The sequence below is a fragment of the Halomonas sp. A3H3 genome (assembly GCF_000982975.1).
Taxonomy (GTDB): Bacteria; Pseudomonadota; Gammaproteobacteria; order Pseudomonadales; family Halomonadaceae; genus Vreelandella; species Vreelandella titanicae.
On the sequence record NZ_HG423343.1, the window covers coordinates 2,421,106 to 2,505,212 of the forward strand.

76 protein-coding genes and 1 pseudogene are annotated in these 84,107 nt (G+C 55.5%); 46 read left to right on the forward strand and 31 right to left on the reverse strand.

Going from position 1 to position 84,107, the window contains the following annotated elements:
- From tssI to HALA3H3_RS10785, 8 genes are all read right to left on the reverse strand, one after another.
- The coding region (tssI, locus tag HALA3H3_RS10750; protein WP_144410454.1) for a type VI secretion system tip protein TssI/VgrG at positions 1-1,002 on the reverse strand (1,002 nt) is incomplete at its 3' end.
- A gap of 203 nt (positions 1,003-1,205) precedes the next feature.
- Positions 1,206-1,949, reverse strand: coding sequence for a sulfite exporter TauE/SafE family protein (locus tag HALA3H3_RS10755; RefSeq protein WP_022521567.1), 744 nt, complete (start codon positions 1,947-1,949; stop codon positions 1,206-1,208).
- Positions 1,950-2,062: 113 nt separating this feature from the next.
- Positions 2,063-2,866 (reverse strand): 5-deoxy-glucuronate isomerase, encoded by an 804-nt coding sequence (gene iolB / locus HALA3H3_RS10760; RefSeq protein ID WP_022521568.1) that lies wholly within the window; start codon positions 2,864-2,866, stop codon positions 2,063-2,065.
- Between the two features lie 266 nt (positions 2,867-3,132).
- On the reverse strand, positions 3,133-4,296 hold the full coding sequence (locus HALA3H3_RS10765; protein ID WP_022521569.1) for a carbohydrate porin: 1,164 nt from the start codon (positions 4,294-4,296) through the stop codon (positions 3,133-3,135).
- A 133-nt stretch (positions 4,297-4,429) separates the two neighbouring features.
- The gene (locus HALA3H3_RS10770; protein WP_022521570.1) at positions 4,430-5,458 is read right to left on the reverse strand and encodes an ABC transporter permease; all 1,029 of its coding nucleotides are present in this window, start codon (positions 5,456-5,458) and stop codon (positions 4,430-4,432) included.
- 36 nt (positions 5,459-5,494) lie between these two features.
- Positions 5,495-7,045, reverse strand: a complete 1,551-nt coding sequence (locus tag HALA3H3_RS10775) for a sugar ABC transporter ATP-binding protein (protein ID WP_022521571.1) — start codon at positions 7,043-7,045, stop codon at positions 5,495-5,497.
- Positions 7,046-7,099: 54 nt separating this feature from the next.
- The gene (locus tag HALA3H3_RS10780) at positions 7,100-8,017 is read right to left on the reverse strand and encodes a sugar ABC transporter substrate-binding protein (RefSeq protein WP_022521572.1); all 918 of its coding nucleotides are present in this window, start codon (positions 8,015-8,017) and stop codon (positions 7,100-7,102) included.
- Positions 8,018-8,348: 331 nt separating this feature from the next.
- Complete coding sequence (locus HALA3H3_RS10785) at positions 8,349-9,212, reverse strand: MurR/RpiR family transcriptional regulator (RefSeq protein ID WP_022521573.1); 864 nt, start codon at positions 9,210-9,212, stop codon at positions 8,349-8,351.
- A 393-nt stretch (positions 9,213-9,605) separates the two neighbouring features.
- Here HALA3H3_RS10785 and HALA3H3_RS10790 point away from each other — a divergent pair, with 393 nt between their 5' ends.
- The 13 genes from HALA3H3_RS10790 (at position 9,606) to HALA3H3_RS10850 (ending at position 26,499) form a co-directional block, all read left to right on the forward strand.
- Positions 9,606-10,430, forward strand: a complete 825-nt coding sequence (locus HALA3H3_RS10790) for a TIM barrel protein (protein WP_022521574.1) — start codon at positions 9,606-9,608, stop codon at positions 10,428-10,430.
- A gap of 53 nt (positions 10,431-10,483) precedes the next feature.
- Positions 10,484-11,380 carry a sugar phosphate isomerase/epimerase family protein gene (locus tag HALA3H3_RS10795; protein WP_022521575.1) on the forward strand — a complete coding sequence of 299 codons (897 nt, stop codon included), beginning with the start codon at positions 10,484-10,486 and terminating at the stop codon, positions 11,378-11,380.
- 68 nt (positions 11,381-11,448) lie between these two features.
- Positions 11,449-12,369: a sugar ABC transporter substrate-binding protein gene (locus HALA3H3_RS10800; protein WP_022521576.1), complete on the forward strand. Its 921-nt coding sequence runs from the start codon at positions 11,449-11,451 to the stop codon at positions 12,367-12,369.
- Positions 12,370-12,414: 45 nt separating this feature from the next.
- The gene (locus tag HALA3H3_RS10805) at positions 12,415-13,425 is read left to right on the forward strand and encodes a Gfo/Idh/MocA family protein (protein ID WP_022521577.1); all 1,011 of its coding nucleotides are present in this window, start codon (positions 12,415-12,417) and stop codon (positions 13,423-13,425) included.
- Between the two features lie 253 nt (positions 13,426-13,678).
- A complete protein-coding gene (locus tag HALA3H3_RS10810) occupies positions 13,679-15,598 on the forward strand; it encodes a bifunctional 5-dehydro-2-deoxygluconokinase/5-dehydro-2-deoxyphosphogluconate aldolase (protein ID WP_022521578.1) in 1,920 nt (639 codons plus the stop codon).
- A gap of 51 nt (positions 15,599-15,649) precedes the next feature.
- Positions 15,650-17,500 carry a 3D-(3,5/4)-trihydroxycyclohexane-1,2-dione acylhydrolase (decyclizing) gene (iolD, locus tag HALA3H3_RS10815; protein WP_022521579.1) on the forward strand — a complete coding sequence of 617 codons (1,851 nt, stop codon included), beginning with the start codon at positions 15,650-15,652 and terminating at the stop codon, positions 17,498-17,500.
- Positions 17,501-17,588: 88 nt separating this feature from the next.
- Positions 17,589-18,488, forward strand: a complete 900-nt coding sequence (gene iolE / locus HALA3H3_RS10820) for a myo-inosose-2 dehydratase (RefSeq protein WP_022521580.1) — start codon at positions 17,589-17,591, stop codon at positions 18,486-18,488.
- 25 nt (positions 18,489-18,513) lie between these two features.
- Positions 18,514-20,016 (forward strand): CoA-acylating methylmalonate-semialdehyde dehydrogenase, encoded by a 1,503-nt coding sequence (locus tag HALA3H3_RS10825; RefSeq protein ID WP_022521581.1) that lies wholly within the window; start codon positions 18,514-18,516, stop codon positions 20,014-20,016.
- 205 nt (positions 20,017-20,221) lie between these two features.
- A complete protein-coding gene (iolE, locus tag HALA3H3_RS10830; protein ID WP_022521582.1) occupies positions 20,222-21,142 on the forward strand; it encodes a myo-inosose-2 dehydratase in 921 nt (306 codons plus the stop codon).
- A gap of 70 nt (positions 21,143-21,212) precedes the next feature.
- Positions 21,213-22,376 (forward strand): Gfo/Idh/MocA family protein, encoded by a 1,164-nt coding sequence (locus HALA3H3_RS10835; RefSeq protein WP_022521583.1) that lies wholly within the window; start codon positions 21,213-21,215, stop codon positions 22,374-22,376.
- A 34-nt stretch (positions 22,377-22,410) separates the two neighbouring features.
- Positions 22,411-23,568: a Gfo/Idh/MocA family protein gene (locus HALA3H3_RS10840; protein WP_022521584.1), complete on the forward strand. Its 1,158-nt coding sequence runs from the start codon at positions 22,411-22,413 to the stop codon at positions 23,566-23,568.
- An 85-nt stretch (positions 23,569-23,653) separates the two neighbouring features.
- The gene (locus HALA3H3_RS10845; protein WP_022521585.1) at positions 23,654-24,646 is read left to right on the forward strand and encodes a Gfo/Idh/MocA family protein; all 993 of its coding nucleotides are present in this window, start codon (positions 23,654-23,656) and stop codon (positions 24,644-24,646) included.
- Between the two features lie 134 nt (positions 24,647-24,780).
- Positions 24,781-26,499 (forward strand): purine-cytosine permease family protein, encoded by a 1,719-nt coding sequence (locus HALA3H3_RS10850; RefSeq protein ID WP_022521586.1) that lies wholly within the window; start codon positions 24,781-24,783, stop codon positions 26,497-26,499.
- Between the two features lie 108 nt (positions 26,500-26,607).
- Here the strand turns inward: HALA3H3_RS10850 and HALA3H3_RS10855 are convergent, their stop codons facing one another.
- The gene (locus HALA3H3_RS10855; RefSeq protein ID WP_022521587.1) at positions 26,608-27,210 is read right to left on the reverse strand and encodes a helix-turn-helix domain-containing protein; all 603 of its coding nucleotides are present in this window, start codon (positions 27,208-27,210) and stop codon (positions 26,608-26,610) included.
- A gap of 43 nt (positions 27,211-27,253) precedes the next feature.
- Between HALA3H3_RS10855 and HALA3H3_RS10860 the strand changes: the two genes are divergently transcribed.
- The 3 genes from HALA3H3_RS10860 to HALA3H3_RS10870 all read left to right on the forward strand — a co-directional run bounded on the left by HALA3H3_RS10860 (position 27,254) and on the right by HALA3H3_RS10870 (position 28,859).
- A complete protein-coding gene (locus tag HALA3H3_RS10860) occupies positions 27,254-27,958 on the forward strand; it encodes a B3/B4 domain-containing protein (protein ID WP_022521588.1) in 705 nt (234 codons plus the stop codon).
- 139 nt (positions 27,959-28,097) lie between these two features.
- Entirely contained in the window at positions 28,098-28,313 is a 216-nt protein-coding gene (locus HALA3H3_RS10865; protein WP_238326081.1) for a hypothetical protein, read from the forward strand.
- An 18-nt stretch (positions 28,314-28,331) separates the two neighbouring features.
- The gene (locus tag HALA3H3_RS10870; RefSeq protein WP_022521590.1) at positions 28,332-28,859 is read left to right on the forward strand and encodes a YgjV family protein; all 528 of its coding nucleotides are present in this window, start codon (positions 28,332-28,334) and stop codon (positions 28,857-28,859) included.
- Positions 28,860-29,066: 207 nt separating this feature from the next.
- Here HALA3H3_RS10870 and ptsJ read toward each other — a convergent pair whose 3' ends face one another.
- Complete coding sequence (gene ptsJ / locus HALA3H3_RS10875; RefSeq protein ID WP_022521591.1) at positions 29,067-30,371, reverse strand: MocR-like B6 salvage transcription factor PtsJ; 1,305 nt, start codon at positions 30,369-30,371, stop codon at positions 29,067-29,069.
- Positions 30,372-30,477: 106 nt separating this feature from the next.
- On the opposite strand from ptsJ, the gene HALA3H3_RS10880 reads away from it, so the two are divergent.
- On the forward strand, positions 30,478-31,371 hold the full coding sequence (locus HALA3H3_RS10880) for a dihydrodipicolinate synthase family protein (RefSeq protein ID WP_022521592.1): 894 nt from the start codon (positions 30,478-30,480) through the stop codon (positions 31,369-31,371).
- Positions 31,372-31,433: 62 nt separating this feature from the next.
- Positions 31,434-32,630 (forward strand): MFS transporter, encoded by a 1,197-nt coding sequence (locus tag HALA3H3_RS10885; protein WP_022521593.1) that lies wholly within the window; start codon positions 31,434-31,436, stop codon positions 32,628-32,630.
- Between the two features lie 279 nt (positions 32,631-32,909).
- Here the strand turns inward: HALA3H3_RS10885 and HALA3H3_RS10890 are convergent, their stop codons facing one another.
- From HALA3H3_RS10890 to HALA3H3_RS10910, 5 genes are all read right to left on the reverse strand, one after another.
- Positions 32,910-34,484 carry an aldehyde dehydrogenase (NADP(+)) gene (locus HALA3H3_RS10890; protein ID WP_022521594.1) on the reverse strand — a complete coding sequence of 525 codons (1,575 nt, stop codon included), beginning with the start codon at positions 34,482-34,484 and terminating at the stop codon, positions 32,910-32,912.
- A 57-nt stretch (positions 34,485-34,541) separates the two neighbouring features.
- Positions 34,542-35,285, reverse strand: a complete 744-nt coding sequence (locus tag HALA3H3_RS10895; RefSeq protein WP_022521595.1) for a cupin domain-containing protein — start codon at positions 35,283-35,285, stop codon at positions 34,542-34,544.
- A gap of 40 nt (positions 35,286-35,325) precedes the next feature.
- Positions 35,326-36,609 (reverse strand): TRAP transporter large permease, encoded by a 1,284-nt coding sequence (locus HALA3H3_RS10900; RefSeq protein ID WP_022521596.1) that lies wholly within the window; start codon positions 36,607-36,609, stop codon positions 35,326-35,328.
- The gene (locus HALA3H3_RS10905) at positions 36,606-37,103 is read right to left on the reverse strand and encodes a TRAP transporter small permease (RefSeq protein ID WP_053856957.1); all 498 of its coding nucleotides are present in this window, start codon (positions 37,101-37,103) and stop codon (positions 36,606-36,608) included. Before HALA3H3_RS10905 ends, HALA3H3_RS10900 begins: the two co-directional genes overlap by 4 nt.
- A 68-nt stretch (positions 37,104-37,171) precedes the next feature.
- Positions 37,172-38,155 carry a C4-dicarboxylate TRAP transporter substrate-binding protein gene (locus tag HALA3H3_RS10910; RefSeq protein ID WP_022521597.1) on the reverse strand — a complete coding sequence of 328 codons (984 nt, stop codon included), beginning with the start codon at positions 38,153-38,155 and terminating at the stop codon, positions 37,172-37,174.
- A gap of 254 nt (positions 38,156-38,409) precedes the next feature.
- On the opposite strand from HALA3H3_RS10910, the gene HALA3H3_RS10915 reads away from it, so the two are divergent.
- From HALA3H3_RS10915 to HALA3H3_RS10940, 6 genes are all read left to right on the forward strand, one after another.
- On the forward strand, positions 38,410-39,177 hold the full coding sequence (locus HALA3H3_RS10915; RefSeq protein WP_022521598.1) for an RraA family protein: 768 nt from the start codon (positions 38,410-38,412) through the stop codon (positions 39,175-39,177).
- A gap of 1 nt (position 39,178) precedes the next feature.
- Positions 39,179-39,634 carry a nuclear transport factor 2 family protein gene (locus tag HALA3H3_RS10920; protein ID WP_022521599.1) on the forward strand — a complete coding sequence of 152 codons (456 nt, stop codon included), beginning with the start codon at positions 39,179-39,181 and terminating at the stop codon, positions 39,632-39,634.
- Positions 39,635-39,683: 49 nt separating this feature from the next.
- Positions 39,684-40,469 carry an NAD-dependent epimerase/dehydratase family protein gene (locus tag HALA3H3_RS10925; RefSeq protein ID WP_022521600.1) on the forward strand — a complete coding sequence of 262 codons (786 nt, stop codon included), beginning with the start codon at positions 39,684-39,686 and terminating at the stop codon, positions 40,467-40,469.
- A 13-nt stretch (positions 40,470-40,482) separates the two neighbouring features.
- The gene (locus HALA3H3_RS10930; protein ID WP_022521601.1) at positions 40,483-41,574 is read left to right on the forward strand and encodes a mandelate racemase/muconate lactonizing enzyme family protein; all 1,092 of its coding nucleotides are present in this window, start codon (positions 40,483-40,485) and stop codon (positions 41,572-41,574) included.
- A gap of 46 nt (positions 41,575-41,620) precedes the next feature.
- On the forward strand, positions 41,621-41,926 hold the full coding sequence (locus HALA3H3_RS10935; protein ID WP_022521602.1) for a YciI family protein: 306 nt from the start codon (positions 41,621-41,623) through the stop codon (positions 41,924-41,926).
- A gap of 111 nt (positions 41,927-42,037) precedes the next feature.
- Positions 42,038-43,633 carry an IclR family transcriptional regulator gene (locus HALA3H3_RS10940; protein WP_022521603.1) on the forward strand — a complete coding sequence of 532 codons (1,596 nt, stop codon included), beginning with the start codon at positions 42,038-42,040 and terminating at the stop codon, positions 43,631-43,633.
- 146 nt (positions 43,634-43,779) lie between these two features.
- Here the strand turns inward: HALA3H3_RS10940 and mgtE are convergent, their stop codons facing one another.
- The 3 genes from mgtE to HALA3H3_RS10955 form a co-directional block, all read right to left on the reverse strand.
- Positions 43,780-45,135 (reverse strand): magnesium transporter, encoded by a 1,356-nt coding sequence (gene mgtE / locus HALA3H3_RS10945; protein WP_009285988.1) that lies wholly within the window; start codon positions 45,133-45,135, stop codon positions 43,780-43,782.
- Positions 45,136-45,203: 68 nt separating this feature from the next.
- Positions 45,204-45,398 (reverse strand): hypothetical protein, encoded by a 195-nt coding sequence (locus HALA3H3_RS10950; protein WP_022521604.1) that lies wholly within the window; start codon positions 45,396-45,398, stop codon positions 45,204-45,206.
- Positions 45,399-45,527: 129 nt separating this feature from the next.
- A complete protein-coding gene (locus HALA3H3_RS10955) occupies positions 45,528-46,544 on the reverse strand; it encodes a 1-aminocyclopropane-1-carboxylate deaminase (RefSeq protein ID WP_022521605.1) in 1,017 nt (338 codons plus the stop codon).
- Between the two features lie 204 nt (positions 46,545-46,748).
- Between HALA3H3_RS10955 and HALA3H3_RS10960 the strand changes: the two genes are divergently transcribed.
- The gene (locus HALA3H3_RS10960) at positions 46,749-47,255 is read left to right on the forward strand and encodes an Lrp/AsnC family transcriptional regulator (protein WP_022521606.1); all 507 of its coding nucleotides are present in this window, start codon (positions 46,749-46,751) and stop codon (positions 47,253-47,255) included.
- Between the two features lie 7 nt (positions 47,256-47,262).
- On the opposite strand, the gene HALA3H3_RS10965 is transcribed toward HALA3H3_RS10960, so the two are convergent.
- The 7 genes and pseudogenes from HALA3H3_RS10965 to hemP all read right to left on the reverse strand — a co-directional run bounded on the left by HALA3H3_RS10965 (position 47,263) and on the right by hemP (position 53,841).
- Positions 47,263-47,637 carry a YbaN family protein gene (locus tag HALA3H3_RS10965; RefSeq protein WP_022521607.1) on the reverse strand — a complete coding sequence of 125 codons (375 nt, stop codon included), beginning with the start codon at positions 47,635-47,637 and terminating at the stop codon, positions 47,263-47,265.
- A gap of 111 nt (positions 47,638-47,748) precedes the next feature.
- Positions 47,749-48,450 (reverse strand): annotated as a pseudogene (locus HALA3H3_RS10970) (ATP-binding cassette domain-containing protein); the annotation flags it as partial.
- 53 nt (positions 48,451-48,503) lie between these two features.
- The gene (locus HALA3H3_RS10975; protein WP_022521609.1) at positions 48,504-49,544 is read right to left on the reverse strand and encodes a FecCD family ABC transporter permease; all 1,041 of its coding nucleotides are present in this window, start codon (positions 49,542-49,544) and stop codon (positions 48,504-48,506) included.
- A complete protein-coding gene (locus HALA3H3_RS10980; RefSeq protein WP_022521610.1) occupies positions 49,541-50,479 on the reverse strand; it encodes a heme/hemin ABC transporter substrate-binding protein in 939 nt (312 codons plus the stop codon). The genes HALA3H3_RS10975 and HALA3H3_RS10980 overlap by 4 nt, the downstream gene beginning before the upstream one ends.
- Complete coding sequence (locus HALA3H3_RS10985) at positions 50,476-51,531, reverse strand: ChuX/HutX family heme-like substrate-binding protein (RefSeq protein ID WP_022521611.1); 1,056 nt, start codon at positions 51,529-51,531, stop codon at positions 50,476-50,478. Before HALA3H3_RS10985 ends, HALA3H3_RS10980 begins: the two co-directional genes overlap by 4 nt.
- A 31-nt stretch (positions 51,532-51,562) precedes the next feature.
- Positions 51,563-53,539 (reverse strand): TonB-dependent receptor domain-containing protein, encoded by a 1,977-nt coding sequence (locus HALA3H3_RS10990; RefSeq protein ID WP_022521612.1) that lies wholly within the window; start codon positions 53,537-53,539, stop codon positions 51,563-51,565.
- A 119-nt stretch (positions 53,540-53,658) separates the two neighbouring features.
- Entirely contained in the window at positions 53,659-53,841 is a 183-nt protein-coding gene (hemP, locus tag HALA3H3_RS10995) for a hemin uptake protein HemP (RefSeq protein ID WP_022521613.1), read from the reverse strand.
- A gap of 210 nt (positions 53,842-54,051) precedes the next feature.
- Here hemP and HALA3H3_RS11000 point away from each other — a divergent pair, with 210 nt between their 5' ends.
- Positions 54,052-56,187: a PhoX family protein gene (locus HALA3H3_RS11000; protein WP_022521614.1), complete on the forward strand. Its 2,136-nt coding sequence runs from the start codon at positions 54,052-54,054 to the stop codon at positions 56,185-56,187.
- A gap of 108 nt (positions 56,188-56,295) precedes the next feature.
- Here HALA3H3_RS11000 and HALA3H3_RS11005 read toward each other — a convergent pair whose 3' ends face one another.
- Positions 56,296-56,631: a hypothetical protein gene (locus tag HALA3H3_RS11005; protein WP_053856958.1), complete on the reverse strand. Its 336-nt coding sequence runs from the start codon at positions 56,629-56,631 to the stop codon at positions 56,296-56,298.
- A 187-nt stretch (positions 56,632-56,818) separates the two neighbouring features.
- On the opposite strand from HALA3H3_RS11005, the gene HALA3H3_RS11010 reads away from it, so the two are divergent.
- Positions 56,819-57,712, forward strand: a complete 894-nt coding sequence (locus tag HALA3H3_RS11010; RefSeq protein ID WP_022521615.1) for a LysR substrate-binding domain-containing protein — start codon at positions 56,819-56,821, stop codon at positions 57,710-57,712.
- Between the two features lie 117 nt (positions 57,713-57,829).
- Here the strand turns inward: HALA3H3_RS11010 and HALA3H3_RS11015 are convergent, their stop codons facing one another.
- Together HALA3H3_RS11015 and HALA3H3_RS11020 are read right to left on the reverse strand one after the other, a co-directional pair.
- Positions 57,830-58,675, reverse strand: coding sequence for an alpha/beta fold hydrolase (locus HALA3H3_RS11015; protein ID WP_022521616.1), 846 nt, complete (start codon positions 58,673-58,675; stop codon positions 57,830-57,832).
- Positions 58,676-59,131: 456 nt separating this feature from the next.
- Entirely contained in the window at positions 59,132-59,770 is a 639-nt protein-coding gene (locus HALA3H3_RS11020) for an NAD(P)-dependent oxidoreductase (RefSeq protein WP_022521617.1), read from the reverse strand.
- A 110-nt stretch (positions 59,771-59,880) separates the two neighbouring features.
- Here HALA3H3_RS11020 and HALA3H3_RS11025 point away from each other — a divergent pair, with 110 nt between their 5' ends.
- Positions 59,881-60,786 carry a LysR family transcriptional regulator gene (locus HALA3H3_RS11025; RefSeq protein ID WP_022521618.1) on the forward strand — a complete coding sequence of 302 codons (906 nt, stop codon included), beginning with the start codon at positions 59,881-59,883 and terminating at the stop codon, positions 60,784-60,786.
- Here HALA3H3_RS11025 and HALA3H3_RS11030 read toward each other — a convergent pair.
- Positions 60,783-61,481 (reverse strand): FadR/GntR family transcriptional regulator, encoded by a 699-nt coding sequence (locus HALA3H3_RS11030; RefSeq protein ID WP_238326082.1) that lies wholly within the window; start codon positions 61,479-61,481, stop codon positions 60,783-60,785. The two genes, HALA3H3_RS11025 and HALA3H3_RS11030, sit on opposite strands and share 4 nt — an antisense overlap.
- Before the next feature lie 276 nt (positions 61,482-61,757).
- Here HALA3H3_RS11030 and HALA3H3_RS11035 point away from each other — a divergent pair, with 276 nt between their 5' ends.
- The 6 genes from HALA3H3_RS11035 (at position 61,758) to HALA3H3_RS11060 (ending at position 67,638) form a co-directional block, all read left to right on the forward strand.
- Entirely contained in the window at positions 61,758-62,753 is a 996-nt protein-coding gene (locus HALA3H3_RS11035; protein WP_022521620.1) for an asparaginase, read from the forward strand.
- A gap of 77 nt (positions 62,754-62,830) precedes the next feature.
- On the forward strand, positions 62,831-63,832 hold the full coding sequence (locus HALA3H3_RS11040) for a TRAP transporter substrate-binding protein (protein ID WP_022521621.1): 1,002 nt from the start codon (positions 62,831-62,833) through the stop codon (positions 63,830-63,832).
- 62 nt (positions 63,833-63,894) lie between these two features.
- Positions 63,895-64,416 (forward strand): TRAP transporter small permease, encoded by a 522-nt coding sequence (locus HALA3H3_RS11045; RefSeq protein WP_022521622.1) that lies wholly within the window; start codon positions 63,895-63,897, stop codon positions 64,414-64,416.
- Positions 64,417-64,431: 15 nt separating this feature from the next.
- Entirely contained in the window at positions 64,432-65,706 is a 1,275-nt protein-coding gene (locus tag HALA3H3_RS11050; protein WP_022521623.1) for a TRAP transporter large permease, read from the forward strand.
- A 40-nt stretch (positions 65,707-65,746) separates the two neighbouring features.
- The gene (locus HALA3H3_RS11055) at positions 65,747-66,214 is read left to right on the forward strand and encodes a RidA family protein (RefSeq protein ID WP_022521624.1); all 468 of its coding nucleotides are present in this window, start codon (positions 65,747-65,749) and stop codon (positions 66,212-66,214) included.
- Positions 66,215-66,237: 23 nt separating this feature from the next.
- Positions 66,238-67,638: an amidase gene (locus HALA3H3_RS11060; protein WP_022521625.1), complete on the forward strand. Its 1,401-nt coding sequence runs from the start codon at positions 66,238-66,240 to the stop codon at positions 67,636-67,638.
- A 13-nt stretch (positions 67,639-67,651) separates the two neighbouring features.
- Here HALA3H3_RS11060 and HALA3H3_RS11065 read toward each other — a convergent pair whose 3' ends face one another.
- The gene (locus HALA3H3_RS11065; RefSeq protein WP_022521626.1) at positions 67,652-68,701 is read right to left on the reverse strand and encodes a LacI family DNA-binding transcriptional regulator; all 1,050 of its coding nucleotides are present in this window, start codon (positions 68,699-68,701) and stop codon (positions 67,652-67,654) included.
- 194 nt (positions 68,702-68,895) lie between these two features.
- Here HALA3H3_RS11065 and ltnD point away from each other — a divergent pair, with 194 nt between their 5' ends.
- From ltnD to HALA3H3_RS11115, 10 genes are all read left to right on the forward strand, one after another.
- Positions 68,896-69,828 carry an L-threonate dehydrogenase gene (gene ltnD / locus HALA3H3_RS11070; RefSeq protein ID WP_022521627.1) on the forward strand — a complete coding sequence of 311 codons (933 nt, stop codon included), beginning with the start codon at positions 68,896-68,898 and terminating at the stop codon, positions 69,826-69,828.
- A 4-nt stretch (positions 69,829-69,832) separates the two neighbouring features.
- Positions 69,833-71,131, forward strand: a complete 1,299-nt coding sequence (gene otnK / locus HALA3H3_RS11075) for a 3-oxo-tetronate kinase (RefSeq protein ID WP_022521628.1) — start codon at positions 69,833-69,835, stop codon at positions 71,129-71,131.
- The gene (otnC, locus tag HALA3H3_RS11080) at positions 71,128-71,787 is read left to right on the forward strand and encodes a 3-oxo-tetronate 4-phosphate decarboxylase (RefSeq protein WP_022521629.1); all 660 of its coding nucleotides are present in this window, start codon (positions 71,128-71,130) and stop codon (positions 71,785-71,787) included. The genes otnK and otnC overlap by 4 nt, the downstream gene beginning before the upstream one ends.
- A gap of 43 nt (positions 71,788-71,830) precedes the next feature.
- A complete protein-coding gene (gene otnI, locus HALA3H3_RS11085; protein ID WP_022521630.1) occupies positions 71,831-72,628 on the forward strand; it encodes a 2-oxo-tetronate isomerase in 798 nt (265 codons plus the stop codon).
- 77 nt (positions 72,629-72,705) lie between these two features.
- Positions 72,706-73,668 (forward strand): D-erythronate dehydrogenase, encoded by a 963-nt coding sequence (gene denD / locus HALA3H3_RS11090; RefSeq protein ID WP_022521631.1) that lies wholly within the window; start codon positions 72,706-72,708, stop codon positions 73,666-73,668.
- A 104-nt stretch (positions 73,669-73,772) separates the two neighbouring features.
- Positions 73,773-74,792 carry a TRAP transporter substrate-binding protein gene (locus HALA3H3_RS11095; protein WP_022521632.1) on the forward strand — a complete coding sequence of 340 codons (1,020 nt, stop codon included), beginning with the start codon at positions 73,773-73,775 and terminating at the stop codon, positions 74,790-74,792.
- A gap of 60 nt (positions 74,793-74,852) precedes the next feature.
- Entirely contained in the window at positions 74,853-75,413 is a 561-nt protein-coding gene (locus HALA3H3_RS11100) for a TRAP transporter small permease (protein WP_022521633.1), read from the forward strand.
- Positions 75,410-76,687, forward strand: a complete 1,278-nt coding sequence (locus HALA3H3_RS11105; RefSeq protein ID WP_022521634.1) for a TRAP transporter large permease — start codon at positions 75,410-75,412, stop codon at positions 76,685-76,687. Before HALA3H3_RS11100 ends, HALA3H3_RS11105 begins: the two co-directional genes overlap by 4 nt.
- A gap of 63 nt (positions 76,688-76,750) precedes the next feature.
- Positions 76,751-78,211 (forward strand): aldehyde dehydrogenase family protein, encoded by a 1,461-nt coding sequence (locus HALA3H3_RS11110; RefSeq protein ID WP_022521635.1) that lies wholly within the window; start codon positions 76,751-76,753, stop codon positions 78,209-78,211.
- A 23-nt stretch (positions 78,212-78,234) separates the two neighbouring features.
- On the forward strand, positions 78,235-79,107 hold the full coding sequence (locus tag HALA3H3_RS11115; protein WP_022521636.1) for an NAD(P)-dependent oxidoreductase: 873 nt from the start codon (positions 78,235-78,237) through the stop codon (positions 79,105-79,107).
- A gap of 35 nt (positions 79,108-79,142) precedes the next feature.
- Here the strand turns inward: HALA3H3_RS11115 and HALA3H3_RS11120 are convergent, their stop codons facing one another.
- On the reverse strand, positions 79,143-79,793 hold the full coding sequence (locus HALA3H3_RS11120) for a TetR/AcrR family transcriptional regulator (RefSeq protein WP_022521637.1): 651 nt from the start codon (positions 79,791-79,793) through the stop codon (positions 79,143-79,145).
- A 100-nt stretch (positions 79,794-79,893) separates the two neighbouring features.
- On the opposite strand from HALA3H3_RS11120, the gene HALA3H3_RS11125 reads away from it, so the two are divergent.
- A complete protein-coding gene (locus HALA3H3_RS11125; protein ID WP_022521638.1) occupies positions 79,894-81,054 on the forward strand; it encodes an efflux RND transporter periplasmic adaptor subunit in 1,161 nt (386 codons plus the stop codon).
- Positions 81,041-84,107: efflux RND transporter permease subunit (locus HALA3H3_RS11130; protein WP_082116845.1), on the forward strand; the 3,067-nt coding region annotated here is incomplete at its 3' end. The genes HALA3H3_RS11125 and HALA3H3_RS11130, both read left to right, overlap by 14 nt.

Consider the following 84,107-nt stretch of genomic DNA (forward strand, 5'->3'; position numbering starts at 1 on the left):
CAGGGCCTGGGGCTGCTCGCCGTGGTGCACGACTGAGACCACCTGCCACGCTTGGTTAAGGCTATCGATATCGTGGTCGGTGAGGGTAAAGCAGATACCGGGGGCGAGCTCCGGTAAGTCACTCTCGGCTTCGGCGGTGGTGGCGTCGGCGCGCAAGGATTCTAAGCGGTGGCGGGTAAAGGGCTTGCCGGAGGCGTCCTTCTTATACCGGCCGGGGTAGTCAAAGTGCTCGTAATCCTCCCGCTGGGCATGCTCGCCCAATCCTGGCGCGAGGTGCTCGTGGATCTGGGCGTAGGGCGGGTTCTTAAAGGTGTAGTCCTTGAGCATCGCCGAGGCGGGGCGCACCCGGTTGGCCTGACGCAACTTACGCACATGGCGTCGGGGCGGTGTACCGCCGGCGCGGCCGTGGTAGGTACGCTCGCCCACGCTGGGCAACACCACTGTCGAGTCGGCAAACACCAGCGAGTGTTTACCGCCCTCGGCGTTCTCGAACTCATGGAAATAGAAGCAGCCCTCTTCGGCGGCTAAACGCTCGATAAAGGCCAGATCGGTCTCGCGGTACTGCACCAAAAACTCGCGATCCAGAGGCGTGCGAGTAGTCGCAAAGCCGATATCGGTGAGGCTGCGCTCGTTAGCGAGCGTCGTGATGGCGTCAAACGGCGAGGCGTCCTGAAAGATACGCGAGTTATGGCGCAGCGATAACCGCCACAGTGCCGGACGAATCTCCACCCGATAAAAGCTGCGCCGGTGTCCCCTGTCGCCGCGGTGCAGCTCACTTATAATGCCATGCACGCGGCGGAGCGGCTCGCCGTCCTGCCAGATGGTCAGCGTGGCGTTTTGATCCAAGCAGTCGCTGGGCGATAGGTTGTGGGTACGGCTGGCAAACTCAACCGAGAGCGCAAACGGCTCCGACAGCGCCTCGTGATGGGTAAAGCGCACCACGGCGGTGTCATCGGCCCCGGGTAGGGTCAGGGTAAATTGCAGGCCCGTTTTGTCCGCCATCGCTCCGCTCCTTGGATCAAGTAAATGAGAAACGATCAGGGTAGCGGGCCGGGGCCAGAGAGCAAGGCCTGGAAGGCAAGTGACAGGGATCTCTTACACGTTTGTAAGAGATCGCTTACAAAATTTTAAGCGATGTCTTACAGCTTAAACGCTCAAAGAATGATCGTATGAAAAATGAGCTGCACTCCGTACTGAATACCATCCTATTTCAGCGCCTGCCAAATCAGATTAAAACCGACTAAAAACATGGCAAAAATCACCAGTCGGTAGAACAGCGTCTCGTTGACGCGGCTTTGCAGCCATAGGCCGTTGCGCACGCCGATCCAGGCGATGGGCACCAGCAGTAGCGACGCCCAGGCGCTGGTGACGTTGATTTCGCCAAGCCACATATAAGGCGCTAACTTGATCACGTTGACCACCGCAAAGGAGACTGCGCAGGTGGCAATAAAGGTCTCTTTAGAGAGTTTGCGCGGCAGCAGGTAGACATTTAGCGGCGGCGCGCCCGCATGGGCCATAAAGCTGGTAAAGCCGCAGACACTGGCGGCGGGCAGCGCCCAGCGTGAAGAAATAGGTTTCTTGGCAACGGGCTTGAGCAACATGTAAGCGGCGAACAGCAGGGTGATAACGCCGAGAGTCAGGCGTAAGCCCTGTTCGCTCAGGCTGTCGAACAGCAGCGTTCCCACTGCCACGCCAATGAATAAGCCCGGTACAAAGCGCCAGACCTCCGTGGCGTCCTGCTTGCCCCACCACGCCTTAACCGCAAACACGTCCATCACCAGTAGCAGCGGCAGCAACAGGCCGGCTGCCTGGGTGGGACTAATTGCCAGCGCCATGAGAGGAACCGACAGCGTGCCGAACCCACCCGCAAAACCGCCTTTGGAAACGCCGGTCAGGTAAACGGAAAACAGGATCAGCAGCCAGGCGATCACGGAGTAGTCGGGGAGCATACGCCTCTCTTGGTTATCAGTTCTCGGGTGTCAGTGGTCAATAAAAAGCCCCGCAGAAGCGGGGCAAGATAGCATAGCATTAGATAAACGTTAGCGGGCAAATTGTCGATCTATTACGCGTTCATTAGCCACTCGTGGTCGGGGTCGTTATGGAATTGCCACGCCCGCTTGGGCCCCGCCATCACATTTAAGTAGTAGAGCGAGTAGCCATGAGCCGCGCCCACTGGGTGGTAGCCTTTGGGCACCAACACACAGCAACCGTTCTCCACCGCCATGGTTTCATCAAGGCTGCGGTCATCGGTGTAAACGCGCTGGAAGGCGAACCCTTGGGCAGGGTTGATACGGTGGTAGTAAGTCTCTTCCAGCAGCGACTCGTGGGGTAAGTTATCCACATCGTGTTTGTGGGGCGGGTAGCTCGACCAGTTACCCGCAGGTGTGAATACTTCGACTACTAATAGGCTATCGGCGGGCTCGGTTTCCGGCAGGATGTCGTGCACATGGCGGGTATTGGTGCCCTGACCACGGGTGCTCTGCTTGATGTTGTCAGGCGTGATGAGCCGTGGGGCATGGTTGCCATGCCCAGGGGCGGCGCACACCGCTAGCTCTAAGTCTGTGGTCGCTTCTACCGCGTAGCTAACATGGTCAGGCAGGTAAACCGCATAGGGCGGGATCTGTTCAAAGATATCCATGCGCTGGCCGATATCTTCAAAGCGGTGCTCGCCGCAGGTTACCGTGGCGCGCCCGGTAAGCAGCACCAGGCAGACTTCTTGGTCATCACTGCTGGCCTCCAGGCGTTGGCCCTTGGCAAGTTTATGCATCCGAAAGCCAACGTGCTTCCAGCCAGCGGAGGCCGGGGTAACCTCGATGATAGTGCCCTGCTCATCAGGGGGGGTGGGGCGAACGAGTAGCGATGACATGCCTGCACTCCTCTTTTAGGGTAATCCACTGCGGATGATGTTGCCGGAATGACACTGCTCAAAAGCATCCGGCGCGGGTCTTAGTGACAATACTCAAGAGTTTAGTATCTATGGAATTAAAATTCCATAGATGTCGAGAATTAGAATTTTTATTTTTATTTTTATATGGTGAGGTAAATCATTAGCCATTCAGTCATCAGGGTAAAAAGTAAAAAGCGCCCAATAGCTGGGCGCGAAGATCAAAACAGAGCGAACGTTCGAACCGGTTAGAAGAAGTATTTCAAGCGGATTCGGGCACCGTAGCGATCAGTATCGCTGCTATTCATATCATTCTCATGGTCAACGTAGCTGTAGTAAGCCCCGATATAAGTATCAAAGTCATTCAACCCCAGCACATTGGCAAATCGGTACGATGTGTAAACCGTATTCGACTCATTGCGCCCTTCGGGGGTTAACATATCTTGGGCGACGTCGATGTTGGGATTCACTTCATCAATCTGGTTGCGTGCATAAATATATCCCAGACCAATATTGTTCCAGATGGTATTTACCCCAATGGAACTATTGCTCTCTTCGTGAGCCTCTAGGTGAGCCAAACTGAAATTGACAATTAAATCACCTCCATTGTAAGAGGCTGTGGCGCCGTAACCCGTACGGTCGCCAATATCTGCTCCCCGCTCGTCAACTACCGAGTCGCTGACCACATTGGTCTCCATACCCAGCGCAAATGACCAGTCGCCAGGCTGCCAAGCGATTACCGGGCGAACGATAGCGGCGCTTTTAGTATCATCATCAATGCGGTAGCCATGGTACGTATCGCCATCAAAAAGCCCCGAACGATCGCCCATCAGTGTGGCGACCTCAGCATAGAAGTCATTACCAAAACGGTGACTGAGCGCAATTTGCCCTGAATCACCACGCCCTCGCCCTTCACGGGCCTGATAGACATAGCTCTGACCGTCACTATAGAGGCTATCCGACGTCGTTCCGCTGTACTGAATAAAAATATCATGCCCCAGCGGGAATAAATCAAAGGCTTCGAAGCGACCCACTTTAATCTCGGTTCCTCGCTCACTACCAACCGCCAGCCAAGCATCATCCAAACCAGCATTGCCACTGGTACCCCAAAGCGGCTGCAACTTAAACCGCGCAAAGTTCCCTTGGTGATGGCGCTCACCGTTAATATCTAACAGTATCCGCCCATCTTGATTGAAGCGATCATCGCGATCGAGGGGCTCACCTGATTGGCTTCGAAAAAGAGAAACACCCCCTTCATGCTCGTTATAGGCATTAATATCTAGCTCTACATCGCCCCCAAAACTTAGCGAGCCTCGCTCATCTTCATAAGTTACAGCTGCCATCGTCGATGTGGCCATTCCCATTGAGATAGCCGCTATTAGCAAGAGTTTTTTATATTGGGCTACTGGCATGTTAAGTCTTCCTTTTTATGGTTGTTGTATTTCATGTTTACCATTAATAATGTGCTGAAGTTCTTGAATAACGCTGATGCAAGGATGAGATGGGGCATCTTTGATACCCCTTAAATGCAATGGTAGGCTGCTCTCAGGCGGTTTTTAGACGACGACGTTGGCGATATTGGTCGATGACCACGGCTGCAATGATGATGGCGCCCTTGACGATGTCCTGGTAGTAAGCGTCGACTCCCAAAAAGGTGAAGCCACTGAGCATTACCCCAAGAATCAGTGCACCTATCACCGTGCCAGCAATGCGCCCGACACCACCCGCTAAACTCGTCCCTCCGATCACGGCTGCGGCAATGGCATCTAGCTCGTACATCAGGCCCATACCCGCTTGGCCTGTACCTGCACGAGCAGATGCCACAACACCGGCCAAGCCCGCCAGAAGGCCAGCAATGGCATAGACCATAATGAGGTGCCGACGAACATTGATGCCAGAGACGCGAGCCGCCTGGGGGTTGGCGCCAATGGCGTAAGTGTATTTGCCATAGCGGGTATACTTCAGCGCGATATGGAAGAGCACTGCCACTGCCAGGAAGATGATCACAGGGTTGGCCCCTGAGCCAATCCAGGTGAATTGATCGGTAAGCATGCTCACCGGCTGGCCATCGGTATAAGCGCGAGCCACGCCACGAGCGCTCACCATCATGCCCAAGGTGGCGATGAAGGGGGGAATCATGGCAAAAGCTATTAAGGCGCCATTGATCAAGCCTGCTAAGGCACCGATCAAGAGCCCGGCCAATAAAGGTAATACCCACGGAAGGTCGGTGAGTGCCGGGTAGACAGCACGGAGATAGTCTGACTGTTGAGCAAAACTTGCGGTTACCATCGCCGTTAGGGCGAGTACTGACCCCGATGAGAGGTCGATGCCACCGGTGATAATCACTTGGGTAACACCGATGGCGATGATGCCGATAATCGACATCTGTAGGATCATGATTAGTAAGCGTTGCGGATTCATTAAGAAGGAGTCACCGCGCACGATCCAACCCAGAACCTCGAAAAGAAGAGCAATGCCGACCAACACTAAGAAGATGCTCACCTCGGTAGGAATCTTCTTTTTACGCTTCTTGACCACCTCCAGTTGATCGGTGGTTTCAACTGTATTGTTCATTGTTTTCTACCTCATTAATGCCCGTACCCGGGAAGGTCAGTCCTCGATAACCGGCATTTCCACCGGTGATGAGGCAAGCTCCATGATGTTGACTTGATTAGCTTCACTTCGATTCAGAAACCCAGTCACTCTGCCTTGATGCATCACCATGATTCGGTCACTCATACCCAGCACCTCCGGCAGTTCGGAAGAGATCATGATGACTGCTACGCCTTGCTTGACCAGTTCGGTGATCAGCTTGTGAATTTCAGCCTTGGCTCCTACGTCGATACCACGAGTAGGTTCATCGAGAATGAGGATACGTGGCTTAGTCAAAAGCCAGCGGCCAATCAGTACTTTCTGCTGGTTGCCTCCAGAGAGATTGCCGATACGCTCTTCCATAGAAGGGGTTTTGACTTGCAAGCGCTCCTTCATCGAATCACACTCATGGTCGAGGCGATTCTGTTCAACGAAGGTGGCTCGGGTATAGCCATCACGCAGCACCGCCAGTTCCATGTTTTCGATGACCGAAAGGCCGAGGAATAAGCCGGTTTCCTTGCGATCCTCGGTAAGTAGCGCTAGTCCGCGAAGCATGGCCTGATGGGGGGAACTGATAATTTCTTTTTTGCCATCAATGGAAATGCTGCCCGATGTGGGAGGCGTTACTCCAAATAGCGTTTCGGCGATATTAGTGCGACCTGATCCCACCAGTCCTGCGAAGCCGAGAATTTCGCCTGCACGCACCTCAAAGCTAATATTCTCAAATACACCTTCTAAGCAAAGGTTTTCTACCGATAGCACTACATCGCTGATCGGCACCTCTTCTTTGGGAAACATTTGAGTGACTTCACGTCCGACCATCAGCTTAATAATTTCATTAGATGTTATGTCGCTCGCCGCAGCGGAGTGGATAAACTGGCCATCACGAAAAATCGAAATATCATCGGCAATCTCGAACACCTCATCCATCTTGTGAGTGATGTAAATGATGCCTTTGCCCTGGGCGCGCAGGTCGTTAATAATCCGGAACAGGTGTTCCACCTCCCTGTCGGCAAGAGACGAGGTAGGCTCGTCCATGATCAACACTTCGGAATCGAAGGAGACTGCCTTAGCAATCTCAATCATCTGACGGCCAGCGACGGTGAGCTTTCGCACCTCCATTTCTGGATCCATGTCGATGCCAAGGCGATCAAAAAGTGCCTCGGTCATCTGGTTCATTTTGTCGTGGTTAATCATGCCAAACGCATTGATCGGCTCACGACGAATCCAAATGTTTTCGGCGATGGTCATAAATGGCATCAGGTTAAGTTCCTGATGGATCATGGCAATCCCGGCTTCCAGTGCGTCCAACGGGCCCTGTAGTGCCAACGGCTGGCCCTTTAAGCGAACTTCGCCTTGGTCGGGAATATAGACGCCGGCGATGATCTTCATCAGGGTCGACTTGCCTGCGCCATTTTCACCCATTAGGGCATGAACGGTACCCGGACGAACTTTCAGCTGAACGTTATCCAGTGCTACTACCCCGGGAAATGCCTTGCGGACATCGGCTACTTCAAGAATGAATTCGGCGGTATCGGGAGTCAGGTCTTCTGCGGTCATTGACGCCATGCTGGTTTCTCCTGAAACATCAAGGCTGGCTCGCCGTTAGGCGAGCCGAACGCCTTATTGATTGGCAAGAAATTCTTCAAGCGTTTCGGGGGTAACCAGTTGGAAAGGCACCATGGTGGTTTTCTCGACCTCATTGCCTTCGGCTAGATCAATGGCTGCCTTCACCGCACCGCCGCCCTGGCCGACCGGATCCTGGAAGACGGTGACGGCCAGTTCGCCGCTTTGCATGGACTCAATCGCATCGCGAGTTGCATCGATGCCGCCGACGATGATGTCGTCAGGGCTGATGCCCAATTGACGCATGGCGTTGAGGGCACCAATGGCCATTTCGTCATTATTGGCAGCAATGGCATTGATCTCTTGGCCACCCACTACCCAGTTGGTCATCAGGTCAATGGCTTTAGTGCGCTGATAATCGGCGGGTTGCTCGGCGATGATCTCGATGCCGGGGTACTCTGCTGCGACTTCCTTGACCCCTTCGGTACGTTGGTGAGTGGCACCTGAAGAAAGCTCTCCCAGCATGATGGCAACGTTACCTTCTCCGTTGAGTTGTTCGGCCAGCGCTCTCATCTGCATCTCTCCGGACACCTTCTGATCCGAACCGACAAAAACGACACCGTCGTTATCTAAGTCATTACCTTCTGGTTCACGGTTTACATACACTAATGGAATGCTCTGCAGTACGGCTTCTCCAGTCATACGCGATGTGGCTGCAGTATCGACGGGGTTAATAATGATGGCATCCACTCCTTGGGCGGCAAGGCTTTGTACTTGGCTAAGTTGACGGCCAATATCGCCTTGAGCATCTAAAAATTGAATCTCGTAACCCTGTGCTTCGGCTTCCGATGCCATCGCTTGTCGCATGGAGGTTAGAAAATTGTCATCGAACCAGGCGACGGAGACGCCGATAGATTGAGCCATAGCAGTGGTGCAAGTGGCTGCGAGAGCGGCGCCAAGTAGAAGGCGTTTCATAGGTATTCTCCTGAGTATTATTCTTGTGGTTTTGATCACCATTTCGGATGCGGCAATTAAGAGTGCGCATATCCTATGTATGGAATTTAGATTCTATTTGCGCCAAAAGCAAAATTTTAATTCCATACTTTGGTATAAATGGAATATTTGTTTCTTTCGCCAGGAGAGTGGTCGATTTCTAGAAAAGCTAAATATTTCCGCTGTGTAGCCGTGGTGCAAAAGCCAAGGAAGGGAGGGCTTCAAGGAGGGCTGATAGGCCTGCTGCATCTGGCTAAGCAGGCACTCTTCAAGTGGGAGAGAGGGGAGTGATCGGTATCGATAGCAGCAGCGATTAAGGCTGGTCAGGTTGATTGCGGCTTTTTTGCAGATCCAACGCTTTGTCCTGGCGAACGCCGAGTGAAATAGCAAGTGTCTGAGTAAGACAAAGCGAAGCGGTCAGTCCTCGAAAACTCTTTACTTCCGCTTCGTGCACTATCAGTGCTACGTCAGACAAGCGCACTAGTGGGCTGAGACTTGAGTCTGTCAAAACCACCAGTGGGATGCCTCTTCGGTGAGCCTCCTCCGCGACATCGCGGGATTCTTGAGCGTAAGGGGCGAAACTGATAACCAGTAGCGCGTCATGAGTACCCACCGCTTTTACCTGCTCGCTGTACATACCGCCAAGGCCGTTCATAAGAAAGGCGGGTTTCTCTATATGGTGAAGGGCATAGGTCATGTAGCTAGCGACCACAAAGCTGCGGCGTGCGCCCATTACATGAACGGCGTTAGCCTTTTCAAAAATATCCAACGCGCTCTCCAAGTGATCCGGATTAATCCGATCAGGAAGCTGTTGAAGTGCTTCTTGGTTGGCACTGGCAAATTCCCATAACAGTTGCGTGCTGTCCGGTGTTTCACCTGTGGCTGTGCGTACTGCACGGATGCGTTCGTTGTAATTGGGTAATTCATCAAACAGACGGGCACGAAAAAGCTGCTGCATCTCTGAGAAGCCTGAAAACCCAAAGCTATTAGAGAAGCGAATGAGGGTTGAGGGCGTGACGCCCGCTTGTTGGGCTAGCTGAGCAACGGTCGCAAAGGCCACTTCTTGAGGATGATCCAATAGAAACCGTGCTGTTTGCTGCAAACGACGGCTTAGAGTGGGGTAATCAGCGGTGATCCGCTCTTCTAGTGTTGTAAAACTTTGTGGTACTTGGCTCATAGGGCGCCTGCTAGTCACATTTAATGTTGTCATCGTATAAGTGATTCATAGCGTAGTTAAATGGGAATATAAATTCTATAAATGCTTTTCGATAGCACCAAGTAAATCATCACAAATTCATATGAGAGAATTTTTTGAGCTTAACGGTACTGCTTTGGTCGAATGTGTCGCTTAGCATTAGCGTAATAAAAACAATAAATTATTGATTTCATTACTAACGCCTTGAGTTGATGCCAAGCAATAAAAGAATCGAATATTCTGTATGTTGCCTGTTTGGAATGTATGCTCTATCCTCATTTTAACGTTGGTCATCATTGCTTGGCTAGCCCAACAGCTGAGCTCGTTTTTGTCCTATTTCAGAAAAACAACCAAGCCATTCTATTGGAGATTTTCATGGCGCAACACTCTATTAAATTCGCGCTGAATCATATGGTTAACCCGCGCTGGACGCCTCAGCAGCTTATCGAAGCCGCCGCTGAAATGGGCGTAGGTGCAGTAGAATTGCGCAACGACGTGGGTGGCAACAGTATCGTTGATCTTGATACTGCAAGCAGTGCTGGTCAGCGAGCACGAGAATTAGGCATTGAGGTTTTGAGCATTAACGCGCTTTACCCCTTCAATATTTGGAATGAAGAGCGGGAGAGGCAGGCAGAAACGCTGGCTCAATGGGTTCATGCGGCGGGTGGGCGAGGGCTTGTACTCTGCCCGCTAGTAGACGCCGAGAACCGAGCCAGTGCCGAAGAGCGTAAGGCTGGCCTGGAGCAAGCGCTAACGGCGTTGGATAAAGTATTGGGTCGTTACGACCTACAGGGGTTTGTTGAGCCCCTTGGATTCCCCATCTCCTCGTTGCGGGCTAAAGGCGAAGCGGTAGAGGTCATCCATGCACTTAACCTGTCATCGCGTTTTTCACTAGTACACGACACTTTCCATCATCAAGGCGCCAGTGAGTCTGATGTTTTTGCTGATATGACAGGGTTGGTACATATCTCTGGACTTGAAGATCCCGATGTCACCTTTGAAGGCATGTTAGATGAGCATCGCGTGCTAGTAAGCACTCAAGATCGTCTCGATAACGTAGGACAACTTAAGCGTTTGTTAAGCAGTGGCTACAACGGGTATGTCTCTTTTGAGCCTTTTGCCGCATCGGTACATCAACAGAAAGATCCAGTGGCAGCACTGCGAGACAGTATGGCATTTATTCAGCATCAACTGGGCTAGCGCTGGCTCTGTTATCGTGCTGCAAGCGCAATAATAAAGACAAGGAGAATTTAATGAAAATCGCCCTCGATCCGCACATGCACCGGCACCTCTCACTGCCAGAAATTTGTCGGCTCACTAAAGAGCTTGGTTACGACTATATAGAACTGTCTCCCCGCCCTGATTTCATGGTGTGGTGGACCCGGCCACGTACTTATCCTGATGCTATCAGGTCATTTAAAAAAGCCATGAAAGAGCATGATGTTGGCCTTGCCACCATGCAGCCGATGTATCGATGGTCTAGCCCCTATCGCGATGAATGGGAAATGGCCATGGATAACTGGAAAAGAATTATCGAAGTGGCGGTAGAGCTTGATAATCCACTGCTGATTTCCGAATTCGGGCGCGGCGGTTCAGTGGAGCGTTCTCAGGCAGACCGAGCAGGGCTCCATACTCCGGAAGCGTGCGAAAACGCCTTTTGGCGCTCGATGGATGTATTGGTACCCATTCTTGAGCGCGAAGGATTAACGCTGAGCATTGAGCCTCATCCTGAAGACTGGATTGAGACAATGGAGCCGGCGGTGGAAATCATTAAAACCATTAACTCACCTGCTATTAAAAGCTCCTATATTGCCCCCCATAGCTTTTTTTACGGTGACGACTTGGCGACCACCATCCGTGCCACCAAGGGTGAGTTAGTTCACGCCCGTGTCGCTGATACGTTTAACCACAAAGCTTCTTCGGAGTTGCGCTATATCGTTAACCCCCCTGGTTCTACTGCCCGAGTCCATCAGCACCTGGATATGGGGGAGGGAGAAATAGACTGGGACGTTTTCTTCAAAACCCTGCATGAAATTGGCTTTGATGGTGTGCTCTCCAGCTGTGTATTCGGTTGGGAAGAGCGAGCTGAAGCCTCCAATCGTTTTATGCGTGGTGAGATTCAGCGCTACGTCGACAAATACTGGAAATGAGGTTTGTCGGTTGGGCAGGGTGGCACTCCTGCCTATCCGACTAAAAATAACAACAAGGAAACCATGCTATGAACCGCATAACGCTTGCTTGCATCGTGTCGGCCTTAATCACTCCCATAGCCATGGCGGATATGACGATTGGCGTAACCCAGGCCTTTGGTAATCATTTGTTTTTAACCAATGTTCGCAACGCCATGGAAGAGCAGGCGGCTACTTATTCGGATGTGACGCTTCAGTTCGAGGATGCCCAAGGAGATATTGGTCGCCAGCTTAATCATATCCAAAATTTTATTAGCGCCGACCTGGATGCGATGATCGTCAGTGCTGTTGATACGGCAGCGACGCCACGCATGATCAGTCTGGCGCAGGAAGCCAATATTCCTTTGGTGTTTGTGAACCGAGAGCCCGAGATAGACAACCTTCCCGAAGGCGTTGCCTTTGTCGGCTCTGATGAGAACGACTCCGGTCGTCTCCAGATTGAAGAGATCGCTCGGCTACTCAACTACGAAGGCAATGTGGCCATTATGGTGGGGGAACTCGGTATTAACGCTACCGTGTTAAGAACCAAGGGTGTTGAGGACTTCGTCGGGCAGCATCCCGACATGCATATTGTTGCCAAGCAGCCAGCGCACTTTATGCGCAACGATGCAATCGACCTAATGAACAACTGGATTGTTGATGGCAGGCAGATCGATGCTATCGCCGCCAATAATGACGAGATGGCAATTGGTGCCATTCGGGCGATGCACCAAGCGGGCTTAGACCCTCAGAACATGATTATCGGTGGAATCGATGCTTCGGGCGATGCATTGATGGAAATGGAGAATGGGAATCTTGATGTCACTGTCTTCCAGGATGCGAAAGGTCAGGGCAGAGAGTCGGTTAAAACAGCCGTTAGCCTGATTCAAGGAGGGCACGTTGACTCTTATGTTTGGCTTCCCTTTCAGCTTGTGACTCCCGATAACTACAAAGATTTTATTGATCAGTGATTGCTAATTCACATCGTCCCATTACTTATAGCTAAGGATACTACCATGACTGTCAAAATAGGAATTATCGGCACCGGCATGATCGGTGAAGAACATGCCCGTCGTATTACCCAACAGTTGACCGGCGGCCAGATTGTCGCGGTCACTGACGTTAACCTTGATCAGGCCAGAGCAGTGGTGGAACGGTTGGGCGTCGAGGCGCAGGTTTATGAAGATGGTCAGGCGCTGATTAGCGCCGAAAATGTTGATGCGGTGATGGTTACTTCATGGGGCCCTACCCACGAAGAGTATGTGTTGGCCGCTATTAAAGCCGGTAAGCCGGTCTTTTGCGAGAAACCTTTGGCGACCACCGCTGAGGGCTGTCGACATATCATTGATGCGGAAATAAAGGCCAATAAGCGACTTGTTCAGGTCGGGTTTATGCGCCGCTACGACAGCGGCTATCAGATGATGAAAGCGGCGATCGATGGTAACCGACTGGGTGAGCCACTGATCGTACATGCGGCTCACCGCAACCCGGAAGTACCTGAGCGTTACGTTACGCCCATGGCGATTCACGACACGCTGATTCATGAATTGGATACGTTCCGCTGGCTGCTGGACGACGATTACAAAAGTGCTCAGGTACTCTTTCCCCGCAAGACGCGCCATGCTCACAGCAAGGTTGAAGACCCTCAGATCGTGCTGCTTGAGACCGTCAAAGGCGTGCGAATTGACGTCGAAGTGTTTGTGAACTGCAAGTACGGTTATGACATTCAATGTGACGTTGTGGGTGAAGAGGGTATTGCCCGACTGCCAGAACCTCAATCACTGCAGCTTCGCCAGGCTGGCCAGCGCTCCAATGAGATTCTCATGGATTGGAAAAAACGTTTCGGTGAGGCATTTGATGTCGAGCTGCAAGCCTTCATTGATGGCGTAGCCACTGGTGAATTGAAGGGGCCCTCATCCTGGGACGGCTATGCGGCCGCCATCGCGGGCGATGTGTGTGTGCAAGCACAGGAAAGCGGCGGTATCGAACAAATTGAGATGCCAGAGCGACCGGCGTTCTACGCCTAACGGTTCAAACTCCTCATACACGGCTCCGCTGCTCTGCACGGAGCCATTTTTTTTAAGACGTCATATTTTATCGAATGTACAACCAAAGCATTACGGATTGCACGTTTCAAATATTGATTATTTGGAATATAAATTCTATATTGAGTCGAACACACGCTAATAACAATGCCTATTCCTGAAAATCCACGGCAACGCTGCTTCTCTTTACAAGTGACGCTGGGTTAGGGACTGGCTACACGTAGGATGTGATGCCATGAATAAGACCAAGACACTGGATCTAATCTGCCTCGGTCGAGCGGCTGTTGACTTATACGGCAACCAAGTGGGTAGCCGTTTGGAGGATATGAGCAGCTTTGCCAAGTACCTGGGGGGCTCTTCGGGCAATATCGCCTATGGAACGGCTCGCATGGGGCTGAAAACAGCGATGCTGACCCGCGTGGGTGATGAACATATGGGCCGCTTCGTACGCGAAGAGCTGGCCCGTGCTGGCGTTGATACCAGCCACGTGGCCACGGATAAAGAGCGGCTAACGGGAATGGTGGTGCTCGGCATTAAAGATCGCGATACGTTTCCGCTGATCTTCTATCGCAATGACTGTGCCGATATGGCCGTCGACAGTGGTGACTTCGAGCCCGAATTTATCGCCTCTAGCAACGCGCTGCTGATTACTGGCACTCACTTTTCTACAGAACAGACCTACAAAACCAGTAAAACAGCGATTGAATACGCCAAAGCCGCAGGCACCAAAGTCATTCTGGATATCGACTATCGCCCGGTGCTGTGGGGATTAACCACGCTGGGTGATGGTGAAACCCGGTTCGTTTCCGATGAAGGCGTTAGCCGCCATCTACAGACGATTCTGCCCGACCTTGATCTGGTAGTAGGCACCGAAGAAGAAGTGCATATCGCCGGAAGTAGCACCGATACCCTTACCGCACTGAAGCGTATTCGCGAACTAACGGATGCCACCATCGTGCTCAAGCTGGGGGCTCAGGGCTGTACGGTGCTCGACGGTGATATCCCCGGTAGTGAAGAAGATTTCGTGGTGCATACCGGGGTGCGCGTCGATGTGCTTAATGTATTGGGGGCAGGCGACGCCTTTATGAGCGGCTTCTTGCGAGGCTGGCTGCGTAATGAACCTCACGAACGCAGCTGCGCGTATGCCAATGCTTGTGGTGCTCTTGTGGTCTCCCGCCACGGCTGCGCGCCGGCGATTCCTAGTGCCGAAGAGCTTGACGATTACCTCTCCAGAGCTGAGTCCATTGCCCGTCCAGATCTGGATACCCGGCTTAATTACCTGCACCGCGTGACCACTCAACGCAATCCACAGCAGTGGGATGATCTCTGCATTATGGCGTTTGATCACCGCAAACAGCTCTTTGATATGGCCCGAGAAGAAGGGGCCGATGTCGCGAGGATTCCCTACCTGAAGCAACTGCTTGTGAAAGCGACAGAGCGCGGTAGTGAGCAATTGGGCAATAGCCGTGTGGGGGTATTGATTGACGATACCTATGGTCAGGATGCGCTTAACGATGTCACCGGGCGAGGCTGGTGGATCGCCCGGCCGGTGGAGCTGCCTAGCTCCCGGCCCATCGAACTGGAAGGGGGGCGCAGTATTGGCTCACGCCTTCAGCAATGGCCGAAGGAACATATTGTCAAGTGCCTCGTTTTCTACCACCCAGAAGATCAAGTGACCCTGCGGCAAGCCCAGGAAAGACAAGTGATAGAGCTTTATCGCGCCTGTGCCGAGTCGGGCAATGAATTATTGCTGGAAATTATCCCGCCGCGAGACCTGGCTGCCGATGACGATATGTTCATCAATGCGATGCAGCGTTTTTACAATCTGGGCGTGCAGCCCGATTGGTGGAAACTCCCGCCGCAAACTCCAGACGGCTGGCAGCGTATTGGCACGTTACTCAAAGCCCGTGCGCCTCACTGCCGCGGTGTTGTGATGTTGGGTTTAGATGCGCCGTTGGAGGAGCTTAAAGAAGGGTTAATGGATAGTGCTGGCGTCGATGTGTGTAAAGGCTTTGCCGTCGGTCGCACCATCTTTGGTGAGCCAAGCCGCCGCTGGCTACGTGGCGATTATGACGATGAACAGCTGATTGAAGCGGTGTTGGCCAATTATATGACCCTGGTTGATGCTTGGCAGAAGCGCCAGCGCGCAGCCTAGCGTCCATTTTATGACAAGTGCATTCCAGTTTATGACAAGAGTGACAAGGCTATGAACACGATTCGACTCACCATGGCGCAAGCGGTCGTGCGCTACATGCTGGCCCAGAAAGTAGACATTGAAGGCGAGATTAAACCGCTCTTTCCTGGTGTTTGGGCCATTTTTGGTCACGGCAATGTCGCCGGGCTGGGCGAGGCGCTGTATCAGACGCGCGAGCATCTACCCACCTATCGCGCGCACAATGAGCAGGGCATGGCCCATGCTGCCATTGCTTATACCAAAACACTCAATCGTCAGCAGGTAATGGCCTGCACCGCCTCGGCGGGCCCGGGTGCTACGAACATGGTGACGGCTGCCGCAGTAGCGCATGTGAACCGCCTGCCTGTGCTATTCCTGCCTGGGGATACGTTTGCCACGCGCATGCCTGACCCGGTTCTGCAGCAGGTGGAAAACTTCCACGATCACACACTGACCTCTAATGATTGCTTCAAACCGGTCAGCCGATTTTTTGACCGCATTACGCGGCCCGAGCAACTGCTCACCTCGTTGCCCCAGGCGGTGCGGGTGCTAACGGATCCGGTTGAGTGTGGGCCGGTCACGCTAGCGTTGCCTCAGGATATCCAAACGTTCGCCTTTGATTATCCCGAGCACTTCTTTGCCGAGAAGGTGCACCGGCAGCGTCGCCAGTCAGCAGATCGCCATGAGTTGGAGAGTGCGGTTCAGCTTATCCGCCAGGCTAAAAAGCCGCTGGTGGTGGCAGGGGGCGGCGTGCACTACTCAGGGGCTATAACCGCCCTGGATGCCTGGGTTTCTCGCTACCAGCTGCCTGTAGGAGAGACCCAGGCGGGCAAAGGGGCACTACCGTGGGATCACACCCAGAATGTAGGCACGATTGGTGTCACCGGCGGCGCGGCTGCCAACGCCTTGGCGGCCGAGGCGGATCTGATTATTGCCGTCGGTACCCGGCTGGGGGATTTCGCCTCTGGCTCGCGCGCCATGATCAACCCGAATGCCAAGCTGCTGAGCATCAATGTGGCCTCTTTCGATGCGGTTAAGCACAAGGGGCAGGCGCTGGTAGGCGATGCCAAGCTGACCCTTGAGGAGCTGATCACTGAGCTCGAGGGTTGGCAGCCAGAGGAGAGCTGGGTTGAGCAAGCCGCTGGACTTCGCACTGATTGGAACCAGACCGTCGATAAGGTGACCGCCGACCGCGGCAACAACCTGCCCTGCGACGCAGAAGTGGTTGGTGCAGTTAACCGCGCGGCGGGAGAGCGAGACATTGTGGTGTGTGCGGCAGGTGGCCTCCCGGGTGAGCTGCAAAAACTCTGGCGTACGCGGTTTGATCGCGGCTATCACATGGAGTACGGCTACTCCTGCATGGGTTACGAGTTAGCCGGTGGTGTCGGCGTAAAGATGGCCAAGCCCGACTCTGAAGTGTTTGTGATGGTGGGCGATGGCTCTTACCTGATGCTCAATTCAGAAATTGCCACCTCGGTCATGTTGGGTCACAAGATCGTCGCTGTAGTTCTCGATAACCGTGGCTATGGATGCATCCACCGCCTGCAGCAGTTCTGCGGCGGGCCCGGCTTTAACAACATGCTGGAGGACTGCTTGAGCGTTGATGAAGGTGCCCCCAAGACCGACTTCGCAGCGCATGCGGCCGCATTGGGTGCACTCAGCGAGCAGGTCGGCAATATTCAGGAATTAGAACAAGCGCTTGAGCGTGCCAAGGCCGCTGACCGTAGTTACGTGATTGCTATCGATACCGATGGCTCGACCGATACCCAAGATGGTGGTGCCTGGTGGGACGTGGCGGTGCCAGAGGTTTCCGAACGCGCCGAAGTGAATACGGCCCGCGAACGCTATGAGGCGTACAAAGCGCGCCAATTCCAGAATCTTTAAGGCGCTGCCCTCTGCTTATTTGGAAGAACGACCCACTTTTAATAACGACGCATTCTAAATGTGAATAACAACAGTAACGGAGACCGCCATGAGCGTAAGACTCGGTATTAACCCACTTACCTGGACTAACGATGATATGCCCGCATTAGGCGGTGATACACCGTTGGGTACCTGCCTTGCCGAAGGTAAGCAGGCAGGTTTTTCGGGCTTCGAGCTAGGCCATAAGTTCCCCCGGGTGCCAGAAAAGCTTGGGCCCATTCTTGAGAAGCACGGCCTCTCGTTAGTCTCAGGCTGGTACAGCAGCGAATTATTGACCCGCAGTGCCGAAGACGAGATTGAAGCAATCAAGCCGCACCTGCACCTGCTCAAATCGCTGGGCGCCAACGTCATGGTGTTCTGTGAAGTGACCCACTGCGTGCACGGCGAGCGCGACACGCCTCTTTCGCACTCGCCGCGCATGAGTGAGGAGGGTTGGAAGACATTTATACCACGACTTAATCAGGTTGCTGATTACTGCCTGGAGCAGGGGGTGCAAATCGCCTACCACTACCACTTGGGCACAGTGATTGAAACGCCTGATGAGATTGATCGGCTGATGGCCGAAGCCTCTCCCTCGGTTGGGCTGCTGCTGGATACCGGACACCTAGTGGCGGCGGGCGGCGATCCAGTGTTATTGCAGAAAAAGTACGCGGATCGCATCAATCATGTGCACTGCAAAGATATCCGCAAAGACGTACTGGCGGACGTACGCAATCGGGATCTCAGTTTTCTCGACGGAGTACTGAACGGCATGTTCACTGTTCCGGGGGATGGCTATATCGACTACACCACGTTATTCGAAGGACTTCGGGAGAGTGGTTATTCAGGCTGGATGGTAGTTGAGGCGGAGCAGGATCCTGCGGTTGCGCATCCACTTACCTACGCCTGTTTAGGGCATGACAATTTACGCCGTTTCTGCGCCGAAGCTCGTTTAGCCGTCGATGCGTAAACCGAACACCAAGAGGAGTTGAGAGATGAGTATCTTAGGTAATTTTATCAATGGCCAAGCCGTTGCAAGCCAAAGCGGCCGCACCGCGCCTGTCTATAATCCCGCCACTGGCGAGCAGACCCTGCAGGTGGCGCTCTCTTCTGCGCAGGAGACCCAGGAAGCAGTGCGAGTTGCCGATGAGGCCTTTGCCACTTGGTCGAAAATGTCTCCGCTTAAGCGCTCGCGTATTCTGTTTAAATTCAAGGCGCTGGTAGAGGAGCACACCGACGAGCTGGCGCGGCTGATTTCCCGCGAGCATGGCAAGGTGTTTTCTGACGCCAAAGGCGAAGTAACCCGTGGCCTTGAAGTGGTCGAGTTTGCCTGTGGCATTCCGCACCTGCAGAAGGGCGAGCACTCCATGAACGTCGGCACCGGCGTTGATAGCTACTCCATGATGCAGTCGCTCGGCGTGTGCGCCGGTATTTCGCCGTTCAACTTCCCGGCAATGGTGCCCATGTGGATGTTCCCCATTGCGCTGGCCTGTGGCAATACCTTTGTCATGAAACCGTCGGAGAAGGATCCCTCCACGCCGATGCGCTTAGCTGAGCTACTGAAAGAGGCGGGCTTACCGGATGGCGTCTTCAACGTCGTCAATGGCGATAAAGAGTCAGTGGATGTACTGCTGACCGATGAGCGTGTTCAAGCCGTCAGCTTTGTGGGGTCTACCCCGATTGCCGAGTACATCTACGCCACGGCATCAAAACATGGCAAGCGTGTTCAGGCGCTGGGCGGTGCCAAGAATCACATGGTGATCATGCCGGATGCCGATCTTGATCAAGCCGTTAGTGCACTGATGGGTGCCGCCTACGGCTCCGCAGGCGAGCGTTGCATGGCCATTTCGGTGGCGGTGCCCGTGGGTGAGGAGACCGCCCAGAAGCTGCGCGAGAAGCTTGAGGCTGAACTCGCGAACCTGCGCGTCGGGCCTGGCCTGGTCGATGGCCCCGATAACGATATGGGCCCACTGGTGACTCGCGATCACCTGGAAAAGGTCAAAGGCTATATCCAAACTGGCGTGGACGAAGGCGCAGAGCTGGTGGTAGATGGCCGCAAAACGGCGGTGGACGGCGCTGGTGATGGTTTCTTTATTGGCGGCACGCTGTTTGATCATGTCAAGCCCGGTATGCGCATTCACTCTGAAGAGATTTTCGGCCCAGTGCTGGCGATTACCCGCGCGGGAAGCTTCGATGAAGCGGTCAGCATGGTTAACGCACATGAGTATGGCAACGGCACAGCGATCTTTACCCGTGATGGGGATGCCGCGCGCCAATACTGCGAGCAGATTCAGGTCGGCATGGTCGGCGTTAACGTCCCTATTCCCGTGCCCATGGCGTTTCACAGCTTTGGCGGTTGGAAGCGCTCACTGTTCGGCCCGCTGCACATGCACGGCCCCGATGGCGTGCGTTTCTACACACGCATGAAAACCATTACCCAACGCTGGCCCAGCGGTATCCGTGAAGAGACCAATCACTTCACGATGCCCACACTTTAAGCACCAATAAAGCCTGACGTTATTCTGACAGCACCGGCGGCTTGGGCGCCGGTGTCTTCAAATGAACCGAGCCTGCTCATCCCCCTAAGCCAACCTTCCTCGGCGGCACTTGTTTGCTCGACCAGTTCCCAACGGAATAGAGAGACGCATACCGTGCGTGCCGTCGACAATTAAAGCACTCAAACAACAACGATAAGAGATCAACATGGCCAATACGATAGCTGACCTACTGGCACCCCATCAGCTGCGGTTAGGCATTAACCCGCTAAGTTGGACAAACGACGTGATCACCGAGTTTGGTGACGATACCCCTGTCGAGACATTCCTGCACGAGGCCGCTGCCTGCGGTTACCAAGGGGTCGAAATGGGCCGCAAGTTCCCCCGCGACCCATCAGTGCTCAAACCGTTATTGGCGGAACACGACCTGGCTCTGGCAAGCGGTTGGTACTCCGGGTTTCTAGCCGAACGCGATGTAGAGTCTGAACTGGCGGCGGTGGCCGAGCATGCAGAGTTGCTGGCTGCCTGCGGTGCCCAGGTGATGGTATATGGCGAGTGCGGCCTGATGCCGGGTGATGCGCCACTCGACGCGCCGCTGTCGAAAACTCCGAGCGTAGCAAAGGCCGATTGGTCGGCCTATGGCGAGCGTCTGACGCGCTTTGCCGAGGCGCTTAAAGCGCGCCATGGCATTGCACTTAGTTATCATGCCCATCTGATGATGGTGGTGGAAAATGAAGCCGAGATTGACGCGCTGATGGCTCATACGGGCGAGGCAGTGGGGCTGCTGTTCGATGCAGGCCATGTGGTGGCCGGGGGTGGTGATATGGCAGGTCTGCTGGCACGCCATGGCGCGCGTATCAATCATCTGCACTGCAAAGACATCCGGGGGGATGTCATGGCCCGAGTGCGCCGCGAGGACATCAGCTTCAACCAAGGCGTGCGCGATGGCATGTTCACCGTGCCGGGTGATGGCTACCTGGATTTTTCGCCCCTGATTGAGTTTGCCACCAACACTGATTATCAAGGCTGGCTGATCGTGGAGGCCGAGCAAGACCCGCGTAAAGCACCCCCAAAAGAGATGGCCGGTATTGCTTATCGCCATATGACACAGCTGTTCGAAAACCGCTGACTCAGTGCATCACACCCTCTTAGCGGAGTGCTAAAAGCGGCGCTCACGACTAACTTCAGGAGACTTTATCATGGCTAAGATGCTCAATATTGGCTTGATCGGCAGCGGTTTTATGGGCCAGGCGCATGCGGACGCCTATCACCGCGCGAGGATGCTCTACCGTGACCTACCATTAACGCCGCGGCTATATGCTATTGCTGATCAAGGGGCAGGCGTGGCTGAAGCCGCACGGGAACGCCTCGGTTTCGAGAAAGGTTACGGCGACTGGCGCCAACTGATTGATGACCCCCATGTAGATGTGGTCGATATTACCTCCCCCAACGCGTTGCACCATGAAATGGCGCTGGCTGCTATCGCCGCAGGCAAGCATGTCTACTGTGAGAAACCGCTCTCCATGAGTGATGATCAGGCTCGCGAAATGCACGAGGCGGCCGAGCGGGCGGGTGTGAAAACCATGGTGGCCTTTAACAACATCAAAACACCGGCAGCGCTTCTGGCCAAGCAGTTGATTGACGCCGGTGAGATTGGCCGACCTATTCGGTTCAGAGGGACGTTTGATCAGGGCTTCTTTAATGATCCGGATCTGCCCTGGTCGTGGCGCTGCTCTCGTGAAGGCGCGGGAACCGGGGCGCTAGGGGATCTGGGCGCGCATATTATTAGCGTGGCACAGTTTTTAATGGGCGACCTGGAAGAGGTTAACTGCCAGACGCAGACGCAAATTACCGAACGCCCAGTGCCCTCCAGCGATGCCGGTTACGCCAGCAAGGTCGATAAACACGCAGAAATGCGTCGTGTGGAAAACGATGATCAGACCCAGGCGCTGGTTAAATTTACCTCCGGCGCGGCCGGGGTGATTGAAAGTTCACGCCTCGCGGCTGGTCGAGTGTTTGGCGTGTATTGGGAGATTTCCGGTACCGAGGGCACGCTGTATATGGACGGTGAGAGGTTTAACGAGCTGCAGGTATACCGTTTGAACGACGATAAGCGTGACCGCGGTTTCAAAACCTTGCTGGCCGGCTCCCAGGTGCCGCAGTACCGCGCCTTCTTTGGCTTTGATTTCGCCGGTGGCGGGCTAGGTTTTTTCGACGCCAAGGTGATTGAGGTGCACGACCTGATCGAGGGCATCGCTAACCAGGACGACTGCTTTCCCAACTTTGCCTTTGGCCGCGCCAACCAGCGCATCATCACCGCTATGGATGAATCCGCCCATAGCCGTCAGTGGGTACGCATCTAAACCTTGCAGACGCCCTGGAGATAAGGAGAGCAACATGGCATCAACAAGAATACGCATTGGCATGGTCGGCGGTGGCCCTGGCGCGGGTATTGCCAAAGCGCACCGAATGGGCATGCGGCTGGACAACCGTTATGACTTGGTGGCCGGCGCTTTCTCACGCTCACTGAAGAAGTCTCACCAGGGCGCGGCAGAGCTTAAGATCGACCCTGCCCGTGTCTATGAAGATTATGCGCAGATGGCGGAGAAGGAGAGCACTCGGGAAGAAGGCATCGAGGCAGTGGTGATTGTCACGCCCAACGATAGTCACTACCCGGTGGCCAGCGCCTTCCTGGAAGCAGGCATTCATGTGATTTGCGATAAACCCATGACGGGTGATCTGGATGAGGCGGAACGCCTGCACGCTCTGGCCGAAGCGCGCGGGCTGGTTTTCGCGTTAACCCACAATTACAGCGCCTACGCCATGGTGCGCGAAGCGGCGCATCTGGTACGAGAAGGGGCGCTTGGCGAGTTGCGTATTGCCATGGTGGAGCACGCCTCCGGCTGGGCATGCGCAAAAGTAGAGGACGATGCAAGTAATAAGCAGGCCGCGTGGCGTCTCGACCCGGCTCAGTCCGGCACTACCAGCCTGATTTCTGATCTGGGTACCCATGCCCACCAACTGCTGCGGTTTGTCAGTGGTCAGGAAGTCACCGAGGTGTCTGCAGAACTTAGCACCTGCGTGCCGGGGCGGCGGGTATTCGACGATGCGCAGATCCAGGTACGTCTGGAGAATGGGGCGCGTGGTTCACTGTGGGTCAGCATGGCCGCCACGGGGCACGAGCACGGCTTACGCTTCCGCCTGTTTGGCGATAAGGCTTCTCTGGAGTGGTGTCAGATGGATCCGCACTACCTTACCTTGAAATACCCCGATGGCCGGCGCGAAACCCGCGTGCAGGGACATGATAGCCAGAGCGATGACCAAGCCCGGTTGACGCGGATAGGGCTGGGCCACCCTGAAGGGTTTATCGAGTCCTTTGCCAATCTTTATAGCGACATTGCCGATGTTATCGAGCGATATCGCGATACCAGCCAGGCCGCCTGTCAAGCTCGACCGTTGCCGAACAGTCGTGATGGACTCTTGGGCGTACGCTTTGTTAAGGCCGTTGACGCCTCTCACAACACACAAGGCCAGTGGGTAACCATCGCGCTCTAGGCTTGCAAAACCTGGGTCTTGAAAGCCTGAGCTTTGAAAAGCTTGGCTTTGAAACCCCTGACCTTGAAAAACAGGAGGTACACTTATGCAACGCTTTGCTCTTATTGGTGCTGGGTTTATCGGCTCGCTGCATGCTCGTAACCTGTTTCGCCACCCTAAGGTATCGCTTGATGTTGTGGCCGATATTGATTTGGCTAAAGCCCAGGCGCTGGCAGCTGAGTATGGCGCAAACGCCATCGCGATCGAAGACGTGTTCACCACCGATATTGATGCTGTACTGATCGCCTCATCGACCCCAACCCATGCCGACTTTGTCGAGCAGGCAGCCCGCGCGGGCAAAGCAATCTATTGTGAAAAGCCTATCGACCTGGATACTCGCAGAGCCGAGCAAGCGGTCGCTGCGGTTCGTGAGGCGGGCGTGCCGCTGATGATCGGCTTCAACCGCCGCTTTGACGCCAGCCATGCTTCTCTTAAGAAAGTGGTGGTAAGAGGCGAGCTGGGCAAGATCGAGCTGGTACAGATGACCTGTCGCTCCCAGGAAACCCCACCGATGGCCTATATTGAGGCGTCTGGCGGGCAGATGCGTGATCAGACCATCCACTTTTTCGACTTGCTCTGCTGGCTCACCGAGGATTTGCCGGTAGAGGTGCATGTGATGGGGGATGCGCTTTCTGATCCGCGTATAGGGGAAGCCGGTGATGTGGACACCTCCATTGCCACACTACGCATGGCCTCAGGGGCTCTGGTACAGATCGATTGCACGCGGCGCACCGGCTACGGCTATGACGAGCGCGTAGAATTGTTTGGTGCTGAAGGGATGGCCGAGTCGCGGCGTCAGCCCCATCGCCACCTTTCGATTTACAAAGGGAGTGAACAGATCAGTGATGGGCTGCATGCTGACTGGCTCAAGCGCATAGAACCTACGTTCTACGAAGCGCTAGACACCTTTGTGCGGGGGCTTGAGGGCGAACAGGTTGATTACCCGAATGCCGATGCGGCACTACGTGCCCAGCGTATTGCTGATGCCGCCACGAAGTCGCTACAGACCTGTATGCCGGTCACATTGACGTGGGATTAGGCATTAAAGGTCGACCAAAGTATGGAATGAAATGTTTGCTATTAAAAATTATAGAATATACATTCCATTTAGTCTGATTGTTTACGCTTTAAAACATTCAGTGCTTATAGCCCCAACAACAACAGGAGATGCGCATGAGCACCCCAACCCCCGCGCTGTCGACGGCGGCAAGTGAGAGCGCTCCCTCATCAACATCACAACCGACTGGAGAATTTGAGCATCAGCGAATTCCCGCAAGCCATCAATTAAGCGGCAAGTACTTTCTGGGTTCTTATGCAGGTGAGCACGTAGCGGGAACCGAATTCGTCATCGGCGCTTCGTTAGTTGCGCTGGGGGTTAGTACCAGCGATTTACTCTGGGGCCTGCTCATTGGCAACTTATTTGCCGTGCTTTCATGGGCTTGGGTGTGTAGCCCGGTGGCCGTTCGCTCGCGCATGACCATTTACTGGTATCTAGAGCGGTTGGCAGGTAAGCGCTTTTCGCTTATTTATAATCTTCTTAATGGTTTGATTTTTGCCGTGGTGTCGGGGGCGATGATTACGGTATCGGCGTCTGCCTTCCGAGTGGTGACGACCATACCGCCGCAAACGGCATGGTATCCTCAGAGTATTAGTTTTGTTGCGCTGGTGCTGTTTGTGGGCGCTATTACCGTGTGGATGACCCTAAAAGGATTCAAGCTAATCGCCAATTTCTCAACCGTCTGTTCTCCCTGGATGGCGACCATGTTCTTAGCCAGTGGTGTAGTGACGGTTCCTATACTACTGCACATGGGTGAGTTGGATGGCTTGACCACCTTGGCGGGTGTTGTTGATACCTTTGTCTGGACTGGTGAAACACCTGAAGGAACTCCCGGTATTTCTGTCTGGGTGATTGCCGCCTGGGCCTGGGGCGCTAACCTGCCCATGCATTTAGGGATGAGTGATATGTCGATTCTGCGTTTTGCGCGGAAGTCTTCATATGGATACTTCTCCGCCGCTGGTATGTACATTGGCCACTACATGGCGTGGGTTTGTGCTGGGTTGATGGGCGCTACTGCTGCACTGCTGGCAGGCTCTCAGCTAACCCAGATGGATCCCGGCGGTGTTTCATTTCGGATTCTTGGCGCCATGGGGTTAATTGCGGTAGTGATCGCCGGTTGGACCACGTCGATCCCCAGTCTCTATCGCGCTGGGCTCGCTTTCCAGGCGGTCTTTCCTCAGCACTCACGCGTTCGAGTGACTGCTATAACGGGGGTAGCAACAACACTGATTGCCTGCTTCCCCTTCGTGTTCACCCAGTGGCTCAATGTACTTTCTTACTTCATCATGTTGATTGCTCCGGTGGGCGCCATCATTGCGGCGGAGCACTTTTTACTGCCCCGAATGAAGATCCGCCCGTTCTGGCGTGAGCATTTAGGGCTTGCCAACAATCGTCCAGCGTTTATGGCCTGGAGCATTGGTGTCCTGGTTGGGGTGCTACTTTTATTGGAGGGCTCGCTACACCTCTTCACGCTCTTTATACCCGTGTGGCTAACAAGCTTTATTGCCTATCCACTGCTGTGCCACTTTCAGGGAGACATTGTTAAAGAGGAGATCGATTTTTATCAGCAGGCCTATGGGCCACCCAATCCTGCAGGTCAGCCGGGTGAAGATTCGCCTGATCGTTTGCCAGTGCGTCGCCTTGATCCTTGGTACTTTATCTCTGTGGCGTGCCTGGTAATCATACTGGGTATCGCTGGCTGGTCCTGGCTTCAGGGAGTAGATGCCACTGCACATCTAGACACTTTTCAGCTTCTTATTGTGGTACCAACCGTTCTTTACTTTATTGCAGCTACCCTGTGGATGAAAAAACGTCGGGTACCACGCCATTCATAGGTCGGTTGGCTATTAACGTGTTGGCAAACGAGTTGACTCCACCGCTATGCGGGGTGGAGTCGATTTGTTTGGAAAAGGTAATAGTGCTCAAGTTGCGTGTGCCATTAGTTATTGATGGAGTTCGACCACCGCCATCATAAATACAAGTTTCGATTCGCCATCGTTAGCATACATATGAGGTACATCCGTCCTTGCCACTGCAGAAGAACCTGCAGGAACGATTACGTCGGTATCAGCAACTTTTAGCCTCAGTTCTCCTTGTTCTACATGAAACAGTTCATGTGTCCCATTCGGGTGGCTGTGCGCATTAAATAACTCTTTTGGCTGCATCTCCCAACGCCACATTTCGATCATATTTGGGCCACTTGTGCCTGCAAGCAACCGGGCAGTGCCTCCTTTGGGGCCCGTCCACAACGTTGGGATATCCTTGTTATCGATCACATGCACTGCCGGCGGGCTGGTGACATTAACGATATCCGCTACTGAGATACCGAGTGCTGCTGCTACTTTGCATAAGATGGCAATGCTGGGATTGGCGAGACCTTTCTCCATCTCTACCAGCATCCCCTTGCTGATGCCCGCACGCCGGGAAAGCTCGTCAAGGGAAAGTTTCTGCACCTTTCTATACGCTTTAAGTTTGTTAGCGACAGCTTGGCTGATTGACTGGGCATCAATGTCTGGGTCGGTCGTTATATTGACTTTGTTGGTCATTGGTCACTAAGGTATAATGAAATGGTCACTAGGAGATTCTCCAATGCAACCCGTCATGCCGTCAATCGATTCAGGAATAAGTAAAATCGCACCGGGCTTCCGTGCTATCAGCATTAGCGTGGAGGCTGCAAAAATCGTCGATAAAGGAGTCGCGTCAGAGGCTTTGACTCGGGCCTGTCGGTCACTAGTCGAGAAAGATGCTGCCTGGTCCGAGGCCCACTCACTGGCTTGGGCTGAGGTCTTTCGTACCTTCGGCGCTAAACCACAGCGAACCCCTTGTTCTTCAGATGCTTTACGCAAGCGTGTCTTGAGGGAGGGTAGCCTACCGAGCATTGATCCTGTCGTTGATCTATACAACGCGATCAGCATTGAGTATGCCTTGCCGGTTGGTGGCGAGAATATTGCAGCCTATGTTGGAGAACCCAGGCTGGTAATTGCCAACGGAACGGAATCGTTCGACACCATGAAGGATGGCGCGGTGGCCTATGAGTCTCCTAGTAATGGGGAAGTTGTGTGGCGGGACGATATCGGGGTGACCTGCCGGCGCTGGAATTGGCGGCAAGGGATTCGGACCCGGCTGAGTGCCGATGCGGCGCGTATGTGGTTCATTCTGGAAAGCCTGCCTGCTATGCCCCTCGATGCGCTTCACGAGGCCGGTGACCGTCTCATTGAAGGGCTGCACCTTATGATGCCAGGGGCCGTCATCGATCCTCGACTGGTCAGTTTAGACTCCGGCAATACACTCTAGGAGAGGGCATTCTCCTATGATTAGCTTTCTGCTGGCTATTATTCCCCGCCCTTGTGTCGCTTAAGTGGTAGCACGCACCGTCGCTGGCGTCAGGACGGAAGGCGTCACCTTGACTCTGGGCTTGTCCTTGGGCGGCCTGATGAATATGTTGGCCACAGCCTTGCGCATTACTGAAAGTTTGAACCTGCTATGGGAACTGTTCAGCCAACATGGTAGCAGCCTACGAGTGATAGCTACGTCAGCGGAGCTGGTGGGATTTTGGCCGCCTACCCTGTCTACCGTGGCCCCTTCAGCACTCGAAGGAACAGACCGACAGGAACTTGCCAAGCTGTTGCATGAGTGGCAATTGGCCTAATATGGAGTACGAAACTGTATGGTGGAAAGCTATAGCACGGTAGCTGGTCAGTTTTTTGGCCTGGTATCGCTGGTACTCTGCGTCTGGGCTTTTTCCAGCAAGCAGGACGACCGGCTATTGGTGCTGCTCCTCTCGGCCAACGTGGCCTTCGCCTTACAGTTCATGTTTTTTGAGAGCTGGACTGCTGCTGCCTTGTCGCTGCTGGTCATTGCGCGCGTTGCTCTCGCACGCCGCTATCCGGGCAGTAAGGTAGCAATGATAGTTGTATTGACGGCAAGTGGTGTGGCTTCCGTGCTTACCTGGCAGAGCTGGGCAGACCTGCCTGCCATTGTGGCGATGGTGGTGGGTACGGTGGGCATGTTTCTGCTCCGGGGTATTCCAATGCGTGTCTCGCTAGGCCTGGCAGCACTAGCATGGACACTCAGTCATATCCTGGCTGGCTCGGTCGGGGGGACTCTGGCCGAAGCACTCGTGATTTTGACTAATTCCATAACGATTTATCGCCTCTACCGAGCGAAAAAGCGTTATCCGGGTGTCATTGATTAGTACCTTTCTGAAACACATATAACCCAGCGGTGCCGCTGTTATTATCCAATTAATGGGTATCCAGAATAGCTGTAGGATGACACTTTATGGATAACCGGATTAACTGGATGGTGACACCCTACCTCGAATTGTACCGCGTGATCTAACCATCTCCGCAGCGAGAATAAATATCAGCCAAAGCTGATATTCCCTGTCTGCCAAGCAGCTTCATAGCTGCCGAGCAAAGCACGATTTTAGATCCTCCGCAAAGCGTTGCGCCTGACCATCCTGTAACGTGGATACCGTGACCCTGATCGCCTCAACAGAGCCTTGCACCTCGAAAGCGCTGCCCAGCCGAACCAGCCAGCCTTTCTTGGCGAGGGCGTAGGCCACATCCTTCGCGTCCTGGGGCAGCGGCACCCATACATTGAAACCGCCTGAGGCAGGTGTCACGTCGATTCCCTGGGCTTGCAAGGCCATACTCAATTCATCGCGGCGGCGTGCGTACTCGCTCCGCGTTTTATCGAGTCGTTTCCGGACATCCTTTGACGTCAAGCAGGCGCTAACGATCGCCTGAAGAATGTGGCTCACCCAGGTCATTCCAGGGGCTAGTCGGGTTCGCAGCCGATCCGCCGTTGCCGAATCGCAGGCCACGAAGGCAAGGCGCAGATCCGGCCCCAAGCCTTTAGAAATAGAGCGTATCAGCGCCCAACGGGATGTTGTGGTTGGGATGATGGAGTGATACGGCGTCTCTGCCAGCAGAGCAAAGTGGTCATCGACGATGACCAACACATTAGGATGCGCTACGAGTATCCGCTTCAATGCGTTTGCGCGATGCTTGGACAGGCTGCACCCCGTCGGATTGTGAGCACGCGGCGTGACCAGCACCGCCCGCACGCCCTTATCCAAGGCCGCCTCTAATGCCTCTGGGCACATGCCCGCGTCGTCGATTTCGACGCCCACGGTCTGCATGCCGGCCAATCGCAATGCATTGATGGTGCCTAAGAAGCAAGGATCTTCCACGGCTACTTGGTCGCCGGGCACTAGATGCGCAACCGCTAGGCGCTCAATGGCGTCGACAGCGCCATGCGTCAGCTCCATCTCGTGATGGGACGGGCAATCCGGCTTGAGCCAATCAAGCCCCCATTGGCGAAGTTCGGGAAGGATCGTGTCCTCACCATACAGAAACGGCTTAGGCAAGCATTCGGCCAGTAGCCCCTTCAGCTCGGGTAACCATTGCGGATTGGGGTTTCCGTGGGCGAGATCGACCAATGCCGTTTCGGGACTCAATCCTTCCTGCTCGCCTGCCTGGGGCGGCGAGCAGATGGTAGTGCCCAGGCGTCCCTGCGTGACGGCGATGCCCGCTTTCGCCAGACGCTGGTAGGCCGCCGCGACCGTATTGCGGTTCACATCGAGTGTGGCCGCCAGCTCACGGACAGGCGGCAGCGAGTCGTTGGGCAGCAGGTCACCTTTCTGCACCATTGCACGGATACAGTCGGAAATTTCCAGAGAAGTCTTACCGGTTATCTTCACTTTTGTCCTATGACAATGTATATGTAGTCTGTGACAATGTTACCGTAGGCCTAACGAAAGAAACATAGCGGCCTTTTCACTTATATTGACATAAGGACAATCGACCATGTTTTCCGGCCTCAGCGCATTTCCCTTGACCCCCATGAACGAGAGCGGCATTGACGAAGCGGCGTTTGCCCGACTGGTTGAGCGTCTGGCTGATGCCAGCGTTGATTCCATCGGCGCCCTGGGATCGACGGGCAGCTATGCCTATCTTACGCGAGCAGAACGTGCGCGTGTCGCGCAATTGGCGGTGAAGCATGCTGGCAGCGTGCCAGTGATGGTCGGCATCGGTGCCTTGCGAACGCGCGATGTGCTGGCCCTGGCCGAAGATGCGCAGAAAGCGGGGGCGAGCGCGGTGCTGCTGGCCCCAATGTCGTACCAGAAACTATCCACCGATGAAGTCTTCGATCTCTATGAGACCGTGACCCGCTACCTATCCGTTCCGCTGTGCGTGTACGACAATCCTGGCACAACACATTTTGAATTCAGCGAGGAGCTGTATGGCCGGATCGCTCAGCTTCCCAACGTGCGTTCCATCAAGATTCCTGGTGTTCCGGCAGATCCCGAAACGGCCAAGGCGCATGTCGAGCGTTTGCGCGCCCTGATCCCACCACACGTGACGCTTGGCGTCAGCGGAGATGCTTTCGCCGCAACGGGGCTGAATGCGGGTTGCGAGACTTGGTATTCGGTGATCGGCGGCCTATTCCCCAAGACGGCGCTGGCTATCACCCGCGCTGTACAGGCCGGTGATACGCAGGAAGCGACGCGTCTATCCCAAAGACTGCAACCGCTGTGGGCACTTTTCGGCCAGCACGGCGGCAGCCTGCGTGTCGTCGCGGCCGCTGCGGAGTTGCAAGGGCTAGTAGAGCATCCCTCCTTGCCGCTCCCGCTCAAGGCCCTGGAAGGGGCCAGCCGGAAACAGCTCGCCGTGCTACTTGACGAGCTTGAGCTGGCCTGATGGGCCACGTTGCACTGGGTCAGTTTTTGGGGGCGTGAGCCTTGGCACGGAGAGCTTTTACTGTGAATACAGCTAGCTGGGGCTCTGCCGGGCGGTTCGGTCTTGCCCGCTATGTCATGGCCGCTGCATTAGCGCGCACGGCTGATGGCGGCGCCGTGGTTGCCATCGTACTGTTGGTCACCACACAAGGCGGTAGCGGCAGTCTGGCCGGCTTTTTGGCAGCCTGTATCACAGCGCCGCACCTGCTTGGCCCTTTTGTGGCACGACGCATTGATCTGGCCGACGACGGTCGCAAGGTCATTGCTTTCGCCTGTGTCCTCTATTCGTTCGCCTTGGCGGCAGCAGTCCTCAGCTATGGCCACACCCCGGCTATTCTTACCGGCTTGTTGCTCTCGATTTCAGGCTGTTGCGGCCCATTACTGACGGGTGGCATCAGCAGCCGGTTGCCGACGATCGTCGGCAGCGATCAGCACAGCCAGCGTCGCGCGCAAGGCTGGGACGTCGCCACCTACGGCATCGGCGGGACGATCGGCCCTTCAGTGGTGGCCGCTGTCTCCTCATGGGCCTCGCCGGGGCTGGCTGCTTTCTGTCTAGCGGTGGCGGCCTTTTGTGCCGCCTGGCTGGTCATGCGGCTGCCTTACAGCGCCCCCGAGCACGGAGGCGATGTCCAGAACGTACCGAGCGCCTGGAGCACCATCGCACTGATGGTAAAGGATGGCCCGCTGCGTCGAACCTTGTACATGACCATGCTGGTCGCCTTCAGCATGGCGGCCCTGCCCATCACCGCCGTTCACATGACGACCCTTATTGGTTCACCAGCCGCCAGCGCGGCGGCCATGACGGCGGCTTATGGGATCGGGAATCTCACCGGATCAATAGGCGTCATGCTGCGGCCATTGCGAGGCAGTCCAGACCACTTGATGTCAGTTTTGGCCCTGTGCGTCATTGCTGGGTTGTTTGCAGTAATGGTGAGTCCCACGTTGTTAATCGCCATCGCAACCTTTTGGCTGGCGGGAATAGTCAATGCGTTTTTCTTTGCTGCCACGCTGGCCGCACGGACGGAGTATGCGCCGGCAAAGGGGCGCGGGCAGGTTTTTCTATGGGTGGCGGCGATGAAGATCACAGCGGGTTCCGCCGGTACTGCGGCTGCCGGCGCAATGACAGGTTGGGATGTTCGCATACCGCTGATAGTGGGAATTGGATTGATTGGCTGCGCAGTGGCGCTGTCCTTCGTTGAGCGTTCCATGGAACGATTTTGAGGGACACAGGTAGAGCACATTTAAATTTAGAGAATCAGAACATATAAGGTTGTTTGGAACAGCTGGCCACTCTCGCAGTAGGCTGAAACAATCCAAGCCCGCCACAAATGAGCAATAAATGTTTCGGCCAGTTCTTCATTTAGCCGAAGGAGAAAGTGGGCATATCTGAAGTACGTGATGTTTCATTGGCCTTATTCTTGGTTGCAAGCTGGTCGCTGTACCTAAAAAAGCGGCCCGCAGGCCGCCTAGAAATAACAGATACTTCGCTAAGCATGTCGCTTATTCGCGCTTACCATCTACCAGCCGGGAAATGGTGCAGGGGTTGCCGTCCTTGAGGGAGTGGGGCAAAAGACCTTCCGGCAACGCCTGGTAGCATACCGGGCGCAGGAAGCGGAAGATCGCCGCGCTGCCTACCGAGGTGGTGCGCGAGTCGGAGGTTGCCGGATACGGCCCGCCGTGAACCATGGCATGGCACACTTCCACACCAGTGGGCCAACCGTTGGCCAGAATGCGTCCGGCCTTGCGCTCTAATACCGGCAACAGTGTCTTGGCTGTGGGGAGGTCGCCGTCGTCCATCTGGAGGGTGATCGCCAACTGCCCTCCGAGCTGGGTCGCCACGTGCTTCACTTCAGCCTGGTCGGCGCACTCGATGACCAGAGAGGTGGAGCCAAACACTTCTTCCTGCAGTTCGAGGTCATTCAGGAAATCGCTAGCGCTAGTAACGAACAGCCCAGCTTGGCACTGGTTGGGTGTGTCGCCAGCCTTGCCTCTTGCCGCTTCGCGAACCTTGCCGCTATTGGAAAGCCGCTTCACCCCCTGTTCGTAGGCATAAAAGATGCCTGGGGTCAGCATGGTCTGGCTTCCGATCGCCTTAACTTTCTCGGCAGCGGTCTCAATGAAGACATCTAGCTCGGGGCTCTTGACCGCAATCAACAGGCCGGGACTTGTGCAGAACTGGCCCGCACCCATCTGGAGCGAACCGACAAAGCCTTCAGCGATCTGCTGGCCGCGAGCCTTGAGCGCTTCGGGCAGTAGGAATACCGGATTGATGGAGCTCATCTCGGCGTACACCGGGATGGGCTGCGGTCGCGCTTGGGCGGTCTTCATCAGGGCGGTGCCGCCATTACGAGAGCCGGTGAATCCCACTGCTTGGATGCGCGGGTCGGCGACCAGCGCCTGACCGATCTCTCTACCCGAGCCGAACAATAGCGAGAAGGTGCCTTCCGGAAGCCTGCAGATTTTTACCGCCCGCTGCACGGCGCGGCCCACCAGTTCGGAGGTGCCGGGGTGGGCGGAATGCCCCTTAACTACTACGGGGCAGCCAGCGGCCAGTGCTGAGGCGGTGTCACCGCCCGCTACCGAGAAGGCTAGGGGAAAGTTGCTGGCGCCGAATACGGCTACTGGGCCGAGTGCGATGTGGCGCTGACGTAGATCGGCGCGGGGCATCGGTGTACGTCCCGGTAGGGGCGGGTCAATGCGCACATCGAGCCATTCACCGGCGCGCACCACGTTGGCAAAAAGGCGCAGCTGGCCACAGGTACGACCACGCTCGCCTTCTAGGCGTGCCTGGGGCAGGCCTGTTTCGGCCATGGCACGCTCGATCAGTTCATCACCGATACTTTCGATCTCGCTGGCGATGGTCTCAAGGAACACCGCGCGATCTTCTAGTGAGGTTTCGCGGTAAATACCGAAAGCCGCTTCGGCTAGTTCGCAGGCGTGCTCAACCTCATCCTTTGTGCCACCTGCAAAGGTAGGCTCAAGGGGCTCATTGGTAGCCGGGTTGATGGCATTGATAGGCTTGGAGCTGCCGCTGACGGCACTCTGGCCGATAAGTAACTTGCCAGTGATAGGCATAACGAAAGGTTCTCCTGAGTTGATGCGATAAACTTGCCAAAAAGCTAAATAATAGCGTTAGTCATCGAGTTCCTGGTGACTTTGAGTGATAAAGACCATGTCGTTCTGATTAAAGAAAAAATCCAACCACAGATAGTGAAGATGTTGGCCAGCCTCAACGGCGACGCCATGCTCAGACCCCAAAGGAATGTGCACTAGGGAATTGCCAGGCACCGGATGGGGCTCTCCATTTATTTCCAGGGTGATCTGGCTTTCAGGCAAAACCATGAATAGCTGATCCAGTATGGGGTGGGCATGAGGAGCAACCCGGTCTGGTCCAATCGCTTCCACCGAACCCATGCAGAAACGTGGCACTACACCTGGGGGGATAACCTTGCGGCTAGTGGTTTTCTCACTTTTTGAGGCATCGCGATAGCGAGCGCTAGTGCGGTAGCGCTGTAAATAGGGAAAGCTGTTAGTATCCTGCTGTAAAGCCTTCCACTCCTGCGGCGTTAGCTCCAGCACGATTTCCAGGAAACTAGCCCCATCAAGGGACGCTAAACAAATGTCGGTACCTGGCATCGGCACGAGTGCAGCCCGCTCGGTGATTTGCTCCTGATCAGCCTGCTGGCAGGTTAGATCTCCTTCCAGCAGGAACAGAATGCTCAATCTGTCTTGTTGCTCAGCCAGTACCCGTTCCCCGGCAGGCGGTAGCGTATGGTGGCGCACCATAGCCCCCTGGATTTCTCCCTCAAGCAGGTTGCGAGTCGCTGGTTGCCCGCCGCACGGCAAAGGATTGAGTGTAGTGTAAGAAAGATGCATCGACTCTCTCCGCTATTGATGTAGTACGGTCATGAACGGCTCAGAAGCCTGAGAATTGGTTGGGTAGGTACATGACTAAATCCGGCACCAATAGCAGGAACACCATCAGGGCCAAAAAGCTTAATATGAAAGGAATAGAGGCAACGAAGTAGTCCCAGGTACTCACTTTCAAAAGCCCACAAACGGTGTACATGCATACGCCGACTGGCGGTGTGTTACCTCCTAAAGAGACCATCGTCACGAAGATCACCCCAAAGTGAACAGGATCAAGACCGATGCCTGTTGCCAATGGAAGTAAAATCGGTGTCAGTAACAGCACATTGACCGTGGCCTCCATCAGCATGCCAACCACGACCATGAACAGCATCACCAGCATGAACACAACCAAGGTGTTATCCGAAAGGCCTAATATCAATTGGGAAATTGTCTGAGGCACCTGATCAAGCACAAATACATGTCCCAACATCGCCGAAGTCATGACAATTAAAGTCACCACACCAACATCGGTCACTGAATCATGAAGCGCTTCCATTGCGGCTTTCCAATCGAGCTCTTTATGAATAAAGATACCGACTACTAATGAGTAAAGCACCACGAAAGCCCCAGCTTCAGTGGGCGTAAAGACGCCAAACCGAATCCCAACAAGAAGAAGAACGGGAAACATAAGCGCCCAAATGGATCTGACAAATGAATTCCCTAATTCTTTAAGTGTTGGAAGTCTATCCAGTTCCGGCTGATAGTTATTCCGCTTGGATATGCCCCAAGCAACGAACATATAAATAACCATTAACAGAAGACCGGGCACGATACCTGCCAGCAACAATTTGCCAATCGATACATTGCCCACAAACCCAAAAACGATCAGGCCAATACTGGGCGGTATGGTTGCTGTTATAACGGCACTATACGCAATGACTGCTGCAGTGAATCCCTTGCTATAGCCGCTTTCAATCATGTGGCCGCCGAGGATTCGTGACTGCATGGAAGCATCTGCGACTGCCGACCCAGAAACGCCCCCCATCAGGGTTGATAATACGATACTTACTTGGGCCATCCCCCCGACCATCCAGCCGGTGAGCATTTTGGAAAAATCCAATAAGCGATGAGTGATGCCGGTTCGGTTCATCAAATTGCCAGCGAGAATAAAAAGCGGGATAGCCAGCAAAGGGAACGACTGTGTCGCAGTGGCCAGTTTCTGAACGGCAATGCTGACAGGAATAGGGCTATCTACCAGGTAGTACAGTAAGCTCGCAATGCCGATAGCGAACGCTGCTGGCATTGCTGTAAATAGCAAGATCAAAAAAACTGGGAATACTAAAGTCATATCACGTTCCCCTGAGTAGTCGATCTACGGATCTTGCGCCATTCATTTATATCGGTGACGCATTGCACCATCATTGTTATCAATAACAGTAGACATCCCACCGGGATAGCAGCGACCACCCATCCATAACTAAAGCCAATAGATGACACTGTTCTTCCTGAGCTAACGATTACTAGGTGATAGCCGTGAATAACGATAAAAAGTAAGAAAGAAAACATAAGCAATCGGTGCATGATGTTTATTGATACCGCCACGAGAGGCACCTTGTTTATAAGTCCGCTAAAAAGATCCACGACTACATGCGCATGAAGGCGTAAGGCTTGATTTGCAGATAGTATGCCCAGCCAGACGAAAATTGATTGTGATAGTTCTACCGACCAGGTAACCGGATAACCAGAGTAGCGAGCGATAGAGCCCACCAACACCACTGCTACCAGTATGCTGAACAACAGTTTTGTGATTACACCCTCACACTTGGTAAGGAAGTCAGTCATGTTAATAGCCCCTATAACCTAGGCCGAGCAACGGAGGCACGCCCCCGCCACTCGGCAATGCCTCTCGTTTACTGAGAAGAAGAGAGCGCTTCTTGAACAGCGTCATAAGCTTCTTGTAGCTCCATCTTCTCGTAGTAGCCGTAATCTGAAACCGACTGCTTGAAGACCTCTTCATCTACCTCAATTAATTGAGTGCCCGTTTCCTCAGGAATGGCACTCTTGACTTCTTCGATACGTTGGAGGAGTACCTCTGATGCATGACGCCCTCCGTTTCGAGCCTCTTCCTTTAGCGCTATTTGGTACTCTTCAGGTAGGCTATAGAACCAATCTCTACCGACGACGAGTGCTGTAATCAATTCAATATGGCGTGTCAGTGAAATGTACGGTGAGACCTCATGAAACCGAGTTCCATAACCCCCCATTATTTGAGCGCCAGCTCCATCGATGACGTCGGTCTGCATGGCTGAATACACCTCCCCCCATGCCAAGGGCGTTGGCGTGGCACCCAATGCCGCCATGGATTCCGTCCAGATCGGTGCTTGAGGGGTTCGAACCCGCATGCCCTCTAAGTCTGATGGCTCATGGATCTCTTCCTTGCTGAAAATGTGTCGAGCACCTTGATACCAGTTAAAAGACAAAACGACGATCCCAGCCTGTTCTTCTATTGCTTTCTCCCACTCATTAAAAAGATCAGTTTCTACGAAGCGGGCGGCCTCTTCGTAGCCGTCGAAGACATAAGGGGAGTTAAGTACACCAATTTCTGGAACGTAGTCCGCGAGATAGGCTGCATCGGTCAGTGCTGCGGTATTGGCGCCAGCCATCGCCTGCTCCATCACATCCTGCGTATCTCCCAGTTGGGAGCTAGGGAAGATACGTACTTGGATATCTCCATTGGTGCGATCCTCCACGTTTTGCTTGAAGAGCTCGAACCCAGCTATCAGCGGGTCATCCGCAGTTTGAGTAGTGCTGACGTTTAGTTGCATAGCATGAGCTGACGTCAATCCGACCACCATGTATCCGATGGCGGCTGTTGTAAGCGTTTTCTTCCACATGTTTTCTGTCTCTCTCTGTTTGATTTATTATCACATTATAAATATCAACCAATCTATATCATTATGCAATACGATTAGACTAAAGGATGATTTTTCAAGGTGCATGTTTTTAAGTAATTGAATTATATAAAATATATTAGATTTAGAGATGCTTTTAAAAGATGAGGTGAATAATTATTGACTTTAGATCTAAGCATTGACAATCTTTTATTATTCGTCAAGAATCACAATATGATAAACAAAGGAGGTAGGGTATGAGCGATCTTTCACCCCTGGCAAGTGGCACACTGGAACTGCTCGGCAAGAGCAGTACCGCTACTATTACTACTCAGCTATTTAAGCGCGGCTACCGACAGCAATTCCTGGTAGGGCTGAAGCCCATGAATCCCGACGTTGCCAGCTTCGTAGGCATTGCTTTTACACTGCGCTTTATCCCCTCCCGCGAAGATAAGGATTGGGATTTGGGTGATCTTGCCAAGCGAGGCGAGGACAATCTGCAATGGGAAGCGATAGAGAGCGTCAGCGAGGGTGAAGTACTAATAATCGACAGCTGCCAGGATCCGCGTGCAGCGTCCGCTGGCGATATGCTGCTGACCCGCTTGCTCAAGCGTGGTGCCGCCGGTGCGGTAACGGATGGCGCCTTTCGCGATGGCAAGGAAGTGGCCAAGATAGGCCTTCCCGCCTACAGCCGTGAAAACACGGCCACAACCCGGCCTGCCTTCCTGCGTGCAATAGACATGCAGGTGCCAATCGGCTGTGCTGGTGTTGCTGTTTATCCTGGGGATGTAGTGGTTTCCGATGGTAATGGTGTAGTGGTCATTCCTCGCAGTATTGCCGACGACCTGGCCGTGGACGCCTACGAGCAGGAACAGCGCGAACAGTATCTGCACAAGAAAATTGAGGCTGGCGCACCGCTGTGGGGCACTTATCCACCCAATGCCAAGACGCTCGCCGAGTATGAGCAACACCGTGCAGAGCAGAGTCAGAGTGGACAGTCACGTACCCGCCAGCAAGGAATCTGAAATGAGCGATATAGCCAAACAGCGTGAAGCAATTATTCGTAAATACTTCGATGGCTGTAACGAAGCCAATGTCGAAAAAATGATGCACTGTTTCACTAAAGATGCTGTGCACTATTTTCCCCCCGGCTTGCCCGATATTCCGTGGCGCAGCGCCCGAACCATTGCAGAGAAATGGGTTTGGTGTGTAGAAAACTTCGGTTCCAGCTGGACGATTGAGAACGTATTAGTGGGCGCCGACGGCTATGAGGCCGTCATAGAGTGGACACATTGGAAAGCCAAGTTGGGAGAAGCCTTGCGTGGCGATGAGTGGTACCGATTTGATCCTGAAACGGGTCTTATTACCGAAATTCGTGCCTATTATGCTTCACGCGTTGATAAGGAACGCCCCATGAATGAGCTTGAGGGTTTCGACTACGCTGGCCGTGGCTATGCGCTGAAGCCTCCAGTACAAAGTTAAGCCAATACGTGCTTCCGGCCCACTTTATAACAATGGCAAAGAGATCATTATGAAAACACTGCTGATCACCGGTGCAGGTGGACGTGTCGGCAAGATACTCCGTCCTCATCTGCGCCAGCGTTATCGCCTTCGCCTGCTTGATACCCAGCCTATCGAGACGATCACTTCCACAGAAGAGGGCATTGTTGGCGACTTACGCGATCCGGTCACTCTTCAGCAAGCCGTACAGGGGGTCGACGGTATCCTGCATTTGGCATGCGTCCATGGAACCGAGCTAGATTTTGAGGATACGTTGGACGTTAACTACCGTGCCACCCTAGCGCTACTCGAAGCCGCCAGGCAGGCAGCGGTTGGGCGCTTTATTTTCGCCAGCAGCCACCATGTGGTTGGTCAGTACCACGCAGACGATCTCCCAGGCGATGATGCTTCACCGGCACCCGACAGCTACTACGGTTTAAGCAAAGCTTTCGGAGAGGCAGCCTGTGCGATGTATGCCCAACGCTACGGTATCGGAACCCTATCTATCCGTATCGGCAATGCTGACCCGAGTGTTATAGACGCGCGCCGTCGGCGCCTGTGGATCAGCGCCCGTGACCTCGCACAACTGATTGACATAGGCATGACCCATGAGCAACTTAAACATGCCATCGTCTATGGCATTTCACGCAGCCCAGACCCCATGTTCAAAAACACAAGTGCTCAGACGTTAGGGTACTGCCCTCAAGATAATGCAGAGGATTTCATCGACCCAAAATTTATCAATTTTGAGGCAATGCCCGAGGCTGAGGGGCCCGACTATGTTGGCGGTGGCTACGCTGGGAGCCAACTGAAATGATTAGGAGGTCACCATGAAGATCTGCTCACTTGATACCTTTATCGTCGACATTCCTTTTTTCGATGGCGGTAAGGGCATTGGCATTACGCCCACGAGGTGGAACAGCTTGGAAACAGTTTTAATCCGCTTAGAAGACGAGGCCGGCAATGTCGGCTGGGGGGAGGCCTTTGGCTACTTCACCGCCGATGCTGTTAAGGCCGTTATTGATAGATTGATATCTCCTCTTATCGTGGGAGCCACAATCGAGAATATCGTTAGTTACAATCAGGTTCTTCAGCAACGACTCCATCTATTTGGCCGCTACGGGATTACCCTATTTGCCATTTCAGGTATCGATATTGCCCTATGGGATCTTAAAGCTCGGCGCGAACAAGTTCCCTTGCACCAACTCTTTGGTAACCAGACACGTTCGCAGGTACCGGTTTACGCAAGCCTGGTTCGCTATGCGGATGGCCCGCTTGCTGCTGAAATATGTCAGAAAGCGTTAGCCAATGGTTTTACTGATCTCAAGTTACATGAAATAACGCTTGAAGAGATTCGTGCCTGCCGAGTAGTCGTGGGGGACAGCACGCCCATGGCTGTGGACGTTAACTGTAGTTGGAGCGAAGCGGAAACTCATTCACGTCTTGCTGAACTTAAAGAGTTATCCATTGCCTGGCTGGAAGAGCCTATCTTCCCACCGGAAGACTATGCCAAGCTCGCCGAGTTTAGGGGCAGCGGCGTGGCCTTGGCCTGCGGCGAAAACTGGTGTACCTCCATGCAATTCTCAGCGGCTATCGAGCGGGGGGCGGTGGATTATGTGCAGCCCAGCGTGACCAAAGTGGGTGGTATCAGCGAATGGCTAAGCATCGCTCGTAAAGCTGAAGATGCTAACGTTGCTCTGATGCCCCATACGCCCTATTTCGGCCCTGGCCTTTTCGCGAGCCTTCACTTGGCGGCAGCCTTTCCCCAGGCTATTCAACTCGAATACCTCTTTGTCGAGCCTCGGGCGTGGTTATTCGACGTGGAGGGGCATCGCCAAAATAATCAGTTCCTGCTTCCTGAAGGGCCTGGCCTGGGCGTTACTCCCGATCACGAGGTGCTGACGCGCTACCGTCGGGCTTGACCATGCGTATCGTTTATTACCCTAAATTTAAAACAAGGAAATAAAAATGCACTTTATGATCATTGCGCAGGATGCTAAAGCAGCAGATACATTGGAAAAACGCCTAGCGGCTCGCCAAGAGCATATGCAGGATATTAAAGCCCGTAAGCTTGATGGCAGTATTGTCGATGGAGGCGCCATTCTCGATGAAGAGGGCCAAATGTGCGGCTCTGCGGTGTTCTGTGACTTCGAAAGCCGCGCAGCTCTTGAGGGCTATCTTGAAAAAGAGGTCTACATGCGAGAGGGCGTCTGGGGAGAGGTGCAGATCTACCCTGTAAAGCGGGTCGACTGGGACACCCTGCTGAACTCATGATGTGTACATTTGCTTTGGGGCGACGCTAAACCATCAATCCAGCTCTGACAGATGCGGTACCTACTGTGTATCATGAGGCATCGCACGGTATCTTCGCAACAGGCACCCACCATGACCCAAGCCACCCAGGAGCCCACCAAGCGGGCGCGCCAAGCCACCATCAACGACGGTGGCGGCGGAGGCACACAACTACTCGATAAGGCCCTCAATATCGTCGAGTTGGTGGCCCACTCTAACAAACGCCTTACCGCACACGACATCGCTATCGAGATGGGCTACACCAAGCCCACCGCTTATCGGATTCTCGCCGCCCTGGTGAGACGAGGTATGTTGTCGCTGGATAATCGCGACCAGGCCTACGAGTTGGGCCTTCGCTTCTCCGAACTGACCACTAGCCTGCGCTCCAGTCACCGCTTCTTGATGCTCATAGAGAATGACTTGATCAATCTTTCGGCACGCACGGGCGAAACTGTCACTGTGGGTATTGCCGAAAAGGATTCAGTACGCATTGTCAGTCGTTACAGCCTCGGCTATGAGGTCACGGTAGGCGCCTCGAGCGGCAGTAAGCGCCCCTTCCACGCCTCAGGCATCGGCAAGGTTGCACTCGCTTTCCTGCCCGTCGAGCAAAGTGCACAGTACATGAAGCGTATCCACTTCCAGGCCCTTACACCTCGGACATTGCAGAACGAGGATGCCCTAGAAGAAGAGCTGCGATTGATTCGCGCTCGCGGCTACGCCATTGATGACGAAGAAATCATCGAAGGCGTACGCTGCGTAGCGCAACCACTGCTGAGTCGGCAAGGTGAGCTGATAGGCGCCATCAGCCTCTCGGCGCCCACCTACCGCATGCCGCCTCACCGTGTGCGCACGATCGCCATTGCGCTCGGTCATATCTCCAACGCCTTGGCCGAGCGTCTGAGTCTTCCGAGCCAACACTACGATGCTCCTGTCTCCCAGCTCAGTTGCCTGCACGAAGGTGGCCTGTTCAAGCCGCTGGCGATCGGTATGCATCGGGAGCACCTAGTAGTCATGGACGCCATGGCCCCGGCGCTGCACTTCTTCACGGCGGATGGAATGCTCATCGAAACCAGGGAACTGCCTTTTACTCCTCGCCATGGTGCCATCTCCGCCAACGGACAGATCATGCTGGCTCGGGGACGTGAATGGTTCGAATGGATATCAACGACACAAGCACTAGTCGCGCGAGGCGAGCAAGAGTCAGCCATTAGCGCTTTGGCCTTCGATGGCGAACGACTCTATCTGGGGCTGGATGGCGATTCACCGCGCATCGTCGCGGCCGAATGCGAAACGCCTCCTATCATGCTGAGAAATACGCCGCGCCTGATGGCCTGTGACCAAGGCAGGGTGGCGGTGAGCCATAGTGAGGATGCCGGTGTCGAGCTTCTGCAGCTTGCCGACGGTGCCTCCCTAGCGCATGTTAGGGAGGACGCCAGCGTCGGCGATTTATGCGGTCTGATGTTGCACAACCAGACGCTGTTCACCACGGGCGACCACGCACGCTATATTCGCCAGACTCATATTGAAACCGGCAGCCAGGACTATCTGATTGCTCCCGAATGCCATATCACCGCAATTGCACGAGTGGGTGATCACATTTATTTGGCCGGGGCCAATCTCGACGCCGTACTTGATGACGAAAGTACCCACATCCCGGGCTCGTTATACCGGCTGCCATCCAATGACTGAGCGGCGTCCCCTTAAAATGGAAGATCGCCGCTGTAATAGCGGTGGCGATCTTTTGTTTAGGGCGATAACGAACAGCTATATCAGGAAAAGCTGCCAAACGTCTGGCGATCCGCCATCCATGCCAGCGCCTGCCTGAAAGGATAAGGTCACAGGATGATCAGCGTCGCGAGCCCTAAGAACGACAAAAAGCCAACCACATCGGTAACGGTCGTCAAAATAACCGCACCGGATAACGCGGGGTCGATCTGCAGCTTTTTCAACACCATGGGGATGAGTACGCCGGATAAGTTAGCGAGACTCATATTGATAAAGATGGCCAGGGTGATCACCAGCGTGATCATGGCATCGCCAAACCAGAGATGGGAAATCAAGCCGACCACTAATGCCCAAACCAAGCCGTTACTCATCCCCACCCACATCTCTTTGTTATACAGCCATTTTATATTGTTACCCGCAAGCTGGCCCAGCGCCAAACCGCGTATGACGACGGTAAGGGTTTGACTCCCAGCGATCCCTCCCATGCTTGCCACCACCGGCATCAAAATGGCCAGCGCCACAATTTGATCTAATGCCGCTTCGAATTGACCGATAACGAAGGCCGCTAAAAAAGCCGTTAACAGATTAATGCCCAGCCAAATGCCGCGACTTTTTGCACTGCGTAAAACGGGTGTGAAGACTTCCTCTTCGTTACTGACGCCAGACATATGCTTTAACGTCATGTCAGCGTCGTCTTGGGTAATTTCAAGTACGTCGGCGGCGTTTAGCTGGCCTACCAATAATCCATCGCTATCGCACACGGGCACAAAGTGCAGCTCTTTAGAGCGCAGTAACGCCGCCGCATCACTGACTTTCATTTGATCATTTAGAGTAAAAAAGTCATCCATATAATCATCAACCACCGCCTCTTGTGGTTGCTTGATTAAATCAATCAGGGTCAAAGTGCCGAGTAAGCGTTTGTCTTTATCCGTAATCATGATCTGTTGCGACTCATCGTCGAGCAGATGGTGGATGCGGATATAGCGCTGCACGGCCTCTAACGACACGCCCTGTTTTACATTGACCGTCTCGGGATCCATATAGCGGCCAACCACGTCATCTTCATAGGCGTGAAGATTCTCAACCTGAGCGCGGATCTCTTGCTCTAGGCTAGCGTAGACGCTGGTTTTTATGGCTTCATCAGCAACATCTAAAACTTCAGCAACTTCTTGAGCATCCAAGCCTTTAACAATTTCTTCTACATCGCTGGCCGATAAGTCTTCGATGTAGTCAGCGCGGATGTCTTCGTCAACTTCGGCGAGAACCTCGCCGATAAAGTCGTCGGGAACATACTCCCAAAGGAAATCTCGCGTTTTAGCCGGGAAGGACTCCAGCGTTCGCGCGATGTCTAAAATATCGAGTTCAGAGAAATACGCTTTTAGTGCCGTTGTGTCTGGGTCATCTAGAAGGTTTTGAAGGTGGAGTAGCTGCTCTTCGGAATTGGTGTACTTTTCATCATCGCGCATAGAGTCCGTCCTTGTTGGAAGCTAAATATTAAAGAAGTGCAAACTCCTGGCGGCTCGCTTTATGAATGTTATAGACAGGTGTGGTTGAACGCCACGCGAACACCATAGGCCATGCGCTGCTGGGCAGAAACGGACGGTACGTTGGTGCCAATCATCTCATCATCGGCGTCGGCCCAGGTCAGCGTGCCGTGGCTGAAATCCAGCGGTGCTGGGTAGTGGACAAGCTCGTCAAGGGTGAGGTGTGCGGGAAGCGTTGAAGACATGGCGTATCCTCATGAATGAACATCTTATACGCCAAGACTAAAGGGTGTGCATTATTTGTACAGCAGTAACCGCCTGATCGGCCTCATTGAGGCGCTGGATCAGACGGTTCGGGGCAGGTGTTTTACTCCTTAACCATTTCTAAACAGGAAACTATAGGCATTTAACGCAGGTACGCCGCCCAAGTGGGCGTAGAGCACTTTTGAACCTGCTGGGAATTCACCGTTGCGCACCATATCAATCATGCCGTGCATGGATTTACCTTCGTAAACCGGGTCGGTGAGTACACCTTCGAGGCGGGCACATAGGCGAATGGCTTCCAGTGTGCCTTCGTTGGGCAGACCGTACTCGGGGCCGCCGTAGCGGGTGTCCAAAATAACATCGTCATCGCTAACACCGCCTTCCAATTCCACCAGCTCGGCCGTATTGCGCGCAATGCGCAGGATCTGTTCACGGGTTTGCTCAGGCTTGGCAGAGGCGTCAATGCCAATCACTCGCTGGGCACGGCCATCGGCGGCAAACCCCACCACCATGCCTGCCTGGGTGCTGCCGGTGACCGAGCACACCACGATATAGTCAAACGTGAAGCCTAGCTCTTTCTCCTGCTGCCGCACCTCTTCAGCAAAGCCCACGAAGCCCAAGCCGCCGTAAGGGTGTTCAGAGCAACCCGCGGGTATAGGAAACGGTTTGCCGCCCCGCTGGCGCACATCCTCCATGGCCTGCTCCCAGCTGGGGCGAATGCCGATGTCGAACCCCGCGTCATCCAAGCGTACATCGGCGCCCATGATGCGTGACATCTCGATATTGCCCACGCGGTCATACACCGCATCGGAGTAGTTAACCCAGTTCTCCTGCACCAGCACGCACTGCATGCCCAGGTGAGCGGCCACCGCGGCAACCTGGCGGGTCTGGTTGGATTGAATGCCGCCAATCGATACCAGCGTGTCGCAGCCCTGTTCCAGCGCTTCAGGAATCAAGTACTCCAGCTTGCGTGTCTTGTTGCCACCGAAGGCCAGGCCGCTATTGCAGTCTTCGCGCTTGGCGTAGAGCTCTACTTCACCGCCTAAATGTTCGCTTAGCCGCTTGAGCGGCGTAATGGGAGAGGGGCCAAAGGTGAGTGGGTAACGTGGGAAGCGTTCGAGGTTCATAGCAATCTCCAGCTTTAAAACATTGGGTGCGATAATAGGGCGGCTAAGGTTGTTGTGAACAATTGGCGTGCTCTCTGCTATTTATAGTAAGTGTTAGTCATGATTTTTGTGTTGCAAAGTTGGCTGATTTAAAGCAATAAAAGTTGATAAAACATATTTTGTGTGGTTTTAAATGGTGTTTATAGGTGAATAAGGTAAATAATAGTGCGCTCAAAAATCTCCCGTTCACGCCCTGAGCCTGATGATCAGGCGGCTGAACTAGACCGAACAGATCGGCGTATCCTTAAACTGCTTCAGGAAGATGCCACGCTCTCCAATGTGGCGTTGGCAGAGCAGGTGAACTTGAGCCCGGCGGCGTGCTTACGCAGGGTGGAAAAGCTCAAACGGGATGGGGTGATCAGCCGGGTGGTGGCGCATTTAGACCCGGAGCAGCTACAGGCGGGTATGGTGGTGTTGATTGGCGTGGTGCTGGATCGATCGACGCCGGAATCCTTCGCCGCTTTTGAAGAGGCGGCCCAGAAGGTGTCAGGCTGTATGGAGTGCCACGTAGTCACCGGGGAGTTTGACTACTTTATGCTGGTGCGCACCCGAGACAGCCAAAGCTTCAACAGGTTGCACGCTGAACAGTTGCTCTACCTGCCCGGCGTGCGCCAGATCCGCTCGTTTATGGGGCTGCGACAGGTGGTCTCTACCCATAAGGTGCTGGTTTAGGCGTGTGTTAAGAAGAAGACGAAGGCTCTGGCCGAGTAGCCAGCCAAACGGCAATCAGCATCAGTAGAGCGATCACCCCCCAGCGTGTCCAGCCGGGGCCGAGTGACCAAGCAGTGATCAGTGCGCTCAACGCTATTATGCTAACAGCCGCCAACTTAGCGCGCCGGGGGATGGCGCGCTCTTGCTCCCAGGTAACCAGCAGTGGCCCGACATAGTGGCGGGAGCGGATCCAGGCCTCAAAGCGCGGTGAGCCTTTGGAGGCACAGTAAACAGCCATTAGCATAAACACGGTGGTCGGCAGCAGGGGCAGGAAAATGCCTAACACACCGATGCTAAAACTCATCCCTGCCAACACGACCCACATGAGGCTGATCAGTCTCATTCTTGCTCCCCAATTGGCACACGGTGATGCATATATTGCCCATTACGTATGGATAAGTATGGACTTATATGAGGGCTTTGCCACTCGACTCGTTGGCTGCTGAAAGCTGTCTTAAGGCGCCAGGGCGAGCAGAGGCTTGCCATGGGGGCCGCCCTCAATGTGCTGAAGTTCGGCTGCGTAAATCCTCGCAATGGTCGCGGGGTTAAGCACCTGGCTGGGTAGTCCGTGGTCAATACGCTGCCCTTGATGCAGCAACCATACCCGGTCAGCGTAGGTGCTGGCGAGATTAAGGTCGTGGAGCACGCAAACAATGGCCATGCGGTGCTGTGCGGCCCAGCCGCGTAGTTGCCGCATCAAGCGCTGCTGCTGGCCGATATCCAAGGCACTGGTCGGCTCATCCAGCAATAAAATACCACCATCCTTGGCGGTGGGAGAGCCCCTTGAGAGTAGTTGGCAGGCGCCTCGTGCGATCATCACCCGCTGGCGTTCGCCACCGGAAAGCGAGAGCACGCTGCGCTTGGCGAGGTGGGTTAGATCCAGGTCGTCCAGTAGCGCTGCGACCAGTGATTTGGCCGGATTACTGCCTAGACTCAACAGTTCGTCAGTTTGCCAGTCAAAGCCGGGGAGCTCCTGCTGGGCGACCAGCGCACGCCGGTTGGCAAGTTCGGCGATGGGCCATTCGCGCAAGGGTTTGCCATCCAGGTGTAGTTCGCCCTGCTCGGCAGGGCGAAACCCCGACAGCATGCTGAGCAGAGTGCTCTTGCCCGCGCCGTTGGGGCCGACAATGGCTAGCAGCTCGCCGGGTCGAATCGTGCCATCTAGTGGGGCGATAGCGGGGGTGGTGGTTAAACCAGCCTGATGGAGAGTTAGCATGCTCGGTTCCTGCGCATCAGTAGGTACAGGAAGTAGGGGCCGCCAAGCAGACTGGTTAGCAGCCCAACGGGGATTTCCGCCGGGGCAGCGACGGTGCGGGCTAGCGTATCAGCAACGACCAGAAGCAGCGCGCCGCCGAGCATTGAGGCGGGCAGCAGCAGCCGATGGCCAGGCCCTAACCAAAGCCGTAGGCAGTGGGGTACCAGCAGGCCCAAAAAGCCAATTACTCCGGTGAGCGCTACACACAAACCTACGCCCAGCGAGGTCGCGACCACCACCCGGCGTTTTAAGCGGCTTGCATCCAGCCCCGCCGCATGGGCGGTCGCTTCGCCTAGCTGGAGCAGGTCAAGTTCACGAGCGCTACGCATTAACAGCCACAGGGCAACGGCAATGAGTACCAGGGCGAGCGCCGTGGTGCGCCACAGGGCGTTAGTCAGCGTGCCCATGCCCCATAAACTAAGCTGGCGAAGCTGCTCATCGCTGGCGATAAAGGCTAAAACCCCACCGCTAGCCCCGGCGAGAGTATTGATGGCCAAACCAGCCAGCAACAGGGTCATCACAGCGGCACTGCCGCCGCCTTGACGCTTGGCGATGCCAAAGACAATCAAACAGACGCATAAGGCGCCTAAAAAGCCTGCCGCAAACTGACCGTAAAGGCTGCCTGCGCTGCTGTCTTGAAAGAGCACAATCCACACTGCTACGAAAAGCCCAGCACCACTGGCAAGGCCGAGCAGGGTCGGGTCGGCCAGCGGGTTACGAAACAGCCCCTGCATGGCGGCGCCGCTACCGGCAAGCATCGCTCCCACGGCCACGCCCAGCAGTAAGCGCGGCAGGCGCAGCTGCCACCACACCTGCACGCTGAGTGGATCGGCTTGGCCGCGGAGTACTCCCCAAGGGGAGATGCCCAGTGCGCCAGAGGAGGCCGCCCAGCCTAAAGCCAGTAGCAACGCAGCGGTTAATCCGACGAGAACGCGGGTAGTGCGGCTAACCGGCAGCCGCACCCGGAAACGGTAAGTGTTAAGAATGGCTATCATGGGCTGAGCTGGGCAGTGCTGTTTTGAGCGGTACTGTTTTGAACGGAACTGTTTTGGACAGAATTAGCCTGGGCGCTAGTCGGTGCGCCCAATAGCGCTTCAACGTCCTGGCGCAGGGTGAGTAGCTGATCGGGCGTGCGCGGGCCAAAGCCAAGCAGCGCTTGGTCATCAATGACAATCAACTGCTGCTCTCGGCCTGCGGGGGTTAACGCCATACCGGGTAACTGCCATAGCGCGGCTTCGCCACCCATTGCCGCCAGGCCCCGTTCGGAGACAATCACAACCTCTGGCGCTTGCCGGGCCAGGGCTTCGGCACCCACGCTGTGGTAGCCCTGCATCTCGGCGAAGGCATTTGCCAGGCCCACCGCTTCGAGCGCGCTATGCGCTGCCGTGTCGCTGCCAGCCGCACGGGGTGTTAAGCCGCTATGCAGCATGATAAACATAGCGCGGGTCGTCGGCAGGGCGGGCAGGTTGGCTAGCCGGTCAAGTTTCTCGTTCAAGGTGTCTGCCAAGGTTCCTGCCGCGTCGCGACGGTCAGTTAATTGGCCGACGGCGCGGACTTTATCGGCAATGGCATTGAGGGAGGGTGGGGCGTTGATAATCTCTACGCTGACACCGACAGCCGCTAGCTGCTCCAGCACTTCCTTGGGGCCTGCGTGCCCGGCGGCTAACACCTGGTCAGGTTTAACCGATAGGACGCTTTCAGCGGAGAGCTGGCGCAGGTAACCCACCGAGGGCAGCTCCGCCATGGCGGGTGGATGCACTACAGTGTCATCCCGAGCGATAACGTTGATATCGGCATCTAACGCGGCCAGGGTTTCCGCGATATCGCCACCAAGCACCACCCAGCGTTCGCTGGCCAATGCGGCCCCGGTGGTTAGCCACCCCATCAGCAGTACTGCCAGTGAGCGGCGCATCAGGCGTTTTGCGTTCATGCCACCGCCTCTTGGCTGCCGAGTTCATCCAGCAATTGTCGCCACTCGCGACGCTCAACGCGGCCTTCCTGGCGTTCCGCGTAAAGTTGCAGCACTAGCGAGCCTTCGGCATCGAAGGCTTCAATGCTGGTCACGCCGCCGTCTCGGTTGGGCTTGCTGACTTGCCATACTTGGTCAATCGCAGTGTCATCAAGGTGCAGGGTGAACTGCTCGCCAAATAGATTCAGCCAGCTGCGGGCGCGTTGAGGGGCGGGCAATGTGCCGGTGCGGATCTGAACGCAGCCGGGGCTAGCGACAAATAGCATCAACGGCAGCTCACGCTGGCTGGCGTTCTGGAGCGCTGTTTCCAGCGCCTGCACGGGCAGCGAGCGGGTATAGCGGCCTTCCATCAACTGGTTGGCCTCAATACGCTCCAGATGATGGCGCTGGAGGAGGGCAAAGAACTGGTGCACGTCGCGCATCGCGCCCCACTCGCTGGCCAGGGTCGGCGCTTCAGGCAGCGGCCGCTTCAAGCGAGGCATGCTCTGGGTAAACGCTGGCGTATCCCGAGTGCCCAAGGCCGCTAAGGCACCCCAGGGACGCGGCAGTGGGTTCTCCAGGGCAAAGCATTTGTGAACGGCGCAGCCATGTTGATTGAATATCTGCAGGCTCCAGCGCCACTGCGCCTCTTGAGTACTGGTGGCAGGCATAGAATCACGAATCAGGCAGGCCCAGTGCCAGCTCGTATAGAGCAAGCGTAGATCCAGGCCACCTGGGTCGAGTAACAGGCCTGTTTGTGGCCCGCCGCTAAGTTCAGGGTAGTCGCCGGTTTGCTCTAGCACGGCCAGCCGGGAACGGGTCAACGCTTTAACCCGCCCCAGTTGGGGCAGGTAGGCGGCGATATCGCTGGGCGAGAGCGGCAGCGTCCATACGTCGCGCCCTAAACGAGCGGCCTGCAGCTCGCCTTCACTGATCGATAAGCGTTCGGCAATCTCAATCGCAGGTAGCCGCGGCTGCGCGGCGCGCGCCGCGTCAAAGGCTTCGATAATCGCGATCTGTTGGGATGTAATCATGACGCACCTCTATCGGGTTGACTGCGTGGATTTACCACTGCCAGTTGAGGGTGGCGAACAGGCTGCGCCCATCGCCCAGGCTGCCGTCGGGGCGGTACCACACCTTGTCGCCAATATTGGCAAGGCGCAGCGAGGTATCCACGGCCGGGGTGATTTGCCAAGCGAGATGCACATCGTGCAACCCATAGCCGGGCAGGCGCTCGTCATCGCCCTGCTTATCGAAAGATTGGGCAAAACGCGCTTGCCAGCCCAGGCGGATATCGCTGTTATACAGAACCACCTCGCTTCCCAGGGTGGCTTCCAACGGTGTTTGACTGCCTAGGGGCTCGCCAGAATCGCGGTCTTTACCGGAGACTTCCGAAAGACCCACAAAGCTTGTAAGAAGCGGGAAGGCGCTGGGCTGCCAGGTCACCCGGGCGTCATAGCCCCATAGCTGGGCGCGCTGAACGTTCACTGCCTGGGTGGTGCCCGCCATGATGTCGACGTGGGTGTCGATAAAATCGTCGGCGCGAGTATCGAAGTAGCTGGCACGAACCTGCCAGTCGCCCTGATGCCAGACCACGCCGCTTTCCCAGGTGTGGCTAGATTCAGGCGAGAGACTAGGGTTGGGAATCCAGTAATTGTCCGGTGTGCAGAAGGCTGGCCCGGCGCAGAAACCGGCAAAGTGACGCTCGTTGGCGTAAAGCTCGGATAGGCTAGGAGCGCGGAAGGCCTCAGCGTAGCCCGAAAACAGCATCAAGGCGTCATCGGGCCGCCAGGCAAGACGAAAGCGCGGTGACACTTGGTCGTGGACGCTATCGGATTCATTTTGGCCGCTGGCGTCGTAACGGTCGTAGCGGGCTCCCAGGCCAATATCAAACTGCCCGGCGCCGCCATCGGCTAAATAGCGCCCAGCGGTAAGAGTAGTGTCGAGATAGGCTGACTGGGTATCGATATCGGCTTTAGGAAAGCCATTCGCTTCGCCATCTGGCCGTTGGCGGGCCTGCTCCAATTCGGCGCCGAACACCAGCGTTTGCGAAAGCCAGCCGTGATCCATGGTGTGGAAGCCGTCGCTCTGAAGACCGGCCCGCTCTAGGGTACGGTTGGCCTGGGGCTCGTCGATATCCTGCTGGCTAAAGGTAAGCTGCGAGGTGACTTCGGTGGCAGCGCTGGGCTGCCAGCGGTGGCCCAACTGGACGTTGTTGCTTTCCACATCGCGATCGCGCAGCGGATTGCTGGCATCGGTTGAAAGCTGCTGTGGGTTGGCGGGCTGGGTGGCGCGTTCGTCGTAGTGCTGCCAGCTGATAAATAGCCGCTGGTCGTCGCTTGGCTCCCAACCGCCTTTTAGCAGCAGGCTATTGAGGGAGGCATCCTCTTCGGCTTCATCGCCCCCCGCGCGGCGAATATCGCCGGATTCACTGCGGCCGATTGAAAACAGGCCATCCACCTGGCCGTTGGCGGTATTGCGGCGGCCGAAGCCAGTCAGGCTCCCCCGCATTTCGTCGCTGGCCGTCGCACCGCCTACGGAAAGGCGTACGCCGCTATTTTCGCCGGGGGCAAGCAGGTCGTTGGCATTCACACTGGTGAAGCTGACGACACCGCCCATGGCATTGCTGCCGTACAAGCTGGAGAGCGCACCGCGTGCTATCTGTACTTCTTGAATCAAGCCAGGGTCGAGAAAGAAGTTACCGATGTGGCCGGTGGAGATATCCTGACGAACGCCATCCAAACGTACCAGCACACCTTTGCTGCCAAAACCGCGCATACTTAAGGTTTGGCCATTTCGGCGCCCTTGGCCAGCCACATGCAGGCCGGGTTGGCGGCTAAGCACGTCTTCAACCCGGCTGGCGGTGGCCAGCACAGCATCATCACGATCAATAATATCGATAATCAGCGGTGCCCGTGAAAGGTCCGTAGGCGCCCGGGTGCCGGTGACCGTCACTGGGTTAAGCTCGGCGTCGTCTGCTTGGGCGGTTAACAGTGGAAGCAGCATTAAAAAGAGGCCACCAAAAGCGCGTGTGTGGTTCATAAGCCAGAGATTTCCAACAGGGATAAGTGGAAGAGGTCGCTGGCTGGGTGCGATGGGCTACCTGGCTGGCTTTGCTGTATAAATCTTTAAATTAATTAGGGGCTGAAATATTAAGAGCTTTAGGCGTTAAGAATTAACTTGCCGCTTTTAGTACGGCGCAACACATAGCGGCGCTGTTCATGGTGAATAACCAATTGATCTGAGTTGCCAAGTAATTCTCTGCTATTCACCTCGTGGGCCACCTCGCGGGTCGTCGAGGCCGACGTATCTCCCTGGCCAGTGCCCTTAGCGGGTAACTGCATGAGAGAGTAACTCCTGTGTTAATGATAACTATTAGCGTTAATTTAGCAGAGTTGCAGACATCCCTCAATAGGGTTTGGGGAGGAAAAGTGGCTAGCATTCGACCTTTCTTCATCTAAATGCAGGCGCTCCGTCATCGTGCTGTCATTAAGCTTCTTTAGTGTCTCCTAACGTTCAATCGTTGACCTACAAACGATCAGGGGGAGACCAAAATGAGTAAAGAGATCGAAGATCATCGCCTGTTTAACCACAGCGGCAACCAACCTTTCGCGGAAGTATTGGCGCGCCATGTATCCCGGCGTGATGTGATGCGCGGTGGTTTGAGCATGGCGGCTGCCTCGATGCTTAGTTTTGGTGGCGCTGCTCAAGCGCTTGCCTCAAGCAGCAGCCAAAAAACACCCCTGACACTGGCGTTTGAGGCGGTTCAAGGATCACGCACCGATGCCGTGGTGGTGCCGGAAGGTTATGTGGCCCAAGTCTTGGTGCCGTGGGGCACGCCGCTGAACCAAAATGTTACCTGGCAGCCCGAGCAGCCGATGACCGCTGAGCGTCAGGCGGAGAGTGTGGGCATGCACCATGACGGCATGGCCGGTTTTGCCCTGGATACCGACAACGCCTCGCGCCGTTTTGTGCTGGCGCTCAACAATGAGTATATCGACCAAGCAGCGCTATGGGCGCCCCAAGGAGGCCCCACTAATGCGGATGAGGGCCAGCGGCCAGCAGCTGAGTCGCGCACTGAGATCAACGCTCACGGTGTCACCCTTGTTGAGGTCGAAAAGAACGCCAGTGGCCAATGGGCGCATGTGCCGGGTTCGCGTTATAACCGTCGCCTCACCAGTGCGACGGTGATGGAACTTTCCGGGCCAGTGGCGGGCAGTGACTACGTCAAAACGCGCTTTTCGCCTGAGGGTACCCAAACCCGTGGTACCAACAATAACTGTGGTAACGGGGTAACGCCCTGGGGCACCTATATTGCCTGTGAAGAGAACTGGCCCAATGTGTTCGTTAATCATGGCGAACGCTTCCAGGACGACGCGCGGATTGGTATTCCCACCGCTAAAAGCCGCTATGGTTGGGATACTTCGGCGGGAGACGCCTCTGAACAGAATGACGAATTTGCTCGCTTCGACATTACCCCGCGCGGCGAGCGTGCTGAAGATGATTATCGCAACGAAGCACGCACGTTCGGCTACCAGGTGGAGGTCGACCCCTATAGTGATGCATTGGCGGTTAAGCGTACGGCACTTGGCCGTTTCCGCCATGAAGGGTGTTGGTTAGGCAAGCTGGAAGCCGGTCAGCCAGTGGTTTACTACTCGGGGCACGATTCCCGCAACGAGTACGTATATAAATATGTTTCTGATGCTGCCTGGGATCCCGCCGATGCCAACCGCCCAGGTGAAGAGTACGATCGTCTTGCCATTGGCAACAAATATTTGGATAACGGCACCCTCTATGTGGCTCGTTTCCATGCCGATGGCAGCGGTGAGTGGCTACCGCTAACGCCTAGTGCTCAAACGCGCGATGGTCGCACGCTGGCGGCGGCGTTGGGGCTAGCCGACGACGATGCGGCAGGTATCATCATCAACACCTGCGATGCAGCGGATTTGTTGGGTGCCACGCCAATGGACCGCCCTGAGTGGGCTTCCGTCGATCCTGCCTCCGGCGAGGTGTATCTCACCCTGACCAATAACTCCCAGCGCACCGCTGAAGAGACAACCCCAACTTACACTAATGACGGTGAGCATCTGGAACAAGTAGGTGTTGGTTACGATTTAGCGCCCACCAATGCCGCCAACCCTCGCGCCAATAACGAAGCAGGGCATATTATTCGCTGGCGCGAAAGCCGGTTGCCCAACGCCTTTACTTGGGAGGTGTTTGTGTTTGGCGCGGCCGCTGACGATGCCGATAATCACTCGGGCCTGACAGAAATGAATCAGTTCGCCAGCCCCGATGGGCTCTGGTTCGACGAGCGAGAGAACGGTCAGGGTATCCTCTGGATCCAAACCGATAACGGTTATGATGGAGTAACCGAGTACACCAACGACCAACTGCTTGCCGTGGTACCTAACGGGCTCGACGATATTCAAGGCACTGGCCCGGTGATTAACAGCAGCAACCAGCAACAGCTTAAGCGCTTTGCGGTAGGGCCGAACGGCTGCGAAGTGACGGGTATTTTTGCCACGCCGGATAAAACCGCGCTGTTTATTAACATTCAGCACCCCGGTAACTGGCCCGCGGATGGTAGCGAGCTAGTGCAAGATGCCACCGTTGCTGCCAGCGGCCAAGTACGTCCTCGGGCGTCAACCGTTGTTATTCAGAAACGCGATGGCGGGCCGATAGGAGTTTAAAAGCAGGCGTTGAGCAAAAAGCTTAGTAACTATATGAGATGCTTAAAACGCTATTAAGGGCTTCATTAAAAGCTTCGAACCTGGGAGAGGTTCGAAGCTTTTTTGATTCTAGGCCTGCTGAACTTGCCGCTTTTTCTGCCGGGCTTCTAGCGCGTGAATGGCATCGACCTTCAATGGGAGCTGGTTGGCCCAGAGAATATCTTCTCGACAATGGCCAATATCCAACAGTACGTGGTCATCGTAGGCTAGTAGCGGCAGTATATGGCGGCGGAAAAGCCAACGCCGCCGGTAACGCCACCAGCCCATATCGAGCGTACGAATTAACCTCATCGACGGCATGGCAGGCATGTAAAAATGCAGTGCTGGTGGCTTGGGCGGCGGCGCCAGTTGGCGAGCTTTTTCCCAGGCGTTATGGGCATGTTGGGCTGGGCATTCACACTTCATCGCGCACCTCCTTTTATTCACAACGGCTGTACAGTCAATGGCGCCAGGGCGCTAACTGGGCAGCTGTGATCAGTGATTAATAAGTGGGAGGGTCGCGACCTCTGGTTATCAGCTTGGCGCTTTGCCTTGGATCAATCAAACGAAAAGATCTACACTGAGTGTTAAGATTTTCTGAAAGGTGGGCGTGATGAATCAACTATCGACTATGGCTCCCAGCCGGGCTGTCTTACCGCTACTGGATAGCGAGGTGCTGCGCACCTTTGTGACCATTGCCGAAAGTGGCAGCTTCACCCGCGCCGCCCAGCAGCTGTTTCGTACCCCTTCCGCGCTAAGCATGCAGATCAAACGCCTGGAAGAAACGCTCGGGCAAACGCTGTTTGTGCGCGAGGCGCGCTATGTGCGGCTTACTGCCGAAGGTGAAGTACTCCTGGGCTACGGACGGCGGCTGCTTAAGCTCAATGCCGAAGCCGTCACCCAGTTTTTAGCCCCCACCATAGAAGGGCGCGTGGGGCTGGGGATAACCGACGACGTGGTAGGGCGTATCCTGCCCACTGTGTTGGCTCAGTTTGCCCGCTCGCACCCGGCGGTGCAGGTCGATGTTGTGGTGGGACGCAGCAAGGATTTGCTCGCCCAGTTGGATGATGGAGAGCTCGATCTTGCGCTGGTGATGAGCGTAGAGCCTGGTCAGGCGCCGCGCGGCGACATTGTTCATAGCGAACCGTTAGTGTGGGCGGGCCGTGAGGATGGTGTTGCCGTACAACGAACGCCACTGCCAGTGACCTTGGCCCAACAGGGGTGCGCGTGGCGTAGGATCGCGCTTAACGCCCTTGATCATGCCGGGGTTAATTACCGAATCGCATACTCCTGCGACCACTGTGCCGGGCAGGAAGCGGCTATGCTGGCCGATCTGGCCGTGACGGCTTTTCCAAAAAGCTTGATTCGGCCACCGCTCAAGCGTCTCCACAACGAGTCACTGCCACCGCTAGGGGATTATCAAGTAGCGCTGGTGAAGCGTGCAGGCAGTGGTGATGCCAGCGAGGTATTGGCTGAGCGGGTGGTGGAGGCGTTTCGTGAGGGGTGAGTGGTAATGAATTATCATTAGCTTTTGAGCGGTAATGATTTTTTAGCGTGATGGTGCTAAAGATTACATGACCACACTCTTGCTTAGTGAGGCCATGTAATAGGGTAACGAAAGTGGTTAGGCAACCTGACTTTCAAACTCGTTAGGAATCAAAAAACCGCGCAGAATTTTCTCCATTCGTTTGCGTGCATCAGCATGCTCGAGATCAAGAAAATGCCCTGCGTTGGGCACGACTTCGAACTCGCATTTCGGCATATAGTCGTCGGCAATCAGAATGTCTTCCGGCGTTGTGTACTCATCCAGTTTGCCATTCACGAACAGCGTCGGTATCTCAATATTACCCAGGAGCTGTTCATAGTCGGTGTCGTTCATGGAGAGTATTTGTTCGATATGAAAGCAGACCTGTTGAAGCTCTTGATCATCTAACCGTGAGAGATGCCGGTAATTAATATATTTTAGTAAGCGGGGTAAGTATTTTCCCACTTCTTCATTAAGCAGATTAGCCGCGGTTTTAACATCGCCAATTTTAATATAATGGCGAGCACCATTGATATAGCGCAGCATGCCGTCGTTAAGCTGAGTTGAAAATGAGGCTAGCACCGCTCTTTTAATGGAGGTGGGGGATTGCGCCAATGCCATCATAGCGGCATAGCCTCCCCAAGAAACGGAAAGTAACGACGTTGGTTGGTAACGTTCAATCAGAGCTAGGAGGATATTGACTTCATCCTCCTTGGTAATAATGCCACCCACAGGGTTATGTAGTTTTGACTGGCCAGCAAAAGGCAAGTCAAACAGGATAACGTTTAATCCATCACTCAAGTATTTGACACAGTTGGTAAAAGAGGCGGTAGTAGCTAGCGCGCCGTTGACCATAATAATACTTTCAGTATTTTGTGGCTGTTGATAGATTTCTACATGCACGCAATGATTGCCTATCTTAACGAGCTCGGTGTTGGCTTTCATGATGTTTTCCTTGCAGTAATTGGGTCAGTTAATGCGAGTCTAGTGCGTGCATGTCTGCGTAATGGGTTCTGAACCTAATAAGTTCATTAGCTGTCACAAGTGTGCAAGTTTTTTAGTATTTCTTTATTTGTGTTTACCTGATTGTTGAAGGTATAGGCGACTGCGTATGTAGGATATTGCTGACAGCATTTGTAAGAAATTCGCTATACTTATGTAAGAAATGTCTTATAAGTAATTTTTTAATACACAGTTGTTAAGTAATGTGTGGTCAAGTGAGATTGGATTAATTAACATTGTTAAATATGACTGATGGTTTTACGGCGATGAACGATAAGTTCAGCAAAAAGGTGAAAGAGTAAATAGATGAGGGTAACGGGAAAAGGGGGGGAATAGAAGAAAGAGGCAACCCCTCACCTATCTCCAGTGAGGGGCATAACGACTTAAATAGCGACTTGATCAGTACGCGACGCAGAAACGTTGGTTGGTGTTATGTGGGTTTTCCAGCTCATCAATCATGGCGATGGCGTAATCCTGCACGGAAATACGGCTGTTGCCTTCGCTATCGGTGAGTAGCGTATCGCCGCCAAGCCGGAAACTACCCGTGCGCTCGCCGGGGAAAATCTCGGCGGCGGGAGAGAGAAACGTCCACGCTTGCGCCGTTTGCCCGCGCAGCGTTTCAAGAGCCGTTTTCGCCCCTTCCGCCGTGGCCCGGTACTCTGCTGGAAACCCCGGTGCATCTAACAAAAGCTTACCCGGCGCTACCTCGAGCGTCGCCGCGCCACCCACTATCAGTAGCCTAGGCACGGAAGCTTGTTGAGTGGCTGACAAAATCGAGTGAAAGCCTTTGAGGTAATAGCCGTAAACATCCTCTTGGGCATGGCCGCTAAAGGCGCTGATAACGGCCTCGGCACCGCGTAGCTGCTCTGCAAGTGCCTCGGTATTTAACACATCACTTTTAACGGTAGTGAGATTCTCCTGTGGCGCTACCCGTTCAGGCCGAGTCACTAACGCCGTCACGTGATGGCCGCGGGAGAGCGCTTCGGTTAATAGGGCAGATCCAATGAATCCGCTAGCGCCAATCAGTGCAATCTTCATAACAGTTCTCCTTAAGTAGGTTGTCGCTGCATTGTCGGACGCTTTATTGATTTGAAAAATAGCGATTAACGTAATTTACTGTTATCGATTTCATAACAGTAGGGCGATGAATGACCACCGCCAACGAGTTCGATTTAAACGGTTTACCGATCTTTGTCGCTCTGGTGGAAGCCGGCAGCTTTACCAAAGCAGCGGAGCGGCTAGGCTGCACGAAAACCCGTGTCAGCCTGCAAATTCGGCAGCTGGAAACGCGCCTGGGTGTCACGCTGTTCCTCCGCACCACGCGGCGGGTTCAGCTCACTCAGGCCGGAGAGGCGCTCTACCATCAGTGCCACCCGCTGTTAATAGATCTACAGGGGGCGCTTGCCAGTGCTGTGAGCGACACCCAACAGCTGCACGGCGAGTTGCGTATCACGGCGCCCGAAGATTACGCTGCCGGGGTGTTGAGCGACGCGGTAGTGGCGTTTAGCCGCTTGCACCCTGCGCTGCATATAGAACTACGTAGCGGCGACCAAGTAAGCGATATGGTGCAGGACGGCATCGATTTAGCGTTTCGTCTAGGCTGGCTAAAAGACTCCACGCTACGCGCCCGTCGAATAGGCACTTTTCAACAGCATGTGGTGGCTGCTCCTGATTATCTGAAACGCCACGGCACACCCTCGCATCCCAAGGCGCTGGAAGACCATGCGTGGATCGCCTTTACACCGTTAAAAGCGCCGTTAACCTGGACTTTCCAGCGACGCGATGAGCGGTATGAGGTGCAAATGAGCGCAGGGTTGGCAGCCAACTCAACGGTGAGCTTAGTCGCACTGATGGTCGCTGGCGGCGGTCTCTCCGTATTGCCGGATATGACCGCGGCGCCAGAGATCGCGGCTGGGCGTTTAGTGCGTGTGCTTGAAGAGTGGACACTGCCGGAAGGCGGCGCCTATGCAGTCTATCCGCCAGGGCGGCACATAACCGCCAAAGCGCGCGCATTTATGACCTTTTTTGACGCCTGGTTACAAAAAGAGCCCTAACGTGGGGCTGCACTTAATTCGCTGTCACTTTCATAAGTTAGGTTGGTTTCCCAGCTTTCACTGCTAACGGCTATCGCTGCATGAATACCGGCGGTATCGCCTGCTTTGAAGGCCGCATAGATAGCTTTATGGTCCTTCAAGGCGGTTTCCGGTAGTGAGCGCATAGAGGTTTCCAGTGCGGCTTCGATCAGTTGCAGTAAGGTTTCGCCGACGCGGATGGTCATGGGGTTATGGGTGCTGTGCAGAATGGCGCGATGGAAGGCAATATCGTGCTTGGAGGTTTGAGCACCCGCGCGGATGGCTTCTTCCATGGCGTCGATACTCTGCTGAATACGTTGATGATCCTCTGCCGTTGCCCCGCTCATTGCTTGAAGTGTGTAAGCCGGTTCGAACATGCGGCGAAACTCCAGTACATCCCGCGTCATGCCTCGCGCCAGGATCATCCCGAACGCCATCGGGTCGACGAGCGGCGTGCCTGGTTCGCGGCGGATCATGGTGCCTTGACCCCGTTTGACCTCAACGATCCCTATTGCTTGCAGCATCTTGATGGCTTCACGCACGCTGGATTTACCAATGCCCAGGGTGTGAGTGAGCTCCGTTTCCGAGGGCAGGTAATCCCCTGGCTTGAGGTCGCCTCGTATAAGAGCGCTTTTAATACGCTCTAGCAGTTGCAGCGCAACTGAACTGCGATCCATTGAATCTCCAAAAGAGGTTGTACGGGTCGAGCTAATCTCGGGCTGGCGTTTAAAACTCATGAGGGCCTCGCGTGGCTCATCGGTGTTTCCTGCATTTTATCAATGCCCTAAGCCTAGCGGCTTAAGACAGCCGATTGCATATATTTAAAAGACATATTCTTATCTTCCATTGTTTTATGTGACTGCCTTGCTAATGGTTTGTTCTTTAGTCTAGTCTGAAATCAGACATCTGATGTCTGTTGTTTGTGACGCAAAGCATAAAAGATGAGAACCTGAATGACCAAAAAGCACATCGTGGTATTGACCACGGGCGGCACTATTGCCAGCAAGCCCAGTGATTCAGGCCGAAGCCAGTCAGGGGAGTTAAGCGGCGAGCAACTGCTGGATCAGGTAGCGCTGCCGCAGGGTGTCGACGTCACATTAGAGGTGATGTCGATCCTGCAGAAACCCAGTAATGCCGTCACTCTCGCCGATCTTGCTGAACTCCATTGCCAGGGGCGGAGAGCATTGTCGCGAGCCGATGTGGACGGTCTGGTGATTACCCACGGTACCGATACCTTGGAAGAGACCGCTTACTTTTTATCGCTCACGCTGCCAGCGGATAAACCGTGTGTGATCACCGGTTCCCAGCGGGCGCCTCACCAGTTAGGTACCGACGCCTTTAAAAATATCTGCGATGCCATCGTGGCGGCGGTCAGCCCCCAACTGAGTCAGCTTGGCTGTGTCGTGGTGTTCAACGAGTCGCTGTTTGCTGCGCGCTATGCCCGCAAGGTGAGCAGTTTCCAGTTGCATGGATTTGACGCCCCCGGCGCTGGTGCGCTGGGGTATATCGACGGGCAACGGCTCAAGCTTTATCACACAGGGACTGCGATTGAGCCCCCCATTGAAGGCTGGGATGTTCCGCTGCCGCGTGTCGATCTACTGCCCGCCTATCTGGATGCCTCGCCAGCACTGCTGAAAGCCTGCTTAGAGAGTGGCGCGAAGGGGGTGGTGATCGATGGCTTAGGCCGGGGCCACGTGCCACCTGGCTGGATGAACGAAATACGAGCATTGGTTAGCGCAGGTGTCCTTGTAGCGGTCGTGAGTAGTTGCGCTCAAGGGCCGGTGAACACCAGTTATGAGTTTAGCGGCAGCTTGGCTGATTTGGTCTCGGCTGGGGTGATCGCGCTCAACGATATCAGTGCACGCAAGGCAAGGCTTGCACTTGCCTTGCTGCTGAGTAGTACCCCGCGCGAAGCGCTGGGGGATGCGATGGAACGCTTAATGGCGTGAGCGGCCTTTTAACCTTGCTCAACTGCAGTAACAGGAAACTAAAAAGTAATTCACCATAACTAAATAAGGTGCTGGACATGAAACTAACGCTGACAAAAGCCACTCTCTCCGCTGCTATTGCTGTTGCTTCTCTAAGCGCGGCTCAGCTTCATGCGGCCGACTATACCTTCAGCTTCGCCCACGTGTTGATTGAAGAAACGCCGAACGGCCAGGCGGCGCTGCGCTTTAAAGAGGAAGTAGAGGAGAAGTCCGACGGTCGTATCGAAATTAACGTACTGCCGGCCGCTCAGGTGGGTGGCGACGTTGAAATCATTGAGCAGATTCAGATGGGCCTGGTCGATATCGGTATCCCGCCAACGGCCACCCTGGGTAACTTTGAGCCGCGCATGCAGATTTTGGATCTGCCGTTCTTGATTGCCGATTACGACACCATGGTGGAAACCCTGGATGGTGAAGTGGGCCGCGAAATCCTCGATACCCTGAATGGCCATAACATGTACGGCGTCAACTTCTGGGGAGCGGGTTTCCGCCATATCACCAACAATGATCGCCCGATCGAAACCCCCGAGGATATGGACAGTATCCGCATGCGCACCATGCAGGCGCCGATCATCATCTCCACCTATGAAAACCTGGGCGCTAATGCCACCGCAATGGCCTTCACCGAGGTTTACAACGGCCTGCAGCAAGGCGTGGTGTCGGGGCAGGAAAACCCACTGGCCAACATCTATACCATGCGTTTCCATGAGGTGCAGGATTATCTCTCGCTGACCAATCACGCTTACCACGCCTATGCGGCGGTAATGAACCAGGACTCCTGGGACTCGCTGCCGGAAGATCTGCAAGCGGTCATGCTGGAAGCCTTCGATAACGGCCGAGACACGTCCCGTGCGCTAACGCTGCAGGACGAAGAGACCATCATGGAAGAGATCAAAGACGAAATTGCGATCAATGAGCTCACCCCAGAGCAGCGCGACGCCTTTATTGAAGCCAGCATGCCGGTGCACGAAGAGTATGAAGATATCGTCACCACGGAGTTGCTGCATAAAGTATATGACGCTGTGGGTATCGAGTATTGATCCAACGGGTCTACTAAGGCCTGGCTCCTCTCTTCTTACCCCTTTCAGGGTGTGGATATCTCATGTTCGAAGCGCTCAACAAATGTCTTGATCGCTTGGAAAGTGTGGCGATGGTCGTTTTCATGTCGATTGCGACCATCCTCACCACCATCCAAGTCGTGTATCGCTACGGCTTTAGCGGTTCGCTATTTTGGGCTGAAGAAGTCGTTATTTACTCCATTATCTGTATGAGTTTTATAGGTGCCAGTATGGGGGTGCGCCATGGCACGCATATTTCGGTGGATGTGCTGAATGCCATTGCCTCGCCCGCTGTGAACCGCTGGCTGCACATGATCGCAGCACTGATCGGTATCGTGTTCGCTGGCTTTATGACCTATTACGGCTTTGTTCTCTATTTCAGCACGTTGGATCGCGGGCAGTTAACCGCAGCACTTCGCCTGCCGATGGCATGGTTCTATCTGCCGATTGGCGTTTCCGGTGTGCTGCTGATTCTGCGTTATCTATGGGTCATCAATGAAGTCTGGAAAAAGCCTCCGGTGAGTCTCTCCGAAGAGCTTGTGGCTGAGTCGGATAAGCTCATTTAACCCTGGAGGGCGACCATGATTACTGCATTATTACCGATCTTTTTTGCCGTTCTACTGCTTGGGCTGCCCATCTTTGCTTCTTTGGCATTGGCGGTGTTTCTTGCCATTGAGTTCTTTGGCGCTACCAATCCGGTCATCGTGCCGATGCGCATGTTTACCGGCATGAATAACTTCTCGCTGATGGCGATTCCGTTCTTTATCCTGGCGGCGGAGCTGATGCGGATTGGCGGGCTTTCCGACCGGTTGATCAACCTTGCCAAGGCGCTGGTAGGGTGGGTGCCAGGGGGCTTGGCAGCGGCCACGGTGCTGTCATGTCTCTTCTTCGGGGCCATTTCCGGTTCAAGCCCTGCCACGGTGGTGGCGATTGGTTCGATCATGTTCCCGGCACTTGTCGCTGCTGGCTACGATAAGCGCTTTGCGATTGGGTTGATCGCCACCGCTGGTACCTTGGGGCCGATCGTGCCGCCGAGTATTGCGCTGATTATCTACGGCTCAGTGACCGGTACTTCGGTGGGGCGGCTGTTTGCAGCGGGCCTGCTGCCTGCCATTGTGATTGCCTCGATTCTCATCGCCTACTGCATCGTCTTTAGCAGCATCAAAGGCTATGAGCGCGCCCCTTTCCCCTCGCTGAGTCAAATCTTGGTAGCCTTTAAAGATGCTGCCTGGGGCCTTGGCCTGCCGGTGATTCTGCTGGGGGGCATCTACAGTGGCGTCTTTACCCCGACCGAATCGGCGGCGGTCGCCTGCGTATATGGCCTGTTTGTCGGCATGGTGGTTTATCGCACCATTAACGTAACGGAACTGGTGGGAACACTAAGAAGCTCTGGATTGATTTCCGCGACGCTGCTGCTGATTACCGCGGGGGCCTCTGCTTTCTCTTGGCTGCTCGCCATTACCGGTACGCCTAGCCAACTGGCAGGTGAGGTGCTGTCGTGGACAGACGATCCGTTTCAGGTCATGGCGCTGTTTAATGTCGTGATGATCGTTGCTGGCTTCTTCCTCGATAGCGCCTCGGCCATCATTGTGCTCTCGCCACTGCTGCAACCGATTGCGGCCCAGGTAGGCGTGGACCCGGTGCATTTTGGGGTGATCACGCTGATCAACTTCTCGGTGGGGATGATTACGCCGCCGGTAGGGTTGAACCTGTTTGTCGCTATGTCGATCTCCAAGATGTCGCTGCAGGAAGTGTTCAAGGCCTGTTTGCCGCTGATTGGCTTGATGCTGTTAGCGCTGATCATCATCACCTATATACCGTGGCTGAGTACCTGGCTGCCCTCGTTAATCTATTAACAGCTGGTTTAATGAAGCTAAACAATAAGGACAACGAACCATGAGCAAAACGATTGAACAAGCGGTGGCGGAGCAGGGCCTTACGTTACCGGCGATTCCAAGGCCGCGTGGCATGTTTCTGCCCTGGTCTCAGTTGGGTAGCCAGCTGTTTTTAGCTGGGCAGATTTGTGAGCGTGGGGGTGGTGTTCTCTATCCTGGCAAGGTGGGGGCTGAGTTCGATCTTGAAACCGGTAAGCTGGCGGCCCAGGCGTGTGCCTTGAACCTGCTGGCCTCGCTCAGCGATGCCGTTGATGGTGATTTTTCCCGCGTGGTGCGATGCGTGCGCATGAATGGGTTCGTCAATGTGGCGCCGGGCTTTCATGATGTGCCGTTGGTCATTAACGGCGCGTCCGAGCTTTTTGTCGCGCTGTTTGGCGATGCGGGGCGTCATGCTAGAACCGCCATTGGGGTAGCGACACTACCCGGCAATGCGGCGGTGGAAGTCGAAGCGATTTTTGAAGTGCGTTAAGCACCCACAGAGGTAAGTAAAGCATGCAGGATTCACCCATTTTTCTACCGTTGCGTGAGCAGCGCGAGCGGCTGCGGGCGGGCACGCTGACCGCTACCGCGCTGGCCGAAGCGGCAGTCGCTGCTTATCATCAGCGCGGCAAACACGACCACGCCTACCTCACCTGGAACGGCGAGCAGGCACTGGCAATGGCAAAAGCTGCCGATGCGGTGCTCGCCCAGGGTGGTGATGCGGGGGCGCTAATGGGCATGACGGTATCGATCAAGGATATCTACGCCGTGACGGGGCTGCCGACTTATGCGGGCTCTTCCCAACGCCTGCCGAAGCGCTGGGAGCGCCCCGGCCCGGTGGTGAGCACACTATTGAAACAGCTGCCTTCTGTGATGGGTAAAACCCACTCCGTTGAGTTTGCCTTTGGCGGCTTGGGCACCAATGCCCATTGGGGAGCACCACGCAACCCCTGGGATGCACATCAGCACCGCACGCCTGGCGGCTCAAGCTCCGGGGCGGGTGTTTCACTGGTGGGCGGTACGGCAAGTTTGGCATTAGGCACCGATACCGCCGGTTCAGTGCGTATTCCTGCCTCAATGACCGGCGTAGTCGGCCTGAAAACCACCGCCGGGCGCTGGTCGACCGAGCAGATCGTACCGCTTTCAAGCACGCTGGATACCCCAGGGTTACTGGCGCGTCGGGTAGATGACCTTGCCTTTGCGTTCGATGCGTTGGATGGCGGCCTTAGCGGTCAGGATGATCGAATGCCAGCAACACCGACGCTTGCCGGGTTGACCTTTGGAGTACCAGAAACGTTTTTCTGGGACGACTGCAGTCCAGGTATCGCAGAAACCGTACGCGGTGCCATTAAGCAGCTGGAAGCCGCCGGGGCGCGAATAGTGACCCTCGAGTTGCCCGGCATCGACGAAGCGTACGAACTCTTCAAGCTGGGCGGTGTGGCTGCGCCGGAATTGGCAGCGTTTCTAAACACCGAGCTACCCGAGATGATTGACTCCCTGGATCCTAACGTCGCCGCCCGCGTTAAAGCGGCAGATGACATGCCTGCCTGGGAGTATGTGCGTCGTCGCACGGTGCTGGACTCGCTTGCCGCCTCTGCTGCCGCTCGCATGGCCGATGTAGATGCAGTCCTTACTCCCACGGTGGCGATTACCCCGCCCACTATCGAGAGTCTTCAGCCCGAAGGTGCCTATCCCAAAGCCAACATGCATGCCCTGCGCAACACGGTGATCGCTAATTTCCTAGGCCTGTGTGCCTTAACGCTGCCGGTTGGGAAAGACGCCGCAGGTATGCCTGTTGGCCTACAAGTGCTGGCGGGGCCTTGGCAAGACGCTAATCTTTTGGCCATTGGTCAGGCGATTGAAAACGAGCTGGGATCAGGCTTGGAAATTCTTGGTCAACCGCCAGCGATATGAGCACTGAGACGGCCTAAGTACTCCCGCCGGTTTGGAGCGTAAAGCCCACATCGTGCTGGCGGCGGTAGACGTTTTTACCGCTTAGACGCTGGATGAGTTCTTTGGCGGCTAAGCGGCCCATCTCTTCTCTGGGTGAAAGAATGGTAGTGAGCTGAGGAGTTACGTGCTGACCAAGGGGCAGGCCGTTAAACCCGGCAATGGCGATATCCCCTGGCACGCTTAGCCCTTGACGTTGAGCCGCCAGCAGGGCGCCTGCCGCCAAGTCGTCGTTGGCAAAGTGAATGGCTTGGGTATGAGGGTATTGCACGAGCACTTGGGCCAGTCCTTCAGCGCCCGCCTGTAGGCTGCCCAGGGTATCTAGTTCCAGTAGTGGGGCGTCGATCCCTTTCTCCTTTAGTACCGCTTTATGGCCTTCGTAACGCATGCTGGCGCGATAATCCTGCGAGAGCCGGGCGCCTACATAAACAATCTGGCGGTAGCCTTTGTCGAGAAGATGGTCGGCCATGCAGCGGCCTGCCGCCACGTGATCCAGCCCAACGTTAAGATCCATGCCTTTGCCCAGCTCCATCACCTCCATAATGGGGTGATCCCAGTTCGCCAGCAGCGTATGGCACGCCTTGTTATGGCGCAGCCCAGCGGTGACCAGTGCAGAGCATGACCAGCCCAGAAAAGTGCGCACCAATTGATACTCGCGGTCTAGATCGTAGTCGGTGTTACCCAGCAGTATCTGGTAGCCCTCGGCTTCCAGCGTCTCCTGCAGCCCCTTGATGACTTCCACAAACACGCTATTGATCAGTGACGGCACGATCACGGCAATCAGCCGTGATCGGGATGAAGCCAGACTACCGGCTACCAAGTTGGGCACGTAGCCCAATTGCTCTACGGCTTGTAGAACACTCAGGCGTGCACTATCGCTGACCTTATCAGGGTTGTTCAGTGCTCGAGATGCGGTAATCGGTGATACCCCTGCCGCTTGCGCCACTTGGCTGAGCGTGACTTGGTCGGAGCTTCGGCGCTGCCTGGCAGGGCTGGGAGAGGCAGCGTTGGGCGAGTCTTTAGACATTGGTCGCACGTCCCTGATTTTCAGCTTGTCGTAACGCCAACAATAATCTAAAACGAATGGTAGCGCTATCATGACAGCGCTACCATTTAGCTTCTAATTGCACTGCGACGAGAGCAACAAACACAACAACGATCTCAGCAACAGTCTCAACAGCCGTCTCAACCACTGTCTCAACAACAAAGAGGTGCCGTTAGGTGAGCCAACACGATAAGCAATCACTTCAAGTAGGTCTTATTGGCCTGGGCGCCATGGGCATGGGTACGGCCACCGCTATGCTCAAGCAGGGCTTTAATGTGACCGGGTGTGATATTTCCGCTGGGGCACGCGATGCCTTCGTGGCAGCAGGGGGGCAAAGCGTAGCCACTCCTGCCGAGCTTGCTCACTGCCATATCGTGTTGGTGGTTGTCGTTAACGGGGCGCAGGTTGAGCAAGTGCTGTTCGGTGAGCAGGGTGTGGTAAGCCACTTGGCTCGAGACAGTCTGATCATACAGTGCGCCACGGTGGCGCCCAGTCAGGCCAAACAGCTTGGTGAGCGTGTGGCGGCAGAGGGCTTGCTGCTGCTGGATGCGCCGATTAGCGGCGGTGCTGCTAAAGCCAAAAGTGGTGAACTATCGGTAATGGCATCCGGGGCAACGGAGGCATTTACCTACGCCGAAGCGGTGCTAAACGCCATGGCTGCCAAGGTTTATCGCCTTGGCGATGCGCCTGGCGTTGGCTCAAGTATGAAACTGGTCAATCAACTGCTGGCAGGTGTGCATATCGCCACCGCTGCTGAGGCCATGGCGCTGGGCATTCGCATGGGGCTCGACCCAGAGGTGATATATGACGTCATTACCCACTCGGCGGGCAACTCCTGGATGTTCGAAAACCGCGTGCCGCATATCCTGAGTGGTGACTACACGCCGCTTTCGGCGGTGGATATCTTCGTCAAAGATCTCAACATTGTGCATCAAACCGGCCGCGAGCTGGCATTGGCAACACCGGTAGCGTCCAGCGCTCTGCAGCAGTTTACCGCTGCCAGCGGTGCAGGTTTTGGTCGCGAAGATGACTCGGCAGTGATTAAAGTCTACCAGCGGTTATCGGGCATCGCGTTGCCAGAAGCTGCCAACGACGCCCAGGGAGCCTAATAAAATGGGGATGGGAGCGAACATCGTACTGGGCGCTATTGCCGATGACTTCACTGGAGCGACCGACCTTGCCAATAACCTGGTGCGCGGCGGTATGCGCTGCCTGCAGGTGATTGGCGTGCCCCAGCAAGAAATCGACCTCGCTGATATCGATGCAGTGGTCGTGGCGCTGAAATCGCGTTCCTGCCCAGTAGACGAAGCCGTGGCGGACTCACTGGCTGCCCTTGAGTGGCTTCGCCAGCAGGGCGCCCGGCAGCTGTTCTTCAAGTACTGCTCCACCTTTGACTCCACCGACCAGGGCAATATCGGCCCGGTGGCGGATGCGCTGCTGGAAGCCCTGGACGCGTACCAAACAGTGATGGTGCCCGCCTTCCCGGTTAACGGCCGTACGGTCTACCAAGGCCATCTGTTTGTGGGCGACCGCTTGCTCAACGACAGCGGTATGCAGCACCACCCACTGAACCCCATGCAGGACGCGGATCTCGTGCGAGTACTCGCCCGCCAAACGCCGCACCCGGTGGGCTTAGCCAACCGCGCGGTGCTGGTTCAAGGCGCAGAGGCGACCCGCACTCACTTAACGATGCTGGCAGATCAGGGGGTTCGCCATGTGATCTGTGATTCCCTGGATGAGCAGGATCTGGATGTACTTGCCGAAGCTACGGTTGCGATGCCCTTGGTCACCGGCGGTTCAGGGCTAGGGCAGGCGTTGCCCGCCCAGTATCGTGCACAGGGCTGGCTGGGCACGATCAGTGAGCCGGGGCGTTTATCGCCTGCCTCGGGCGGTGCACTGGTGCTCTCCGGCAGCTGTTCCCGTGCCACGCTGGCACAAGTAGCGGATTTTCTGGCCAAGCACCCTGATGGCGGCTTCGCCCTTGATCCCTTGGCGTTGGCTGAAGGAGGACAACAGCAGGAAGAGGCGCTGGCCTTTGCCCGCAAGCGCTTATCTCAAGAGGCGCCGGTACTGCTCTATGCCTCGGCTGATACTGAAAAGGTTAACGCCGCCCAGCAAGCTCTTGGCGTTGCGCATGCGGGTGCGCTGGTGGAAAAAGCATTGAGCCAACTGGCAGTGACGCTGGTTAACGAAGGCGTGGGCCGGTTGCTGGTCGCCGGGGGCGAAACCTCCGGCGCGGTGGTCTCGGCGCTGGGCATTGCCACCCTGCGCATCGGCGAGCAGATCGACCCCGGCGTACCCTGGACCCAAGCCCCTCTAGCCGGTCGCAATGTGCCGCTGTCGCTGGCGCTGAAATCTGGCAACTTTGGTGGCGTCGACTTTTTTACTCGGGCGTTTGAGGTGCTGGTATGAGCATCCACTTGCATCGCCATCCCCAGAACAGTTTACGTGAGCAGATCAGCACTCTGGGGAAATCGCTGTTTGACCGCGGCCTGACCATGGGCTCTAGCGGTAATATCAGCGTGCGCCTGGACGATGGCGGCTGGCTGATGACACCCACTAACGCATGCTTGGGGCGGCTGGATCCTGCGCGAATCTCTCATTTGGACAGTAACGGCCAACTGATGAGTGGCGACTCGCCCACCAAAGAGCAGTTTTTGCATATGGCGATGTATGAGGAGCGCCCGCAATCCGGCGCGATTGTGCACCTGCACTCCACTCACTCGGTGGCGGTCTCTTGCCTGCCGGGCGTAGATCCCTGCGACTGCATACCACCACTCACTGCCTACTACGTGATGCGGGTGGGGAAACTGCCGCTGGTGCCGTATCACATTCCTGGCGACCCCAAACTGGGCGATGCAGTGCGGGGGTTAGCGGGCAAACACAGCGCGGTATTGCTGGCTAACCACGGCCCGGTGGTGGCGGGTAAAAACCTCGAGGCAGCGATCTACGCCACCGAAGAATTGGAAGAAACCGCCAAGCTCTACCTGCTGCTACGGGGTGAAAACCCGCGAGGGCTAACGCCGGAACAGGTGGCGGAGCTGGAAGCGCGCTTTCCACGGGATTAACGACGCACTTAACAATGACGTACTGAACAACAAGAGCACCACGATGATTCGATTAGCCGCCAACCTCAGCATGCTGTTTAACGAGCACGCCTTTATGGATCGCTTTGCCGCTGCTGCGAAGGCGGGCTTTAAAGGCGTTGAGTACCTGTTCCCGTACGCCTATGCCGCCGATGAGTTAAGAGATGCGCTGAACAAGCACCAACTGGAGCAAGTGCTGTTTAATCTGCCGCCAGGTGATTGGGATGCAGGTGAGCGAGGCTTGGCGAGCTTGCCGGGTCGAGAAGGAGAGTTTCGTGACTCGGTGATTGAAGGGCTACGTTACGCCGAGGCGCTCAACTGCCCTCGGGTGCATGCCATGGCGGGGCTGCTCCCGGAAGATGCCGATGCCGCGACCCAGGCTGAACACCACGCCACCTATATCCGCAATCTGCATTTTGCTACGGAAGAGGCGGCGAAAGTTGGCCGAGAGATACTGATCGAGCCGATTAATACGCGCGATATGCCCGGCTTTTTTCTCTCTCGCCAGGCCCAGGCCATGGCGGTATTGGAAGAGGTTGGGGCAGAAAATCTAAAGCTACAGTTTGATCTCTACCACTGCCAAATTATGGACGGCAACTTGATTCGCCACCTTGAGCGCCAGTTCAGCTCCATAGGGCATATTCAAGTCGCAGGCGTACCCGGGCGCCACGAACTGGATGTGGGGGAGGTGCATTACCCGGCCATCTTCGAGCGCTTAAGCGCGCTGGGCTATAGCGGCTGGATCGGCTGCGAGTATCGCCCCCAGGCCGACACTCGCGCGGGGCTGGGGTGGGGCGAGGTGTGGGGCCTAACCACACACTGATCGGCACTATCTGCTCGACTCCCACTGATCGGCCCCAACTGAATGAACAATAACAACACTACAACAGGATCCTCACGATGCATATTGCCATTACCGGTGCTGCTGGGTTTCTCGGCCAGCGTTTAGTCAAGCAATTGCTTGAACGTGGTGAGCTTCGCCAGCAGCCTATTACGCGCTTGACACTGATTGACCAGATCGAAGCGCCGCAGCCTGCAGCGGGAAGTGTTGCTGTGACATCAGTGGCGCTGGATATTACCCAACCCGACGCACTGGATAGCGTGTTAGAGCAGCGACCTGATGTGATCTACCACCTGGCGGCGGTCGTAAGCTCCGCCGCAGAAGCCGATTTGGAACTCGGTATGCGGGTTAACTTCGATGCCACACGGGCGCTGCTGGAAGGCTGCCGGGAGCAGGAGCTATCCGATACTCGCTTGATTATGGCCAGCTCCGTGGCGGCCTACGGCGGTGAGTTGCCGGAGGTACTGGATGATATGACGGCACTCCATCCGCAAAACTCCTACGGTGCACAAAAAGCCATGTGCGAGCTGCTCATCAACGATTACAGCCGCCGAGGGCTCATTGATGGTTTAGTGCTGCGCCTACCGACGATTGTGATTCGACCCGGCCGCCCTAATGCTGCGGCCTCCAGCTTTGCTTCCAGCATCCTACGTGAGCCGCTCAAGGGCGAAGAGGCGATTTGCCCGGTGCCTACCGAGCTGCCGATGTTTGTGATGTCACCGGGCAAAGTGGTGGCGGCGCTGATTCATGGTGCGGAAGTGCCGAGCGAAGCCCTGGCCTCTTTTCGCGCCTTTATGCTACCCGGCATTACCGTCACGGTAGCCGATATGCTGGCAGCACTGCGCGATGTGGCCGGCGAGAAAGCGCTTTCGCTGGTACGCCATGAGCCTGACCCGCGCATTGAAGCCATTGTGGCGAGCTGGCCGGCGCGTTTTGAAACCGCGAAAGCCAAGCAGCTTGGTTTTGTGGGCGACGACAACTTTAAACAGATTATTGATGCGTTCGTTACTGAACCGTCGTGAGTTCCGGCCTGCCACCCGAGGTAGGCAAAAGCCTGGGGCGACGCTACCAATAGCGTGTGTCGCTCCGCACTCCACCCTCACAACAACATAAAGAGGGCACTTCAATGACTAAGCAACACTTTACAAAGACACCCACAATTACACGCCATGCCCTGGTGGCGGCGATTAGCGGTATTGCTACCGTTGGCATTGCACTACAAGCCCATGCGGCGACGGAAGTGAACCTGGGGCACACCCTTTCTGACAGCTCCCACTACTCAGTGGGTGCAGATGCCTTTAAAGAGGCGCTGGAGCGTTTGTCTGATGGCGAGTTCACGGTGACCGAGCATACCTCGGGGTCGCTGGGCGGCGAGCGGGAGATGATCGAAGGGCTGCAAATCGGCACCGTCGATGTGGTGATTACCTCTACCGGCCCGCTAGGTAACTTCGTTCCCGAAACCTATGTGCTCGACCTGCCCTTCCTGTTTGAGAACTACGACCAGGCGCGCTGCGTGCTGGATAGTGAGCTTGGCGACGAACTACTGGAAAAAATGGGCGATCACGATTTGATCGGCTTAGCTTGGACGGAAAATGGCTTCCGTCACCTGACCAATAGCCAGCGAGAAATCGCCACACCAGCAGATACCGAGGGCCTGCGCGTTCGCACCATGGAGAACGAGGTGCATCAGGAGGCTTTCCGCCAGATGGGTGCTCGGCCAACACCGATGGCCTTCCCGGAACTGTTCACGGCACTTCAGCAGGGTACCGTCGATGGTCAGGAGAACCCGATTACGGTCATCGTCGCCACCAACTTCTGGGAAGTGCAGGATTACCTCTCATTAACCGGGCACGTCTATTCGCCGGCCATCGTGCTGGGGTCGCCGATTCTGCTAGATGGCTTAAGTGACGAAGAGCGCGGCTGGTTTAGGGAAGCCGCTGTCGCATCTGCTGAAGCAACCCGTGAAGAGGTCTCGCGGCTAGAGCGTGAAGGCGTGGCGCTGCTGGAAGAGAATGGTATGACAGTAAAGACCGACATTGATGTTGCTCCTTTCCAGGAAGCGGTTCAGCCCGCCTATGAGATATTTACTTCTGAGTACGGCACCGAAATGCTGGAGCGCATTCAGGACAAAGCCAGCAGTTGCTGAGCGCTTCTTCCTCCCCGGCCTTCGGCGTAGCCGGAGGCCGCTTTGGCATGGTGATCTCTTATGCTAGCGGTATTTCTTCGTTTTGAGCATCAGTTAACCCGGCTTGCAATGCTGATCGCAGTGGTCATGCTGGCGATATCGGTGACCCTCAGCTTTTATCAGGTGCTCACCCGCTTTGTGTTTAACGCCCCCTCTACCTGGACGGAAGTCGCCTCCCGCGCCGCCATGATCTGGTGTGTCTTTATGGCCGCTGCCGCCACCTTTCGGGGCGGTTACATGATGGCGGTGGAGGTCGTTTATAAAGTGGTACCTGTGCGTTTTCTCACTCTTTTAGAGGTGCTCATTGTGGTGTGCTGCCTGCTGGTGCTTGGGGTGCTGATCCATTACGGCATCCAAATGACGATGCGGGTGAGCAATCAAACCATGTCGGGAATGAATATTTCGATGTCGTGGGCCTATGCGGCGATTCCCACGGGTTCAAGTTTTGCCATTGTGGCTGTTGCGGCTCGGCTTTTAGCGCAGCTCAGTGGACGTGAAAAGGTAGGGCCGGAGAATAGCGAAATTACTCCTGAGAAGGCGGTTGAAGATGGCCATCTCCCTAAAGGAGGGGCGCAGTCATGAATATGGTTATTGGCCTGTCGCTGATCATTCTATTCACCTTCGGCGTGCCGATCGCGATTTCGATTATCCTGGCGTCAATTATCGGCATCGAATTCTTTACTCGCTTGCCACTGTTGCTGGTGCCGCAGCAGATGTTTATCGGTATTGATAAATTCCCGCTCATGGCGATCCCATTTTTTATTCTTGCCGGGAATTTGATGGCCGCAGGGGGCATCTCCCAGCGCTTGGTGGACTTAGCCAAATCTATCGTGGGGAAGGTGCAGGGTGGCTTGGCCATGTCCTGCGTACTGACCTGCATGATGTTTGCGGCGGTGTCAGGCTCCAGTGTGGCCACCACCTTCGCGATTGGCGCCATCCTGATTCCGGCGATGGTGAAACATGGCTACCCAAAGCCATTGGCTGCCTCCATTCAGGCGTCATCCGCTGAGCTGGGTGTGCTTATACCCCCGTCCATTCCTCTCATTCTGTATGGCGTGAGCACCGATACATCCATTGGTCAGCTGTTCCTCGCCGGCATTGGCCCCGGCATATTGATTGGCAGCGCGCTGATACTCTTTCTCTACCTGTTCTGCAAGGTGCGCGGTTACGGCAAGGACGACTATAAAGACAGCACCGGCTTTATGATCTCGGTAAAGCGTGCCTGGGTGGCTATGCTAATGCCGGTGGTCGTGATTGGCGGTATCTACGGTGGGATTTTTACACCCACCGAAGCCTCCGCCGTGGCGGTATTTTTTGCCCTGATCGTGGGCGGTTTCTACTACCGTGAGCTGAAGCTAGACGACATGTGGCCGATTTTACGCCAGAGCGTGATCTCTACCGCCGCCGTTATGTTGATTATTGCTGCGGCCTCGCTGTTTAGCTTTCTGCTAAGCCGAACGGGGCTGCCCGCGCAAATTGCCACTCTGGTCACCAACACCATCAATGATCCTCTGATGTTTTTGCTGGTGGTCAATGCATTGCTGTTGGTTGTCGGCATGTTTATCGAAACTTCCGCCGCTATTCTGGTGTTGGCACCGATATTGACGCCCATCGCCATTCAGTTCGGTATCCACCCCGTTCATTTTGGGCTGGTGATGGTGGTTAATCTGGCGCTTGGCATGATTACGCCGCCGCTAGGCGTAAACCTCTTTGCTGCCTGTGCGGTTGCCAAAATCTCGATCGATCAAATGCTGCCATGGCTGGTGCGCTTTGTGCTGGTGGTATTGGCCTGCCTAATGGCGATTACCTATATGCCGTGGATTTCCATGGGGCTGGTGACTGCTTTTTACGGTTAATTTTTTACTGAATCCTGTCGCTTTTTAGCATTACCCGAACAATGACAATTAAAGGAGTGCGATATGCAAGATGCATTAGTGTTACCGCCTCAGCAGGCGCTGATTGGTGGTGAGTGGGTTGATACGGCCACTACCTTACAAGTAGAAGCACCAGCTTCGTGTGAGCCTTTGGCACGTATAGCACGTAGCCAGGAGGGTGACGTTAAGGCAGCCGTTGAGTCGGCACACCAGGCGTTTTCCGGCCAATTGGGCGAGTGGGCGAGTTGGTCTGCCCGGCAGCGCAGCGAATGGTTGCTACGCTTTGCAAATATTATCGAGGCGCATCACGAGCAACTGGCACAGCTTGAGTGTGCTGATACCGGGAAGCCCATGACTCAAGCCAGGGGCGATATTGGTGCCTGCGCACGCTACTTTCGCTTCTATGGCGGTGCGGCGGACAAGCTCCACGGTGAAACCATCCCCTTTGAGACCGACTTCGCGGTCATGACCCTGCGTGAGCCCTACGGCGTGTGTGCGCAAATTATTCCCTGGAACTACCCATCGCAGATCTTCGGGCGCTGCGTAGCGGCGGCGCTGGCCGCGGGTAATACCGTTGTGCTCAAGCCCGCGGAGGATGCCTGTTTAAGCGTACTGCGTTTAGCGCAACTGGCAGTGGATCATGGCCTTCCGGCGGGTGCACTCAACGTGGTGCCAGGGCTTGGTGCTGAAGCGGGCGCTGCCCTTGCTGCCCACCCAAACATTGATCATCTCTCCTTTACCGGCTCGCCAGAGACCGGCACCCATGTCGCCCAGGCGGCCGCGCAGCACCATGTACCCGTCACCCTGGAACTTGGCGGTAAGTCTCCCCAATTAGTGTTTGCCGATGCGGATATTGATGCCGCGCTTCCTGCGGTGGTGCGCGGCATTATTCAGAATGCCGGGCAGACCTGCTCCGCAGGCAGCCGTTTGCTGGTGCAGCGGGAGATCGCTGAGAGCGTGGTCGCTAACCTCAGCGAGCGCTTCGCTGCACTGCGCTGTGATGCAGGCGAAGCGGATGCTGACTGCGGCCCACTGATCAATGCGCGTCAAAAAGCCAAGCTGGAAGCGCGCTTGGCGGCCGCCGAAGCCGACGGTATTCGCGTGGCAGCAAAAGGTCAGTTAGCCGCAAGCGCGCCAAGCGGCGGCCACTTCGTAGTGCCTCAACTACTCACCGATATTCCCGAAGGGCATGAAGTGCTTCAAGAAGAGTTGTTTGGCCCAGTGCTGGTGGTGCAGGTGTTTGAGGACGAAGCGGAAGCTCTGGCGCTGGCTAATGCTACCGATTTTGGCCTCTGTGCCGGTATTTGGACGCGCGATGGTGGTAGCCAGCTCCGTTTGGCCAAAGGTATTCGCAGCGGTCAGGTATTCATCAATAACTACGGTGCCGCCGGTGGTGTAGAGCTACCATTTGGTGGCGTTGGGCGTTCCGGCCATGGCCGAGAGAAAGGCTTTGAAGGTCTGCGTAGCTATACCCGAATTAAGACGGTTGCTATCAAGCACGACTAATCACCATTAATGGAGCAATGACAATGACAACATCTCGCCAGGTAGGCATCGTCGGCGTAGGCCTTATGGGCCATGGGATTGCCAGCAGTCTGCTGCGCGCAGGCCACCAAGTCAGCTTTCTCAATCACTCGGGCAATCAGCCCGTAGATGACCTGCTGGCCGCCGGTGCTACCGCGTTGAATTCAGGCCGAGAGGTAGCACAGAGCGCTGAGGTGGTGATTCTGTGCGTGACCGGCTCACCCCAAGTAGAAGCGGTGCTATTTGAACCTAACGGCGTTTTGGAAGGGATAACGCCCGGTAGTATCGTGGTGGATTGCTCCACCGCCTTGCCCAGTTCAACAGAAAACGTCGCTGCCAGAGTCACAGAGGCTGGCGGGCGCTTTATGGATGCCGCCATGACGCGCACCCCCAAAGAAGCGGCTGAAGGGCGGCTCAACTTGATTGTCGGTGCGCCGAAGGCACTGTTCGATGAAACGCTGCCTCTGCTGCAGGGCTTTGCCGAAAATATTGCCCATGCGGGCGATGTGGGCGCGGGGCATACCCTTAAACTGCTGCATAATTTTGTTTCGCTTGGGTTTTCTGCGGTATTGGCGGAGGCCACTGTCGCTTCACGTAAAGCGGGCATCAGCGATACCGCCTTGCTTGAAGTGCTTGGCGCAGGCGGCGGCGGTGGGGTAGTACTCGAGCGGCTGCGCCCCTATATCGCTGACAATGACCCTTCAGGCTTTAAGTTTAGCGTTGCCAATGCCAGCAAAGACCTCGGTTACTACCATACGATGACCGAAGACCTCGCCGTGGAGGGAGGTATCGCTGAAGCCGTCCGCAACCTGTATAAATCGGTAGAGGATCAAAGCCTGCCAATACCCGCGCTAATCGGTGTGCTAGAGCGGCGTTAAAACAGATTGTGATTTTTCAATGGGCTGTGTTTGGCCTAGGTATTCCCATACGCCGCCAAAAACACATCCACGGCGCTACTGACCTGATGATGCAGCTCTTCATCGCTGGGGAGGTGGCGAACGCCCATGCGGACTTCTGTGACCAGCATGCCTTGCCACATACTGCACAGGTGGCTGGCGGCAAGCGTGGGTGTGCCAAGCGTTAAATGCCCGGTTTGGGCTAGTCCCTCCAATTTCTCCTGCAGCCACTGCTTAGTGGCCCAAGGGCCTGCCTCAAAAAAAGCCTGTAGCAGCTCAGGGTGCTGCTCTCCCTGAGTGTTCATCACCCGCTCAACCGCTAAGACATGGGGTTCCAACAAAAAGTGCACTAAGCTCATGCCGACTTCGATCAATGATTGGCGAACCCCCTCGTGGGTGTCGGGCAGTTTATCTAATCCCCTGCGGATGATTTCGGTTTCGCGCCGTATCACACTGCCAAACAGTGCCTCTTTGGTCACAAAGTGGCCGTAGACTGTGACTTTGGAAACACCCGCTTCTCGGGCAACGGCTTCCATCGTTACCCCCTCTAAACCGTGGCGAAAAAACAGACACGCCGCCGCATCCATCATGGCATCCCGTTTAACCATATCCTTGGGTCGGCCAGCGCGGCGCTTTGGTTCAGGCGATGTATGTTGGGGCTCTGTCATTCGGTGCAATCCGGGCTATTGAGTAAATAAATATTGAACGTGAGCGTACAAATATTATAGTGAACGGTATCGTTCAAGAATAAACCATTTCGAGGCCAACATGGGCACTCCTCTAAAAACTTCCTGGAACCACCGGTTTCGCGGCACGCTGGCGGCGCTGTTGATGGTAGGTGCCACACTGGCGACGGTATTTTCTCTCTCCAGTCAGCACAGCAGTGCTCAGCAGGCCCGCCAGCAAGGCGCTGATAACGCCCTGTTACAGGTGTCGACCAAGGCCCTGGAGCAAGCCGAGCAACTGCAACGCGATGTGCGCTTAACCGGACGTGTGGTGGCGCGCCAGTCGGTATCGCTGGCGTTCGAACCCGCGGGGCGGGTTAGTGCTGTGTCAGCAGACAGAGGCGATGCGGTTGCACAGGGGGATGTGCTTGCCACGCTGGATACCCGTCGATTGGAAAGCCGCTTAGCGGAGGTAGCTGCACGCAGTGAAGAAGCCCGTGCCAGCCTCGCCCTGGCTCAGCGCCAGGAGGAGCGTGAAGCGCAGCTAAACCAGAATAACTTTGCCAGCCGCACGGCGCTGGATCAGGCCCGGACAGATCGACTGACCCTCCAGGCTCGCCTGGCGGCGCTGGCAGCCGAGCGCGATAGCCTTACCGTCGATTTGGATGACAGCACGTTAAAAGCGCCCTTCGGCGGACGAGTGATTGAGCGCCATGTCAGTGTCGGCAGCTTGGTGAGTAGTGGCACTACCGCTTTCGATCTTATCGATGTCGAGCAGTTAGAAGCGCATCTTGGCCTACCCGCAGCGCTGGCCGCGATGTTTACGCCAGGTGAAGCCGTCGAGCTGATGGTGAATGGTGAGGAAGTCAGCGGTAAGGTACGTGCTCGGCTCCCCCAGGTTGATAGCGACAGTCGCACCCAGACGCTGGTGGTGTCGCTGGAAACCCCAGACCATGCCGTGCCCGGCGATCTGGCAGAGCTGCGCTACAAGATCACAGAACCCGCAAACGGATACTGGGTGCCGTTGGATTCCCTGCAAGCCGCCGACCGTGGCCTGTGGAACGTATTGGTGGCCGAGCCGTTAGAGAACGATCACTACCGTGTGGCCCAGGCCAGCGTGGAGCTATTGCATAGCGAAGGCGACCAAGCCTTTGTACGCGGCACGCTGGCGTCGGGCATGCGGCTGATTACCGGTGGCACCCACCGTATAACGCCAGGTCAGCAGGTCACGCTAAGCGAGGAAGTGGCCTATGAAGCGCCTTGAGTGGTTATTTAACCGTCGACTGTTAGCGCTAGCCCTGGGCCTTCTCGTTGTCGCCGGGCTGTCGGCCATTCAAACGCTGCCACGCGCGGAAGACCCCCATTTGGTGGCGCGCATGGCCACCGTGCTTGCGCCTTTTCCTGGCGCCACCCCCGAGCAGATCGAAGCTTTAGTGGCGCGTCCCATTGAGGATGAGCTACGCACCATCGCTGAGATTAACGTGCTGGAATCCACCTCACGCCAGGGCATTGCGGTGATTAGCCTTGAGCTTGAGGATGCCGTGACCAATGTAACGCCGGTGTGGAGCCGCGTGCGCGACAAGCTGGCCGATGTCGCCCCTACACTGCCTGACGGCGTACAAACGCCGGAGCTGCTGGATGATCGAGGCTACGCATTTAGCATCGTGGCCGCATTGCGCTGGACACTGGATACCCCGCCCAATCCCCAACTGATGGAGCGCTACGCCGAGCGTTTGGAAGCAGCGTTTAGAAACGTCCCTGGCACGGAGTATACCCACCGCTTTGGCGTGGCGGGGGAGCAGGTAGAGGTGAGGGTTAACCCGCTTGAACTGAACGCCTTGGGGCTCTCCGTCGGGCAATTAGCGGCCACTATTGAGGCAAGCGATGGACGACGTACCGCAGGTGAAGTGGTCACCGACGGCCACCGGCTGACGGTGGGGCTAAGCGGTGAGTTTGATGCGCTCGATAGGCTACGCGAGATAGAAGTGACGACTCGGCAGGGGCACACCGTAAGACTTGGCGAGTTGGCTGAGCTACGCCGGGGCGTGCAAGACCCGCCCGCCGCAGTGGCACTGCTTAACGGCGAACGAGCGGTGTATGTCGGCGCACGCATGGCACCCGGCCAGCGAATCGATAACTGGGTGGAAAAAGCACAAGAGCAGTTGGCGGTGTTCGCCGATGAATTGCCTGTCGGCATCGCGGTTGAAGAGGTTTTCGAACAGGCCAGTTACACCAACCAGCGCTTAAGTGACGTGGCTGGCAGCCTGCTGATGGGGCTAGCGCTGGTGGTGGCGATCCTGTTCATCACTATGGGCTGGCGCTCGGCGGTGACGGTGGGGTTGGCGATCCCCGCCACGGCTCTGCTCACCCTGGCGTTCTTCAAGCCGCTGGGTATCGATATTCACCAGATGAGCATTACCGGCATTATCGTGGCGCTGGGGCTAATGGTCGACAATGCCATTGTGATGACCAACGCCCTGCGCGAGCGCTTTTTGAAAGGCGATTCAGCGCTTGCCGCTACCCGGGACACATTGCGCCACTTAGCGGTGCCGCTGCTGGCCAGCACCTTAACCACCATATTGGCGTTTATGCCGATTGTGTTGATGCCGGGCCCAGCGGGGGAGTTCGTGGGGCCCCTGGCCATGGCGGTGATGGTCGCACTGGTAAGTTCTTATCTGGTTTCGTTGCTGCTGGTGCCTGCGCTGTCACCCATGCTGTTAGCCAGGGTCGCTGATAAACCTCCAACGCCTCGAAATAACGGCGTCAGTGGGATGCTCAAGCGCGGCTTCCGCCGTACGGTACGCAGCGCGCTGCGTCACCCCTGGGCCGCCATGATCATCACCCTGTGTGTGCCCGTGGGTGGCATGGCGTTGATGCCCACGCTGGACGTGGCGTTTTTTCCTCCCGCAGACCGCGACCAGTTTCACATCGAGGTGCGCCTGCCCCCCGCCAGCAGTATGGCCAACACCGAAGCACTGGCCCATGAAGTCGATGCCATGATTCGTGAGCTTCCGGGCATCACCCGCGTCTCGGCGTTTGTCGGTGAAAGCGCGCCAATGATGTACTACAACGTGCTTACCAATGAGGATAACAACCCGGCTTTTTTGCACCTGATTGTGGACACAGCGTCTTTACAAATCACTAATGAACGGGTGCCCGCCTTACAGCAGGCGCTTGATCGGCGCTTCCCCCAGGCCCAAAGCGTAGTGCGCAAGTATGAGCAGGGGCCGCCGTTTAAAGCCCCGATTGAGCTACGTGTCTATGGTGATGATCTAGCGGTGCTGTCATCGCTGGGACTTGAGCTAGCGGGCCTGATGCACCAACTGCCTCAGGTGACCCATGTGCGCGCCGGCATGCAGCGTGATTTGCCCAGGTTAACCCTGGATATTGACCACACCGCACTGAGTGATGCGGGGCTAACGCCGCAACGGCTAGCGGAACAAGTGGGGGCCGCGCTCTCGGGGCAATCGGCAGGCATGCTGCTGGAGGATACGCAGCAACTGCCTGTGCGGGTGCGCTACGCCGATGAGTGGCGCACTAACGCAGAACAGCTGGCGGCGCTGCGCCTGGTCAGTGATCAGGTGGCTGAGGGACTGCCACTGGCGGCGGTGGCAGAGGTGTCACTCACGCCTGCCTGGAGCGTGATTACCCGCCGTAACGCTGAACGGATGCAGTTGGTACAAGGGTACCTGGTGGCCGACGCTCTTCCGGCGGTCTCCATGGCTCAGTTGGATGCCAAGCTTCAGGCAGCGTTGGCGTCGGGGGCGTTTCAATTGCCCCCTGGTTACCGAATCGAAACCGGTGGTGAAGCCGCCGAGCGAGATGACGCCGTGGGCAAGTTGCTTGCCTCGGTGGTGCTGCTGGTCATAGCCATGGTGGCCACCGTGGTATTGGCATTTAACTCCTTTCGGCGGGCCGCCATCGTGTTTATTGCCGGCGCCCAGGCGATGGGCATGGGCATTGTGGCGCTGCTACTAAGCGGGCATGCGTTTGGGTTTGTGATTATCGTCGGCATCATGGGGCTGGTGGGGGTAGCGATCAATGCCACCATTATCATTATTGCTGCCTTTGATGACGATGAAGCCGCCCGCCGAGGCGATATCGATGCCATGCTGGCGGTGATCAGTGGCCCCACCAGCCGGCATATCGTTTCGACCACGATCACCACCTTTGCAGGTTTAATACCGTTGATGGTGGCCTCCGGCGGGCTATGGCCACCATTCGCGCAAACCGTTGGTTTTGGACTGCTCTTAGCGACGCTAGTGTCGTTTTTCTTGTGCGCCCGGCACGGGCGCACTCCTGGAGGTGCAAGTCCTC

Excerpts from the sequence above, each read along its gene's own strand:
- HALA3H3_RS11100 (WP_022521633.1), top strand. The coding sequence starts at position 74,853 with ATGCTAGCGGTATTTCTTCGTTTTGAGCATCAGTTAACCCGGCTTGCA.
- HALA3H3_RS11000 (WP_022521614.1), top strand. The coding sequence starts at position 54,052 with ATGAGTAAAGAGATCGAAGATCATCGCCTGTTTAACCACAGCGGCAAC.
- HALA3H3_RS10770 (WP_022521570.1), bottom strand. The coding sequence starts at position 5,458 with ATGAACAATACAGTTGAAACCACCGATCAACTGGAGGTGGTCAAGAAG.
- HALA3H3_RS10825 (WP_022521581.1), top strand. The coding sequence starts at position 18,514 with ATGAGTATCTTAGGTAATTTTATCAATGGCCAAGCCGTTGCAAGCCAA.
- iolE (WP_022521580.1), top strand. The coding sequence starts at position 17,589 with ATGAGCGTAAGACTCGGTATTAACCCACTTACCTGGACTAACGATGAT.
- HALA3H3_RS10980 (WP_022521610.1), bottom strand. The coding sequence starts at position 50,479 with ATGAACGCAAAACGCCTGATGCGCCGCTCACTGGCAGTACTGCTGATG.
- HALA3H3_RS10800 (WP_022521576.1), top strand. The coding sequence starts at position 11,449 with ATGAACCGCATAACGCTTGCTTGCATCGTGTCGGCCTTAATCACTCCC.
- HALA3H3_RS11020 (WP_022521617.1), bottom strand. The coding sequence starts at position 59,770 with ATGAAGATTGCACTGATTGGCGCTAGCGGATTCATTGGATCTGCCCTA.
- denD (WP_022521631.1), top strand. The coding sequence starts at position 72,706 with ATGCATATTGCCATTACCGGTGCTGCTGGGTTTCTCGGCCAGCGTTTA.
- HALA3H3_RS11005 (WP_053856958.1), bottom strand. The coding sequence starts at position 56,631 with ATGAAGTGTGAATGCCCAGCCCAACATGCCCATAACGCCTGGGAAAAA.
- HALA3H3_RS10975 (WP_022521609.1), bottom strand. The coding sequence starts at position 49,544 with ATGATAGCCATTCTTAACACTTACCGTTTCCGGGTGCGGCTGCCGGTT.
- HALA3H3_RS10870 (WP_022521590.1), top strand. The coding sequence starts at position 28,332 with ATGGTGGAAAGCTATAGCACGGTAGCTGGTCAGTTTTTTGGCCTGGTA.
- HALA3H3_RS11095 (WP_022521632.1), top strand. The coding sequence starts at position 73,773 with ATGACTAAGCAACACTTTACAAAGACACCCACAATTACACGCCATGCC.
- HALA3H3_RS10905 (WP_053856957.1), bottom strand. The coding sequence starts at position 37,103 with ATGACTGACTTCCTTACCAAGTGTGAGGGTGTAATCACAAAACTGTTG.
- HALA3H3_RS10810 (WP_022521578.1), top strand. The coding sequence starts at position 13,679 with ATGAATAAGACCAAGACACTGGATCTAATCTGCCTCGGTCGAGCGGCT.
- HALA3H3_RS10900 (WP_022521596.1), bottom strand. The coding sequence starts at position 36,609 with ATGACTTTAGTATTCCCAGTTTTTTTGATCTTGCTATTTACAGCAATG.
- HALA3H3_RS11060 (WP_022521625.1), top strand. The coding sequence starts at position 66,238 with ATGCAGGATTCACCCATTTTTCTACCGTTGCGTGAGCAGCGCGAGCGG.
- iolB (WP_022521568.1), bottom strand. The coding sequence starts at position 2,866 with ATGTCATCGCTACTCGTTCGCCCCACCCCCCCTGATGAGCAGGGCACT.
- HALA3H3_RS10910 (WP_022521597.1), bottom strand. The coding sequence starts at position 38,155 with ATGTGGAAGAAAACGCTTACAACAGCCGCCATCGGATACATGGTGGTC.
- HALA3H3_RS10780 (WP_022521572.1), bottom strand. The coding sequence starts at position 8,017 with ATGAAACGCCTTCTACTTGGCGCCGCTCTCGCAGCCACTTGCACCACT.
- HALA3H3_RS10930 (WP_022521601.1), top strand. The coding sequence starts at position 40,483 with ATGAAGATCTGCTCACTTGATACCTTTATCGTCGACATTCCTTTTTTC.
- HALA3H3_RS11120 (WP_022521637.1), bottom strand. The coding sequence starts at position 79,793 with ATGACAGAGCCCCAACATACATCGCCTGAACCAAAGCGCCGCGCTGGC.
- HALA3H3_RS10835 (WP_022521583.1), top strand. The coding sequence starts at position 21,213 with ATGGCTAAGATGCTCAATATTGGCTTGATCGGCAGCGGTTTTATGGGC.
- iolE (WP_022521582.1), top strand. The coding sequence starts at position 20,222 with ATGGCCAATACGATAGCTGACCTACTGGCACCCCATCAGCTGCGGTTA.
- HALA3H3_RS11045 (WP_022521622.1), top strand. The coding sequence starts at position 63,895 with ATGTTCGAAGCGCTCAACAAATGTCTTGATCGCTTGGAAAGTGTGGCG.
- HALA3H3_RS11125 (WP_022521638.1), top strand. The coding sequence starts at position 79,894 with ATGGGCACTCCTCTAAAAACTTCCTGGAACCACCGGTTTCGCGGCACG.
- HALA3H3_RS10765 (WP_022521569.1), bottom strand. The coding sequence starts at position 4,296 with ATGCCAGTAGCCCAATATAAAAAACTCTTGCTAATAGCGGCTATCTCA.
- HALA3H3_RS10895 (WP_022521595.1), bottom strand. The coding sequence starts at position 35,285 with ATGCATCTTTCTTACACTACACTCAATCCTTTGCCGTGCGGCGGGCAA.
- HALA3H3_RS10775 (WP_022521571.1), bottom strand. The coding sequence starts at position 7,045 with ATGGCGTCAATGACCGCAGAAGACCTGACTCCCGATACCGCCGAATTC.
- HALA3H3_RS10855 (WP_022521587.1), bottom strand. The coding sequence starts at position 27,210 with ATGACCAACAAAGTCAATATAACGACCGACCCAGACATTGATGCCCAG.
- HALA3H3_RS10785 (WP_022521573.1), bottom strand. The coding sequence starts at position 9,212 with ATGAGCCAAGTACCACAAAGTTTTACAACACTAGAAGAGCGGATCACC.
- HALA3H3_RS11065 (WP_022521626.1), bottom strand. The coding sequence starts at position 68,701 with ATGTCTAAAGACTCGCCCAACGCTGCCTCTCCCAGCCCTGCCAGGCAG.
- HALA3H3_RS11025 (WP_022521618.1), top strand. The coding sequence starts at position 59,881 with ATGACCACCGCCAACGAGTTCGATTTAAACGGTTTACCGATCTTTGTC.
- HALA3H3_RS10840 (WP_022521584.1), top strand. The coding sequence starts at position 22,411 with ATGGCATCAACAAGAATACGCATTGGCATGGTCGGCGGTGGCCCTGGC.
- HALA3H3_RS10915 (WP_022521598.1), top strand. The coding sequence starts at position 38,410 with ATGAGCGATCTTTCACCCCTGGCAAGTGGCACACTGGAACTGCTCGGC.
- HALA3H3_RS10860 (WP_022521588.1), top strand. The coding sequence starts at position 27,254 with ATGCAACCCGTCATGCCGTCAATCGATTCAGGAATAAGTAAAATCGCA.
- HALA3H3_RS10850 (WP_022521586.1), top strand. The coding sequence starts at position 24,781 with ATGAGCACCCCAACCCCCGCGCTGTCGACGGCGGCAAGTGAGAGCGCT.
- HALA3H3_RS10920 (WP_022521599.1), top strand. The coding sequence starts at position 39,179 with ATGAGCGATATAGCCAAACAGCGTGAAGCAATTATTCGTAAATACTTC.
- HALA3H3_RS10805 (WP_022521577.1), top strand. The coding sequence starts at position 12,415 with ATGACTGTCAAAATAGGAATTATCGGCACCGGCATGATCGGTGAAGAA.
- otnK (WP_022521628.1), top strand. The coding sequence starts at position 69,833 with ATGGGGATGGGAGCGAACATCGTACTGGGCGCTATTGCCGATGACTTC.
- HALA3H3_RS11115 (WP_022521636.1), top strand. The coding sequence starts at position 78,235 with ATGACAACATCTCGCCAGGTAGGCATCGTCGGCGTAGGCCTTATGGGC.
- HALA3H3_RS10925 (WP_022521600.1), top strand. The coding sequence starts at position 39,684 with ATGAAAACACTGCTGATCACCGGTGCAGGTGGACGTGTCGGCAAGATA.
- HALA3H3_RS11015 (WP_022521616.1), bottom strand. The coding sequence starts at position 58,675 with ATGAAAGCCAACACCGAGCTCGTTAAGATAGGCAATCATTGCGTGCAT.
- iolD (WP_022521579.1), top strand. The coding sequence starts at position 15,650 with ATGAACACGATTCGACTCACCATGGCGCAAGCGGTCGTGCGCTACATG.
- otnC (WP_022521629.1), top strand. The coding sequence starts at position 71,128 with ATGAGCATCCACTTGCATCGCCATCCCCAGAACAGTTTACGTGAGCAG.
- HALA3H3_RS10940 (WP_022521603.1), top strand. The coding sequence starts at position 42,038 with ATGACCCAAGCCACCCAGGAGCCCACCAAGCGGGCGCGCCAAGCCACC.
- HALA3H3_RS10890 (WP_022521594.1), bottom strand. The coding sequence starts at position 34,484 with ATGCCTATCACTGGCAAGTTACTTATCGGCCAGAGTGCCGTCAGCGGC.
- HALA3H3_RS10755 (WP_022521567.1), bottom strand. The coding sequence starts at position 1,949 with ATGCTCCCCGACTACTCCGTGATCGCCTGGCTGCTGATCCTGTTTTCC.
- HALA3H3_RS11035 (WP_022521620.1), top strand. The coding sequence starts at position 61,758 with ATGACCAAAAAGCACATCGTGGTATTGACCACGGGCGGCACTATTGCC.
- HALA3H3_RS11040 (WP_022521621.1), top strand. The coding sequence starts at position 62,831 with ATGAAACTAACGCTGACAAAAGCCACTCTCTCCGCTGCTATTGCTGTT.
- HALA3H3_RS10950 (WP_022521604.1), bottom strand. The coding sequence starts at position 45,398 with ATGTCTTCAACGCTTCCCGCACACCTCACCCTTGACGAGCTTGTCCAC.
- HALA3H3_RS10880 (WP_022521592.1), top strand. The coding sequence starts at position 30,478 with ATGTTTTCCGGCCTCAGCGCATTTCCCTTGACCCCCATGAACGAGAGC.
- HALA3H3_RS11010 (WP_022521615.1), top strand. The coding sequence starts at position 56,819 with ATGAATCAACTATCGACTATGGCTCCCAGCCGGGCTGTCTTACCGCTA.
- HALA3H3_RS10865 (WP_238326081.1), top strand. The coding sequence starts at position 28,098 with ATGAATATGTTGGCCACAGCCTTGCGCATTACTGAAAGTTTGAACCTG.
- HALA3H3_RS10965 (WP_022521607.1), bottom strand. The coding sequence starts at position 47,637 with ATGAGACTGATCAGCCTCATGTGGGTCGTGTTGGCAGGGATGAGTTTT.
- HALA3H3_RS10985 (WP_022521611.1), bottom strand. The coding sequence starts at position 51,531 with ATGATTACATCCCAACAGATCGCGATTATCGAAGCCTTTGACGCGGCG.
- HALA3H3_RS11055 (WP_022521624.1), top strand. The coding sequence starts at position 65,747 with ATGAGCAAAACGATTGAACAAGCGGTGGCGGAGCAGGGCCTTACGTTA.
- hemP (WP_022521613.1), bottom strand. The coding sequence starts at position 53,841 with ATGCAGTTACCCGCTAAGGGCACTGGCCAGGGAGATACGTCGGCCTCG.
- HALA3H3_RS11050 (WP_022521623.1), top strand. The coding sequence starts at position 64,432 with ATGATTACTGCATTATTACCGATCTTTTTTGCCGTTCTACTGCTTGGG.
- HALA3H3_RS10845 (WP_022521585.1), top strand. The coding sequence starts at position 23,654 with ATGCAACGCTTTGCTCTTATTGGTGCTGGGTTTATCGGCTCGCTGCAT.
- mgtE (WP_009285988.1), bottom strand. The coding sequence starts at position 45,135 with ATGCGCGATGATGAAAAGTACACCAATTCCGAAGAGCAGCTACTCCAC.
- HALA3H3_RS10795 (WP_022521575.1), top strand. The coding sequence starts at position 10,484 with ATGAAAATCGCCCTCGATCCGCACATGCACCGGCACCTCTCACTGCCA.
- HALA3H3_RS10955 (WP_022521605.1), bottom strand. The coding sequence starts at position 46,544 with ATGAACCTCGAACGCTTCCCACGTTACCCACTCACCTTTGGCCCCTCT.
- HALA3H3_RS11105 (WP_022521634.1), top strand. The coding sequence starts at position 75,410 with ATGAATATGGTTATTGGCCTGTCGCTGATCATTCTATTCACCTTCGGC.
- otnI (WP_022521630.1), top strand. The coding sequence starts at position 71,831 with ATGATTCGATTAGCCGCCAACCTCAGCATGCTGTTTAACGAGCACGCC.
- HALA3H3_RS11110 (WP_022521635.1), top strand. The coding sequence starts at position 76,751 with ATGCAAGATGCATTAGTGTTACCGCCTCAGCAGGCGCTGATTGGTGGT.
- HALA3H3_RS10935 (WP_022521602.1), top strand. The coding sequence starts at position 41,621 with ATGCACTTTATGATCATTGCGCAGGATGCTAAAGCAGCAGATACATTG.
- HALA3H3_RS10790 (WP_022521574.1), top strand. The coding sequence starts at position 9,606 with ATGGCGCAACACTCTATTAAATTCGCGCTGAATCATATGGTTAACCCG.
- HALA3H3_RS11030 (WP_238326082.1), bottom strand. The coding sequence starts at position 61,481 with ATGGATCGCAGTTCAGTTGCGCTGCAACTGCTAGAGCGTATTAAAAGC.
- HALA3H3_RS10990 (WP_022521612.1), bottom strand. The coding sequence starts at position 53,539 with ATGAACCACACACGCGCTTTTGGTGGCCTCTTTTTAATGCTGCTTCCA.